Consider the following 87508-nt stretch of genomic DNA (forward strand, 5'->3'; position numbering starts at 1 on the left):
TTGAACTCACGGCTGAGGATCCCGCTGTAGGTCGAATCACCCAACCTGCCCGCGGCGACGGCCGTGCCGAAGTACCGGCCCTTCTCGGCCGCGGCGGTGGCCAACGTCGTGCCCGCCGCATGGGCGAAGCCGTTGAACGCCGCCATCATGGTGGCGATGAGTCCTGCGACGAGCAGCAACGTCGTTGTTCTCGGCCGCCGCGTGGGCGTCGTCCGAATGACCGCTCGTATCGAATGCTCCATCACATGTCCTTCGGATCGAACACTGTAGTGTTAGCGATAACATCCAGCCCTGGAATGGCCTCCCGCAAAGGAGGCGTATTTGGGTGCGCGGCAATCACGGCCACGCGCGCGGCGGTCGTGCCACCTGACTGTGAACGATGGAACACCGTCGGTCAAGCAGTAACGCAACTGTTTCGCGCGCCGGCATCCGCTAAAGTTTTGCAGACTTTCTTTAGCAAGCGGACGGCGCCACCGGCGCCCTGGACGGAGCAACTTACCGGTTGGCGTTCCCGGGTGCGCGCTAACAATTGCCGGCCTCGGATCGATCCGTTTGTCGGCACACGCGATGGCTGAGCCCCACGACGTCGATCGCGCGACGACATTTGTCCAAGACCGGTGGTCGGCGGCCGTGCACCATCCTCACATGAGCGAGAACGCCCTTGCCGAACAGCGCCCCGACCTGTGGGACGAACGGTTCACGATCGCGGCCGAGGTCGTGGGCCGGCGGCTGCGCGCCCGCTCGCCGGTCGATCCGGAGGTCGCCCGCACCTGGCGGCGGACGGTCACCAGCCGAGGGCTGGTCCAGGTCGAAAGCCTGGCGGGCGAGGTCGGCTGGAACCGCAAGCGCCTGTGGTCCCGCTTCCGGTCCCAGCTCGGAGTCAGCCCCAAACGCGCCACCCGACTGGTGCGGTTCGACCACGCCGCCCACCTCCTCGCGGCGGGTCACGCCGCCGCCGGCGTCGCCGCCGAGAGCGGCTACGCCGACCAGTCCCACCTCCACCGCGAGGTCAAGGCGTTCACCGGGCTCACACCCTCGACCGTGGCCGTCGCGCCGTGGCTCGCCATCGACGACACCGCGTGGCCGGCTTCGTCACCAACCCGCAGCAGCCCTGCGACAGCCGGCCAGCACATCGCCAAGCGTCGTCGAACAGCCCGCCTCCGACAAGCCGACCACAGCTGATCAGCGGCGATGCCGGGGATCGCCGCGATGCTGGTCGGTGTCCACGCGCCGGCGATGGCCGGCACGAGGGTGAGCAGGGGGTCCGGGCTGAACGGCCCGGGGACGGCACCGGTGCCCGGCTCTCCGGTGAGCGCCTCCAGTCTGCGGCCGGCCGGTCAGCGTCATCCCGGTGTCCTCGCGAACACCTTCTCCAACGCCTGGCTCAGTTCCGTGGTCATGGTCGCTTCGAGGTCGGCCGGGTCGTTCGGTCCCGGCCTCTGGTCGATCGACACGACGATCACCGCGCGGCCCACGCGGTAGGTCGCCCGCGTGAAGGTGACACCGGTCCCTTGCGGCCCGGAGCCGGCGTCCACGTGCAACTGGTAGCGGACGTACTCCTGCACGCCCTCGCCCGCGCCCTTCGGGTCGGTCTCGACCACGACGATCGTGTTCCGCGCGTCCCCCGCCGCGACCTCCTTCTCCAGCCGCGAGCGCCGGCACTCGACGTGCGTCGGCGCCTTGCGCGCCTCCACCCACTCCACGGCCGCCGCGTCGTCGGGGAACACGGAGGAATTCGTGCCGACGAACCGCTCGCTGCCGGTGCGTTGCAGTTGCGGCCCCGTGTAGCGAGCCCCGACTGGAAGCCGCGCGTACGGCGTGCCGGCGTCACAGCCGTCGGCCGGCACGGGGTCGCTCTCCTTCGCGGGCGAGTACACCGTCCACTGCGGACCCACATCGGCCTGCGCCAAAGTGGCCCGCACCGCCAGATCCGCGGTAGCGGCATCGGCCCGCGACGGACTGGTGGTGGCCGAACTGGACTCCGCACCGGTTGCCGGGGCCGACTCGCCACCGGTCGACCCGCCACCCCCGCCACAGCCCGCCACCACGACCGCGACGGACAACACGACGACACGCCACCACCGGGAGCCACCCACCACACTCACCTCCGCAGGCCAATCGCAACGTAACCGCTCCCCACCACCTCCGCCGGCCGAAGCAGACCCGGGGCGTGACCGTGTTGTATCGGGCCGCAGATTTTCGTGCCTACCCGGCTGATCCGCCCGTAGCGCTCGCCAGGGCGCGGTTGTTCAGCACGGGATAAAATGCCAGCGCCACCAAGATCAGAAAAGCACCGGCGGCGACATACGCGACCTGGACGGCGAACAACGTGGCGAGAACGCCGCCGAGTGCCGCACCGACCGGTCCTCCCACCATCACCACCAGCCTGCTCGACGAGAGCACCCTCCCCAAGAGCCCATCAGGCACGATCTGCTGGCGCAATGTGCTCACCACGACCTTTTCCGCGGTCATCAGGGCACCGGTGACGATCATCATCGCGCCCGCGACCCACGCGTTTGCGACAAGCCCCAGAACCAGGATGGCCGCGCCCACCCCGGCTTTGCCCGCGAGCATCACGCCGCCGGGACCGATCCGCTTGGCGGCGGCCGTGGCGGCCAGTCCCCCGACCGTCGCGCCGACCGCGGTGGCCGTCAGCAACAAACCGAAACCGAAATCCGGAAGCCCGAGGACCTCCTTCGCCAGCAGCGCGAGCATCGCGAACTGAGCGGTGGCCGCGACGTTGCCGAGGCAGGAAACAGTGGCCAGCGCCCGCAGGGTTCGGTTCCCGAACAACCACCGCGTGCCCTCGACGATGTCGCTCCGCACGCTCTTGCGGGTGCCTGCGGGCACCTCCTTCGGCTTGGCGTCCGTCCGGATCGAGAGGATCAACAGGCCGCTGGCGGCGAACGAGAGAGCGTTGCCGGCGAACGGCAGGACGCTCCCCACGCCGAACAGGGCGGAGCCGACCGGAGGCCCCACGAAGTCCTCACCGTTGCTCTCGGCCGCGACGATCCGCCCGTTCGCCGTCGCCAGGCTCCGCGGATCCCGCGACACGAAGTCGGGGATGACCGACTGGGCGGCGAGGTCGAAGAAGACTTGGCCGACCCCCAGCAGGAACGCCGCGACCACCAGCCACAGCAGATTCACCTGCGCGGTCAGGATCAGCACCGCGAGACCGACCAGGACGACGAACCGGCCCAGGTCCGCCCACACCATCACCCGTCGGCGGTCCAGCCGGTCCACCACGACACCGGCGTGCAGCGAGAGCAGCACCCAGGGAATCTCGGCGGCCATGACGACGAAGCTCAACGCCAGCGGGCTGCTGGTGCTCTGCAAGGCCAGCAGCGGCAACGCGGCGGCGTGCATGCCGGTCCCGATGGCCGACACGAGCGTCGCGCCGAAGAGCCGGTGAAAGCGACTGCCCAGGTTCACCTTGGGGTCGTCGGTTTCCTTCGTGGGCATGTCGAGAATTCCTCCGGCTGGATGGTCGAAACAGAAGACTCGAGCACCGATCACCGCGCTGAACCGCGCCGAAGCCGGCCGCCGCTCAAAGCAGTCAGCACGGACTGCCGAGCCGCCCTCAATGCCACACCCGAGGGTCAGAGCCGTCTCGTGGTGAACTCGGCCACCCGCCAGGGTCTGAGCAGCAGGCGATCCGTCTCGAGCACGACCTCGTGTCCCGGCGTCACCTCAGCTGCCATGACGGCAACTCTCCCACGCGGGAACGCACTGCCATGTCGCTGATCGAGCATGAGTCCGCCCCCAACCACCTGATGAGGGTCGATGCCGCGCGGTCTGCCGGCTAGGGCTGTGGGCGGTGGGATTGGTAGATCTCGGACATGGCGTGGAAGGACTGCTTGGGGGCGAGGTTGCCGTCGGGCATCAGTTTGCAGACGCCGTAGGAGGCCAGGTCGAGGTCGAAGTGCGGGTTGGGGTGGTGGGGGTACTCGTAGCCGGCGAAGGTGAACCAGAAGGCGGTGTCCACGCCCTCCTCTTCGAACATGGCCATCATCTCGCGCAAGTGGCGGGCCTGTTCCTCCTCGTCGCGGACGTGGTCGCCGATGACGTGGGGCGGGTCGGCGGCGTGGTCGACCACGCCGAGCCAGCCCACGCCGCCGAGCGCGGCGGCGCCGCGGTAGGTGCAGCAGCCGAACTCGGTTGCCGCGAGAGGCTTTCCGTGGCGGTGGTAGGTCCGCAGGCCTTGGCGGAAGGCCTCCCCTGGGTCGCCGTAGGCGTCGGCGCTGACGATGTCAAAGGGCGTCCAGTCGATCTGTTCCCATGTCCCGGAGGCGTAGGTGATCCTGCCGTCGTACCGGGTGCGCACGGCTGCTGCGATGTCGGCCAGCAAGGGGTTCAGCTTCGCGGTGACCTCGGCGACCTTCGCCGCGGCGTCGGGGGTCTCGCCCATGAGGCCGTCGATCCTGGCGAAGGTGTCGTGCCCCGGGAAGAAACCGGGCGTGAACAGGCTCAGCTCGCAGCCGGCGACGAACACCTCGGCCCCCACCTCCTGGGCGCGGTCCGCGCAGTCGGCGAAGTACGGCACCAACTCCTTGGCTGGCAGTTCGCAGGGGAACGGGGAGAACCAGACCTCCAGCCCGGCGTCGGAGGCGTGCCGGGCCGCGACGACCAACCGTTCGGGGTCGCCGCCGGTGATCCGCACCGCGTCGCAGTGCAACTCCTCGGCGATGACGCGGATCTCCCGTCGCACCGCCTCTTCGTCGAAAACGGGCCGCGAACACCGCCCGCCAGGGGTGAAGCCGGTGTCGTAATTGATGCCTCGCGCCCTCATCCGAAACCCCCACACGTGATGGACAACTGTCCTCGCCGGCCAGGAACATTAAGAACGCGACAGAAATCCAGTCAACGGAACTACCTTTGATCGACGCTGTTCACGCAGCTCACCGGGGTTGGAGTCATTGCAATGACGTTGCCGCTTAATGCGCGCGCGCACGGCAGCGCGTTGCAAAGATCGACAAGCCGCACGCATACTGGCCTCACCACGAACCGAAGCGGAGGAACCGACCGGATGCCAGGACGGAGGCTGACCAGCGCCGACCGGCAACGGATCGCCGAAGGGCTGGCGCGGGACCTGGACTACGCCGAGATCGCCCGCGGCCTCGGCCGTCCCGCCTCGACCGTGAGCCGCGAGGTCGCGCGCAACGGCGGGCCGGGCCGCTACCGCGCCGAGTTGGCGCAGCTCGCGACCACCCACCGTGCCCGACGTCGACCGCGCCCGCCCGCGACACACGAGACCGGCGAGCACGTCGGCCCCGACCCCGCCGCGACGACCGCGTTCCGCACCGAACTCACCGCGGCCCTCGTCGAGACCGGTCTGCCGCGCACCGCCGCCGGCGTGATGGCCTGCCTGTTCACCTCCGAGACCGGCAGCCACACGGCCGTCGAACTGGCACACCACCTGCGGGTCAGCGCGGCGACCATCTCGCACGCGGTCGCCCTGCTGCACCAGCACGGCCTGATCCGCCGCGACCGGGACGGCACCAGCCGCCGCCACCGGTACTCCCTCGACGAGAACGCGGGCGTCCGCTCCGCGGTGGCCGGTGCCCGCGCCAACCAGCGACTAGCCACCACCGTGCTGCGCGGCGCCGACGTCTTCGGCCCTGACACCACCGTCGGAACCCGACTCGCCACCGCCGCCCAATTCCTCGAACAACTCGGCAACGACATCCTCCGCGCCGCCGAAAGACACGCACGCGCCGCCTCCCGCTGAAGCCGGCCAAGCCCTGCCACGCCAACACGCACCGAGCGGGCACCAGGAACGCGCTGACATGCCGATGTCAGGACGTTCGGCGTGGTCATCGCTGCTGTGGGACACCGGCCGGGAACGAGATCAGGTTGATCTTGCCGATTTGAGGTTTGACCGGATCGTGTTGGTCGTCGGGTGGTTCGGGCCGAGCACCCGTTCAGAGTCGGTGAGGGTGGCTTCGTACAGCGGAATCGCGCGATCCAAGTCCCTCGCCGCCTGGTAGGCAGCGGCCAAGTTGTTGCGGGATTGCAGCGTGTCCGGGTGGTGGAGGCCCAGCACCCGTTGCCGGTCGGTGAGCGTGGCCTCGTGCAGCGGAATCGCGCGATCCACGTCACCAGCCGCCTGATAGGCGTAGGCCAGGTTGTTGCGCGAGGTCAGCGTGTCCGGGTGGTCGGAGCCGAGTACTCGTCGCCGGTCGGTGAGCGTGGCCTCGAACAGCGGAATCGCGCGATCCAGGTCACCAGCCGCCTGATAGGCGTGGGCCAGGTTGTTGCGCGAGGACAGCGTGTCCGGGTGGTCGAGGCCCAGCACCCGCTCCAAGTCGGTGAGGTTGACTTCGAACAGCGGGATCGCCCGATCCTGATCACCCACGTCCCAGTAGGCGACAGCCAGGTTGTTGCGCGAGGTCAGCGTCTCCGGGTGGTCGAGGCCCAGCACCCGTTCGGTGTCGGTGAGGGTGGTCTCGAGCAGGGGCATCGCCCGGTCCGGATCACCCGCGTCCCGGTAGGCGTAGGCCAGGTTGTTGCGCGAGGTCAGCGTGTCCGGGTGGTCGGAACCGAGTACCCGTTGCCGGTCGGTGAGCGTGGCCCCCAGCAGCGGGATCGCCCGACCCAGGTCACCCGCTGCCCGGTAGGCGCCGGCCAGGTTGTTGCGGGAGGTCAGCGTGTCGGGGTGATCGGGGCCGTGGAGACGTTGGTGGCTGTCTGTGGCTCGGACCAGGTAGGCGATGGCGGTGCCGACGTCGCCTTGGCCGTCGAGGTAAGAGCCCAGATTGTTGAAGAGCCGGCTGGTGTGGACGGTGTCGGTGTCGGGTGTGGTGTGGTCGAACAGGGTTCGGGCGTGGGGCAGGACCATCCGGTAGGTGGGCCATGCGGCAGGATCGTCCGGGTGCCCGGCAAGGGCGGTGGTCAGGGTGGTGGTGGCGGTGTCACGGGCGGCGGCGATGTCGTCGGGCTGCCGGTGGGGGTCGGTGGGGTCGGGGGTGCGGGTGACCGCCTGGACCAGCCGGTGCACGACCACCATGTCCGCGGTGAGGGTGATCATGTTGTAGGCCACCAGGCGTCCCAACGCCTGCGACAGTTCGAGCTCCCCGACCAACCCGCCTGCGTCCAGCAGGGCGCGGGGGATGCCGTCGGGCGCGTACCAGGCCAACTGTCGCAGCAACTGCCCTGCGGTGGGGGTGTCGGTGAGGTGGTCGAGGGTGACGCGCCAGACCCGCGCCATCGTCCGTTGCGCGTCACCGCCCTCCGCCGTCGCGGTGAACATCCTGGCCGGATACTCCCGCAGCCGCTCCAAGTAGACGGTGGGGGTGATTCGGGTCTGAGCAACGTATGCGGCGGCCTGCTCGACCGCCAACGGCAGCCATCCCAGCTCCGCGCACAGCCTGTCGACTCCGTCCAGATCGGCGTCGCGCCACTCCGCTCTCACGATTCGGGTGAGCAACTCCGCCGCCTCCCGCTCCGGGAGCACGTCCAGCGGCACCGTTTCCACGCCCCGCCACCCCGAACCCCGACGGCTGGTGACCACCACCGTTCCCGTCCGCACCCGACTCAACAACCCCGCAAGGTCCTCAGGGGTGGTGACGTTGTCCAGCAGCAGCAGCCAATCATCATGGGTGGCCAGCCACCGCACACCCAACTCCACCCGCTGCTCCAACGGCAACACGACCGCCTCCGGTGCCACTGCGGCGGCGAACTCCGCCAGCCCAGTCTCGATCGCCGACGGCGAATCCGCTGTCACCCACCACACCGGCGAGAACCGGTCGCCGTGCAGCTCGGCGAACCTGGCCGCCAACGTGGACTTGCCCACGCCGCCGAGGCCGTGCACAGCCGCCACCACCGCCCGACCACCCGACCGTGCTACGGCGGCCTCCAACCGCGCCAACTCGCCCGACCGGCCCACGAACACGGCCGAACCGGTTGGAACCCGACCGACGCCCGCGGTCGCGGACACCGACTCCATCCGTGGCACCACCGGCGGGGCGGCCTGGAATGTGAGGTCCCGCCCGGCCTGGTTGAGCACCGAACCGCTCATCGCGACACCGAACTGCCTCAACGGACGCGATGTGCGGTCGTCTTCAGAACGGGTCAACACGCACCCCACACCTCGACAGCCTCCACTTGGCCGCCACCACAACCCACCAGCACAGCCCGCTACAACGCACAACTGCGGACAACACCAGTTCGAGATCAACCGAACGTCCGCTCATGCCGCTGATCGGTCACACCATCCAAGTGAGTGCGCGTGTCGATCTTCGGCGGGTCAGGCTCGCCGCGTGGGCTCGTCTCGGGCGCGGAGGGTCAGTCCGGCCGCGGTCAGGGTGAGGTGTTCGGTCAGAGCCTGGGCCGCGGCGTCGGCGTCGCGTGCCAAGGCCGCCTGCTCCAGCCGGCTGTGCTCGCCGAGGTGGTCGCGGTCGGGCGTGTGGTGTGCCGACCAGCGGCGGGCCAGGTCGCTCGCGGTCCACATCCGGTCGAAGGTCTCCAAGAGAACCGGGTTGCCGCACCCCTCCAGCAGCGTGCGGTGGAAGATCCGGTGGGCTTCGGACCATTCGCTGCTGTAGTACTCGCCCTCGCCGGGGGCGAATGCCGGGGTGCGGGCCAGCCGGTGGTGGGCGGCTCGCACGCGGGCTTCCCAGTCGAGGTCGCCACGCTCGATGGACATGCGCAGCACGAGCGGTTCGACGGTCCGGCGAGCCTCCGCGATCTCCTGCCAGCGACGGTCGGAGAAGGCCGGGACCGCGAAGCCGCGGTTGGGCAGCCGGACGGCGAGCCCCTCACCAACCACCTGCACGAGCGCCTCGCGCACGACAGCCAGGCTCACCCCTCGTTCTTTGGCGAGGTCCTGTGGTCTGAGGGCCTCGCCAGGGGAGTAGCTCCCGCGCAAGATCGCGTCCCGCAGGTGTGTGTAGACCTGCTCGGAGAGCATCCGATTGCTCGACGAGGGCGCGGGGTGGGTGGTCCCAGTCGTCGTGGTGCACGCCCTCGACGTCGCGTCCCTCGGCGTCCCGGCCGACGCCACCCCGGCTTTCCTCGGGTTCGTCATGTCCTCGCACACCCTTGGTCGCGCGGTCCTGACCGCCACCGCGGAAACGCCGCCCGCGGGCGGCGACACCGAGCGGATCGAGGTGTCCCGGTTCATCGCCGCCCCCGCCGGCGCCGTCTTCGCGGTCCTGACCGACCCGAAGGGGCACGTGGACATCGACGCGTCGGGGATGCTCATGGACGCCGAAGGACAACCGGTCGAACAACCCGGCGACCGGTTTCTGGTCCACATGGACCGGGACGCCCTCGGGGACGTTCCCCTCGGCAAGTACGACGCCGAGGTCGTCATCACCAAGCTCGTCCCGGACGAGGAGATCGCCTGGACCGTCGAGGGCAGGGTCCGACCCCATGCCCGCCACATCTACGGTTACCGGCTGGAGCCGGCCGAGGGTGGCACCCGCGTCACGTCCTACTACGACTGGTCGGAGATCGCTGAGGAGTGGAGGCAACGCCTCACCTTCCCAGTGGTCCCCGAGTCCGCTCTCAAGGCGACCCTCGGGATCCTGGAGCGCACCGTTCGCCGGCGAACCGCCGCCTGATGCCGACCTGCTCGAGCGGACCAGAGCACGCCCCGTTGCGGCAACGCACGACATGGACAGCCTCGGAGCGTGGAACGACAGCCTAGGCCACCGTGTCTTGGCGGCCCGCCGTCGACCGGCGCGTCGGATCCTTCTCGCCCACCAAGGTGTCTGAGCCGTGTCGCCTTGCTGCGATGGAGGCAACTGCACTGAGCAGTGACGTCCGCTCATGGCGCGACCGGTGCGAGTTGTTCTTCGCGTGGTGTGCCGACCGTGAACTCGGTTCATTGGCGGTCGGCGGGCGCAGGTGGAGTTGTACGTGCGGTGCTGCTTCCCGCCGGGCCGCTCTTCGCCGACGACGCCGAGGAGACCGTGGTGCCGCCGGGTCTGGTCGACGGCCGCCAGTACTCCGGGCTGGGCTGAGCGGGGAGTGGCCGAGTGGTGGGGGCGGGGGAAGTTGCCTTCCGTTTGGAGCAATTCGGTCGGCTCGGGGTCGCTTACCGTTCGAGTATGTCCACCGAGCCGGTTCCCGGATCGTCGTCGCAGGCTGATGCGCCTACGGTTCCCGTGCGGATCGACCCGCCCAGGGAGACGGTGTCGCGGCTGGTGCTGGCCGTCGTCGTGGTCGGGGTGGGGATTGCGGTGTCCAATCCGTTGGCCTACCTCGCGCTTGCCAGCCTGGCGGTGTTGACGCCGGTCGAGCGGTTGTGGCCGCGGCGGCGGTCTCAGAAGGTGTTTCGGTTCGGGTTTGCTACGGACATCATCCATCTCGTGGTGAGCCTGGCGCTGGTTGCCCTGCTGACCGCGATCCCCATGACGCTGCTGCGGCCGGTGATCCCCGAGATCACCCCGGCCGCGCAGTGGATCGACAGCCTGGGGCCGTTCGGGCAGAGCGTGGTCATGCTCGTGGTGTTCGACTTCGTCAACTACCTCGGGCACCGGATGCAGCACGAAGTCCCGTTCCTGTGGCGGTTCCACCGCATCCACCACTCCAGCGAGCAGCTCGACTGGCTCGCCGGCGCGCGGGTGCACCCCCTGCCCGGCATCATCGACGGGCTGCTCCGCGCGGTACCGGCTCTGCTGTTCGGCCTGACCGAGGCCGGCGCGAGCCTCCTGACCGTGGTCGTCACGCTCAGTGCGGTGTTGACGCACGCCAACGTCTCCTGGCGGCTGCCCCGGCTGTCGCGCTGGTGGGCGACCCCGGAGTTCCACCACTGGCACCACGCCGCCGAGCCCGAAGCGATCAACCGCAACTACGCGGGTGTCCTCCCGCTCTGGGACCGGCTGTTCGGCACCTTCCACCTGCCCGACCGCTACCCCGCGCGCTACGGCGCCGACCGGCCCGTCCCCGCGGGCTGGTGGGGCCAGATGATCGACCCGTTGCGCCGGCCGAAGACCGCGAAGACCGACCGCGACGGGTGAAACCTCCGAAGGCTACTCGTGCTGGTCGCCCCACGCGCGGGCGTAGCGGTTGGCGTCGGGGCGTTGGGGGTCGCGGCTGCGGTAGACCACGTACGGGCGCACGAGGTAGCCGAGTGGGGCGCTGAAGACGTGCACCAGGCGCGTGTACGGCCAGATGCCCAGCAGCACGAACACGATCACGTTGTGCACCTGGAAGCTCAGCGGCACACCGGCCATCAGCTCCGGCTGCGCCGAGAACGTGAACAGGCCCCGGAACCACACCGACACCGACGACCGGTAGTCGTAGCCGCCGCCGATCAGGTTCTCCCCCACGGTGTTGACCATCCCGGTGATGATCGCCGCCGCGAGCAGCACGTACATGACCTTGTCGCCCCGCGTGGTGGCCTTGCGCACCGCGGACACGGTGAACCGGCGGTACAACAGGATCGCCACGCCCGCCACGGTGGCCGTGCCGGCCAGTGTCCCGGCGGTCACCGACACCAGGTGGTACATGCCCTCGGTGATCCCGAAGAACTCCGTCCAGCTCTTCGGCACCAGCAGACCCAGCGCGTGACCGCCGATCACGGCCAGCAGTCCGAAGTGGAACAACGGGCTGCCCAGGCGCAGCAACCTGCTCTCGTGCATCTGCGAGGACCGGGTGGTCCAGCCGAACTGGTCGTGCCGGTACCGCCAGACGTGCCCGACCAGGAACGAGGTCAGCGCGATGTAGGGCAGGGCCAGCCACAGCAACGTGCTCATCGTCGTCCTCCCGACTCCGCGTGCAGGGCGGGGTCCATCGCGAACGGTTCCAACCCCACGTCCTCCTCGGGCGGACCCTCGGCGGCCAAAGCCGCGATCTTGCGCCGGTCGGCCGCGCTGATCTCCGGCAGCGTGGCGCACACCGCGTCCAGCACCCCCAGGTACGGCGACCCGCTGTCGGCCAGGGACAACCGGATCAGCTCCAGCACCGGGCGGTGCTCGACCAGCAGCCGCCGGCCGGCGTCGGGGTCGGTGGTCGCGGCGAACTCCAGCACGACCGCGAGGTGGTCGGGCAGTTCGTGCTCGCCCAGCTCGACACCGGCCGCGCGGTAGGCGTGCTTGAACCGCAGCAACGCCATCCCGCGCTTCCGGGTGTCGCCGTAGGCGTAGTACGACAGGTGCAGGCAGTTGCGCTTGCGCAGGTCGAAGGTCTCGACGTAGTGCTGGGCGAGCGCACCCGCGTCCGACGCGAGCGCGTGGTCGATGAACGACAGCAGACCGGGCGAGGGCAGCGACATCGCCACCGCGCGCAGGTCGGTCAGCATCGCGGTCACCGCCTCGGTCGGGTAGTCGATCAGCAGCGCGGCGATCCGCCACACCAGCCGACTGTCCCTTTCGGACGGTTCGGGGGCCTTGCGCTTCACCCGATCGCCTCCGGCTCGTGCGCGGCTCCCCCGCCGTTGGTGGTGGGGAACAGGCCGGAGGTGCTGACCCCGTCCCAGTCCAGCAGGTTGATCCGCTTGGCCTTGTCGGTCGGGGCCGCGCCGTTGGTGTCGACCAGCTGGAACTTCTCGGCCATCACGTCGAACGCGGTCATGCCGGGGCCGCCGTCGCCGTCCAGGCTGCACCCGGTGGTCAGGGCCTCCAGCCGGTGCGCGTCGGACCCCGCGCCGGCCGGGATCACGTACCGGTCCTCGTACTTGGCGATGGCCAGCAGCCGGTACATGGACTCGATCTCGCCGGGCGCGAGCCGCACGGACGCGGCGATCGAGTCGTCCACGTCCTCGCCGAGGTTGACCTTGCGCATGTGGGAGCGCATCGCGGCGAGCCGCTGCAACGAGGCCCGCACCGGACCCACGTCGCCGGCGGTGAACAGCTCGGCCAGGTACTCCACCGGGATGCGCAACGCGTCGATGGCGCCGAAGAGGTTGCCCACGGCCTCGCCGTCGTGGCCGGTCTCGCTCAGCACGTCCACCACGGGCGACAGCGGCGGCACGTACCAGACCATCGGCATGGTCCGGTACTCCGGGTGCAGCGGCAGCGCCAGTTGGTAGTCCACGATCAGCCGGTACACCGGGGAGTTCTGCGCGGCCTCGATCCACTCGGCGGAAATACCGGCCCGCTCGGCCTCCGCGACCACGCGCGGGTCGTGCGGGTTGAGGAACACGCCCAGCTGCGCCGGGTAGAGGTCCTTGTCGTCACGGACCGACGCGGCCTCGGCGACCTTGTCCGCGTCGTAGAGCAGCACGCCGATGTAGCGCAGCCGGCCCACGCAGGTCTCCGAGCACACCGTGGGGATGCCCACCTCGACCCGCGGGTAGCAGAACGTGCACTTCTCCGCCTTGCCCGTCTTGTGGTTGAAGTAGATCTTCTTGTACGGGCAGCCCGTGACGCACTGCCGCCAGCCCCGGCACTTGTCCTGGTCCACCAGCACGATGCCGTCCTCGGCACGCTTGTAGATCGCGCCGGAGGGGCAGGACGCCGCGCACGACGGGTTCAGGCAGTGCTCGCAGATGCGCGGCAGGTAGAACATGAACGTCTGCTCGAACTCCAGCTTGACCTGCTCGGAGAGCTTGCCCAGCAAGGGGTCCCGGCCGATCTGCTCCGGCCCGCCGCCCAGGTCGTCATCCCAGTTGGCGCCCCAGGTGACCTTCGTGTCCTCGCCGGTGATCGACGACTTCGGCTTGGCGGTCGGGGTGGTGTCCGAGGGCGGGGCGGACAGCAGGTTCTGGTAGTCGTAGGTCCACGGCTCGTAGTAGTCCGCCACCGTGGGCAGGTCGGGGTTGGCGAAGATGTTCAGCAGCCGCTTGAGCCGCGAGCCGGTGCGCAGGGTCAGCTTGCCGCGCTTGTTCAGCGCCCAGCCGCCCTTCCACTTCTCCTGGTCCTGGTACTGCCGCGGGTAACCCTGACCCGGCCGGGTCTCGACGTTGTTGAACCACGCGTACTCCACGCCACCGCGGTTGGTCCACGCCTGTTTGCAGGTGACGCTGCACGTGTGGCAGCCGATGCACTTGTCCAGGTTCATCACCATTGCGAGCTGTGCCATCACGCGCATCAGTACTGCACCTCCTGGCTGCGGCGGCGGATGGTCGTGACCTCGTCGCGCTGGTTGCCGGTGGGACCGTGGTAGTTGAGCGCGAAGGACTGCTGGGCGTAGCCGCCGATCAGGTGCGACGGCTTGATCATCAACCGGGTCAGCGCGTTGTGGATGCCGCCGCGCTTGCCGGTCGCCTCGGTGCGCGGCACGCCGACCGCCTTGTCCTGCGCGTGGTACATGAACACCGTGCCCTCGGGCATCCGGTGGGAGACGATCGCGCGGGCCACCACGATGCCGTTGCGGTTGACCGCCTCGATCCAGTCGTTGTCCCGCACGCCGATCTTCGCCGCGTCCCGGTCGGACATCCAGATCGCCTGCCCGCCCCGGGACAGGGTGAGCATGTGCAGGTTGTCCTGGTAGGCCGAGTGGATCGACCACTTCGAGTGCGGGGTCAGGTACCGCACGGTCACGCCGCCGTCCACCGCGCCCACCGCGGGCTCGTTGAACAGCGCGGTCATGTCCAGCGGTGGCCGGAACACCGGCAGCTGCTCCCCCAGCTCGAACATCCAGTCGTGGTCGAGGAAGAAGTGCTGGCGGCCGGTGAGGGTGTGCCAGGGCTTGAGGCGCTCGGTGTTGATGGTGAACGGGGAGTACCGCCGGCCGCCGGTCTCGCTGCCCGACCACTCCGGCGAGGTGATCACCGGCACCGGCCGGGCCTGCGTGTCGGGGAAGGTGATCCGCTTGCCCTCGCTCTCGGCGGCCAGGTCGGCGAGCTTCGTGCCGGTCCGCCGTTCCAGGGCGCGGAAACCCTCGGTGGCCAGACGGCCGTTGGTCGTGCCGGACAGCGCCAGGATCGCCTCGGCGGCGTGGGTGTCCTTGGCCAGCGACGGGCGGCCGGCCGCGACACCGGACGCGATGGTCCCGTTGGCGCCCTTGAGATACTCGACCTCCTCGTCCGGGTGGACGGTGACGCCCTTGGGTGGTCAGCCCGACCTTCTCGACCAGCGGCCCGAGAGCAGCCATCTTCTCGCCGACGGCCGGGTAGTCGCGTTCCACGACGACCAGGCGTGGCATGGTCTTGCCGGGGATCGGCTCGCACTCGCCGTTCTTCCAGTCCAGCACCCGTCCGCCGGGCTGCGCGGTCGCGTCCACGGTGTCGTGGGTGAGCGCGACCGCCACGATGTCCTTGCGCTTGCCCAAGTGCTTCTCGGCCAGCCACGAGAACCCGCGCGCGATGCGGTGGAACGCCTCGAAGTCCGTCTTGGTCTCCCACGGCGGGGAGATCGCCGGCGAAAAGGCGTGCACGTACGGGTGCATGTCGGTGGAAGACAGGTCGTGCTTCTCGTACCAAGTGGCGGCGGGCAGCACGACGTCGGAGAACAGCGTGGTCGACGTCATGCGGAAGTCCAGCGACAGCAACAGGTCCAGCTTGCCGACCGGCGCCTCCTCGTGCCAGGTCACCTCCTCCGGCCGGACCCCGTCGGCGTCACGGGCGCGCAGGTTCGTGTCGGTGCCCAGCAGGTGCTTGAGGAAGTACTCGTTGCCCTTGGCCGACGACCCGAGCAGGTTCGCCCGCCACACGGTGAGCACGCGCGGGAAGTTCTCCGGCGCGTCCGGGTCCTCGCAGGCGAACCGCAGGTGCCCGGACTTCAGCCCGTCCACCACGTGGTCCGCGGCGGGCTTGCCCAGCCGCTCGGCCTCGTCGACCAGGTCAAGCGGGTTGCGGTTGAACGTCGGGTAGCTCGGCATCCAGCCCAGCCGGGACGCCAGCGCGATGTTGTCGGCCGCGGTGCGCCCGGCGAAGCGGCCGGTGCCCAGCGGCGAGGACATCACGTCGGCGGTGAACGGGTCGTAGCGCCACTGGTCGGTGGCCAGGTACCAGAAGATGGTGCCCTGCATCTGCCGGGGCGGGCGCTGCCAGTCCAGCCCGAACGCCAGCGTGGACCACCCGGTGATCGGGCGGCACTTCTCCTGGCCCACGTAGTGCGCCCAGCCGCCGCCGTTGACGCCCTGGCAGCCGGTGAGCATGGTCAGCGCCAGGAACGAGCGGTAGATCTGGTCGGAGTGGAACCAGTGGTTGGTGCCGGCGCCCATCAGGATCATGGACCGGCCCTTGGAGCGCTCGGCGTTGTCGGCGAACTCCCGGCCGATCTTCTCCGCCGCACCGGCCGGCACTCCCGTGATTCCTTCTTGCCACGCGGGCGTGTAGGGCTGGGAGGCGTCGTCGTAGCCGGTGGGCCACTCGCCGGGCAGCTCGCCGCGCCGCACCCCGTACTGGGCCAGCAGCAGGTCGAACACCGTGGTCACCCGGCGGCCCGCGACCACGCGCGTCGGCACGCCCCGGCGCAGCACGCCCGGCTCGCTGGTGTCGAACCGCGGCAGCGCCACGGTGACCGGGTCGTCGCCGCCCGCCGACAGCAGCGGGTCGGTGTCCCCGAGGTCGAGGTTCCAGGAGCCCTGCCCGGAGTCGGTGAACCGGTGCCCGAGCGAGCCCGGCGGCACCACCGGCGTGCCGTGCGCGTCCAGCAGGACCGTCTTGGACTCCGCGCCCTCGCCGGTGTCGCCGAGGTCGGCGGCGGTGAGGAACTTGCCCGGCACGAAACCGTCGTCGGTCTCGGTCAGGGTGACCAGGAACGGCAGGTCGGTGTAGCGCTTGACGTAGTCGGTGAAGTACGGGGTGGTCTTCTCGACGAAGAACTCCCGCAGGATCACGTGCCCCATCGCCATCGCCAACGCGGCGTCGGTGCCCGGTCGCGCGGGCAGCCACTCGTCGGCGAACTTGGTGTTGTCGGCGTAGTCCGGCGACACCACGACGACCTTCTGGCCCCGGTAGCGCGCCTCGGTCATGTAGTGCGCGTCGGGCGTGCGGGTGACCGGGACGTTGGAGCCCCACATGATCAGGTACCCGGCGTCGAACCAGTCCGCGGACTCCGGCACGTCGGTCTGGTCGCCGAACACCTGCGGGCTGGCCACCGGGAGGTCGGCGTACCAGTCGTAGAAGCTCAGCATCGAGCCGCCGACCAGCGACACGAACCGGGCCCCGGCCGCGTGGCTGACCATCGACATCGCCGGGATCGGCGAGAAGCCCGCGACCCGGTCCGGCCCGTAGCGCTTGATCGTGTGCACGTGCGCGGCGGCGACCATCTCGGCCGCCTCCCACCACTCGGCGCGCACGAACCCGCCCATGCCGCGGGCGGCCTTGTACCGGCGCGACTTCTCCGGGTCCTCGACGATGTCCGCCCACGCCAGCACGGGGTCCTTGAGGCGTTCCTTGGCCTCCCGGTAGTACTCCAGCAGCACGCCGCGCACGTACGGGTAGCGCACGCGGGCGGGCGAGTAGGTGTACCAGGAGAAGGACGCGCCACGCGGGCAGCCCCGCGGCTCGTACTCCGGCTTGTCGGGCCCGATCGACGGGTAGTCGGTCTGCTGCGACTCCCAGGTGATCACGCCGTCCTTGACGTAGACCTTCCAGGAGCACGAACCGGTGCAGTTCACGCCGTGGGTGGACCGCACGACTTTGTCGTAGGCCCACCGGTCCCGGTAGAAGACGTCGGCTCCGCGCCCACCGATCTGGTGCAGGGTCCGCCCGTCCGCGGAGGTCTCACCGCGCTGGAAGTGCCTGGCCAGGCGCAACAGCGAGTCGCCGATCTCGGAATCGGAATTCGACACGGCGATCACCTCCGAGGTAAATAGTGAATCGCTAATTCGGCAGGGGTCGTCAATGACCCTGCGGGCTCACCCTAGGGCGCTCGGGTGGCGGCGACAAGAATGGAGGTGAATTCGCACTTTATCGTGCCGAAGGCGGTGAGCTGCACGTAACGACCTGTTTACAGGAGCTCTATTGCCCGCGTCCGGACCTCGGTCGATGCCCAGGTCACCACCTGGGGAGATGCCCCCGGTCAGGCCGGGGGCGACGGGAGTAGCCCGAAAGGATCACACCTATCTTTAACATCCGGGTCACATCGGAGGCCGGTTGTTACCGGCCGGTCACGGCGGCGCCGGTCATTTTCCGACCGGTGAATTCGTCTGCGGCGAGCGCCCGCTAACGCATCGACTCCTGCCGGGCGACCGACAGGATCAAGTCGCGCAAGCGGTCCACGTACAAGCGGATGTTCTTGTAGGCCACGTCGTTGTCCGGGTAGCGGCAGGCGAACTGGAGTCCCTCGTGCAGCCGGGTCACCCACACGCAGACCTGGTCGCCGTAGGACACCCGGAGCAGGCCGTACGCCTTCTGGTCCCGCCAGCGCTCGGAGCCGGGGGTCGAGCGCGCGTCCATGAACGACAGGATCGAGTACAGGTCGGGCGAGGTGGGCCGGAAGTCGCTGCCGAGCAGGCGCAGCACGCGGGCGACGGGCACGCGGGACGCCGGGCGGCTCGCGCGCAGTTCCGCCTGGGCCGCGCGGAGCACGCCGTCGAAGTCGCCCGCCGTGCCCACGGGCAGTTCCACCGGCACACCGCCGACGTACCAGCCGACCGAGTCCGACCACCGCGACTTCGCCCTGGTGTGGAACGGCACCACCGTGCGGTACACGTCGTCGCCGGTCATCTCGCGCATGATCAGCCCCGTGGCGGCGAGGAGCCCGACCAGGGTTCCGCCGTGCGGTCGGCAGTGCCGCTCGAACGCCGCCGCGTCGGCGTCGTCCACCAGCATCTCGTGCAGCGACTTCTGGGTCGGCAGCGGGCCTTCCGGCGTCAGCCCCAGGTCGAAGGGGAAGTTCGGCATCCGGCCGTCGCACCGGGCGACGAACCGCCGCCAGCGGTCCACGACCGGGTGGTCGGCGTCGACCTCGTCGGCGTCGGCGCGCTCGGTGGCGCAGAAGTCGACGTAGCTGGCGGTCGGGGACCGGTCCACGCTGCGGCCTTCGAGGCCCTCGGTGTACAGCTCGTGGAGTTCGGCGGGGACCCGGTACAAGGAGTACGCGTCGACGTTGCTGTGGTCGAACGCCAGGTAGACGCTCGTGCTCTCCGGCCGCACCACGGCCGCGTAGAGGAAGTTCGGCCAGGTGAGCGTGTCCGCGGCCACGTCGAAGCGGTCTTGCAGGTGCTGCGCGAGCACCTCCGGGTCGGCGAACTCCCCGACCTCCTCGCGGTGCAGCGCGACGTCCTCGGGAGCCAGGGTGAAGCGCCGCATCTCCTCGCTGTCCCAACGGAAACCGCTGCGCAGCGTCTCGTGGCGCAACGTCCACACGCGCAACGCCTCGCCGAGCACGTCGAGGTCGGCCGCTCCCGGCAGGTCGAACGCGATGCCCAGCCACGTCGGCACGAACAGGCCGCCGTCGCGCAGGGACTGGGCCGTCCGCACGTGCGACTCCTGGAGGTAGGCCGGCGGTCGCGCGTCCTCGGGCGCGCCGGCGCCGGCGACCACCGGGCGCAGCACCCACTCCACGAGGCGCCCGGGTCGGACCTCACAACGCTGGATATCGGTGATCCGCATGACCTTCTCCGTCTGCTTGCCCGGTGCGGCACGAGGCGGCGCGCAGGCGTACCTGGGAACTTCTCCGAAGGGTGGTAGTTCCGCGATCACGACAGAACACGCCGGAGACGACCCGGGAGAGCCCGGAGAACGTGGAACAGCTCGGTGCGTGCGTGAACGATCACCCGACCGAGCACCTTAACGACCGTCCGAACAGCACACCACCTCAGCCAAGGCACGCCACGCGATCGTGTGAATCCCGGCCGGTGTCAGGGCCACACCACGACCTGGGCCGCGTAGCACAGGCCCGCGCCGAACCCGACCAGCAGGGTGGTCATGCCCGAGCGCAGCTCGCCGCCCGCCCGCAGGGTGTCCAGGGCCAGCGGGATCGACGCGGACGACGTGTTGCCCGACCCGACGATGTCGCGCGCCACCACCAGGTCCGGCCGGGCGCCGTCCTCGCGCAGGTCGCGCACCAGCGCCTCGACCACGCGCAGGTTCGCCTGGTGCGGCACGACCGCGTCCAGGTCCGCCAGGTCCAGCCCCGCCGCCTCCACCGCCCGCCGCGCCACCGGGGCGATCTTCGTGGTCGCCCAGTGGAACACCGCCTGCCCGTCCTGGACCACGAAACCCTTCTCGCCCACCGTGATCGCGCCGGCCAGCTCGCCGGCGGCGCCCCACGCGACCGGGCCGACAGCCGGTCGGTCGGACGCACCGACCACGACCGCGCCCGCCCCGTCGCCGAAGATGATCGCCGTCGTCCGGTCGGTCGGGTCGATCCAGTCGGTCAGCTTCTCCGCGCCCACCACCAAGACGTGCCGCGCGCTGCCCGCCGTCACCAGGGCCGTGGCGGCGCCCAGCGCGTAGACGAAGCCCGCGCAGCCCGCGTTGACGTCGAACGCGCCCGCCGTCGTCGCGCCCACGCGGTGCGCCACGCGCGCCGCCGCGTTGGGGATCTGGGCGGGCAGGGTGCACGTCGCGACGACCACGGCGTCCACGTCGGACGGTGCCAGACCCGCGTCGGCGATCGCGCGGGCGCCGGCCACCTCCGCCATGTCCACCACGCCCTGGTCGGGCGCGGCGAAGCGGCGGGTCGAGATGCCGACCCTCGTCCGGATCCACTCGTCGGAGGTGTCCATGCGCTCCGACAGCTCGTCGTTGGTCACCACGCGGTCCGGGCGCAGGACGCCCAGGCCCATCAGGCGGGCGTGGGTGGGGGTGTTGGTGCGGAGCTGCATGGTGTCGACGATCCACCGCGCACGCCCGCCGCCGCATCACCACAACCAGCCACACCGGTATGGCAGGTGCCGGTCATGGCGGAGCGCGCCCGCCGCGCCACATGCTCGACGGCGACTGAGGAGGAGCACGTGGACAGCAACGACGAGCGCCCGGTGGCGGTGGTCACCGGCGGGTCGCGCGGGATCGGGCGGGGCATCGCCCTGCGCCTCGCGGCCGACGGGTACGACGTCGCCTTCTGCTACCGATCGGACACCGAGGCGGCCGACCAGACCGCACAAGACCTGCACGAGCTCGGCGCACGCGTCCACCACGCGGTCTGCGACGTGGCCGACGGCGCCGCCGTGCAGGCGTTCCTGAAGGGCGCGGCAGTCCTCGGCACGCCCTCGGTGCTGGTCAACTGCGCGGGCATCGTCCGGGACAGCCCGGTGGTGCTGATGTCCGAACAGGACTGGCGGGCCGTGCTCGACACCAACCTCACCGGCGCCTACCACTTCTGCAAGGCCGCCGGCTACACGTTCGTCAAGGCCGGGCGGGGCGCGATCGTCAACGTCTCGTCGGTCATCGGCCTGCACGGCAACGCGGGCCAGGCCAACTACGCCGCCGCCAAGGCCGGTCTGCACGGCATGAGCCTCACCCTGGCCAAGGAGCTGGCCCGCCACGGCGTGCGGGTCAACGTCGTGGCGCCCGGCCTGATCGACACCGACATGACGGCCGCGCTCAAGGCCTCCGCCCGCGCGAAGATCACCGACGCCATCGCGCTGCGCCGCTTCGGCACCGCCGCCGACGTCGCCGAACTGGTGGCGTTCCTGGTCTCCGACCGCGCGTCCTACATCACCGGCCAGGTCATCGCGGTGGACGGGGGCCTGGTCCTGTGAGCTTCGCCAAGCCGCTGACCGCGGTCGAGGGCGTCACCGCGCACGGCGACGGGTTCCGCTGCGCGCGGACCGTCCGCGCCGACGACCCGTACCTGGGCGGCCACTTCCCCGGGAACCCGGTGTTCCCCGGCGTGTTCACCGTCGAGACGGTCTACCAGGCCGCGCGCGCGGCGGCCGGCGGCGAGGTCGTGCTGGTCGGCGTGCGGTCCGCCCGGTTCACCTCCCCGGTCGTCGCCGGCGACACGCTCACCGTGGACTTCACCCTCGCGCCGGAGGACGACCGGATCGCCGTGGACGCCCGCTGCCACGTCGAGGGCCTCGACACCGCGCGCGTCCGCCTGCACCTGGGGCGGGAGGCCGCGAGTGCTTGAGCACCACCGGCTCAAGGCCCTGCTGCCCCACCGCCACCCGATGCTCCAGGTCGACCGCGTGCTGGAGGTCGACCCCGGCCGGCGGATCGTGGCGGTCAAGGCCGTGACCGCGACCGAGCCCTGCTACGCCGACCTGCCCGACGACGCTCCGCACGCCGCGCACGCCTACCCGGTGTCGCTGCTGCTGGAGTCGCTGGGCCAGGCCGGAGCCCTGCTGTGGGCGCTGAGCACCGAGCACGACGACGCCACCCCGCTGTTGGGCGCGGTGCGCGACTTCGCGGTGCACGGCGCCGCCTACCCCGGTGACGTGCTGCGCCACGAGGTGCACCTGGACCACGCCACCCCCGACCGAGCCCTGTTGCGGGGCGAGACCCGGGTCGACGGCCGCCTGATCGCGACCGTGCCCCTGGTGCTCGGCCTCGCGGTCACCACCACAACCACCTAGGAGGACGAGATGACCCAGGCGATCGAGCAGCACCTGGAAGAGCTGCGCGAGATCACCGCGGACGTGATGGAGGTCGAGGTCGAGGAGGTCACCGACGACGGCCTGTTCACCGAGGAGCACGACGCCGACTCGCTGCGCGCGATCGAGCTGCTCGCCCGGATCGAGAAGAAGTACAAGATCGACATCCCGCAGGAGGAGCTGCCGAACATGACCACCCTGCGCGCCCTCTACGAGGTCGTCGCCAAGTACGCGGGCTGGACGGCGTAGTGGACCGCAGGGTCGTGGTGACCGGGCTGGGCCCGGTGTCCAGCATCGGCGTCGGCGTCGAGGCGTTCGGCGCGGCGCTGCGGGCCGGGCGCTCCGGGGTCGCGCCGATCACCAGCTTCGACACCACCGGGTTCCCGCACGTCGTGGCGGGCGAGGTGCCGGACTTCGAGCCCGCGGAGCACCTCCGCGTGCTCGACCCGGCCCGGTGGGGCCGCAGCAGCCTGTTCGCCGCGTCGGCGGCGCGGCTCGCGGTCGAGGACGCGAAGGTGGACCCCGACCTGCTGGCCCGCTCGCGGTCGGGGTCGGTGGTCGGCACCACCAGCGGCGAGTCGCGGGTGGTGCAGGCGCTCAGCGGGCAGTGGGTGGCCGACGGCTTCACCGCGTGGTCGCCGGAGGAGGTGGGCAAGCTGCCCGCCTCCCGGCTCGCGCTCGCGGTCAACCGCGAACTCGGGCTCACCGGCGAGGCCATGACGCTGTCCACGGCGTGCGCGGCGACGAACTACGCCATCGGCTACGCCTACGACCTCGTGGCCGGCGGTGACGCGGACTTCGTCGTCGCCGCCGGCGCGGACTCCACGGTGCGGTGGGCGCACGCCGGGTTCTACCGGCTGGGCGCGCTGGCCGAGCACGCCAGCGCGCCGTTCGACCGCGACCGGACCGGCGTGATCACCGCGGAGGGCGGCTGCGCGCTGTTCCTGGAGTCCTACGACTCGGCGGTGGCGCGCGGCGCGTTCGTCTACGCCGAGGTCATGGGCTACGGGTTGACCTGCGACGCCAACCACCCGGTCGCGCCGGACCCGGAGGGCATCGCGCGGTGCATCCGCCGGGCGCACGAGAGCGCCGGGATCGTGCCCTCGGACGTGGACTACATCTGCGCGCACGGCACCGGCACCCAGGCCAACGACCTCGCCGAGGCGCAGGCCGTGCTGGAGGTCTTCGGCCCGCAGCCGCCGCCGATGAGCTCGATCAAGTCGATGCTGGGCCACACGATGGGCGCGGCCAGCGGGTTCGGCGCGATCGCCGCCATCCTCGGCCTCACCGAGGGGTTCCTGCCGCCGACGATCAACCACCGCACGCCCGACCCGGCGCTCGCGGGCATCGACCCGGTGCCCAACGAGTCCCGGCCGGCGCGGCTGGACGTGGTGCAGAACAACGGGTTCGCCTTCGGCGGCAACAACGCCATCACCATCTTCGGGAGGGTCGGGTGAACCGGGTGCTCGTGATCACCGGGTGGGGCGTGGCGTCCCCGGTCGGCATCGGCGCGGAGGACTTCGCCGCCGCCGTGCGCGACCGGCGGGGCGGCGTCGGCGACGTGCGCGACCTGTTCGACGGGCAGCTGCCCGACCGCCCGGCCGCCGCGCTGGCCGCCTTCCGCGCGCGCGACCACCTGGGCCGCAAGGGGACCGGGTCGCTGGACCGCGGCACGGCGCTGGCCCTGGTCGCCGCCGGGCACGCCCTGGCCGACGCGGAGCTGGTCCTGGACTCCGACCGCGCTCAGGCCACCGGCGTGGTGCTGGGCACGACCGCGGGCAGCGTCCAGTCCGTCGCCGAGTACGACCGGGACACGCTGGTGCAGGACAAGCCGTACCTGGTGGAACCCATGCTGTTCCCCACCACGGTGATGAACTGCGCCGCGGGCCGGACCGCGATCCGGCACGGCCTCAAGGGCGTCAACGCCACCGTCGCGGGCGGGCAGCTCGCGCTGGTGCAGGTGCTGCGCTACACCCGCAACGCCCTGACCCGGGGCCACGCGGAGACCGTCCTCGCGGGCGCGTTCGAGGAGCTCAGCCCGCACCGGGCGTGGCAGCACCGGGTGGCCGGGACCGACGGCGACGCGGTCGGCGAGGGCGCGGGGGTGTTCGTCGTCGAACTGCCCGCCACCGCGCAGGACGCCGGCCGCGTGCCGCGCGCGGCGGTGCTGGCCGTGGAGACCGCGGTGGGCGACGACGCCGGGTCGGCGCTGGCCCGGTGCCTGGCGCGGGCGCTGGAGGACGCCGGGGTCGCGCCGGAGCGGGTGACGCTGGTGGCCACCGGCGAGCGCGGCGAGGCCGGGGTGGACGCCGCCGAACGCACCGGGATCGCCGCCGTGCTCGGCGACGTCCCGCTGCTGGCGGTCAAGGACCTCGTCGGCGGGTGCGACGCCGCCGCCGGCGCGTTCCAGCTGGCCGCGCTGCTGGCCCGCTACCGCGACGGGCACCGCGGCGTGACGGTGCTGACCTCGGTGACGGCCGAGGGGACTGCGGGCGTGGCGGTGCTGTCCGATGTGACCTCCGAGGGTACGGCCGGCGTGGCGGTGCTGACCGACGACGTGACGGGGTGGTCCGATGTGGACTGATCTCGGCGGCTCCGGCCCGGTCCTGGCCGCCTTCCACGGCGCGGAGGGCGGCCTGCGGGAGTGGACGCCGCTGGCCGCCCGCCTGCGCGGCCGGTACCGGGTGCTGGCCGCGGACCTGCCGTGGCGGGCCTCCGGCGGGCACGCCTGGCGCGCCGGGGCGCGTCCCGCCGACGTCGTCGCCGACGCCCTGGACGCCCTCCCGGAACGCCCGCACGCCGTCGTCGCGCACTCGTTCGGCGCCAACGCCGTCCTGGAGCACCTGGCCGACGGCGGCGCGCGGGACGTGGAGGGCGTCGTGCTGCTCGCGCCGTTCTTCAACGACCCCGCCCGGACCGTGGACGACCGGTTGCGCGAGGACTTCGTCGCGGTGTTCCGGCACGCGGTGGTGGACGGCCTGCTGGTCGCCCTCGCCGGGCGCGGGCGGCTGCTGGACGGCCCGCTGCTCGACGCGATGGCCGACGCCACCCTCAAGCGGGTCGGCGACGCGGGCATCGACGTGCTCTACCGCCAGTTCGTGGCCACCACCGGACTGGACCTGGGCGGGGTCGAGGTGCCGGCGCTGGTCCTGGTCGGCGAGGGCGACCCGGCGCTGAGCGCCGAGCGCGCCGACGTGCTCGCCGCCGCCATGCCGTCCGCCCGGGTCGAGCGGCGGCCGTACTTCACCCACTGCTGCCACGTGCGGCAGGCCGACGACGTCGCCGAGCGGCTGGTCGGCTTCCTGCGGTCGGTCGAACAACGGAAGGTGCCCCTGGCATGAGCAAGAGAGTCCCCACGCTGTACTTCAACTTCCGCAGCCCCTACAGCTGGATGGCGGTGCGGCGGCTGCGGGAGCTGCTGCCCGACGCCGACCGGCGGGTGGTGTTCCGCCCGTACTGGGACGCCGACGACGACACCGCGAAGGCCGTGGCCGATCGGGACGCCGAGATCCTGTACGTGCCGATGAGCAAGGCCAAGCACCTGTACATCCTCGGCGACACCAAGCGGATCGCCGCCCGGTTCGGCTACCCGATGAAGTGGCCGGTCGACATCGGCAACCCGTGGTGGGAACGCCCGCACCTGGCCTGGCTGCGGGCGCGGCGGCTGGGTGCGGGCCGGGAGTTCTACGACGCCGTGGTCGCCGCCCGGTGGGAACGCGCGGAGAACGTGTGCGACGAGGAGGTCCTGGCCCGCCTGGCCACGTCGGTCGGGCTGGACGCGGGCGAGCTGCTCTCCGCCGCGCAGGACGAACAGATCCGCGCGGAGGGCGTCGACGCCCTGGTCGACGCCTACCACGACGACGTGTTCGGCGCGCCGTACTTCAAGCTCGGCCGGCAGCGGTTCTGGGGCCTGGACCGGGTCGCGGACTTCGTCGCCGCGCTGGAGGCGCGGGACGACCCGGACCCGGTCGCGGGGGCGCCCACCGCCGTGCTGACCCGGGTGGGCGGCTACGACCGGGACACCGCGGGCGGGTGCGGGTGAGGAGCGCGGCCCGCGACCCAGCGGGCCACCTCCACCCGGGAGGAGATGTCGAGCCGGCGCAGCACCTCGCGCACGTGGTTGACCGCGGTCCACTCGGAGATGCCCAGCCTGCGGGCGATGGCGCGGTTGGTCAGGCCGCGCGCGACCAGCTCCGCGACCTCCTGCTGGCGCGCGGTCAGCGGCGAGGCGGCGGGCGTGCCGGGCCGGTCGGCCAGCCGCACGGCCCGGCGCAGCCAGGTCAGGCCGTCGTCCAGCTCGCCGCGCGCCGCGTGGTACTCGGCGGCGGCCAGCGCGAACCGGTGCGCCGGCGCCTCCTCGTCCAGGACCGCGAACGCGGTGGCCACGTCCTCGGCCGCCACGTCGGCCCGCGCGGCCATCTCCCCCAGCACGAACTCGCCGTGCCGCCGCCGCGCCGACTCCGGGCAGGAGCCCAGCAGCAGCCGCCGGACCAGCGGGGGCAGCCGGAAGCGCAGACCGCCGGAGCCCGGCTCGCGCACGGCCAGCAGGCGCCGGTCCACCAGCAGCTCCACCACCTCCCACAGGGTGGCGTAGCGGCGGCCGGTGACCGCCTCCACCGCGTCCGCGCTGAAGTCGTCCGCGAACGCGCTGAGCGCGGTGAGCAGGTCGGCGGCCTCCGGCGGCAGCGCGCCGACCTCGGCCACCAGCTCCGGCAGCAGCGCGCCGACGTCCAGCCGCGCCAGCAGGTCGCCCGGCCGCGCCACCTTCAGCCGCTCCCCCGCCCGCACCAGGGCGAGCGGGACGCCGTCCAGCGCGCGGCACAGCCGCACCAGGTCGTCCCGGTCAGCCGCGGTGGGCGCGAAGCCCGGCCGCACCGACCGCGCCGCCCGCAGCAGCACCGCCACCGACGGCACGGCCGCCAGCTCGTCGGCCGGCACGTCGTCGCCGGGCACCGGCAGCGGACCGACGTCCACCACCACCTCGCCGGGCCGCCGCAGCGGTTCGCGCGCGGTGGCCAGCACCGGCCTGCCGGCGGCCAGCCGCTCCGGGCTCGGGTCGTCGTCGAGGACGACGTCCGGCCGCCGCCGCGCGACCTCCGCGGCCAGCCGCGTCTTGCCCACGCCGACCGGTCCCACCAGGGTCGTCAGGCCCGGGGCGAGGTCGCGGACCAGCCGGTCGAGCTCCTCGTCCCGCCCGATCAGGGTCGTCGCGCCCACGTCAGCCACCGGTCACGACGAGCACGGCCCGCTCGGTGAGCGCCCGGCGGTCGATCTTGCGGTTGGCGTTGAGCGGGAACTCGGCGAGGTGCACCACGTGCCGCGGCACCGCGGCCTTGGGCAGGGTCCGGGCGAGTTGCTCGCGCACCTGCGCGGCGGGCACTTCCCGGCCCACGTAGAAGGTCACCAGCTCGCCCTCGACGGCCACCGTGACCGCCCGTTCGACCCCGTCCACGCCGGCCGCCGCGTGGTCCACTTCGGACAGTTCGATGCGCTGGCCGCGGATCTTCACCTGGTGGTCCAGGCGGCCCAGGTAGGCCAGGTCGCCGTCGGGCAGCACGCGGACCACGTCACCGGTGCGGTACCAGCGCTCGCCCTCCAGCACCAGGAACCGGCCCTCGTCGTCGGCGGGGTCCAGGTATCCGGGGAACATCTGCGCGCCGGTCACGCACAGCTCGCCCTCCTCGGCGGGCTTCCCGTCGGCCACCACGACGTGCGCCAGGCCCGCGTGCAGCCGGCCGATCGGCACGATCCCGTTCACGCAGGAGGACGGCGAGGTCGCCGGGTCCCACCGGTGCACGCTGCACGAGATGGTCAGCTCCGTCGGCCCGTACAGGTTCTCCACGGTCGAGCCGGACGCGGCGACGCGCCAGTCCTCGGCGTCGGCGGCGGTCAGCGGCTCGCCGCAGAACAGGCTCCACCGCAGCGACGGCATCGAGCCGGGGGCCAGGCCCCGGGTGCGGCGCACGAAGGAGATCACGCTGGGCGAGGAGAACCACACCGTGATCCCGTGGGAGGTCAGGAAGTCCGGCAGCGCCATCAGCGCGCCCGGCGGCGTGCACACCACGGCGGCGCCCGCGCCCCAGGCGACGAACAGGTCGAACACCGCCAGGTCGAAGGTGAGGTCGAAGGTCTGGGAGAACACGTCGTCCGGGGTGAAGCCGTACCGCTCCGACACCACCGCCAGGTAGTGCGCCACGTTGCGGTGCAGCACCGGGACGCCCTTGGGCGTGCCGGTGGAGCCCGAGGTGAACATGACGTAGGCCGGGTCGTCCGGCTCGGCCCGCAGCGGCGCGGTGAGCGGCACGCCGCCCTCCCCCACCACCGGGACCCCGAGGTCGTCGAGGTCCGCCAGCCGCGACCGGCCGGCGTCGTCGCACAGCAGCGCGTCCAGCCGCGCGGCGGCGACCATGCGGCGGGTGCGCTCCGGCGGGTACTCGCGGTTGAGCGGGACGACCGCCGCGCCGCAGTACACCGCCGCCAGCACGCCCACGTAGGCCGCCACCGACCGCGACGCCAACACCCCCACTCGCCGCGGCGCCTCGCCGGTCGCGGCGAGCACCGCGCCCGCCACGGCCGACGCGCGCTCGTGCAGCTCCCGGTAGGACAGCTGCGCCGCGCCCACGCGCAGGGCCGTCCCCTCCGGGTTGGCCCGCAGGCCCCGGTCGAACCACTCGCGCAGCGTCGCCGCGCGGTGCACCGTCGTCGTCATCACGCCCCCCTGTCCGGTCCGTGCGGTACGCCCAGCGCCACGCACACCACCAGGTCCTCCTGGTGGGTGATGGAGACCTGCACGGACCCGATCCCGGCCGTCCGCGCCGCCTCCGCCGCCCCGCCGTGCAGCCGCACCGCGGGCGCTCCCCACTCGTCGCTGGTCACTTCGATCTCCGGCCACCGCAGCCCCTGGCCGAGGCCCCGCCCCAGCACCTTCGCGACGGCCTCCTTGGCGCAGAACCGGCCCCCGAGCCGTTCCACGCGCCGCGCCGGGCCGAGGTCGGCCACGTCGCCCAACTCCCGTTCGGTGAACAGCAGCCGCCGCATCCGCGGGTGCTCGGCGACGCGGGCGAAGCGCGGCAGCTTGAGCAGGTCCACCCCGATCCTCACGCCGCACCCCCGTCCCCGGCCCGGGTCGCGATCGTGCGCCGCACCAGCCACGCCGCCACCGGCGCGCCCACGACCAGGCTGGCCGCCGCCACCACCGCCATCGTCACGTGCAGCGCCGACACCCGGCCGGTCGACGCGACCGCCGCCCAGCCCACGCCGATCAGCACGGCGAAGTACCCCAGGTTCATCGCCACCGCCACACCGCCGCGCCCGACCTGCTGCAACACTGTCAGCACCGCGAGCACCAGGCCCGTGCAGCCGAACGTCGGCCCCACGGCGGTCAGGAACCCGCGCGCCTGCTCCACCACCGCCGGGTCCTCCGCCAGCAGACCCGCCAGCGGGGACCCGACCACCAGCAGCGCCAGCGTCACCACCGCGTACCCGCAGGCGACCAGCGCCAGGCCGCGCCGGAACACCGTCGCCGCGCCCACCCGGTCCCCCGCCCCGATCCGCTGGTTGACCAGCACCGCGATCGCCGAACCGAACCCGATCGCGGGCACCAGCACGGCGGTCTGGGCGGTGTACCCGGCGTTGAACCCGGCCACCGCCGCCGGCCCGCCGGTCGCGGCGATCCGCACCAGCAGCAGGTTCACCACGAACAGCAGCACGTAGGAGGCCGCGACCGGCAGGCCGGTGCCCACCACCGGCGCGAGCACCGCCGCCGACCGCCGCGCCCCGGCCCACGTCACGAGCCCGGCGCGGCTCAGCACGGCCAGGCCCGCGGCCAGCTCGATCGCGCCCGCGACGGCGGCGGCCACCGGCACCACGGCCAGCCCGCCGCCGCCCGCGACGCCCAGCACGGCCACCAGGGTCGCGTTGAGCACGACGTAGGTCGTGGTCAACGACGTCGCCGCCACCCCGCGCCCCACGCCGCGCAGCACCGCCGAGCACAGCTCACCGCCCAGCCGCAGCGGACCGACCAGCACCATCGCGGCCAGGAACGACCCGAACCGGTCGGCCTGCGCGGGCGCGACGTCCACCAGCCCGCCCAGCGCGCCCGCCGAGGCGATCAGCACGGCCGCCAGCACCGCGTAGGCCAGCAGGCCCGCCTTGAGCAGGCCGCCCCAGTACCCGGCGACGGCCGCGCGGTCGCCCGCGCCGACCCGCCGGGCGGTGAGCACCTGGAGCGTCACCGCGAACCCGCTCACCAACGCCACCAGCAGGAACTCCACCGGGGCGTAGAGCGCCTGCACGTACAGGGCGCCCTCGCCCATCCGGCCGATCAGGGCGACGACCACGACCTGCCCCAGCAGCATGGTCGCCGTTTGCAGCGCCAAGGGGACCCCCAGCGCCGCGATCCGCCGGTACCGCACCGGCCTCACCCACCCTCAGCTGCCAGGCGCACCCACTGCGGGTCCGCGCCGCCGACCGACACCGTGGCCGAGTCTCCCGGCAGCACCCGGTGGGCGGCCACCGCGTCGGCCAGCGCGCGCCAGCCGTCGCACGGCCCGGGTCCGCCGAAGGCGTGCGTGGCGGCCGGTGGTGCGCCCGCGCCCCAGCCGGTGACGCGCAGCGGGCCGCCCTCCCGGGACAGGCGCAGCGCGACCGCCGACACCGGGCCGGGCTCGCCGACGACCACCGGGGGCTGGTCGGCCAGCACGACGGTCGCGCCGCGCTCGTCGAGCAGCCAGTCCAGCAGCCGCAGGAACGCCGTGCCGGACCGCTCCTCCAGGTGCGTGACGCCGAGCTCGTCGGTGACCCAGGGCAGGTCGTGCACGATGCGCGGCAGCACCGCGACGAACGGGTCCGGGTCGGGGTCGGGGCGCACGAGGTACAGCGGCTGCGGCCGGTCCGGCGGGCCGAGCGCGGACAGCGCGGCGACCGCCACGTCGGTGTCGTGGTCGTCGACGAGGAACCGCAGCGCGCCGACCGCGGTGGCGCGGAAGCGGGCCAGCGTGTCGGCCACGTCCAGCATCGCGGCGTCGCCCTCGAACGCGGCGGCGGTGCGGTAGGCGGGGTCGCGGTCCACCGCCGCGCCGATCCCCGCCACGTGCAGGTCAGCCACCGGTGGCCCGCAGCCTGGCCTGGGCGACCTGGAGGAGCTGGATGTTGGTCGTGCCCTCCATGAACTCGAACCCGTGCACGTCCCGCACCCGCTTGTCCAGCAGCGGGTCGGTCAGCAGCGACGCCGGCCCCAGGGACCGGGCCGCCCACCGCGCCACCCGCACGCCCAACGCCGTGCCGACCAGCTTGGCCACCGAGGCCGGGTCGGCCCGCTCGGGCTCGTGGTCGACCGCCGCCGCGGCTTCGTAGAGCACGGTGTGGGCCGCGTCCAGGCTCAGCCGCACCTCGTCGACGCCCGGCGCGTCCGGCCGGTGCTCGCGGACGCGGTCGAACAACGCCTGCGCCGTGCCCACCGCCATCGCCGCGACCTGCACCCGCATGGACAGGAACGTCCTGATCGCGCCCCACATCCCGCGCCGCGAGGCCGGGAGGTGGTTGCCCAGCAACGACTCCTCGGCCACCGGCGTGCCGGCGAAGGTCAGCTCGCTCAGCCGCGCGCCCTTGAGGCCGATCGTGTCCAGGGGGCGCCGCGCGCAGTCCGCGAGCGGCGCTTCCACCAGCGCCGCCCGGATCGACAGCGGGCTGGGGCCGGTGCGGGCGAACACGACGCCGACGTCGCCGCGCGCACCGTTGCCGATGTAGCGCTTGGCGCCGTGCAGCGCGCGGCCGTCGGGGGTGCGGTCCAGGCGGGTGAGCATGCCGGTGGCGTCGTTGCCGCCGCGCGGCTCGGTCATCGCGAAGAACGACCACGTGCGGCCGTCGGCGAGGGCGCGGTGGAAGCGTTCCTGCTGCTCCGGCCCGCCCAGGACGTCCACGACGATCCCGGCCAGGGCCGGACCCGGCGCGGCGAGCACCGCGCCCGCGTCGCCCCGGGCCAGCGCGGCGGTGCCGACGACCCGTTGCAGGCAGGTGGTGTCGCCGTACTCCTGGCCGTCCAGCCGCAGCGGGCGGTCCCGGAAGCGGGCGGGCGTGCACACCAGCCGAATCAGGTCGAGGGCCTGCGAACCCAGGTGGGGCGCCATGTCGTCGGGGTCGGCGTCCACAGCGAGGGCCATGTCGGCGAGCTCCTTGGCGCACTCCAGGCCGACTTCGCGCAGCACGCGGGTCCGGGCGTCGAGGTCGATCACGACGCCACCCACGTGTTGCCGACCAGCGTCGAGACGTACCCGGCCCGCGCCGGGTGCTCGGTGAGGTACCCGTTGGCGCCGAACAACTTCGCGACCTCCCAGTCGATGGCGGCGATCCGGTCGTGCACGGCGGCGACGTCCGCGGCGACCGGGCGCGCGGCGGCCAGTTCATGCCGGGTGCGGGTGGTGGCGGTGACGAGGTCGCCGATCGCGCCCGCCACCAGTTGCTTGCGGGTCAACGGCTCGCCGCCCGCCTCCCGCCCGGCCAGGTGCTCCACGGCCCGGTCCAGCAGCCGGCGGGTCGAGCCGAGGCGGGCCGCCGCGACGGCCAGCGCGACGTCGGGCCGGTAGTCGCGCCGCGAACCGGTGACCACGAAGGCCACCCCCTCGCGCTCCGCCAGGGCGTTCGCCACGACCCGCGCGCCCTCGGGCACGTCCACGACCGCCACCACCGGCCCGGGTGCGGTCTCCCGCGCGTCGGCCCCGGACAGCGCCGCGCGCAGTCCCGCCGCCAGCCCCTCGGCGTGCGCAAGGCGTTCGTACTCCAGCACTACCCCTCCCCCACTTCCACCACCGCGACCCGGAAGTACGCGCCCTGCCCGATCGAGACCAGCAGGCAGCGGTCGCCCACCGAGAGCTCGCCGCGCCGGTCCACGTGGTCCAGCGAGGCCAGCGCGTCCACGCCGAAGGTGTGCCCGCGCTCGGGCAGCAGGTCCAGCCGGATGCGGTCGCGGGCGATGCCCGAGGCCCGGCTGAACGACCGCCAGAACATGCCGTTGGACAGGTGCGGCATCACCCAGTCCACGTCCGACCGGTCCAGGCCGGCGTCGGCGAGCGCCGCGTCCACCGCCTGGACCAGCAGGTCCGTGCACACCGACCAGAACAGCGCGGTGTCCTCGGCGGTCATGCGCAGGCTGCGGTGGAACCGGGTGTCCCGCGCGCCCGCGCCGCCGAGGTAGCGGTAGCGGCCGGTGTCGCGGCCGACCAGGAACGCCACCGCGGCGTCGCCCATGACCGTGGTCGAGGGCACCACCCGCGAGCGGTCGCACGCGCTGCCGTGGTCGCCGCCCAGCACCAGCACCCGCTCGCCCTCGGCCGCGCCGGGCCGGTCCAGGAACCGGGCGGCCACCTCCACCGCCCGCAGCACGGACGTGCAGGCCACGTGCGACAAGCCGTAGAACGGCACGCCCGGCAGCCCCAGCCCGGTGGTGACGCGGTCGGCGAAGCCGGGTCGGTAGAGGTGTTCCTGGTAGAGCAGCGTGTGCCCGTAGAGCACCAGGTCCGCCCGGCCGCCGGCGAGGCTGCGCCGGCCGACGTCGACCAGCAGGTCCTCGAAGCGGGCGCCGGGCTCCAGCGTGGGGCTGTCGCGCAGCTCGTAGACCTTGGTGAACAGCCGCTGCTCGGACCCGGTCGCGCCGTTGCGGGCCAGGATGTCCGCGACCGGCTCGGAGCGCGGCGGCACCGCCACCGCGACCCCGGACAGCCCCGCCCGGACGCGGACCCCGGACAGCGCGGTGGTCACGGCGCGACGGCGGCGCCGACGCGGGCCTGGACGTAGTCGGCCAGCGAGCCGGCGGTGGCGAACACCTCGGGCGCGAGGTCGTCCGGGTCCACCTCCACGCCCAGGACGTCCTCCAGGCCCATCAGCAGTTCGATGACGCTGGTGGAGTCCAGCGCCAGGTCCTCGAACAGCCTGGTCTCCTCGGTCAGGTCGACCAGGTCGCGCTTGAGCACCGCGGACAGCGCGATGCGGACGTGTTCCATGACGTCGGTGCGGTTCACAGCAGTGCCCCCAGGGTCGTGTCGGAGAAGTCGTGCAGGTGTTGCTTGCGCATCAGGTCCTCCGCGGTGTCGCGGGAGCGGACCAGGTGCGCCTCGCCGCGGTGCACCAGCACCTCGGCGGGGAAGCCGTGGCCCAGGAACAGGCCCGGCGAGGCGGTCGGCCCGTACGCGCCGGACCTCAGCACCCCCAGCAGGTCGCCCACCCGCAGCGGCGGGAGGGACGCGTTCTTGGCGATGGTGTCGTTGGGCGTGCACAGCGGCCCGGTGACGTGCCAGGGCTCCGCCGGCCCGTCGGCTTCGCGCGAGAGCAGCTCCACGGGGAAGTTGCGCTTGACGAACGACCCGATGCCCACTGCGGCCATGTGGTGGTGCGTACCGCCGTCGGTCACCGCGAACCGCTCGCCCATCGACTCCTTCACGTACCGCACGCCCACCACGTAGGTGCCCGCGCGGGCGGCGAGGAACCGGCCCGACTCCAGCAGCAGCCGCGTGCCGGGGTGCGCCGCGGCGAACCGCGCGAGCAGCGGGTTCAGGCCCTCGGCGACCGCGTCGAGGTCGAGGTCGGTCTCGCCGTCGAAGTAGGCCACGCCGAAGCCGCCGCCGATGTCGACGACCTCCAGCGGGATGCCCGTCGCCGCGGAGACCCGCTCGGCCAGGTCGAGCGCGTAGCGGGTGTTGGCCACCACGGTGTCCGCGTCGAGGATGCGGGTGCCCAGGTAGACGTGCACCCCGGCCACGTCGACCTGCGGGTAGCGGGCGGGCAGGTCGCGCAGCCCGAGCACGACTTCCTCGTCGATGCCGAACTGGCGCGGCTTGCCGCCCATCGTCAGGCGGGCGCCGCCGGGCGAGACCGCGGGGTTGACCCGCAGCAGGACCCGTTGCCGCACACCCAGGTCGTCCGCGATCCGGTCGATCCGGTCCAGTTCCTCGACCGACTCGGCGACGATCGCGCAGATCCCCGCCTCGACGCACGCCTCCAGCTCGGCGTCGCTCTTGCCGGGACCCAGGAAGATCACGTCCTCCGGGTCCGCGCCGGCCGCCAGCGCCGTGCGCAGCTCCACCAGCGAGGACACCTCGGCGCGGGCGCCGTGGGTGTGGAGGAGGGCGAAGACGCTGACGTTCGGGTTGGACTTGAGCGAGTAGAACACCTCCAGCGCGGGGTGCAGCTTCGTGCGCAGGGCGGCGAGCGCGCCGATCAGCTGGTCGCCGTCGTAGACGTAGAGCGGGGTGCCGAACCGCTCGGCCAGGGCGCGGTGGTCGGTCATCGGGCACCGATCCCGTCCCGCAGCCGCGCGTCGGCGTCGGCGCGCAGCTCGCGCGCGGCCTCGGCGCTGTCGGCGACGCACAGGGCGTACAGCCGGCCCGGGAACTCCGCGCCCGGCGTGGCGCGGGCGTTGAGCGTGGCGAAGGCGTTGACCAGCACGCCCCGGCCGTCGCCGAAGGACAGCTCGCCCAGGGCGGCCACGACCTCGTCGAAGGTGTGCTGCCGGGCCAGGCGGAGCCCGAACGTCGCGGCCACGGCGTGCTTGCCCGGCCCGATGAACCGCTCCGCCACCCGGCTCTGGTAGGTGGCCATGTTGAACCTCGCGTTGATCTCCAGGCACGGGTGGAGCGTGCCGTCCTCGGCCAGCAGGGCGTCCACGCCGACCACGCCGTAGTAGCCCGCCGCGAACAGCTCGCGGCCGATCAGCTCGGCCGCCGCCCGCAGCTCCGGCTCCACGTGGTCGGGCAGCGCGGGCGGGAACTCGTGTCCCTTGTGGACACCACCCTCCACCACCGCCCGCTTGACCGTCTCGAAGGCCACCTCGCCGCCCCGGGAGACGACGAACTGGTAGTTCAGGTCGGCCGCCCGGTCGATCCAGCGCTCGACCACGAGGTCCAGCGCGGCCTCCGAGCGCCGGGACAGCATGCGCACCAGGCGGTCCGCGCGTTCCCGGGAGTCCAGCACGACCATGCCGCGCCCGGACACGCCCAGCGGTTCCTTGACCACGACCCGGCCGCCGTCGACCAGGTGCTCGGCCAGCGCGTCGGCCAGTTCCGCCGCCGAGGCGCACACCGCGCCGGGGATGGCGCGCAGGCCCACCCGCTCGACCAGCCGCCGGCCCCAGGCCTTGCTGTTGACCGCCTGGCACACCGCCGCCGGCACGCCCGCCAGCGGCAGGCCGGTCGCCTTGGACAGCTCCTCCTCCGCCTCCGAGACGCCCATCGGCATCAGGTAGGTGCGGCCGTCGGCCAGTCCGCGCAGCCGCGCCAGCGTCTCCGGCGAGAGCAGCGCGTCCTCGGTCACCGACCGCTCGGGGTCGTTGTGCCCGACCGCCAGCGCCGTGCCGGCGGCGGCGTCGATGCCCGCCAGGAAGGCGGCGTACCGCTCGTCCACGGCCTCCTTGAGCAGGACCACGTCGTCCGGCCCGGCGAGCAGGACGCCCATCTCCTCCATCCGGTTGACCGTGGCGTTGGCGAAGGAGATGCCCGCGCCGGGCAGTTTCGGCGCGCGCTTGGCCCACGCCCGCTCGACCTCGAAGTTGCCCAGGTAGACGAACCTCGCCCCCGCGTCGCCCACCAGCGCGGTCTTCAACCGCTGCTCGAAGCTCACCGTGCCCCCACTTCGTCGCCCAGCCGGGCCCGCATCGCGGCGACCCGCGCGCGGCCCTCGGCGATCATCGCGTCGTACTCAGGCTTGGTCTGCGTCCAGACGTGCACGGCGCGGAACGCGCCCTCGGTGTAGTTGCCCTGCGACACGGTCACGTTGGCACGCTTGGAGTTCCACTCGTCGGAAGCCATCATCTCGTTGACGTCCAGCACCATCGTGAGCACGGCGTGCATGTTGAGGCAGCCGTACACGTGGTCGAACGCGCACATCAGGGCCAGGTAGCCCAGGCCGGTGCGGAACCCCGGCAGCATGGTGATGGACAGGTCGCACGTCCGGTTCACCCAGTCCAGACCGGTCAGGAAGATGTACCCGACCGTGTCGCCGTTCTGCTTCTCCACCACGTACTCCACCCGGTCGCCGCGACCGTCCACGTGGGACCGGAAGCGGCGCAGCAGCTCGTCGCGCGGGGTGAGCCCGAGGTGGCCCGCGATGTTGCGCGCCACCCGCCCGTCGTACTGGGCGTCGACCCGCAGCGCGACGTCCTCCTCCTCCAGGTGCCGCAGCGCCAGGCGGCCCAGCAGCGTCCGACCGCTCACCCCGGCACCCCCGAACCCGGGCGCAGGGACAGGTGCAGGACGGAGGCGTCGTGGTAGGCGTGCTCCCGGTACAGGTGCATCCTCATCCTCCCCACCTCGCGGAAACCGGCGGCCCGGTAGACCGCCACCGCCGCGGAGCCCACGGCGGCGGTGCTGACGAAGGAGCCGGTGCCGAACCGCTCCGCCAGCTGCGTGACGTGCGTCCACACCGCCGAGGCGGCGTGCTCGGGCTCGAACGCGGCGACCCCGACCGTGGCCTGGTCGCGGTTGAGCGGGTTGTGCGTGTGCGCGACGACCGCCACCGGGACGTCGCCGAGCAGCACCTCGAACAGCCGCGCGCCCATGTCGGCCAACCGCTTGGTCATGGCCGCCAGGTTGCGCCGCCGCGGGTCCACCCCGAGGATCTCGTCGCCGCGGTCGGTGATCCGCCGCAGCACGTCGCGCAGCTCACCGGTCGCCACCGGGCGCAGCGCCATCGCCTCACCGGGATTCACGCAGCCGCCCCCACAACGTCCGCCCGACCGGCGCGCCGCCGACCCGGGCCGCCTCGGGCACCACGCCCTCGCGTTCGAAACCCGCCGCGCGCAGCACCGGCTCGACGTCCGGCCCGCCCGGCGTGACGTAGCCGTACACGCGGTTGAGCGCGAAGACCGAGAACGCGGTCTCCAGCGCCCGCTCCAGCAGGGCGCGCGCGCCGACCTCGTCGTAGTCGGTCAGCAGCAGCACCTCCAGTCGTGCCCGGCGGTCCACCCAGTCGATCTCCAGGTACCGGACGACGCCGGCGCCCGCCGCGACCAGGACCCGCGTCTCGTCGCACAGCCCGGGTTCGGGCAGTTCGGCGACGGAGAAGTCCGCCACCCTGCGGTCCTCGCGGACGGCGATCAGCTCGCCGGGCAGCCACCGCCCCTTCAACAGCGCGGCGTGCGCCGGTCGGTACCCCGACAGCGTCACCACCGGTCCTCCCTCCGTCCTGACGGCACCACGACCGGCCAGGTCGCGCCGTAGACCCATCGACCCCACCGCCGCCCCTCCCGCTCGACCAGCTCCGGCAACAACCCCTCCGCGGTCAGGCCCAGCGCCGCCGCGACCTCCACGCCCAGCGCGTCGAACTCCTCGACCTCGAAGGTGATCCGGGCCAGGCCGTTGCGGTCGCGCAGGTGCTCCAACACCCGCCGGTACACCTCGACCCACCACGACACCGGCGCGGTCGACGCCAGGCGCAGGCGCAGCAGGTACAGGCCGGAGTCCGGCAGCTGCCCGGCGTGCGACCACAGCAGGCTGTCCACCGACCACAGCCCCACCACGACGCCGTCGACCAGCACCACGCGCGCGTCGGCGACCAGCGCGTCGATCTCCGCGCGGCCCAGTGCCGTGGGAAGTGTCGTGCGGTACAGGAAGTCCGACGACTCGAAGAGCCGGTACACCGCTTCCTCGTGCTCCGGGCCGAAGGCCCGGGACTGGAACTCCACCACTTCCCCGCTCCACACTCGAATCTCGGTCGGCCACGAAGAACCTAACCGCGGCCACTATCGGTCCGTTATCGGACTTTTTCCTTCTCCGCCAAGGACAAGCGCGCCAGCACGCCGGCCACGGTCGGCTGCTCCAGGAACACCCGCATCGGCAGCTGCACGGCGAAGGCGGCGCGCACGCGGCCCATCAGGCGCACGGCGGTCAACGACTGCCCACCCAGCTCGAAGAAGTCGTCGTCCACGCCGAGCTCGTCGACGCCCAGCACCTCGGCGAACAGCGCCGCCAGCTCGGCTTCCCGCGCATCAGCGACCCGTTCGGCCGTGCCTTCGGTCTGGAGTGGACCGTCGTCCGCCGGGAGCTCGGGGGCTTCCAGCGCGCTGATCCGGACGTCGGGGTCTCGCGTGACGCGGTCCAGCGCCGCGCTGAACGCGGCGATCAGGCCTTCCGCCGAGTGCTCCGCCACGAAGTCCAGCGCGTGCACCAGTTCGCCGGTGATCCCGGCGGGAGCGCCGTCGTCAGCGAAGACCTCGCGCAACTCGAATTCTATGTCTACTTTGGACACTTCTGGTTGCGGTTCGGTGACCGACAGCGCCAGGCCCGGTAGATCCGCCGTGGGCGGTTGTTGGTTGTGCAGTGTCAGCATCACCTGGAACAGCGGGTGATGCACCGGCGACCGCGGCGGGTTCAGCGCCCGCACCACGTGCTCGAACGGGAGGTCCTGGTGGGCGAACGCCGCCAAGTCGGCCGCGCGCACCCGGGCCAGTAGGTCGGAGAACGTCGGATCGCCCGAGGTGTCCGCGCGCAGCACCACCGTGTTGACGAAGTGCCCGACCACCCCGTCCAGGGCGTCGTCGGAGCGGCCCGCGACCGGGCAGCCGATCGGCACGTCCCCGCCCGCGCCGCAGCGGGTCAACACCGCCGACAACGCGGCTTGCAGCACCATGAACACGGTCGTGCCGGTCCTGCGGGCCAGGTCGACCGCACGGGCGTGCACTTCGGCCCCGATCCGCACCTCCCGCACGCCGGCGCGGGGCTGCCGCACGGCCGGCCGCCGGCCCAGCGCGGGCAGGTCGAGCACCGCCGGGAGGCCGCGCAGGGCGTCCACCCAGAACGCCTCCTGCTCCCGACCCACCCCGCTGTCGAGCAGTTCCTGTTGCCACGCGGTGAAATCGGAGTAGCGGATCGCTTCGGGCCACTGCGGCGCGGCACCGCCCAGCCGCGCCCGGTAGGCGTGCGCCAGACCTTCCACCAACGGCCGCACCGACCACCCGTCGCACGCGATGTGGTGCACGACCAGGTGCAGCACGTGCTCGTCGGGCGCGACCCGGTGCAGCGCGGCCCGCCACGGCGGTGCGGCCTCGATGTCGAAGGGCTGCGACGCCTCGGCCGCCAGGGCTGCGTCCAGGTCCGCGGTGTCCACCGCGACCAGGGACGGCTCCGGCACCGGTCCGACGACCTGCCGGGGTTCGCCGTCCACCTCCGGGTAGGAGGTCCGCAGCACCTCGTGGCGCGCGACCACGTCGACCAGCGCCGCCGCCAGCGCGGGCACGTCCAGCGCGCCGGTCAGCCGCAGCACCAGCGGGACGTTGTACTGCGCGCTCGGCTCCTCGAACCGGTTGAGCAGCCACAACCCCCGCTGCACCGGCGACAGCGGTGTCCACGGCGCGTCCACCCGGCGCACGGGCGGGCGCGGCGGCGCGGTCACCGTTCCGAGGTGGGCCGCCAGGGCTTCGGCGGTCGGGTGCTCGAACACCGCGCTCACCGGGACCTCCACGCCCAGTCGCGCCCGGATGCCGGTGACCAGCCGGGCGGCCAGCAGCGAGTGCCCGCCCAGCTCGAAGAAGTCGTCGTCGGCCGCCGCCTCCGGCCGGCCCAGCAGGTCGGCGAACAACGCGCACAGCACCGCTTCCCGCTCGGTGGCCGGTCGTCGGCCGCCGGTCGCGCGCGCCACCGGGTCGGGCAGGGCCTTGCGGTCGAGCTTCCCGTTGGGGGTCAACGGGAAGTCGTCCACCGGCACCAGGATCGACGGGACCATGTGGGCGGGCAGCGTGGCGGCGGCATGGGCGCGGACGGCCGCGAGGTCGAGGTCCGCGACCGCCGGCACGACGTAGCCGACGAGCCGCGTGAACCCCTCGGTGTCGGCGCGGGCGGTCACCGCGGCCCGGTCCACGTCCGGGTGCGCGGCCAGCGCGGCCTCCACCTCGCCGGGCTCGACCCGGAACCCGCGCACCTTGACCTGGTCGTCGGTGCGGCCGAGGTAGTCCAGCCGGCCGTCCGGGCGCCGCCGCACGAGGTCGCCGGTCCGGTACACGCGCAGGCCGCGCCAGGTCGGGAACCTCTGCTCGGTCAGCTCCGGCCGCCGCCAGTAGCCCAGCGCCACGCCGGCGCCGCCGATGTGCAGCTCGCCCGGCTCGCCGTCGGGCACCGGCTCCATCCGCTCGTCCAGGACGTGCAGGGACGTGCCGCGGATGGGCGTGCCGATGGTCGGCGCCTCCCCGGCGCGGACCCGGTCGGCGGTGGACCAGACGGTGGTCTCGGTGGGGCCGTACAAGTTGTGCACGCTCGCGCCCAGCTCGACCATGCGCTCGGCGAGCGCGGGAGGCAGCGCCTCGCCGCCGACCAGCATCCGCAGGCCCCGCACCGCGTCGGGCACCGCGGCGACCAGCGACCGCCACAGCGACGGCGTCGCCTGGAGGTGGGTCACGCCGTGCGCGCGGACGGCGGCGGCCACCGAGGCCGGGTCGCGGGTGTCGCCCGCGATCACCACCGAGGCGCCGGTCACCAGCGGCAGGTAGACCTCCAGCACGGAGATGTCGAACGACGGCGTGGTCACCGCGAGCAGCCGGTCACCCGGACCGAGGTCGAACAGGTCCTGCATGCCCAGCAGGAAGTTCACCACCGCGCGCACCGGGACTACGACGCCCTTGGGCCGCCCGGTGGACCCCGAGGTGTGCAGGATGTAGAGCGGGTCGTCCGCTTCGACGCCATCGGGCAGGTCTTCGGCGGGGAACTCCGCCACGGCCGGGTCGGCCAGGGTCGCGGCGTCCACCACGGCGACCGCCTCGACGTCGTCGAGCACGTACGCGCGGCGCTCGGCCGGGTAACCCGGGTCGACCGGCACGTAGGCCGCGCCCGCCTTCTGCGCCGCCAGCAACGCCACGACGAGGTCGACCGACCTCGGCAGCTCCACCGCCACGCGCGTGCCCGGTCCCGCTCCGCGCGAGCGCAGATAACGCGCGAGACGATTCGAGCGGTCTTCCAACTCGCGATAGGAAACAACGCCGCCGTCGGAAAGCAACGCCGCGGCGGCGGGGTTCGCCGACACCTGCCGGCGGAATAGTTCGACGACCGTCGTCCCCGGTCGCGGGACCACCGGTGTGGTCGGTGCACTCGCCTTGTCCAGCACGCTGTCAACCTAGGCACCGGTCTTTTCCATCCGATATTCACGCTGTTTTCGCCCGTGCGGGAGCCGCGCGAACCTACCCGTCGGTCGGCGCGGGGAAACCGCTTCCGCCGTCGGGGGCGTGGGTTAAGGTGACCGCGATCGCGTGGCCGCTCGCCCTCATCTCGGGCGGCAGCCGATTCAACGAGCCGGGGGGCCGACTTGGATCAGAACGTCGAATTCAGAGTGTTGGGCACGGTGGAATCGAGCTTCGGGGGTCGTCAGGTGCCCCTGGGCGCGCCACGGCACCGAGCCGTGCTCGCCGTGCTGCTGTTGTCCGCGGACCGGGTGGTGCCGATCGACCACATCGCCGACGCGGTGTGGGACGGCAACCCGCCCGCCACCGCCCGCACGCAGATCGCCATCTGCGTCGCGGCGCTGCGCAAGGCCTTCCGCGCCGCCGGGTGGCCCGGCGAGGTGATCGCCACCGCCGCGCCGGGCTACCGCCTGTGCGCCACCGGCCACCGGGTCGACCTGGTCGACTTCGAGGCCCTGGTGGCGCGCTCGCGCGACCAGCTGCGGCGGCGCGAGCCCGCGGCGGCCGAGGCGACCCTGGAACAGGCGCTCGCGCTGTTCCGGGGTCCGCTGCTGGCCGACGTCCCGGGCCGCCACGTGGCGGCGCACCGGGCACGGGTGGAGGAACTGCGCCTGTCCGCCTTGGAACAGCTGCTCGAACTGCGCCTGCACGGCGGGCAGCACCACGAGCTCGTCGGCGAGCTGACCGCCCTGGTGGCGGACAACCCGTCGCGGGAGAAGAGCCGGGGCCTGCTCATGCTCGCCCTGTACCGGTCGGGCCGGCGGGCGGAGGCGCTGGACGCGTTCCGGCGCGGCCGGCACCAGTCCATCGAGGAGCACGGCCTGGAGCCCGGACCGGAGCTGCAACGCCTGCACAACGCGATCCTGCGGGACGACCCGGCGCTGGCCGCGCTGGCGGCGGCCCCGGTGGAGCGCACGCCGGCGCAGCTGCCGCCGCGCATCGCGACCCTGTTCGGCCGCGAGGGCGAACTCGCGGCGCTGGACCGGTTCGCGGTGACCCGGTGCCCGTCGCTGCCGGTGGTGGCGATCAGCGGGCCGCCCGGCGTGGGCAAGACCGAGCTCGCGGTCCAGTGGGGCAGGCGGGTGGCGGAGCGCTACCCCGACGGGCAGCTGTTCGCCGACCTGCGGGCGCACCACCCGGACGGTCCGGCCGCGCCGCGCGAGGTGCTGGCCGGGTTCCTGCGGGCGCTGGGCGTGCCGGCGGCGCACGTGCCCGACAGCACCACCGAGCGGACGGCGCTGTTCCGCAGCACCGCCCACGGGCGGCGGATGCTGGTCGTGCTGGACGACGCCGAGTCCTTCGCGCAGGTCCAGCCGCTGCTGCCGGGCGAGGACGGTCCGCTGGTCGTGGTGACCAGCAGGCGGCGCCTCGGCGCGGCGGCGGCCGGCGGCCTGGCCCTGCACCTGGAGGAGCTGGCGCGGGCGGACTCGGTGCGGGTGCTGGTGGACGTGTCGGGCCGGACCTCGTCGGAGGTGGTGCTGGGCCGCATCGCGGAGCTGTGCGACGACCTGCCGCTGGCGCTGCGCGGCGCGGCGGCGCTGTTCGCCTCGAAGCCGCACTGGTCGGCGCACGACCTCGCGGCCAAGCTGTGCGACGACGGCGCGCGGCTGCGCCGCCTGGGCGGCGTGGAGGACGCGGTGCGCTCGGTGTTCGCCGCGAGCTACGACCGGCTGGGCGAGCGGGCGGCGGCGATGTTCCGCCGGGCGTGCCTGCTGTGGACGCCGCACTTACCGGAGTGGGCCGTGGAGTCCACTGTGGACGCTGATGGGTACGACGCCGAGTGCCTCGTGGAGGAACTGGTCGACGCGCACCTGCTGCGCGTCGGTGACGGCCACTACCGGCTCACCGGGCTGGCACGGCTGTTCGGGCGCGAGCGCGCCCTGCTGGAGGACCCGGCGGACGTCCGGCAGGCGTTCCTGGACTCCGTGGCGCCCGCCCTCCCGCCGGCGAACGTGCAGGGCTGGTTGACCGCGAGCGCGCCGGTCGACGTCGCGGCGTGCGCGATGCCGGCGGCCGGATAGCCGGATGCGCGAACGCCGCCCGCGACACCGTGTCGCGGGCGGCGTTCGTCTTCTTCAGCGCACCCCGTCGAGCTGGTCGACCACACCACGCACCCAGGACGGCTGGTAGACGGTGTCCACGTACCGGTCGCCGAGGTCGGGCGAGATGGCGACCGCCGTGCGCGGCCCCCGCTCGTCCAGCCACCGCGCGGCGCCGGAGACCACGGTCCCGGTCGAGCCGCCGAGGACGAAACCCCTGCGGGCCAACCGGTGGCACATGTCGATGGCGTCCGCCTCCGGCACCATCACCACGTCGTCCACTTCGGACTCGTCGAGCAGCGGCGGGCGCACGCCCGCGCCAAGGCCGGGGATCCAGCGCATCGACGGCGGACCGCCGAAGGTGACCGACCCGACCGAGTCCACCGCCACCACCGCCACACCGGGCCGCCACCGGTGGAACCAGCGCGCGCAGCCCATGAGCGTCCCGGTCGTGCCGGCGCCGACGAACAGCACCTCCAGCGCGGGGAACCGGGCGGCGATGGCGGGCGCGGTCCTGCCGTAGTGCGCCCGCCAGTTCGCCTCGCTCTCGTACTGGTTGAGCCACACGTGCCGCGGGTCCGACCGGCACAGCTCGCGGACGTGCCGCAGCCGCGCGCCGAGGTAGCCGTCCACCGGGTCCGGTTCGGTGACCACGTGCACCCGGCTGCCCATCGCCTCGATCAGCCGGACGGTCGCCGGGTTGCACCGCGTGTCGGTGACGCACACGAAGTCGTAGCCGCGGTCGGCGGCCAGCACCGCCAGCGCCACACCGAGGTTGCCCGACGAGGACTCGACGATCACCGAACCCGGTCGCAGGACGCCGTCCCGCTCGGCGGCGGCGACCATCGCCGCCGCCGCCTTGAGCTTGATCGAGCCCGCGAAGTTGAAGCCCTCGCACTTCAGGTAGAGCCCGAGGTCACCGGTGAGGTCGATGAACAGGTCGTCCTCGTGGTAGTCCTGCGGGGCCGAGATGACCGGCATCCCGCCGGCCTCACGTCGCCGCGCCGTAGCGGCGCAGCTCGTGGAAGAACCCGTCCACCACCGGCAGGTCGCCCGCGCGCTCGACCTCCCGGTAGACGTGCAGGCCGACGGCCAGGTCCAGCACGCCCAGCCCGAACGGCGAGAACACCAGCGGGCGGTCGCGCGGCGGGTCGACCGCGCCGGTCAGCACGTCGTGCAGCGTGCCGTGCAGGAAGTCGCGGTGGCCCACCCGCTGCTCCGCCAGGTGCACCGAGGTGCCCGCCTTGAGCACGTGCTCGACGTCGTCCACGACGTTGGTCGAGGCCAGCACGACCTCTTGCGACAGGTCGCGCAGCGACAGGTGCAGCACCTGCGGGTGGTGCGCGAACCACGCCGGGTCGGTGACGTGCGGGGTGGCCGCGACGGTCGCGAACACCACGAGGTCGCAGGAGCGCACCAGGTCCTCGGCGGTCTCGTGCACCACCACCGGGCAGTCCGCGCCGGAGCGGTCCAGGTAGTCGGCGAACTGGCGGGCGTGGTCGGCGGACAGGTCGTGCAGCCCGATCTCCTCGAACCGCCAGCCGACCCCGGCCGAAAGGTAGGTGTGGACGTACCGGGCGATCAGCCCGCACCCCACGAACCCGACCCGGGTGGGCCGCTCGCGGTCGCGGTTGAGCACGTCGGCCGCCAGCGCCGCCGACGCCGCCGTGCGCACGGCGCTGATGATCGAGCTCTCCAGGCAGGCGAACGGGTAGCCGGTCTCCGGGTCGTTGAGGATCAGCACCGCCGACGCGCGCGGCAGGCCGGAGCGGACGTTGTCCGGGAAGCTGGAGATCCACTTCAGGCCGTCGACCGGGGCCTGGCCGCCCAGCGACGCGGGCAGCGCGATGATGCGCGCGCTCGGCCGGTCCGGGAAGCGCAGGAAGTACGACGGCGGGTTCACCGTCCGGCCCTCGCCGTGCAGGCGGTAGGCGTCCTCGACCAGCGACACCACCGACTTCTCCGCGCCGGCGAGCGTGCGGTGCACGAGGTCGCCGGGCAGCACCGCGAACCGCGGGGTCATGCGCCCACCTCGACCGGGTCGCCCAGGGTCACCACGACGCGCCGGTCGCCCCGGTAGGGCTCGCGGCTGTGCGCCGTGCGGATGTTGTCCAGCACCAGCAGATCCCCCTCTTGCCAAGGCGTGGCCTTCGTGCACGCCTCGTAGGTCTTGTTGAGCAGGTGCACCACGTCGGCGGTCAGCGGCTCGCCGTCGCCGTAGCGGGTGTTCAGCGGCAGCCCGTCGGCCACCTCCAGCAGGTAGGACCGGATGTCGGGGTCCAGCGTCCACTCGCTGAGGAACGCGACCTGGTTGAACCACAGGCGGCGGCCGTCGACCGGGTGGCGCACCACGGCGGGCCGCCGCTGGCGGGTCCGCAGCACGTCGGTCCCCGACCACTCCCACTCGGCGCCCTCGCGCCGCAGTTCCTCCTCGACCAGCCCGCGGTCGTCGGTGCCGAACGCCTCGCGCCAGGACAGGCCGAACTCGGGCTGGTAGTTGCGCTCCAGCAGCCACCCGTGCTCGGCGAAGCGGGCCACGAGGTCGGCGGGCAGGGCGTCGAGCACCGCCGCGCCGTCCGCGACGCCGGTGGCCCCGCCGGAGTCCGGCGCCACCAGGCACGCCATGAGCAGCGTGCCCGGCGGCGTGGCCAGGTGGCTCAGTTCGTGGTGCATGCACATCACGTCGGTGGCGGGCCACAGCGCCGAGGAGTGCAGTCCGTCGCCGTACCACTCGCGGGCCGCGAAACCCTGCCGTTCCCGCACGGGCCGCTGGACGAGGGTGGCGGCGACCCGGCGCACGTCGTCCAGGTCAGTCAGGCGCAGGCCGCGCACGAGCACCGCCCCGTGCTCGGCGACGGCGGCCCGCACGGCGTGCTCGTGCTCGGCGACCCACTCGACCGCCGGCTCGGCGTCGAGGACGGGCGGTTGTCCCGGCCGCAGCACCAGGTCCGCGGTCACGACGTCCTCCGCGCGTCCACCAGGGCGGCGAGGTCGGCCAGCACCGGGTGCTTGGCGACGTCCTCGTGCGTCACGACCCGGTCCAGCTTGAGCACCAACCGCACCGCCGACAGGGACGTGCCGCGGGCGAAGAAGTCGTCGTCGCGCCCGACCGACTCGACCGGCACGCCCAGCACCTCCGCCCACGCCCCGGTGATCCACCGCTCCGTGGGCGTGGTCGGCGCGGCCACTACGGCGTCCGCCGGCTCGACCAAGGCGCGCTTGTCCACCTTTCCGTTGTGCGTCAACGGAAGCGCGTCCAGCCGGTGCACCCGTGAGGGCACCATGTAGTCGGGCAGGGCGTCGGCGAGCGCGGCGCGGACGTCCACGGCGTCACCGGTGTGGAAGGCGACCAGGGTCTGGTCCACCACGACGACGGCCGCGTCCCGCACGCTGGGGATCCGCAGGAGGTGGTTCTCCACCTCGCCCAGTTCCACGCGGAAGCCCCGGATCTTGGTCTGCGCGTCACGGCGGCCCAGGAACTCCAGCTTCCCGTCCGGCGACCAGCGGCCGAAGTCGCCCGAGCGGTACCGGCGCCCGCCCGGGTGCTCCGGGTCGGGCAGGAACGCGAGCCGGGTGCGTTCCGGGTCGTTGACGTAGCCGCGCCCGACGCACACGCCGGAGAACACGATCTCGCCCGGCGCGCCGAACGGCACGCGGTTGAGGTGCCGGTCCACCACGGCGATCCGGACGTTGCGCACCGGCCGCCCCAGCGACACCGGCCCGTCCGGCGGGGCGTGCATGACCTCGTGGTTGGTGTCGTCGCACGTCTCGGTCAGGCCGTAGGCGTTGACCAGGGCCTTGTCCGGGTAGGCGGCGAACCACCGGTGCGCCAGGCCCGCCTTGAGCGGCTCGCCGGTGACGCTGACGCGGCGGGGCCGGTCCAGCACGCTGCCCTTGTGCAGCAGCAGTTCGAGGTAGGAGGGCACCACCTGGAGGATGTCCACCTCCGCGCCGACCAGTGCGGCGAACCGGTCGACGTCGAGCACGACCGGCTGCTCGACGATCAGCGTCCGGCCGCCGACCAGCCACGCGGACACCAGCTGCCACAGCGAGATGTCGAAGCACTGCGAGGCGACCTGGGCCACCGTGTCGCCGGCGCGGACTCCGAGGTCCTCGATCTTCGCGAACAGGTGGTTCACCATGCCCGCGTGCTCGCAGACCGCGCCCTTGGGCTCGCCGGTGGAACCGGAGGTGAAGTAGATGTACGCGGCCTGGTCCGGCCCCACCACGACGCCGGGAGCGGCCGGGTCCCCGTCGAGTTCGCCGACGAACGCCACCGGCGCGTCCACGCCGGCAACCGCCGTGTGCCGCGGCTCGGTGATCACCAGCGCGGCGCCGGCCCGCGAGGTCATGAAGGCCACCCGCTCCGCGGGGAAGCCCGGTTCGACCGGCAGGTAGACCAGCCCGGTCTTCAGCAGCGCCACCACGCACGCGGCCCACTCCAGGTCGCGCTCCAGCACCACGGCGACGACGTCCCCGGCGCGGAGCCCGCGGTCCAGCAGCGCGTGCGCGATCCCGTTGGCCCGGCGGTCGAGCTGCGCGTAGGTCCACCGCCGGGTGCCGCACACCACCGCCACGTCGTCGGGCACCCGCTCGACCTGCGCCTCGAACAACTCCGCGAACCCCTGCCACGGCACTTCCACCACCGGCCCGGCCAACACCTCGACCTGGAACCGCAGCTCCTCGGGCGTCAGCAGGGACCGGAGGTCGTGCACTTCCGAGGGTGCTTCGACCGCCGCCCGCAGGGCGGTGAGGTAGTACCCGGCCATCCGGTGGATCTGGTCGTACCCGTAGACGTCGGTCCGGTAGTCCAGCCGCAGCCGGTCTCCCAGGCACACCCACAGCGCCACGTCACCGGACAGGTCCGGGGCGGGCAACGGCCCGTGGTCGAACACATGCGGAAACCCCCGGTCCCGCTCCACCACGGCCGCGCCCGCCAGCTCCTCCCAGCTCTGCTCCGCCAACACCACCCGCCGCCCGAGCGGCGCACCCCCGACCTGCGGCACGTAGCCGGTCAGCACCGCGGGATCACCGCTGAGCGCGCCCTGCACCCGCAGGTGGGCCGCCAACGCCAGGTGCGGCGGCACCGCCGCGAGCCCGGCGGGGAGGTCCACCACATGGCTGCCGAGTTCCACATTCCCTCCGCACACAGCCGGAATTCAGACCCGGCCAACACTAGGTGCGGCGGTTTTCCAACCCTTATCGCGCGATTTTCCCCCCGCTCGGCGCTAGGTCGTCAGGTGCTGCACGGCCCGGGGCAGCAGTTCGTACAGCTTGTCGAGCGAGGCGGTGAGGGGCTCGGTGCGCTGGATGACGTACAGGCTGGAGACAACGTTGCCGCGGGCAAGGAACGCGACACATCGACGGGCAGGCCCGGTCTCCTCCACCGTGTCCACGCAGAACCCGTAGAACGCCTCCACGCCTTGGAGACCTTCCGGCTCCCGCACAGGCACGTCCAGCCGCATGTCGTACCGCTGGCCGTTGTCGTACTCCCAGTCGGTGCAGGAGGCGGTTTCGGCCTTGAGCTGCTCGATGAACTGCACCCCGGTGAACTTCTCGAACGCCACCACGGTGTGCCGCAGGTCAACCCGATCCCCGGCCCACTTGCGGTGCAGCGAATTCGTGTAACTCTCCAGCGCGGGCGGGACGACCATGCAGGGCATCAACATCCAGTCCGACCGGTACTCCTGCTCGGTGGGCGCGGCAAACCCGTAGTCAGCCATCCCATCCCGAGGAATAGCCGCCTGCTCCACCCACTTCGGCATCTGCTCCGCGACGGGCTGGGTCGACGTCGTGGTGGGTGCGGTGGTGGTGGGCGCCTGGGTCGTGGACGCTGGGGTCGCGAAGGGCGCCTGGCTGGTGCACGCCGTGAGCAAGGCGGCGGCGAGCACGATCCCCCTCATGCTTCTCATGCTGAAATGGTCGCTCGAACCGGCCGGAACGTTGCGCCGGGGTTGCCCCCGACGCATGCGCCTCACCGTGCCGGGGAATCGTTGCCGAGTTCGTCCCCCAGCGGTAATCGCAGGCCGGCGGGCCTCCGGGTGCCCGATGGCCACAGGTCGGACATCGCGGGCGGATGAGCCGGATCGACCTTCGACAGGTCGACCTTGCCTCCGCTGAACCTGGCCCCGTCGAGCGAGATCCCGCCGTCGACGAACCGGGCACCGTCGAACGACACGGTCCCGCCGGCGAACGTCGCACCCGCGAAGGACAACTGCCCGATGATCGTGGCATCGGCGAATCTGACGACACCGGCGCCGGTGAAGGTCGCGCCGGCGAAGTCGCCGCCGTCGAAAACGGCGCCGGTGAAGTCGAAGTCGTGGCCCCGCCAGGTACGCGGATCGTGGTCGGGCAGGTGGAGGTTGTCCCGGATAAGCCGGACAACGGCGATCCGGACCAACCGCTCCTGCCTCGGATCCCGAGTCGCTACCTCAGAGTCCTCCGTACCAGGCCCTACGGGCGTATACGGCTGACGCAGGTAGGCACAGAGCACGTCGATACAGCCTTGGCGCGCCTCCGACGCATCATTGGCCAGAGCACCGAGCGCGTACACACCGGCGGTCCGGACGGCGGCATCAGGCGATCCGAGCAACTCGGCGGCCTTGCCGAAGCGGTCCAGCAGGACCTTGGCGTCCTCGCGGTAGGCCTCCACCTCGTTCAGCCGCTGCCGCCGGTAAGCGACAGTCAACGCGACCACGGCCCCAGCCCCACCCACACCCGCAAGCAGGACCTTCACCGCCTCCAGCCGCTCTTGAACACTCCACCCCGACACACCGCCGATCGGTTTTCCCAGCACAGCCCACAGCAGCACCCCCACAGCACCGGCCGCCACCACGGTCAACCCCAACAGAAGCACCACATGAACCGAAAGCGGTATCCACGGCACACGCGGTCGCCGCCCCAGCGCCTTCACCACCGCCCGACGCCGACCTCCCACCGCCAACACCAAAGCCACCAGCGTCAACCCCACCGCCAACCAATACCGCCCGCCATACCGCGCCGCCGACACCACCACCTGCGCCCACCACCCGGGAGCCACACTCACCGCAGCGGCAACCAAACAAACCACCGCCACCCCTCGCCACACCCACACCACCCACGACGACCCCAACACCGCCCGACTCACCTGCAACGATTGCCCACTCATACCGACCATCCTCAACCGCCCGAGCCATCCCCCGGCGCACAACGGCAAAGAACGCCCTACCCGAGCACTCGCTGCGCCGCGAGACGGCCCGAGATGAGCACCGGTGGGATGCCGACGCCCGGTGTCGTTGCCGCCCCGGCCAGCACGACGTTGCCGCGCCGGTCCGGCAGGTTGCGCGGCCGGAAAGGTCCGGTCTGCAAGACCGTGTGCGCCAGGGAGAACGGTGTGCCGGCCGGGTGGCCCTGGCGTGCCCAGTCGTCCGGGGTGGTGAGGGACAGGTGGGTGAGTGTGGCCGTCGTGGGTAGCAGGTTGCGTTTTACCAGGTGGTCCACCACCTCCTCCGCGTACCGGCGGCCGAAGAGGTCCCAGCGCAGGGGTGCCGATTCCAGGTTCGGGCACGGGGCCAGCAGGTAGTGCAGGTGCCGTCCCGGCGGGGCCAGGGTCGGGTCGGTCAGGGTCGGGGTGGTCAGCAGCAGGGACGGGTCCGACATGAGCCCGCCCTCGTCGATGATCTCCCGGAACGTCCCCTTCCACCGCTCGCCGAAGGAGATGGTGTGGTGTGCCAGGTCCTCGGACACCTCGTCGGTCGACAGGTGGGCGACCACCGCAGACGGCGACCAGCGAACCGGACGGGCCAGCCGGGGCGCGCCGGTCGTGACCACCGCGTCGCAAGCAATCCGCTCATCGGGCGTCCGCACGGCGACCACCCGCGCGCCTCGGCGCTCGTAGCCGGTGACCTCGGTCGAGTAGCGGAAGCGAACACCAGCGTTCTCAGCGGCGGCGGCCAACGCCTGGGGCACCGCATGCATCCCGCCGCGCGGGAACCACACGCCGGCCACGGTGTCCATGTAAGCGATCACTGCATAAGCCGCACGCGCCTGATGTGGCGCCACACCGGCATAAAGCGACTGAAAGGTGAACACGCGCCGCAAACGCGGGTCACGCAGGAAACGGCCGATCATCGGGTCCAAAGCACGAAAACCGCCCATCCCCACCAAGGCGGCGAAGTCGCGGCCCAGCACGTCCCAAGGCGCGTCGAAGTTAGCCCCGATGAACCGGTCGCGCTCCACCCGGTACAACCGGGTCAGCCACGACCGCAACGCCCGGTAGCCCGCGGCCTCCCGACCGCCGGCGAACTCGCGCACCGCCTGCTCCATCGCCTCGGCGTCGGTGTGCACGTCCAGCGCCTCGCCATCCGCGAACACCGCCCGGTACGCCGGGTGCAGCGGCACCAGCTCCAGCCGGTCGGACAGGCGCTCCCCCACCGCTGCCAGGGCCTCCTCCAGCAGTTCGGGCATGGTCAGCACGGTCGGGCCGGTGTCGAGGTGGTGCCCCGCGACCTCCCGACGCCCGGCCACCCCGCCCGGACCCGGCCGCCGCTCCACGACGGTGACCTCCACCCCCGCGCCCCGCAGGTGCAGCGCGGCGGACAGCCCCGCCAGCCCCGCGCCGACCACCACGACGGACTCGACCCGCCCGCCCACGCCGCGTGCCATCGCCGTCACCGGGGCCGGGTCGTCGCGCGGGCGGCCAGCCGGGACAGCTCGTCGCGCGCCACCGGGTCGATCCCGGGGTGGTCCAGCGCCCGCAGGCCGCTCGCGGTGAGCACGTCGATCTGGTGCTCGACGGCGGCCACCGCGCCGATCTCGTGCAGCGCCGCGACGACCCGGGCGAGGGTGTCGTCGTCCGCCCGCCGCCGGCCCAGGCACCGCCGCAGCAGGGCGGTGACGTCGTCGCGGCGCAGGTCGCGGGCCAGGGTCAGGGCGATCGACACCAGCGGGGTGCGCTTGCCCTCGCGCAGGTCGTCGCCCACGGGTTTGCCGGTCACCGAGGGGTCGCCGAGCACGCCGAGCAGGTCGTCGCGCAACTGGTAGGCGATGCCGATGTCGTGGCCGAACGCCCGCAGGGCCGCGACCGCGCGCAGTGGGGCGTCGGCCAGCGCCGCGCCCAGGTGCAGGGGGCGTTCGACGGTGTAGGCGGCGGTCTTGTAGCGCGCCACGCGCAGGGTCTCGGTCAGGGACTCCTCGCGGCGCGCCACGGCGAGCAGGTCCAGGTGCTGCCCGGCGATCATCTCGGTGCGCATGGCCTGCCACGGCGTCCACGCGCGGGTCAACGCGTCGCCCGGCAGACCCGCGGTCACCAACGCGTCGTCGGCCCACGCCAGCGCAAGGTCACCGACCAGAATGGCCGCGGCGTCGCCGTACGCGGTGGGGTCGCCCGCCCAGCGGGCCCGGCGGTGCGCGGCGGCGAACGCCCGGTGCGCGGTCGGCCGGCCACGGCGGGTCGCGGAGCGGTCCATCACGTCGTCGTGCACCAGGGCGCAGCACTGGAGGAGCTCCAGCGCGACGAACGCGCGGACCGCCGCATCGGCGTCCGGCCCGTCCGGCGCGCCACCGGCCGCGAGCCACCCCCACCAGGCGAAGGTGGGCCGCAGCCGCTTGCCGCCGGACCGGACGAGGTCGGTCAGCGCGTCGGCGACCTCGGCGGCCGGACCCGACGCGCACCGCTCGACCAGGTACCGGTCCAGTTCGCGGTCCAGGCGCGCGGTGAACCCCGCGGTGGACGTGGCCGCCCCGGCGACGTGGTGGTCGGCGGCCAGCGTCATGGTGGTCTCCTCGCGTCGCGGGGTGTGGCCCCGATGAGTCAACCAGCGCGGGTTGGGGTCTGCATGACAGCGGCGTCTGTCATGCAGACCGCCGCCGGCGGACCTAGCGTGGTGCACGACGACGGCGAAGGGACTGGGCGGCGGATGTCGGTCGAGCGTGAACTCGATGCCGCGGGCATCGTGGATCCTGTGCTGCGCAACGCCTATAGGCGCTGCCGCGAGCTCAACGCGGTGCACGGCCGCACGTACTTCCTGGCGACCAGGCTGCTGCGGCCGGCGCAGCGGCCCGCCGTGCACGCCCTGTACGGGTTCGCGCGGTGGGCCGACGACATCGTGGACGAGGTCCACGACGGACGCACCCCGGAGCAGCGGGCGCGGGAACTGACCACTGTGGAGGAACGGCTGTTCGCGGGCCTGGACGAGAGCCGCAGCGACGACCCGATCATCGCCGCCCTGCTGGACACGATCCGCCGCCACGACATCGACACCGCGCACTTCCGGGACTTCATGGCGTCCATGCGGATGGACCTGACGGTCACCGACTACGCCACCTACGACGACCTGGCCCGGTACGTGCACGGCTCGGCGGCGGTCATCGGGTTGCAGGTGCTGCCGGTGCTGGGCACGAGCGTGCCGCGCGCCGAGGCCGAACCCGCCGCCGCCGCTCTGGGCATCGCCTTCCAGCTCACCAACTTCCTGCGCGACGTGGGCGAGGACCTCGACCGCGGCCGGGTGTACCTGCCGGCCGACGAACTGGCGACCCACGGCGTGGACCGCGAACTGTTGCAGTGGTCCCGCGACACCGGCCGCACCGACCCGCGCGTCCGGCGCGCCCTGGCCGAGCAGGTCGCCCGCACCCGGGCGGTCTACCGGCAGGCGGAGCCGGGGGTGGGGATGCTCGCGCCGAGGTCGCGCCCGTGCGTGGCGACGGCCTACCGGCTCTACGGCCGCATCCTGGACCTGATCGAGGAGGCCGACCACGACGTGCTGGGTCGGCGGGTCGCGGTGTCCAAGGGGCGGCGGCTGGTGGTCTTCGCGCGCGCCGCGCTGACCCGGGCCGCCTGATCGACGGTCTCGACGCATCGGTGAGGAGGTCGGAAATGGCCGCACGACTGCCCTTGCGGGTGTTCCGCAGCCGGCCGTGGGCGCAGCAGGAGCCCACGTGGGCCGCCGCGAAGCCCGCGCTCATCGAGGCGGCGCTCAAACGCGCCCAGGCCCGGCCGTCGGGCAACTGGTTCGTGGTCGGGGCGAGCCGGGACGTCCGGTCCGACCGGCCGCTGGGCCGCACGGTCGCCGGCCGCGAGGTCGTGCTGTGGCGGGACGGCGCGGGCACGCTGACGGCGGGTCCCGGCGCGTGCCCACACCTGGGCGCACCGCTGGCCGATGGCGTGGTGCACGACGGCCGACTGCTGTGCCGGTGGCACGGTTTGGCGTTGAACGGCAAGCGTTTCGGGGCGTGGAGCCCTTATCCGGCGCACGACGACGGTGTCCTGGTGTGGGTGCGCCTGGACGCGGTGGGCGGCGAGGACCCGTTGCCGCTGCCCGTGGTGCCCGAACGCCCGCCGCACGGCTCGATCGACGCGGTGGCGACCCTGCTGGGCCGGTGCGACCCGGAGGACGTGGTGGCGAACCGCCTGGACCCGTGGCACGGGGCGTGGTTCCACCCGTACTCCTTCGCCAACCTGCGCGTGCTGGACACCCCGACGGAGGTGGACGACCGGTTCACCGTCGAGGTGACGTTCAAGGTGGCGGGCCGGCTGGGTGTGCCGGTGGTGGCGGAGTTCACCTGCCCCGAACCGAGGACGGTGGTGATGCGGATCGTCGAGGGCGAGGGCGTGGGCAGTGTGGTGGAAACCCATGCCACGCCGACGAATCCGGGCCGCACGGCGGTGATCGAGGCGACGGTGGCGCACTCGACGCGGAGGGGTTTCGCCCTGACCCGTCCCGCCGCACCCCTGATCCGCCCGGTGATGAGGTGGGCGGCCGAACGCCTGTGGCGCGATGACTTGGCGTACGCGGAACGCCGCTACACCCTGCGCACTTCAGGCCGCTGGCCGGACTGACCCGGTCACGCCGGCCGGGGCTGGACTGACCACGCCGGCTAGCCGGGGCTCACGCCCCACTTCCGCGCGACCGCCCGCAACACCCCACCGCGTCCGCCGTTCGGCACCGTCCACAAAGGAGTCCCGGCCACGCCCCACCGCCCCAACAACCGGTTGGCGGCGGCGAACCCGGTCGTGGCCGCCCGTTCCATCAACGCCACCGGCAAGTCCACCCGGACCAGGTCCCCGGCCAGCACCAGGAACTCCTCCGGCGTCCCCACCCCGGGCCGGTCGGCGAACCCGCCGGGCGGGAACAACGGGCAGTCCGCCCGCAGCTCGTGCCGCTCGTCCACCACCCCGGCGGCCTTGGTCTCCGGGTAGACCTCGTGCAGGGCGTCCAGCAACCGCCGGCGCGCCTCGGCCTCCCCGACGTCCTCCGGCACCGCGTACGCGTGCAGCTCCACCACCGACCCGCCGGTGCGCGCCGCCCACGCCCGAGCCTCGTGCTCGTACCGGTCGAGCACGCTGACGTTGTCCAGCAGGTCGTACCCGCTGGTCCCGACGAACCCGGGCCGGTGCCGCGCCACCGGGCGGTCCAGCCAGTACCGCGACACCAGGAACGGCGGCGCGGTCTCCAGCCGCGAGATGCCCGCCCGCCACGCCGGCGTGCCCAGCTCCGAGGACGTCACCAGGTCCCGCAGCCCGCGGACGTCCGCCGCCAGCACCACCGCGTCCGCCTCGACCGCGCCGCCCTCCACGCGGACCACGAACCTCCGCCGTCCGCCACGCGCGACCTCCAGCACCGGCGTCCCGGTCCGGACCTCCGCCCCCAACGCCTCCAGGTACGCGGCCAGCGGGTTCCACAACCCGTGCGGGACCGGGTCGGCGGGCACGTCGAACAACAGGCCCTCGGACGAGCCGAGGAAGTAGATGTGGAACATCGTCGCCAGCTCCGCCGCCGACATCCGGCTCGGGTGCGCGAAGAAGCTGCGCGAGAACACCTCGAACGCCAACGCGTGCGCGGGTCGCGGGAACCGGATGCGCCCCAGGTAGTCGGCCGCGTCCAGGTGGTCCAGCTCGTGGTAGGTCCCGGGCACCGACACGTCGAGCAGCCGCAGCGCCGCCCGCGCGTCCACGCCGGGCAGGTCGCGCCACGCGAACGTCTCGCTGCGCCACAGGAAGGCCAGCGCGTTCCACGGCAACGCGCGCGGCAGCCCGGCGAACCCGTCGCGGTGCCCGCCCCGGTGCCACAACGGGTAGTCGGGCAGGGCGACCAGCTCCGGCTCGACCCGGCCCAGCAGCGCCCGCAGGTTGTAGTACTGGCGGAAGAACGCGTGGAAACCGCGGGTCATCGTGGCCCGGCTGCCGTCGGCCAGCGTGGTCTCCCAGCCGCCGACCCGGCCGCCGAGGTGGTCCTCGCGCTCGCACACCACCACCCGCGCCCCGCGTTCGGCCAGCACGGTCGCCGCGCTCAACCCGGCGATCCCGCCGCCCACCACGGCCACCACGGGCGCGTCACCGTCGAAGGACGCCCGTCCACCCGGGGCAGGGATGCGGACGGCTCTGCGGTCGCGCATCAAGCACCCTCCTGCGGCGCGTAGCCGACGAACGTGTGCACCATACCCAGTTGCAGACCCGGCACGGGCGCGCTCCGCACCCCGGTGAAACCGTTGCGGCGCAACCGGTCGCGGAACTCGCGGGCTCCGTCGAAGCGCAGCGCGCTGCGCCACAGGTAGGTGTAGAGCCGGTGGTCGCCGGTGACCAGCCGCCCCGCCGGGATCACCACGCCCCAGCACAACGCGGTCCACACGGCCGTGCTCACCGGGGAGTCGCGCACGGAGTACTCGTGGGCCACGAACCGCCCTCCCGGCCGCAACAGGCCGCGGATCCGTCTTAGCGCCGGGTCCGGTTCAGGCAGGTTGCGCACCAGGTAGGCGGCGAACACCGCGTCGAAGGGTTCCCCCAGCCCGGCGACTTCCTCGGCGCGCGCGTGGACGAACCGCACCGACCCCGGCCACCGCTTCGCCCGCGCCCTCTCGATCATGCCCGCCGAGGCGTCGACGGCGACGACCTCCACGTCCGGCGCGACCGACAGGATCGCCGCCGTGGACGCGCCCGTCCCGCACCCGAGGTCCAGCACCCTCATCCCAGACCGCAGCCCCAAGGCACGCGCCGACCGCCGCAGGGCCGCGTGGTAACCCGGATTCAGACCCACCAGCAGGTCGTAACCCCGCGCGGCAACGTCGAACGCCCCCGCCACATCAGCCGCCGTAGTCCTCTTCACGCCGCGACCTCGCGATCACGCGCCCGCTGCCACAGCAACAGCGTCGCCGTGATCATCGCGAAGCCGAACAGGAAGTCCTCGACGGGTATGTCCCACGGCACCCGAACCCCGCTGATCGTCCACGGCGCGTACAGGACGATCGGCGCGGACAACTTGGTCAGCCACCCGTCCACCGGCACCTGGAACGCGAAGACGATCGCCATAGTCACCCAGTACGCGGGCCGTCTGAACAGCCCACTGCGCAAGACGAGCAACTCCCACAACACGACCACCACAGCCGCCACCACCGCGGCCACCAGGTACTCCCTACCCACGAACGGCCCTCTCCCGCTCCAGCCGGGCGGCCATCCCGGAGACGGCTTCGTAGGTCAACACCGCACACACAGGCACGACCACGAAGAACAACACCTCCTCAACCGGCATCCCACCCGGCAACACCACCCCCAGCGTGAACTCCTCGGCAAACGTCCAATGCCCCCGCGCAATGGCCACGACATCCCAGGCCGCAAACACCCCCACCACCGGCAAAACCGCCCGAGCCAACACCGCCGCCCGCCGATACACCCCGGCCCCGAGGAACTCCAACGGCAAGGTCACCAGCAGACACCCCAACAAGACACCCAGGTACTGCCACCGATCCCCCACACCGCCACCTCCGTTCCCGCGTCCCCTCCCGACCGTATGGCCCCACGCGCCTTCCCGCATGACGACCGGCATCGCGTGCTTCCCCAGGGGCTGGGCCCACCGCAACCGACACCGCTTCCCTGACCGTGAACTCCAGGACCACCGCCCCGGCCGGCCGCTGGAGCCCGCGGAGGCGCTGGCCCGGCTGATCCGCGGCGTGGCGGAGCAGGGTGCGGAACCTGGCGGCCCGCTCCTCGACCGTGTCGGGGACCGTCGTGTCGCCCGTCCCGACCGTCCTCAGTCCTCGTCGAGCGGGTCCGGGTCGTCCGGGGGCTGTACCAGGACGAAGTCCGGGATGACCTTTTCCAGTTCCGACCACGGCGTCCCCATCAGGTGGAAGGGGACGCCGGCCGGGACGTGGGTGCGTGAGGTGGTGATGCCGAACTTGCAGGTGTCGCACCAGAACGCGGCGTAGCCGGTGCGGTCGGCCGGGGTCGCCACGAATTCCAGCCGCAGGGTGTGGTGGGCGCAGTTGGGGCAGGGCGCGGACGGGCGGGCGGGGAGGGCCTCGTAGGAGTCGCCGTACACCTTTTCCCAGGTCGCGTAGGAGGCGTGTCGGATCGCGCTCATGTCCCTCCTCCTGCCCGGTCCGGGTTGAGGGGGTGATTCTGCCACCACGCCCGGTCGGCCGCGTGTGCTGCCTTCTCCCACTCGTCCCACTGGCGCATCGAGCCCGGCCCCCGGCCGCCGTTGCCGTTGATCTGCCGCACGTGCACGTTCTCGTGGTAGAGCGTTCTGGCCAGCATCTCCTCGTTGGCGAAAGCCGACGGACCGATGCGCATGTCCCGGGTGCGGCCCCGTGGCTCCGTCCACCCGTCCGCGCCGCGCAGCGAGTTGTCCGATCTCGGGCGACCGCCGCGGTCGAGCCGGATCCCGTACTTCTCCATGATCCGCCGGATGTTCCGGTCGGTTCTGGCCAGCTCGCCGTACGGCGTGTACTCCAACTGCGGATCACGCCGTTCGGGCGGCCAGGGTTGGCGGTTGTCGTCCGCTTGACCATGTCGGTGCAGGCCCGGTGCGGAGGCCGTCCTGGTGCCCGGTGACGCTCCGGACGGGGTGGTCGTGTCCGAGGCGGGGGTGTCCGGCTTGCGGGGCGACGAACCCGGTGTGTCGTGCGCTTGGGACGGTGTCGTGGTCGCCGAGGACGGGCTAGTGGAACCGTCCACACCGGACGGCTTGGTAGTGCCGGAGTGCACCGGGTCAGGGGTGGCCGGGGTGTCCGGACGGGTGGGGCGTCGGCCCAGCTTGGCCAGCTTGGCGATGATCTCGTCGAGCTTGGCGACGACGGCCCGGATGCGCGGGGCCACGTTGGCGATGGTCTTGACCAGGCGGCGGATCAGGTCGCTGATCCGCTTGACCACGCGGGAGATCGCGGCCACGGCCTGGCCGACGATGACCGGCGTGGCCGCGCCCAGCGTGCACGCCGCCTCCAGCGCCCAGGCGATGAGCCTGCCGATCAGCTCGGCCACGATCTCGCGCACCGTCTCGCGGACGAACGCCACGACCTCGCCCATGAGCATCACACCGGCGGAGATGCCGTCGGCCAGCGTGCCCGCGGCGGCGAGGGCGTCCGCGACCTCGGCGGCGTGACCGCGGTACGCGTCGGCCGCCGGACCCGTCCAGCCCGCCGTGCCGGCGGCGGCCTCGGCGGAGAAGTCCTGCGCGATGGCGGTGACCGCGGCGGCCACGCGGCCCCACGTCTCGCTGAACGCCCGGATGACCGGCGGATCGCCCGCGAGCCAGTCCAGGGCCTCCTTGAGCGGCTGCACGTGTTCGATGAGCCACGAGACGCCGTAGGAGGCCAGCGTCCCGATCGGGTCGACCACCAGGCTGAGCACCTCCAGCCCGACGCCGAGCCCGCCCAGGCCGGCGCTCACCCAGTCGCCGTCGGAGACGCCCTTCGACAGGTCGCCGGCGGACTCGAGCAACCCGATGCCGGTGACGGCGGGAGTGTCGTCCTTAGGCCGCGCGACCAGGTCGCCGCCGCCCATCAGGCGTCCCCGCGGAACCGCGTGGCCTCGGCGTCTTCCTGCGCGGAGTAGGTCGCCGCGGTCTCCCGCACGCCCTCCGCGACGTCCTCCAGCGATTCGGCGCCCCTGGTGAGGGCGTCGACACCCTTGTCCTCGAAGGGTTGCAGCATCATGGCGAACGGCCGGCAGATCACCCCGTACGCGTCGTCGTTCATGCTGACCTGGCGGGCCGCGTCCACCGCCTCGCGCATCCGGTCGGCCAGCGCCGCCAGCCGCGTCCGGTGCGCCTCCAACTCGTCGACGAGGACCTCGTAGCCCGCCATCAGCGGTTCGGCCTCAGGTAGCGCTGGTCGCCGAAGTCACCGTCGTCGCCGTCGTCGGGCGGGCGGCGGGGCGGCGCCGCCCGGCCGGGCGGGTCGTCCACCGGTGGCGGAAAGCTGGTGCGCGCCTGGTCGAGCAGGTAACGCGTGGTGGAGTCCTCGCCGACCGTGCGCCCCATGACCTCGGCCAACCGTGCGGGGAACTGCGCCTGCGCCCGCCGCATCGCCTCCAGCACCGCACCCGCGACCCGGTCCGGCGACATCCGCCGGATCGCGTCGGTCATGGCCACGTGGGTGGGAATGCCGTTCGCGCCGACCGTCACGGTGACCGCGCCGTCGCCCGCCGAGGCGGTGATCGAGATCTGCCCGGCCTCCCGCGCCATCTCCTGGTAGCGCGCGGCTTTCCGATCGGCGTCACGCTCCCAGTCGTCGACCATGCGCTCGACGTGCGCCATCGGGTCCGCCATCGCGCCTCCTGCCCTGACGATCGGCACTCCGCCGTGACATGGTCACGCCGCGTTGCTCCCCTGTCCTTGATACGGCAGGGGATTCACTCGGCAGGACCAGCGGATGTGCATACGGCGCAAGGGAAACGCGTCAGCCGGCCCCGTGCGTTCGGCCGTTGCGCCTCACTCGGTGCTGATGTCGAGCACCGCCGTCGTGCCCTGCACCTCGGTCATCACGAACACGACGCTCGGCCCGCCCGCGACGCCGATCTTCCCCATGCCGTTCGGGCCGATCGACATCCGGGTGGACGGGGTGGTGAGCACCATCCTGCCGCCGCGGATCGACACCGTGACGGTCAGCTCCCCCACGGTGATGTCGGCCTTCCCGGTGACCAGGACCTGGCACGAACCGGCCTTGCAGGCGGCCAGATCCGTGCCGTTGCGCGCGGTCAGCGGCGGCTTCGGCTTCGCCGCGATGTCACGGGGCACGCACGATGGCGCGAGGTCGTGCGAAGCGGCGAGTGCGGGGCCGTGTCCGACGACGGCGAGCAGCCCTTCGGCCTTCGGCTTGACCGCGGTGACGGCGGCCTTGGCCAGCTCGACCTGCTCCTGGAGGGCCGGTCCCTCGGTGCCGAGCGGCGGGTTCGTCGGCAGTTTCGCCGCCTCGTCCCGCAGCGCGGTCAGCAGGGTGTCGCGGAACGCGTCCGCCTCCTTGACGCCGGTCGTGGTCAGGTCTGCGATCTGCGTCGCGGCACTGTCGAGCGTCGAGTTCGTCGTGCTGACATAGCTCTCCAGCTCGAACGAGGCGAACCGGGGGTCCTCGCCCGCGAGGTCGGCGGTGTCGGTGGTCAGTTCGCCGATCGACGTGACGGTCGCGCACATCTTGTCCGCCCAGACCACCAGCTCGCGCGTCGGCGCGGGCTCGGGCAGCGTCACGGCCCGCACGGGCTCGCACGCGGGTGTCAGGTTGTACGAGGTGTGCAGCTCGGGCGCGTTCTCGACGACGCCGGCGAGCTGCTGCCGCACCGGTCCCAGACCGGAGATCAGCTCCGCGACCTGCTTCGCCCGCGCTTCGGCGTCCGGCGCGGACGTCAGCGAGGTGTCGGTGGCGGACGGCAGCTGCGGCCGGAGGTTTTCCAGCGCCGTGACCAGCCCGGCGACGTGCCCGTCCGCCGTGGCCACCCCCGACGGCGGCACCTTCTTGAGCGCCCTCGTCGCGTTGTCGATGCTGCCCAGGACCGAGTGGAAGGAGAAGGAGGAGTCGGGTGGTGTCCCGGCTTCCTCGATCGCCTTCACCTGCGTGCACACCACGTTCGACCACTCGACCAGCTGCCGGGTGGGCGGAGGCGGTGGCGGTGGTGGCGGCGGCCCGGCCGGTTCGGCCGCCGTGCACCCGGCGGCCACGATGGCTAGAACAGAGATGAGTACCCGCATGCCGGCCAGTCTCAGCCCGACCGCCGGGGAGAGGTCCCCGCCGTGGCCGGCACGCTGGGCGATGCCGGGACGCCGTCGAGCGCCCCGGTGGGGTCGAAGCGTTATCGACCGGTCCCGTGGTGTTCACCGGGCGGGTGTAGTGGTGTGGTCGTCATGGCCATTGGGGGCTGGAGGTCGGGTGGCCGAGGAACCGCTGTTGCGGATCAAGCAACGGCCGCCGAGACCCAGCCTCGCCCCGGCGTGGGTGGTCGGCGCGGTGGGCGTGATCCTGCTGGTGCTGACGCCCGCCGTGGTGCGGCCCGCGCCGCCGGCGGAGCCGGTCACCGTCATCCGGGGCAAGGCGGGGTCCAAGGTCGACTTCTTCCGCGACGGCAAGGTGCAGGAGATCCTGAAGCGGCGGGACGTCGAGGTCGTCGTCCACAACTCCGGATCGCGTGAGATCGCCACGAACGACATCGACCAGTACGACTTCGTGTTCCCCTCGGGGCAGCCCACGTCCGACCTGATCCTGACCGACCGGCAGGCCGGCAACCGGTTCGCCCAGGCGCACGTCCCGTTCGTCAGCCCGATCGTGCTGGCCACCTACCGCCCCTACGCCCAGGCGCTGCGCGACGCGGGTGTCGCCACGCCGATGGACCCCAGCCGACCCGACACGCTGTACTACGAACTCGACATCGCCGCGTTCATCCGGCTCACCGAGCAGGGCAAGCGCTGGAACGACATCGGCATCGGCGCCCACGGCCTCACCAACAACAACCTGGTGCTCGCCCACACCTCCGACGTGTGCAAGTCCAACTCGGGTGGCACGTACCAGGGCCTGGTCGCTTACGCCCGGAACGGCGGCCGGATCGCCAGTTCGGAGAGCGAGGCGGTCGCGCTCGGCGAATCGCTGAAGTCGTTCTACCGGCAGCAGGGCGCGCCGACGCCGGACCGCGTCCCCTTCTACCTGTCGCAGGAGGGCAAGCGGATCGCGCCGATCGTCGTGATCTACGAGCACCAGTACCTGGCCCACCAGCTGCGCCGCCCCGCCGGGCAGCCGGACCTGGAGCGGGTCCTGCTCTACCCGGCCGACCACTTCGAGACCCAGCCGTCCTTCATCGCGCTCAACGAGCGGGGCACGCGGCTGGCCCAGCTGCTGCGCACCGACGCGGAACTGCGCAAACGAGCCGTCGAACTGGGTTTCCGGGTGCTGGACGCGGGCCAGGAGACGGCCAGCCCGCAGTTGGCCGGCCTGCTCGCCGACCACGGCATCGAGGCGCCGTCCGCGACCGACGACGACACCCGCGCGTACCTGCCCGCGGTCGACCTGTTCGAGAAGCTCATCACCACGATCGGCGACTGCCGGTGACGCGGCCCGCTGCACGGAAACTGCCGGTGACGCGGCCCGCCGCACGGAAGCTGACCGCGCTGTGCGCGGTGCTGGCGCTGCTCGCGGCGTGCACCACCGAGCGGCCACCGCACGTGACCCTGCGGGTGCTCGCCTCCTCCGAACTGGCGGACATGGGTCCCCTGCTCGACGAGTTGCGGCGTGCCACCGGTGTCGAGCTCGTCCTGGAGCACCGGGGCACGATCGACGCGACCAACGCGCTGAACCCGGGCGAGTACCGGCACGACATCGCCTGGCTGTCCACCGACCGGTACTTCGACCTCAAGCTCAAGCAGATCGGCTTCACCGGCGAACGGCCGCCCAGCAGCAGGTTCATGTTCTCGCCGCTGGCCATCGGGGTCACGCCGAAGACCGCGGAGCTGCTCCGGTCCTCCACCGCGGACCGCCAGCTGTCCTGGGCGGACCTGGCCGACCGGTCGGCCGCGGGGATGGTGCGCTTCGGCATGGCGGACCCGCAGCACGCGGGCAGCGGGCTGTCGGCGTTGATCGGGATCGCGACCGCGGCGGCGGGCGGGGGCGGCGCCCTGCGCGAGCAGGACGTCACCTGCGACCGGCTGCGCGGGTTCTTCGCCGGGCGCACGCTCACCGAGGACACCTCGCACCGGCTGGCCGAGTCCTACGCCGCCGACCAGGACGCCGCGGACGCGTTGATCAACTACGAATCGGTGCTGCTGTCCCTCAACGCGAGCGGGAAGCTGCGCGAGCCGCTGGAGATCCTGTACCCGCGCGACGGCATCATCCTGGCCGACTACCCGATGCTGCTGCTCGACCCGGCCAAGCGGGACAGCTTCGACACCGTCGTGCGCTGGTTCGAGTCGGAGCCGGCGCAGCGCGCGATCATGGAGCGGACGCTGCGCCGCCCGCTGAACAACCAGGTGCCGCGCGACCCCCGGTTCCACGACTTCGGCACCAACACCTTGTACTTCCCCGAGCGCAAGGAAACCGTCGACCGGCTCACCGCCGTCTATGCGGACCCGCTGTCGCGCAACCCGTCCCACGTGATCTTCGTCCTCGACTTCTCCACGTCGATGGTGGGACCGCGCATCGCCGCCCTGCGGTCGGCGTTCGCCGGCTTCAGCGGCGCCGACTCGTCGGAGGCGGGCAAGTTCACGCGCTTCTACAAGGGCGAGCGGTTCACCATCATGCGCTTCGGCGGCACGGTCCTCGACGAACGTGACTTCGTGATCTCCGGCCAAGCCGACCTGGACGCCATCCGCGACCACATCGCGACCGACCGGTTCGACCAGGCCACCGGCGTCTGGTCGGCCCTGGACGCCGCCTACGCCAAAGCCACCGCGGTGACCGCGACGAACCCGGGCTCACCGGTCACCATCGTGCTGATGACCGACGGCGAGAACAACGCCGGCATCAGCCTGTCCGACTTCCTGCGCAACCACGAGTCCCGCGAGCCCAGGGCGAAGACCGTCCACACCTACACCGTCCGTTTCGGCGAGGCCGACCCCGTGGAACTGGACCAGGCGGCGAAGGCCACCGGTGGCCGCATGGTCGACGCGAACGCGACGTCCCTGGCCGAGGCTTTCAAGGAGATCCGTGGCTGTCGATAGCCCGTGGTTCTGGGTCCTGATCACCCTCGGCGTCGCGCTGGTCGCGGCGTCGGTAGCGCTGTACCGCCGCCACGGCCGCCTCCCGCGCGAGGAGGCCGTCGGTGGCGTCGGCGAGCACGAGGTGCTGATCTACCTCAACGAAACGATGGTCATGGAGATGTTCCAGACCCGCAGCAACGTGCCGGCGCTCAAGCGCTTGGTGGAGCAGTACACCCGCGAGAACGCGGAAGGCCAGGGCGAGGTGAAGGTCCGCTGGTTCAAGTTCGGCGGCAACCGCATCCACGAGGCCCAACGAGCCGAGTCCTTCGAAGCAGAGGACCGCCCGATCACCGCGATCCGGGAAGTCCTGCGCCAACTGGAAACCGCCGACGCCATCGTCTACGCAGACTTCCACAAGGGCGAGGTCCACGCACACCGAAGCCTGTCCGACGACGGCACGGCACAAGCGAAGCTCAGCGAAACGAGGATGTTCCTCTCCGTCGACGGCCTCTTCGAGAAGTACGAGGAAAACGACGACTCGGACGAAAACTACCTACGCCTACGCGCCCCCTACCCAGACAGCACCGCCCATGTCCGGGTGAAGATCCCCCGCAGCGGCGTACGAGAACACGACATCGTGCCGGACGGCACGTCCTTCCGCGCGCGGGTGCTGGGCAAGGTGGAAAACTGGAACACCAACGACAAGGTCCTCAAGATGTGGGCCCTGGCAGTCTTCCGCTGACCCTTCTGTGCGTAGATCTGCACGCGTTCGCCTAGCGGCGTGTGGATCGGCATGGCCCGCCCTAACGCATCAAGCCCGCACGTACCGAATCACGACAGCGAAGTGGCCCAGTGCTGGATGACTCGCTCGGCAACGAACCGGATGAGCTGGAGATCTGCGCCCATGTCGCGAGCCTCGCGGCTATGAGGCTGGATGACCTCCGCCTGGTTGTGACCGCCGCCCTCTTTCGCATGAACAATCCTGCACCGGATCTTGTACACGCGCTTCGCAACGTCGGGCCGGTAGTCCAGCCCTGGAACCGGGTGAGAGTTGACGTCCGCTTGCAACACGGGAACATCTTTGATGAGCTTTTCTTCGGCCAGACTGCGCAACAACAGAACGTTGCCGCGGAGAAATCCTTGCAGCTGCGCGGAGGTGACCGCCAATTCAGCCATGACGCTCAACTGGTCCAGTTCGGATCGAACCGGACTGCCCTGCGCCGCAGCATGCGCAGCGGCTCTCGGCATGAAGAATTCCAGCACTTGATAATACTTCAGATACCTCTCGAGAGGATCCCGTCCTGTAGAATTGGCAGCCGCGTACAGGGCGACCGGGGTGGCGTCATAGCGCTCCCGAGGAAACCGGATCTTGCCGATACCGGTCCGCGCCGGATGCCGAGCCGACGGGTAGTTCGCCTTCCACAGTCGCAGAGACACCCCTGTCGCCCGGACGACCTGGTGGAGGTAGCTGTCGCCGTAGTCGGCCAACAGGTTCTGCGCGGCCCCGGCATCGGCGGCCTCGAACCCTTCCATCACCAACGCGATGGGCGGAGCTGCGCGAAGCCGGCTGGGATACAGCGCCGCCAACTCCTCGGTCGCCGGCATGAGCCTCAGCGCTCGGCCCGCAGGCTTCGAGCCCGCCACGACATCAGTTGTCGCGAATGCTCCCTCACTGGAGAGAAGGCCGAGCACATCCCTGCCCAGTGGGCTGCCCGGAACGGCGTCACCGCGCCTCACGTTCGGCAACATGGATCTCGCGAGGGCCAGAACCAACTGGTCGTAGTCACCCACGACGCGAGCCATGATCGTTTTCTTGCTCTCGTCCCAGAGCCCGTGATGGTCCGGCAGAGGATGGCCCGAGCCGAGGACCCTGGCAAGCGCGTCCAGTTGGCTGGCCGATCGGAAGCGCACCCTGAGCTTGGGAGCCCCTGCTCCGTCAAGAAAAACCACACGCGCATCACCACGCGTCCCACGGCCACCATGCCAGTCGAGGTGAACGTCTGGGCGCGCTCGAAGCAGAACCTGTAGATCCTGAATCGCCTCGCGGTACGCCTTCCTGGGCTCATCTCCCCAGAGTGGGTCATCCCAATCGTCGTCGTCATCGATCCAGCGCGACTGCTCCACGACGCCTCACGGTTCACTTGATTGCGTTATCAGCTGCCACAACTATGACAGGCGGTGAGCGTCCGCTGTACTGAGGGACGTCGGAGACGCCGGAGCCAGGGCGAGGCGGGTATTGGACAGCAAGGACACAACCGGTATGACACCGCCGGTGAGCTGCATTTACCCTTCACGAGTGCCGGTGCACCTGTTCCGCAACACCTGGGCACTGTCCCCGCTCGCCACCGACTTCACCGCACTGGACAACGAGGTCGTCGAGCTGGGCCTGGCCCACTGCGACGGAGCCGACAGCTCGCGCGAGGCCGTGATCCACTCCGTGGACCGGTCGCCGGGCGGCCGAAGCCGCTGTGGTGGTTGACGAATGGTCTGCGGATCCAGGGCTGCGATCACGGCGAGGTCGGGGTCAACGCGCTGTGCCCTCGGACCCCAGGTCGTCACCGCTGGTCGACAGGGCTGTCAGTCGGTGGGTCAGGAGGCTGGACATGGCGTGTACGCCGTGGGTGATTGCGTGCTCGTCGGCGGCGAAGTCGAGAGTGTGTGGTGCGCCGTTCATGCCTGACTTGGGGTTCGCTACGCCTAGGTAGAACTGTGCGCCCGGTGCCTCGTTGAGGAACAGGGCGAAGTCCTCGCAGTTGAAGGGCCAGGATGCCCGGCCCCACAAGACAGACTCCGGGCCCAGTGTCGTGCTCAGGTACTGGCCAGCCGCTGTGCTGAGGTCCACCGAGTTCACCAAGGCGGGGAACGGATCGTCTGGGGGCTCGACGTGGCCGCCTGCGTCTGCCACGAGTTGCTTGACCTGCGCACGCAGCTCTGGATGCCGTTCCTGTGGCCAGGACCGCAGCAGGACGTTCGAGATGTGCCGCCCGTCGGGGGTCTGCTCGGTCCACTGGCTGATGGACACGGATTCCTGGATCTGCGCGGCGGTCTTGGGTTCCAGCACTGCTTGGAAGTGTGCGTTGTAGTCGGCGATGGTCTGGGGGTAGCTGACGGTGGCTAGCTGCGCCACCTCGGCCGCTACGGCGGTGGCCGAGGCGTTGTCTGGCAGGACTATTCGGAGGTGGTCTAGGCCGGGTAGGCCGTATCCCGGGGACACCGTGATGGTGCCGGTAGGGAAAGGACTGCAATGCAGCGAGTAGAACTCTTGTGGCGCGAGGCTTTGCACCAGGCCGGTCCTCAACATTGCGCGCGCACCCTGCAAGAGTTCCTCGGCGGGCTGGAAGACGAACACGAGCCGGCCGCGTACTGGCTTAGGGCTCTGAGCCAGTACCCGGGCCACGCCGACGCCGATTGCGGTGTGCAGGTCGTGTCCGCACAGGTGGGCGACACCGGGGACGCGAGAGGCGAAGTCTTCGTCGAAGACCCTGCCCGACGGCGGGATGCGCAGCACGTTCGTTCGCGTGTCGACGGCGTCCATGTCCGCCCGGTACGCGACCGTCGGGCCGTCTGCGGAACCGTCGAGCACCGCTAGGACCCCGTGCCCACCGACGCCGGTTGTCACCTCTAGCCCGGCCGCGCGCAGCTGGTCCGCGACCAGGCCGGCTGTTTCCCGCTCCTCGCCGGCGAGCTCGGGGCGGCGGTGGATCTCGCGGCGGAGCTCGATCAGGTCCTTGTCGAGAGCGGTCACCGGTAGATCTTGCGCACAACGTTCGGTTCTGCGCACCACCATTTCGGCCCATGTACCCGGCGCGCCTCGGTCACCATGCGAGGTCGAAGGGGCGTGGGTAGGGGGTTGGGTGGTAGGTCCGGTAGGCGTGCGTTGGACCAGGGTCGAGTTGTGCTGCCGAGGTGTTCAGAGCGGTTGGGCGTGTTGGCCCTGGACCGGCACGGCCGGGTCGCCGGTGGTGTGGATGGTGAGCAGTGGGGTGCCTGGGCGGCCGGTGAAGGTCAGGTGTCGGATCATGTACGACACTGCGGCCGGGTCGGCTGAGATTCTGGGTGCCCTGGCCAAGGTTGCCAGGTCCTCAGAGAGTGATAGGCCCGCGCGGTGTAGAGGGCCTCTACTTCGGGGCGGATGGCGGAGCGGGCTAGCAGGTGGGTGTAGTTCACACCGGTGTTCCACGACATGTTGCCGCCGGCCCAGGTCTCAGTTCCTCCGCGGAGCCCGCCCCCTGACCAGGAATTCCTGACGCGCGAACCGCCTCCACGCCGCCCCCGCGCGACGCGAGGACGGCGTGGACAGCGAGGTCAGGGCGCGGTGTACAGGGTCAGGACGTAGGTGCCCAAGGCCTCGCTCACCAGGGAGAACCACGAGATGTTCTCCAAGCCGACGTGGGAGCGGCAGCGCCACTTGTTGGGGACGGTCTTGTCCGGCACCAGCTTGGCGCCGCTGGTCAGGCCCTCGGCGTAGTTGCGCTTGTTCGCGTCCCAGCTGAAGTTCGAGCCACCCGAATCACCCTTCTCGACGCAGGCGTTGTGGCGGGTCAGACCGTTGACCTTGACCGAGGCGGTGGCCGGGTTGTCGTCGTGGTCCATGAGGACCGATTCGCCCTTGGCCTTGATGACGCCGCACGTGAGCTTGGTGGTCGCGCCCGACTTGCACATCGCCACACCCACGGTGGAGGACCGGTACCCGTGCATGAAGTAGCTCAGGCTCGTGTTGCCGGCGACGTAGGCGTTGACCGACGCCCCCTGCTGCCACGCGGCGGTGTTGGTCACCCTGACGGCACCGCGGTCCGGGCCGGGGAACTGCGAGTGCGACACCGATCCGATGGCGATGCCGGCGGCGGATGTCGGTGAGCCGACCGGGCCGCAGTGGCCGGCGGTCAGGAAGTAGCGGTACGTGCCGTTGTACGCGTTGAAGCCCACCGAGCAGGAACCGCCGGCGCTGTAGTACTTGTCTCCGCCGCGCAGCAGGGCCGTGGTGGTGGGGACGCCCTCGGTTTCCACCACGCGCACCGCGTCACCGTGGCGTGCGACGGCGTCGCGCACCGCCGGACCCGGCGTCTGTCCACTCACGACGGTGATGACGACCGCGTTGCTCTTCGGGTCGGCGTGCCAGGCCGCGACGCCGGAGAACGCGTCCGGCTCGGCGTCCGACCGCCGGTCCAGTTCGCTCTTCACCTCCTCCACCGCGCGCAGGGTGCGGGTCACCACGCGCGCCTCCGCGCCGGCGGCCCGCACCTGCTCGGCGTCCTCGGCGGTGGTCACGGCGACCACGAGACGCCCGGTGGCCTCGTCGAGCCACGAGCCGCCGTGGTCGTCCCCCAGCCAGGGCAGGAGTTCCGCGTCCAGCCGCAGCGCCTCGTCCTGGGCGGCGAACCGGCTCAGGGCCTGCTCCTCGGTCAGGCCGAGGTCGCGGCGCAACGCCTCCAGCAACGCCGCGGTGGCCGGGTCGTCGGTCGCGCCCGCCACGGTCGGTGTCGTGGTGAGCCCGACGACGGCCAGGGTCATCCCGGTGATGACCCCGCAGATCTTCCTCATGCGGTGCATGTCCCCTCCTCGGGTTCCGGCGGCGCGAACCCGCGCCGCACAACGAGATGGCGTTCAACGCGGGTGAACGGTGTTCGGTCGGCCGAGCCGCCAGGCGACCGGCGGGTGCGGCCCCGGGTGGTAGCCGCTGAACGTGCCGGTGTTGACCGACGTGTCGAGGTGGTGGCCCAGGTCGGGGAACTCCCGGGTGAGCCGGGTGAGCACCGACCGCAGCGCCCTGGTGGTGTTGACCCGGGCGCGTTCGGCGGGCGAGCAGGCGGGGCGAGCCCGGCCGCCCAGGCCGAACGCCCGCGCCAGTTCCCCGGTGAGGGCGTCGATCTCGGACCTGGCCCGCTCGGCGCGCTCCCGGTCGTGGCACGCCTGCGCGTCGTCCACCTCCTCGCGCAGGTCGGCGAGGCGCCGGCGGTAGGCGTTCTTGGCGGTCTCGTCCAGCAGCGGTCCGACGCCGGCGCACCCGCCCGCGGTCGGCTCCGGGTCGTCGCGGTGCGGCGTGCCCGGGTCGGCGGCGGTCGCCAGCTGGAGGGCGTGCAGGTCGGTGCCGGGCGCGGACAGCAGCGCGTGCAGGTAGCTCAGCCCCTTGCAGTGGCGCAGCCGCAGCACCGATCCCGCCCACTCCAGCGACCAGTGGTCGCCCTCGCGGGACAGGGTGGCGACGGGCGTGCCCGCCGTGCCGGTGAAGCGCAGGCGCAGGGACACCGTGTCGCCGTCGGCGGTCAGGTCGAGCACCCGCCAGTCGGCGGCGGTCAGCGCGCGGCTCACCTCGGCCGGCGCGCCGGTCACCGCGGCCGGCGGCGGTGATTCAGGGGAATGGGCGATGGTCATGCCGTCGAGCCTGGTGCGAGGCTTTTGAGCGGCCTTAGGGCCGGATTAGGCGGCACTGGTCCGATCGAGTGCACCCTGCCGGGGAGGTCCTACCGTGCGGCGGCCCAGCGACGATGGACCGGGTGTGACGACGTCCCTGCTGCCCGCCGCCCTGTCCCGGCCCCGGCTGGACCACCTGCTCACCGCCGCCCGCTCGACCAGGCTCACCACGGTCGTCGCGCCCGCCGGGTACGGCAAGACCACCTTCCTGGCCGGCTGGGTCGACCGCGCCCCGGTCGCCTGGCACACCGTCACCGAGCGGGACCGGTTCGTCCAGCCGCTGCTGGCCGGGCTCACCGCCGACCTGCGCGCGGTGCTGCCCGCGTTGGACTTCGCGCCCCCGGACGTGCTGGCCGACGACGAGGCCACGGGCAGCGCCGGCCGGACCAACCGGGCGCACGCGATGGCCGCCGCGCTGTCCGACGCGGTGACCGCCGCCGCGACCGGGCCGGACCCGGTGTTCCTGGTGCTGGACGACCTGCACGTCCTGCACCGCGACGACCCCGCCGCCGAACTGCTGGCCGCGCTGTGCCTCCAGGCCCCGCCCGCCCTGCGCGTCGTGCTCGCCGGCCGCGAGCCGGCGCCGTTCCCGGTGCGGCGGCTGCGCGGGCACGGCGAACTGCTGGAGGTGACCGCGGACCAGCTCGCGTTCACCGAGGCGGAGACCGCGCGGCTGCTGCCCGGGGTGGACCGCAGCCGGGTCGCGGAGGTCCACCGGACCACCGGCGGCTGGCCCGTGGCGGTGCGCATGGCCGCCGACGCGCTGCGCCGCGACCCGGCCGGCCCGGTGGAGCTGCCGCGCGACCGGACCCTGTACGACTGGCTCGCCCACGAGGTGTTCGACCGGGAACCGACGCGGGTACGCGCGCTGCTGGCCGCCGCGGCGTTGTTCGACCGCTTCGACGCCGAGCTGGTGACCGCGCTGGGCTTCGCCGACGCCGCCGAGGTGCTCGCGGACCTGGTGGCCCGCGGCCTGTTCGTCGAGCGGTTGGTGGACGCGCCGGGCCGGCTCGGGCTCATCCCGTTGGCGCGGGCGTTCGTGCGCAGCCGCTTCCCGCTCGACCGCGCCGAACGGGACCGGCTGGCCCGCGCGGCGGCGGAGTGGCTCGCCGGGCACGGGCGCCCGGACGAGGCCCTGGCCGTGCTCACCGGCATCGACGACCACGCGGGTGTGGCGCGGCTTCTGGCGAGCCGGGGCGAGGAGCTTCTGCACCAGGGCGGCGCGGACGGCGTCATCGCGGCGGTGGACCGGATCCCGCCGGCCGACCGGGACGCGACGACCTGGCAGCTCGCGGGCGTCGCCCACCAGGTGCGCGGCGAGTGGGCGATGGCGTTGGCGTGCCTGCGCGGCGCGGCTGGACGTGACGGGCGGATGAGCCCCGCGCTCGCCGCGCGCGTCGCGGCCATGCACTACTTCAGCGGCGCACCGGACAAGGCGCTGGCAGCGTGCCAGGAGTGCGAACTGACCGGCGACGACCCGGCGGCGGAATCGCGCGTGCACAGCCTGGCCGCGGGCGCGCACTGGGCGCACGGCGACGTGGCGGCGAGCAAGGCCAGGATCACCGAGGCTCTCGCCCTGGCCGAGCGCTGCGGCGACGACGCGGCGCTGTCCGCCGGGCACACCGTCCTGGCCATGATCGCCGACGCGGAGGGCGACCGCGTGGCGGTGGCCGACCACACCGGGCGGGCACTGGCCCACGCGCGGCTCGCGGGCGACGTCCTGTCCGAGATCCGGGTCCGGGTCAACCGGTCGGCGCACTTCGTGCACGAGGCGAGCCACCGGGAAGCGCTGGCCGAGCTGGAGGTCGCGCTGCGCCTGGCCGACCTCACCGGGTTCGCCGGGTACCGGGCGCTGGGCCTGAACAACCGGGGCGCGGCCTGGTTGGGCCTGGGACAGCTCGACGAGGCCGCGGCCGACCTGCACGCGGCCCGCGCCGTCTACACCCGGACCGGGTCGCGGCTGGCCAGCCTGGCGCTGGAGTCGCTGGGCGAGGTGTACCGGCTGCGCGGCGACCGCGCCCTGTCCCGGACGGCGTTCACCGAGGCGGTGCGGCTGGCCGAGGAGAACGGCGCGGTGCCGCAGGTGGTGCCCGCGCTGGCGGGCCTGGCACGACTGCTGACCGACGAGGAACCCGCCACCGCCCGCGACCTGGTGGACCGCGCGCTGGCGTGCGGCACCGGCCTGGGCTACCCGGCGGCGCTGCTGGCCGCCGCCCGGCTCGCCCTGGCCGACGGTCGCGACGACGAGGCAGCGGCGTTCGCCGACCGGGCGCGAGCCGAGGCCGGTCGCCGGGGCGACCGGGCGGCGCTGGCAGAGTCGCTGGAACTGTCCGGGCGAGCGCGAGCCGAGGCCGGGCGGCGCGGCGACCCGGCCGCACCGGCGGAATCGCTGGAACTGTCCGGGCGCGCGCGAGCCGAGGCCAGTCGGCGGGGCGACCGGACGGCGCTGGCGGAATCGCCGGAGCTGTCCGGGCGGGCACGAGCCGATACCGGTCGCCGGGGCGACCGGGCCGCGCCAGCGGAATCGCTGGAACTGTCCGGGCGGGCACGAGCCGACACCAGTCGGCGCGGCGACCCGGCCGCACCGGCGGAATCGCTGGAATTGTCCGGGCGGACGCGAGCCGAGACCAGTCGACGCGGCGACCCGGCCACGGGGGCGGAGTCGCTGGAACTGTCCGGGCACGCGCGGGCCGAGGCCGGGCGGCGCGGTGACCGGGCCGCAGGGGCGGCGTCGCTGGAGCTGTCCGGGCGGGCGCGGGCGGACCGGGGGCAGGCGTTGGCGCTGCTGGACCAGGCGGCGGCCGTGTGGCGGGAGATCGGCAACCCCCTGGGCGGCATCGCGGTGTCCATCGCGCGGGCGCGGGTGCTCGGCGGCACCGACGGGCTCGCGCTGGCGGTCGTGGCCGAGCGGGAGGCCGCCCGGTCGGGGGCGCGGGGTCTGGCGGCCGAGGCCGCCGCGGTCGCCCGGGAGTGCAGCGCGCGGGACCGGCCGGCGGTGTCGATCCGGACCCTCGGCGGGTTCCAGGTGGTGCGCGGGGGCGCGCCGCTGCCCGCGACCGCCTGGCAGTCGCGCAAGGCGCGCGACCTGGTCAAGATCCTCGTCTCCCGGGCCGGCCGACCCGCGACCCGGGAGGCGCTGATGGCGCTGCTGTGGCCGGGCGAGTCGCCCGCGCGGGTGGCCAACCGGTTCTCCGTCGCCCTGTCCACCGCGCGCCTGGTGCTCGACCCCCACCGCGGCGACGCGCACGGCATCGTCGCCGACACCGACCAGGTGCGGCTCGACCCCACCGTGGTCGACGTCGACGTCCTGCGCTTCCTCGCCGACGCCAAGACCGCGCTGACCGGCGGACGCCCCGCGGCGGCGCTGCTGGCCGCCGCCGAAGCCGCCTACGCGGGTGACTTCCTGGAGGAGGACCCTTACGCGGACTGGGCGGCGGAACTGCGCGAGAACGCCCGCCTGACCTACCTCCAGGTGGCCTCGGCGCTGGCCGCGCACGCCGAAACCACCGGCGACCACGTCGCGGCCAGCCGCTACTGCCTGCGCATCCTGGAACGCGACTGCTACGACGAGAACGCCCACCTGACCGTGATCCGCTGCCTGACCGCGACCGGCAGCCACGGCGAGGCACGGCGGCGGTACCGCACCTACGTGCAGCGCATGCGGGAGATCGAGGTGGAGCCCAGCCCGTTCCCCGGGGCCGCCGCGGCCTGAGCCGCACGACCCGTCCGGGCCGTGCGGCTGCGGACCTGCGTCACGGCTGCTCGCAGATGGCGTACGCCTCCATGTACCACGGGCTGGCGCCCTTGGCCCCGATCGCCGTCATGGTGCCGCTGTCCCAGTCGGGGTAGAGGCCGACGAGCGTGGCCACCACGTCGGGCGCGTTGGCCTGCGCCTTGCCGCCGCCGCCGAGCAACGGCGAGCCGGGAGCGCACTGCGCCGAGGCCTTCTGCGCCCACTCCCCCGTCCCGTAGCCGGAGACGCCCGTCTCCAGGTAGGTCTTGCCGACCATGTCACTCGCGCAGGTCGCCAGGACCTTCACGGACCACTCGCCGTCGACCGGTCCGGACGCGGTGGCCGTCGCGGTGGTCAGGTCCTTGGAGGGGACGAGGCCGTACAGCGTGGCCTGGTTGGTGGGGTCGACCACTTCGCCGAAGACGCCGGTCAACGCCCCGACGTCGTCACAACTGGCCGACGTCGACTTGAAGGACACCAGTTGGGCGGTCGGCCCCGGCTCCGCGCGCACCAGCACCGGATCGCCGTGCCCGCACACGGCGTAGGCGGTGAGGGTCCACGGCGCGACGGCGCTCACGCCCCTCGCCCCGACCACGGCCCCCGACAGGTCGGCCGCCGGCATCACCCGGTTGATGATCGCCGCACCACCCGGGACGCCGTCGACGTACCCGCCGGCCGAGTACAGCTTGGTGCCCGAGGGACACACCACGACCACTTCCTTGTCCCTCAGACTCGCCGCCCCGGTCTGCTCCACGACCACCCGGCCGGGAACCCCGGCCACCGCGACCGGCGCCACGGCGCCCAGCAGCAGACCGGCCCCCAGCAGCAGGCCCAGCATCGATGTCTTGCGCATCGAACCCCCTTCGTCCTCGCCGCGACGCGGCGTCGGGAAGGAGTCTCCGGAGGTCGATTTCGGTGATCTTAAAGTCGCCTCCGACGGCGACCGCCGACGCGGCTCAAGGGGTCACCACCTCGCTCTCGCAGGGCATCCACGAGGACGCGCCGAGGTAATAGGCCTTGAACCGCCAGCGGCCCGGTTCGAGCCGGTCGTGCACCACCCGGAACTCGCCGTGCACAAGCGCGCTCTCGTAGACGCGGGGCTCCGCTTCGGGCTCGGGGCCGAGCGGGTTGACCGTGACGAGCACTTTTCCCGGCACCGGGGAGCCGTCGGAGCGTTGGGCGACGACTCCCCACGCGACCTCGCCGGACACGTCGAAGTGGCGGAACTCCGTGCCGCTGCCCGTCATCGTCAGCACGGACGCACCGCCGAGCAACACCGGTGCGCAGCTCCCCAGATCGTCGCCGTACATCGACAGCCGGGTGGTCGTCTCGATCCGCCGCTCGCCGGCCGCGAACTCCGCGACGAGGTCGGCGAACCGCTCGTCACCGAGCAGCGACTCGACCATGAGCATGATGCGTTGGCTCTCACCGGGTTCCAGTCGCACCCAGGCGTGGTCGAGGTAGACCCGGAACAGGGGGTGCGGCTGGCGGACCGTGAACGACATGACCGCCGCCGTGTCCCACGGGTTCTCCACCAGGAACGTCGTCACCTCGCGGGTGGCGGGCGAGGACGTCGTGGACGCCGTCCACGTGTAGTTCGACTGGGCCTCGTTGTTCTCCGGGGTGACTTCCCAGACCTTGCTCACGGGGTCGTGGAAGGGCTGGATCCGCGCCACGACGCACGAGTGCTGTTGGTAGGTGATCCCCTTGAACGGCAGCCGCACCACCGGCGGCACCCACTTCACGGGCGCCTCGACGTCGACGAACTTCCTGCTCGGAATGGTCACCGTCGCCTCGCCGAGGTCGTTCTCGGCGCCGTTGCCGAGGGTGAACTCCTTGACCGAGAACCTGACCCGGACGTCGTGGGCGTCGCCGGCGCCGTTGTTGTGGACCCGTACCCGCAGCGTGTTCGGCTCGCCTTCCCAGGGGATGTTCCGGAAGCCGGGGTCGGCCAGGCTGCGCCCGTTGACGACTTCGAAGTCGGGGCTCTGCCAGTTGTTCGAGGGCGCCCACGGCGTGATCATCGGGTCGGGTCGGTCACCCGCCGCGTAGCGCACCCGCACGGTCGCCGAGTCGGCGGCCGTGGAGATCACGTCGACGACGAAGTCCTGCTCGAACCCCGGGGTGGACCGGTCCTTCTCGTGGTGCTCCTCGCCGGCGCCGAACGAGCCGCGCTCGACCACCAGGTCGGCGTCGCCCTCGATGAGCAGCACCTGCGGACGGTCCCCCGGCGGGGGTTGGCGGGTGAGGGCGTCGGTGATGACGACCGCCGCGGCCTGGGGCGGTGACTGGTCGACGGTCCGCCCCGCGACCTCCGGCCGGTACTCCAGGTAGTAGTTCCTCCCGTCCTCGACCCGGACTTCGGCGGCGCCCCACCGGCCCGGGGGCACCGGACCGGCTCCGGCGGCGTGCAGCACGATCTGCTCGTCGACCGCTCCGTGCACCCCGAAGTTGTAGAGCTTGACGGTGTCCGCGGGCAGCCAGCCGAGCATCAGCCGGTGCACGGCGGACGGGAGCGGCAGACCCCTCTCCCAGGTCATCAGCTCCCACGTTCCCCCGGTCGCACCGGTCGGGTTCTCCGCCGCCGACTCGCTTCCGCCGGTGACCCGCTCCGCGACATCGGTGGCGTACCCCCGGTCGTACTGGTCGATCAGACCGAGGTTGTGCCCGAACTCGTGGACGACCGTCTCGTGCACGTCCCGCCCGCTCGAGGGGTCGGTCGCCCAGTCGTCCGGCATCACGATCCACCCCACGTCGCGCACGTTCGGCACCCGGAGGCCGTAAAGGTCACGCGCTCCGACGATCCGGGTCACCCCGCCGATCGAACCCCTGGGCCACACCGACAGGCGCGGTCGGGTGGCGGTCGCCCGGCGCGAGCGGATGACGTAGAGGACGGAGTCCAGGGTGCTCAAGTCGAGCAGCGGAGCCGCACCGGCCGCGGCGTTGTCGGCGTTCCGCCGGGCGACGGCGGCGAGGACGATGGCGTCGAAACCGGGTTTGGGCGCCCATTGGCGGTTGTCCTCGGCACCTGGTTCGGGCGCCGGTTGATTCTTGTTCCTCTCGAAGTACGTCCCCCAGTCGTACGGCAGCGCCACCGGGCCGACCGGGCCGACGAAATCCACTTCGAGCATGCCGTTGGACGCCTGCCGGAAGTACTCCGCGGCCGAACGCGACTGCCCGTCGACCGTGACGCCGTCGACGAGTTCGCGGCGCAGCGCGGTGGTGATCGGGGTGATCGGGTCCGGGTACTGGGCGTCGGCCTGCCCCGTCTCGACGAGCACGACTCCGACCCGACGTCTGCCTTCCGCCTTGTGCACCTCGACGTTCTGCGGGCGGGTGTGGTCGCCGGAGTCGGGCCCGCCGTAGGTTCCGCTGTCCGGTCCCGCCACCACCGAGCCGAAGAGCGCCGACGACGGACCCCACTTCGGGTCGTCCCACCGGTCGAGGACGTCGAACTCCGCCGAACCCACCGGCTCGCCGTCGCTCGCGCGCACCGCGGTCAGCACGTGCGGCCCGGTCAGCCGGCCGGCGCTGAGCACCACGCTCGGCGCCTGCGGGTCGAAGCCGTTGTCCCGGGCGGCCGACACGAGTTCGCCGCCGTCCTGCGGCTGGACCAGGAACCGCAGCTCGTCGAAGGAGATCGCGGGATCGTGGACCGTGACGCCGACCCGGACCCAGCCACCGATGAAGAGTTCGCCCGGCGGGATGTGCAACCGCACCGGAGGGGGCGCGAGGGGCGGTGGCGCGAGCAGGCGCACGGCGCCGCCGACGCCGACCGCGAGGTGCCCGTCGACGAGCGGTCGCCCCGCCCAGAGCCGGCCGGTCAACCCGTCGGCCAGGGTGGTCGGCGCGTCTCCCGGGGATCCGACGGGCAGCTGGAGGACCCGCCCGCCCGCGGCGTCGGTGATCACGAGGTGCGTCTCGGCCGCGTCACGCCAGGCGAGGTCGACCGGCTGCCCGAGCCCGGTGGCCAGCACGGTCACCGCGCCCGCGGCGTCGACGGCGATCAGCCGACCGCCGCCACCGTCCTCGGCCGCGATGAGCCGACCGCTCGCGGTGTGCCGCACCAGGCCCCGCACGGCGGGTCGACCGCGACCGAGCGTGGTGACCCGCGGCGGGTCGAGCCCGATGTCGAGGATGCGGCCCGTTCCCGAGCCCTCGGCGACGTGGAGCACGGTCCCGGCCGGGTCGACGAGCACCGCTCCGGGCCGGCCGGTGCGGCGAGCGAGCAGGGTGGGCGGTCCTCCGTCGAGCGGAACCGCGAAGAGGCCGGCGGAACTCCCCCCGTAGGCGGTGTTCCCGTCCGGGGACAGGTCGAATGCCCGCACCCGGTCCACCCCGGCCACGGGCGTCTTCCCGCCCGAAACCCGGTCCACCGAGACGAAGCCGCCACGGTGGAGCGCGACGACAAGTGCTGCACCCCCAGCTCGCTCACGAAGTGCTACCGGGGTGCGGAGGCCCTCGACGAGGGCGGCCGGCTCGGGCATGGCGGCTTTCCCTTGCTGATCGGCGAACCGGACGAATCCGACGCGCCAACCCATGCTCCTCGCCGGTCACCCCTGCGGGTAGTCACCTGAAGGTGTGGCCCGTTACCGCATGATTGCGGCTCGGCGGGTAACACCGGCACCGTGCCGGACGACCTTGCGGGCATACGGCCAGGCGTGGGAGGTCCGGATGCTCGACCGCTTGACCGACTTCGAGCGGGCGCTGGAGTCCGGGGATCGTGAGCTTGCCCTGCGCACCGCGCGGTCGCTGTTGGGGCAGGCGCTTCGGCTTGCGCCGGGGGATCCGGAGGCCTTCGTGGTCGCCGCTGTGCTCACCGATCAGGTCGACGACCTCACCGACGACCTCCCGCCCGCCGAGCGCATCGGGCCGTGGGCCGATCTGCGGGCGCTGGCACGGCGGATGGGGGTGCCGGCGGTCGAGTTGGGTGCCTCGTTGCGGCTGGCCATGTTGCACCTGGACGCGGGCAACACCGAGGCCGCCACCGAGCACACCAAGCTCACGCTCGCCCTCGCGCCACGCGCCGAGCCGGTCGAGATCGGGGGTGCGGAGATCGAGAGCCCGGGGCCGGACGTGGTGGGGGCCGTCGTGACCGGTGTGATCGAGGAGCTGTACTACCAGCACGAGAACTTCTCCGACGCCCGTGACCTCGCCGCCGGGCTCACCGCCCTGCACCCGGATTCGCGTGCCGGGTGGTTCTTCCTGGCCCACGCGGAGGTGCGGCTGGGCAACCACGACGAAGCCGTGCCCGCGCTGCGCCGGCTGGTCGAGCTGGCGCCCGACCAGCCCGGTCCGCACATCACCCTCGCCGGCTCCCTCTACAACACCGGCCGGCCCGACGAGGCGGTCGAAGCGGCGTCGAAGGCCATCGAGCTCAAGCCCGACGACCTCCAGTACCGCTACCACCGCGCGCAACTGCACTCCGCCACCGGGCACCCCGAGGCGGCGTTGGCCGACCTCGACACGGTGATCGCCCGCGCCCAGGGTCTACCACGCCGCGAGCCGGACCCCGACCAGACCCTGATCCAGTACGAGCGCGACATGCCGGCCGAGGACGTCGCCGACTTCGCCCGCGTCATGCGGCTGCACGTGCTGGTCGACATGGGGCGCGAGGAGCAGGCCCGTGCCGAGGGTCGCCACCTCGTCGAGACCGGGGACGTCCCGACCTCCGCCGCCGCCCACGTCTTCCTCGGCGACCTCGCGGCGGCGGAAGGCGACCACGAGGCGGCGGTGTCCCACTACTCCGCCCACCTCGACCGCATGGAACGCGCGCAGGCCCGGCTGGCGCTGGCCGCCTCCCAGGAGGCGCTGGGCCGGCTCGACGACGCCGTGGCGACCCTGGACGGACTGTCCGGTCAGGACGAGCGGCAGGACCCGCAGGCGGCCGTCGAGGCGTTGACCGAGCTGCTCGAACGCCACCCCGGCCACCTCGGCGTGCGCAAGGCGCTGGGCCACGCACTGCTGGAGGCCTGGGCGCCCGGACAGGCCGCCGAAATCCTGCTCGACCTGCTGGACGAGCAGCCCGACGACTGGCAGGCGCACGCCTGGGCGGGCATGGCGCTGGTCACCCACAGCAACGCCGAGGAGGGCTGGAACGCCTCCATGAGCGACGACCGCGTGCTGGGGGCCGTCCGGCTCCTCGTCGACGCGGTGCGCCTCGCGCCCGACGAGCCGCAGCCCCGGGCCTGGTTGCGGTGGCTCGTGGAACGCGCCTGCGCCATCCCGTCCTTGGCCAACCAGCTCGTCCTGGCCCACGTGCTGATCGACGACCCCACCGGCCCCGGCCACGTGCTGCCCGAGCTGGACGAGGTGTTCACCCGCTGGTTCGCGGCGTCCACGCACGAGGGACCGGCGCGGGAGTGGGCGCAGGCCGTGCCGGAGCTGCTGGCCGCCCGCGAGGCCGCCGCGCGCGCCGACCTGCCGCTCATCGGCGCGATGACCGACATCCGGTTGGCGGACAACTACCTGCGCCTGTACGAGGTGCAGGAGGCGCTGGACCGCCTGGCGGCGGCCGAGACCGCGATGGTCGAGGTGGGCCGGCTGCCCGTCATGTGGGGACCGGTGGTCGAGGAGACCGCGGCCCAGGTGGAGGCCAGCGGCCGGCGCGCGCTGCTGGTCGACTGGGACCACCTCGAGTTCAGCACCGCCGTCCACAAGTCGATGACCGACCTCCTCGCCGTGCTGCGGTCCCAGGCGCTGCAACGGATCGGTGACGTGGAGGGCGCGCTGCGCGAGGTCGGCGACGTGCCGCCCGACGACGCCGAGTTCGACGACCTGCACCACCGCGCGGTGCTGCTGCGCGACGCCGGCCGCCCCGACGAGGCCCTCGCGCTGCTCCCCCGGCTGACCGAGCTGGCCGGCACGGACAGCGCGTGGAAGCTCGCGAACCTCGAAGCGACGCTGCACCTCCAGCGCGAGGACTACGCCGCGGCGGCGGCCGTGATCGAACGCGTGCTGGACGACGTGCCGCCGGACTCGTACGAGGCGTCGGTGTTCGTCAGCAACCTCACCACCGCGTACGTGCAGCAACAGGAGTACGCGAAGGCCTTGGACCTGCTCGACCGCTACCCGCTGCCCGCCGGCGCGCAGTTGCCGCTGGTGTACGGCAGGCACGTGCTCCGCGCGCAGGTCCTGCAAGGCTCGGGCGACGACCGCGGCGCGCTGGAGTCGTACGTGACGGCGTTGGACACCGCCGACGAGCTGCGCGGCAGGCTGCGCGACGAGCCGACCCGGATGGCCTGGCAGGAACGGCAACTGGACACCTACGAGGCCGCCGTGGTGACCGCGCTGATCGCCCAGGACCCGGTGTCCGCGCTGGAACTGGTGGAGCGGTCCAAGGCCCGCGCGTTCGTCGACCAGCTCAGCCTCGGCCACGTCGAGCCGACCGAGCAGGTGGAACGGTTGCGCGCCAACTGGTCCCGCGCCCGCGACCGGCACGCGGCGCTCGCGGCGCTGGCCCGGTCGGCGCGCCCGGCGGAGGAGGTCGACCTCCAGCAGCGCTACCGCGAGCTGAACGCCGGCCGCAACGCCCCGTTGAACGACCTGGAACGCGAGCTGGACGCCGAGCAGGCGGCCGTGGACCGGTTGGCCCGCCTGCTGGCGCTGGAACAGGTCCGCAGCCACGAGTCGGTGGCGGGCAAGACGTTGACCGGCCCCGAGATCCACGCCCTGCTCGCCGAGGACCGCCGGTGCGTGCTGGCCGAGTACTTCGTGGCCGCCGACCGGACCCTGCTGTTCGTGCTCACGCCCGACGACCCCGTGCCGCACGTGTACGCGTGGGACATCGGCGCGGAGGCGCTGGCCGAGGAGGTGGGTGGCTTCTTCGGCGGCGCGGTGCGGACGATGGACGCCGAGGACTTCGACGAGTTCTTCGGCTCCCTGCTGGCCCCGGTGCTCGACCACAGCGATCCCGGCGACGTGGTGCTGCTGGTGCCGCACGGTCCGCTGCACTACGTGCCGCTGCACGCGCCGCTGGTCGAGCGCAACCCGGTGTGCCGGGTGCCCAGCGCGTCGCTGCTGCGCTACCGGCGGCGGGCGGCGACCCGGCAGTGGCGCACGGCGCTGGTCTTCGGCGACCCGCGCGGCGACCTGGTGCACTCGCGGCAGGAGGCGGCGCTGGTCGCGTCGCTGTTCGACACCGAACCCGCGGTGGGCGACGCCGCGTCGCGCGTGCGGCTGGACCGGGCGGTCGGCGGCGCGCTGGGGCCGGACCTGGTGCACCTGGCCTGCCACGGCCGGTTCGACGACGACCGCGCGGTGGACTCGGCCGTGCTGCTCGCGGACGGCGAGCTGACCGTGCAGGACATCTTCCAGCTGCGGCTGAGCGCGAACCTGGTGACGCTCAGCGCGTGCGAGAGCGGGGTGAACGCGGCTCGGCCCGGTGACGAGCTGATCGGCCTGACCCGCGCGGTGCTCTACGCCGGCGCGCCGTCGCTGCTGGTGAGCCTGTGGGCGGTGGACGACCTGTCCACGGCGCTGCTGATGGGCGAGTTCTACCGGCGGGTGCGGGCCGGCGCGGACCTGGCGGACGCCCTGCGGGAAGCCCAGCTCGCGCTGGCCGCGACGACCGCGCGGGACGTGGTGGCGCACTGCGACCGGCGGTTGGCCGAGGAGACCGACCCGCCGGCCGCCGCCGCGCTGCTGCTGGACCGGGCGGGCGCGCAGACCGTCGCGGGCGACCTCGCGGCGGCGGCGGAGAGCTGCCGGGAGGTGCTGGCGGCGGACGTGCGCGGCGAGGCCGGCGCGCGGCTGCGGGCGCGGGCCACGCGGATGGGGAACCTGGTGGCGTTGAAGGCCGAGGTCGGCGCGGAGGTCGATTACTCGGCGCGGCCGTTCGCGCATCCCTACCATTGGGCGGCGTTCGCGCTTGTCGGCGATTGGCGGTGAAGCCGGTGTTGTTGTCCGCGTTGGCGGGGAGTCATGTCGTCGTGCGAGACGATGTCGACGTGTCGGAAGCGTTGGTGGCGCTGGGGCGCGCGGAGGCCGACCACGTGGTCGTCGTGACCGCCGAGGGCCGGCCGGTGGGCGTGCTCGGCGCGGCCGACCTCCAGCGGATGTCCGGGCCGCCGGCCGCCTCGACCGACCGGTTCCCGCCGTTCGTGCTGGTCGGCGCCGAGCCGGACGAGCTCGGCGTGGAGGAACTGGTCGACCTGGCGGACCTCGTGGCGCGCACGGCCGCGCGGCACGTGGTGGTGGAGCGCGACGGTGTCCCGGTCGCCGTCGTGCCGCGCGCGGCGATCGCGGCTGCCCTGCCGCTGGACGCCGTGGACGCCGCGGGTGTGCGGGCGGGCAACCCGGACCTGCCGTCGCTGACCTACATCTGCACCAAGTGCTCGCCGCCCCGGCCGCAGATGCCGCGGGCGCCCGGCCCGGACGGCGGTCCGCCGCTGTGCCGGGTCGAGTTCTTCCACGGCCCGATGGACCCGGTGGTGTAGGTGTTCGCGTCCGTGCTGCGCGAGGTCACCGGTTACTTCGACCGGCGGGTGCTGATCTCGACGTTCTTCCCCGTGCTGGTGTTCCTCGGCGGCACGGTGCTGGTGGTGTGGGTGACGGTCGCCGGGGTCGACGGCGCGGTCGCCGCGTGGGGACGGCGGCCGGTGACCGTGCAGGCCGTGGTGATCGCCGGGTTCCTGGTGCTCACGGCGTTCCTGACGTTCGTGGTGGGCAACCTGCGCGAGTGGCAGGACCGGGTGTGCCAGGGCTACTGGCCGGACCGGGTGGCCGAGCCGTTCGCCCGCCGGCACCGCGCGGCCCGCCGCGCCCTGCTGGACCGCGACGACGCGCTGCGCGCACGGGAGGAGGCGCTGGCACTGGAACGGCGGACGTTCCCGCGCCACGACGTCACCGGCCCGACAACCTTGACCTCCGTGGACGACGCGCTGCGCCGGCTGGGAGAGGTCCGTGCCGGCGGCGAGTGGCCCGAGGGCACTTCGGAGCTGTTGGCCGACGTCGCACGTGCGGCCCGCATCTCGCCGGTGGCGGGGTTCACCGACCTGGTGTTCGCGTTGGACGAGCGGCTGGCGGCGGCCGAGCAGCAGGTGCGCGACGAGCGGGCGGAGGTCCAGCAGGAACTGTTCCTGTGGTACCCGCAGCCGCCCCGGGACGTCCTGCCCACCCGGATGGGCAACGTGGTGCGTGCGGCCGAACTGCACCCGTCCGTGCGGTACCGGTTGGACGCGGTCGTGCTGTGGACCCGGCTTCAACCGTTGCTGCCCAAGGAGTTCGACGACGCGGTCAAGGACGCCAAGGTCTCGGTGGACCTGCTGCTGACGATGGCCGCGTTCCTGCCGCTGTTCGGCACGCCGCTGTCGTGGTGGCTGGCGTTCCGACTACAGCGGATCCCCGGCACACCCGCCGCGTGGCTGACCGTCGCCGCGGTCCTGGTCTGCGTGTACGCGGTGGTGCGGTTGGTTCCACGGTGGTGGCAGCTGACGGTCGCGGTGGGTGTTTACGCGGTCGTGCACGTGCTGGTGGGGTTTTGGACGCCGTTGCTGCGGGTCGAGGTCGGTCTGGTGTGGACGGTCGCGGCTTTCACGGTGGCGTACGGCTTGTACCGCAACGCGACCCGCGCGGCCCTGGCTTGGACCGAGCGCTTGCGCACGGCGTTCGACTTGTACCGCTGGAAGTTGCTGGACGAACTGCGGCTGCCGCTGCCCGAGGACCTGAAGGCGGAACGCGCGGTGTGGGCCGAGGTGAGCCAGTTCCTGTACCGAGGCGCTACGACGAACCCCGACACCATGCGCTACCGCCACCCCGCGACCGAGGACGGCGGCCCCACGGCCGGCGGGTGACACCGCCGACCCGGCGCGGCGCGGCACGGCACGACGCGGCCGACCCGGCGAGGCGCGGCACGGCTGGCCCGGCCCGGCCAGGCGCGGCTGGCCCGACCCGGCCAGGCGCGGCTGGCCCGACCCGGCCAGGCGCGCCTGCCCGGGCGCGGCGCGGCTGGGGAGGCGCGGCACGGCGCGCGAGGCGAGGCGCGGCTGGCCCG

Annotated in this window: 72 protein-coding genes and 2 pseudogenes; 23 read left to right on the forward strand and 51 right to left on the reverse strand. The window is 72.5% G+C overall.

Annotation, left to right across the window (positions count from 1 at the left end):
* Nucleotides 1–242 (reverse strand): annotated as a pseudogene (locus WBN91_RS12680) (hypothetical protein); the annotation flags it as partial.
* A gap of 403 nt (nucleotides 243–645) precedes the next feature.
* On the opposite strand from WBN91_RS12680, the gene WBN91_RS12685 reads away from it, so the two are divergent.
* A complete protein-coding gene (locus WBN91_RS12685) occupies nucleotides 646–1182 on the forward strand; it encodes a helix-turn-helix domain-containing protein (RefSeq protein WP_337723259.1) in 537 nt (178 codons plus the stop codon).
* A 161-nt stretch (nucleotides 1183–1343) separates the two neighbouring features.
* On the opposite strand, the gene WBN91_RS12690 is transcribed toward WBN91_RS12685, so the two are convergent.
* The 3 genes from WBN91_RS12690 to WBN91_RS12700 form a co-directional block, all read right to left on the reverse strand.
* Nucleotides 1344–2096 (reverse strand): hypothetical protein, encoded by a 753-nt coding sequence (locus WBN91_RS12690; protein ID WP_337723260.1) that lies wholly within the window; start codon nucleotides 2094–2096, stop codon nucleotides 1344–1346.
* A gap of 109 nt (nucleotides 2097–2205) precedes the next feature.
* Nucleotides 2206–3516 carry an MFS transporter gene (locus tag WBN91_RS12695; RefSeq protein ID WP_337729380.1) on the reverse strand — a complete coding sequence of 437 codons (1311 nt, stop codon included), beginning with the start codon at nucleotides 3514–3516 and terminating at the stop codon, nucleotides 2206–2208.
* A 286-nt stretch (nucleotides 3517–3802) separates the two neighbouring features.
* On the reverse strand, nucleotides 3803–4708 hold the full coding sequence (locus WBN91_RS12700) for a hypothetical protein (protein WP_337723262.1): 906 nt from the start codon (nucleotides 4706–4708) through the stop codon (nucleotides 3803–3805).
* A gap of 318 nt (nucleotides 4709–5026) precedes the next feature.
* On the opposite strand from WBN91_RS12700, the gene WBN91_RS12710 reads away from it, so the two are divergent.
* Nucleotides 5027–5728 (forward strand): helix-turn-helix domain-containing protein, encoded by a 702-nt coding sequence (locus WBN91_RS12710; RefSeq protein WP_443217709.1) that lies wholly within the window; start codon nucleotides 5027–5029, stop codon nucleotides 5726–5728.
* A gap of 120 nt (nucleotides 5729–5848) precedes the next feature.
* Here WBN91_RS12710 and WBN91_RS12715 read toward each other — a convergent pair whose 3' ends face one another.
* Nucleotides 5849–8017, reverse strand: coding sequence for a tetratricopeptide repeat protein (locus tag WBN91_RS12715; RefSeq protein ID WP_337723263.1), 2169 nt, complete (start codon nucleotides 8015–8017; stop codon nucleotides 5849–5851).
* 228 nt (nucleotides 8018–8245) lie between these two features.
* Nucleotides 8246–8908 (reverse strand): GntR family transcriptional regulator, encoded by a 663-nt coding sequence (locus WBN91_RS12720; protein ID WP_337723264.1) that lies wholly within the window; start codon nucleotides 8906–8908, stop codon nucleotides 8246–8248.
* Nucleotides 8909–8936: 28 nt separating this feature from the next.
* Here WBN91_RS12720 and WBN91_RS12730 point away from each other — a divergent pair, with 28 nt between their 5' ends.
* Together WBN91_RS12730 and WBN91_RS12735 are read left to right on the forward strand one after the other, a co-directional pair.
* Nucleotides 8937–9563 carry an SRPBCC family protein gene (locus WBN91_RS12730; RefSeq protein WP_443217710.1) on the forward strand — a complete coding sequence of 209 codons (627 nt, stop codon included), beginning with the start codon at nucleotides 8937–8939 and terminating at the stop codon, nucleotides 9561–9563.
* 489 nt (nucleotides 9564–10052) lie between these two features.
* A complete protein-coding gene (locus WBN91_RS12735; protein ID WP_337723265.1) occupies nucleotides 10053–10964 on the forward strand; it encodes a sterol desaturase family protein in 912 nt (303 codons plus the stop codon).
* A gap of 12 nt (nucleotides 10965–10976) precedes the next feature.
* On the opposite strand, the gene narI is transcribed toward WBN91_RS12735, so the two are convergent.
* The 6 genes and pseudogenes from narI to WBN91_RS12765 all read right to left on the reverse strand — a co-directional run bounded on the left by narI (nucleotide 10977) and on the right by WBN91_RS12765 (nucleotide 20610).
* The gene (narI, locus tag WBN91_RS12740; protein WP_337723266.1) at nucleotides 10977–11702 is read right to left on the reverse strand and encodes a respiratory nitrate reductase subunit gamma; all 726 of its coding nucleotides are present in this window, start codon (nucleotides 11700–11702) and stop codon (nucleotides 10977–10979) included.
* Nucleotides 11699–12346, reverse strand: coding sequence for a nitrate reductase molybdenum cofactor assembly chaperone (gene narJ, locus WBN91_RS12745; protein WP_337723267.1), 648 nt, complete (start codon nucleotides 12344–12346; stop codon nucleotides 11699–11701). The genes narI and narJ overlap by 4 nt, the downstream gene beginning before the upstream one ends.
* Entirely contained in the window at nucleotides 12343–13977 is a 1635-nt protein-coding gene (gene narH / locus WBN91_RS12750) for a nitrate reductase subunit beta (protein WP_337723268.1), read from the reverse strand. Before narH ends, narJ begins: the two co-directional genes overlap by 4 nt.
* Nucleotides 13977–17637: pseudogene (locus WBN91_RS12755) on the reverse strand (nitrate reductase subunit alpha). Before WBN91_RS12755 ends, narH begins: the two are co-directional and overlap by 1 nt.
* Before the next feature lie 364 nt (nucleotides 17638–18001).
* A complete protein-coding gene (locus tag WBN91_RS12760) occupies nucleotides 18002–19393 on the reverse strand; it encodes a condensation domain-containing protein (protein ID WP_337723269.1) in 1392 nt (463 codons plus the stop codon).
* A gap of 248 nt (nucleotides 19394–19641) precedes the next feature.
* Complete coding sequence (locus WBN91_RS12765) at nucleotides 19642–20610, reverse strand: beta-ketoacyl-ACP synthase III (RefSeq protein WP_337723270.1); 969 nt, start codon at nucleotides 20608–20610, stop codon at nucleotides 19642–19644.
* A gap of 129 nt (nucleotides 20611–20739) precedes the next feature.
* Between WBN91_RS12765 and fabG the strand changes: the two genes are divergently transcribed.
* Genes fabG through WBN91_RS12805 form a run of 8 tightly spaced genes read left to right on the forward strand, consistent with a single transcriptional unit; the run spans nucleotide 20740 to nucleotide 26362 of the window.
* The gene (gene fabG, locus WBN91_RS12770) at nucleotides 20740–21486 is read left to right on the forward strand and encodes a 3-oxoacyl-ACP reductase FabG (protein ID WP_337729381.1); all 747 of its coding nucleotides are present in this window, start codon (nucleotides 20740–20742) and stop codon (nucleotides 21484–21486) included.
* Nucleotides 21483–21857, forward strand: coding sequence for a 3-hydroxyacyl-ACP dehydratase FabZ family protein (locus tag WBN91_RS12775; protein WP_337723272.1), 375 nt, complete (start codon nucleotides 21483–21485; stop codon nucleotides 21855–21857). The genes fabG and WBN91_RS12775 overlap by 4 nt, the downstream gene beginning before the upstream one ends.
* Nucleotides 21850–22302: a 3-hydroxyacyl-ACP dehydratase FabZ family protein gene (locus WBN91_RS12780; RefSeq protein ID WP_337723273.1), complete on the forward strand. Its 453-nt coding sequence runs from the start codon at nucleotides 21850–21852 to the stop codon at nucleotides 22300–22302. Before WBN91_RS12775 ends, WBN91_RS12780 begins: the two co-directional genes overlap by 8 nt.
* 9 nt (nucleotides 22303–22311) lie before the next feature.
* Nucleotides 22312–22569, forward strand: a complete 258-nt coding sequence (locus tag WBN91_RS12785) for an acyl carrier protein (protein WP_337723274.1) — start codon at nucleotides 22312–22314, stop codon at nucleotides 22567–22569.
* Nucleotides 22569–23777 (forward strand): beta-ketoacyl-[acyl-carrier-protein] synthase family protein, encoded by a 1209-nt coding sequence (locus tag WBN91_RS12790; protein ID WP_337723275.1) that lies wholly within the window; start codon nucleotides 22569–22571, stop codon nucleotides 23775–23777. The genes WBN91_RS12785 and WBN91_RS12790 overlap by 1 nt, the downstream gene beginning before the upstream one ends.
* On the forward strand, nucleotides 23774–24904 hold the full coding sequence (locus WBN91_RS12795) for a beta-ketoacyl synthase N-terminal-like domain-containing protein (protein ID WP_337723276.1): 1131 nt from the start codon (nucleotides 23774–23776) through the stop codon (nucleotides 24902–24904). The genes WBN91_RS12790 and WBN91_RS12795 overlap by 4 nt, the downstream gene beginning before the upstream one ends.
* Complete coding sequence (locus WBN91_RS12800) at nucleotides 24894–25661, forward strand: alpha/beta fold hydrolase (RefSeq protein WP_337723277.1); 768 nt, start codon at nucleotides 24894–24896, stop codon at nucleotides 25659–25661. The genes WBN91_RS12795 and WBN91_RS12800 overlap by 11 nt, the downstream gene beginning before the upstream one ends.
* Nucleotides 25658–26362, forward strand: a complete 705-nt coding sequence (locus WBN91_RS12805; RefSeq protein WP_337723278.1) for a 2-hydroxychromene-2-carboxylate isomerase — start codon at nucleotides 25658–25660, stop codon at nucleotides 26360–26362. The genes WBN91_RS12800 and WBN91_RS12805 overlap by 4 nt, the downstream gene beginning before the upstream one ends.
* Here the strand turns inward: WBN91_RS12805 and WBN91_RS12810 are convergent.
* From WBN91_RS12810 to WBN91_RS12885, 16 genes are all read right to left on the reverse strand, one after another.
* Nucleotides 26329–27537: a helix-turn-helix transcriptional regulator gene (locus tag WBN91_RS12810; protein ID WP_337723279.1), complete on the reverse strand. Its 1209-nt coding sequence runs from the start codon at nucleotides 27535–27537 to the stop codon at nucleotides 26329–26331. The genes WBN91_RS12805 and WBN91_RS12810 overlap by 34 nt on opposite strands.
* Before the next feature lies 1 nt (nucleotide 27538).
* On the reverse strand, nucleotides 27539–29029 hold the full coding sequence (locus WBN91_RS12815) for an amino acid adenylation domain-containing protein (RefSeq protein WP_337723280.1): 1491 nt from the start codon (nucleotides 29027–29029) through the stop codon (nucleotides 27539–27541).
* Nucleotides 29029–29421 (reverse strand): holo-ACP synthase, encoded by a 393-nt coding sequence (locus tag WBN91_RS12820; RefSeq protein ID WP_337723281.1) that lies wholly within the window; start codon nucleotides 29419–29421, stop codon nucleotides 29029–29031. The genes WBN91_RS12815 and WBN91_RS12820 overlap by 1 nt, the downstream gene beginning before the upstream one ends.
* Nucleotides 29418–30734 carry an MATE family efflux transporter gene (locus tag WBN91_RS12825; protein WP_337723282.1) on the reverse strand — a complete coding sequence of 439 codons (1317 nt, stop codon included), beginning with the start codon at nucleotides 30732–30734 and terminating at the stop codon, nucleotides 29418–29420. The genes WBN91_RS12820 and WBN91_RS12825 overlap by 4 nt, the downstream gene beginning before the upstream one ends.
* A gap of 5 nt (nucleotides 30735–30739) precedes the next feature.
* Complete coding sequence (locus WBN91_RS12830; RefSeq protein WP_337723283.1) at nucleotides 30740–31426, reverse strand: hypothetical protein; 687 nt, start codon at nucleotides 31424–31426, stop codon at nucleotides 30740–30742.
* On the reverse strand, nucleotides 31419–32552 hold the full coding sequence (locus WBN91_RS12835) for an acyl-CoA dehydrogenase family protein (protein ID WP_337723284.1): 1134 nt from the start codon (nucleotides 32550–32552) through the stop codon (nucleotides 31419–31421). Before WBN91_RS12835 ends, WBN91_RS12830 begins: the two co-directional genes overlap by 8 nt.
* Complete coding sequence (locus WBN91_RS12840; protein ID WP_337723285.1) at nucleotides 32549–33103, reverse strand: acyl-CoA dehydrogenase family protein; 555 nt, start codon at nucleotides 33101–33103, stop codon at nucleotides 32549–32551. The genes WBN91_RS12835 and WBN91_RS12840 overlap by 4 nt, the downstream gene beginning before the upstream one ends.
* On the reverse strand, nucleotides 33103–34074 hold the full coding sequence (locus tag WBN91_RS12845; RefSeq protein WP_337723286.1) for a 3-oxoacyl-[acyl-carrier-protein] synthase III C-terminal domain-containing protein: 972 nt from the start codon (nucleotides 34072–34074) through the stop codon (nucleotides 33103–33105). The genes WBN91_RS12840 and WBN91_RS12845 overlap by 1 nt, the downstream gene beginning before the upstream one ends.
* Complete coding sequence (locus tag WBN91_RS12850; protein ID WP_337723287.1) at nucleotides 34071–34334, reverse strand: acyl carrier protein; 264 nt, start codon at nucleotides 34332–34334, stop codon at nucleotides 34071–34073. The genes WBN91_RS12845 and WBN91_RS12850 overlap by 4 nt, the downstream gene beginning before the upstream one ends.
* Nucleotides 34331–35599 (reverse strand): type III PLP-dependent enzyme, encoded by a 1269-nt coding sequence (locus WBN91_RS12855; RefSeq protein ID WP_337723288.1) that lies wholly within the window; start codon nucleotides 35597–35599, stop codon nucleotides 34331–34333. Before WBN91_RS12855 ends, WBN91_RS12850 begins: the two co-directional genes overlap by 4 nt.
* Nucleotides 35596–36927, reverse strand: a complete 1332-nt coding sequence (locus WBN91_RS12860) for a DUF3182 family protein (RefSeq protein WP_337723289.1) — start codon at nucleotides 36925–36927, stop codon at nucleotides 35596–35598. The genes WBN91_RS12855 and WBN91_RS12860 overlap by 4 nt, the downstream gene beginning before the upstream one ends.
* A complete protein-coding gene (locus tag WBN91_RS12865; RefSeq protein ID WP_337723290.1) occupies nucleotides 36924–37520 on the reverse strand; it encodes a GNAT family N-acetyltransferase in 597 nt (198 codons plus the stop codon). Before WBN91_RS12865 ends, WBN91_RS12860 begins: the two co-directional genes overlap by 4 nt.
* Nucleotides 37517–38014: a hypothetical protein gene (locus tag WBN91_RS12870; RefSeq protein ID WP_337723292.1), complete on the reverse strand. Its 498-nt coding sequence runs from the start codon at nucleotides 38012–38014 to the stop codon at nucleotides 37517–37519. Before WBN91_RS12870 ends, WBN91_RS12865 begins: the two co-directional genes overlap by 4 nt.
* A complete protein-coding gene (locus WBN91_RS12875) occupies nucleotides 38001–38474 on the reverse strand; it encodes a GNAT family N-acetyltransferase (RefSeq protein WP_337723293.1) in 474 nt (157 codons plus the stop codon). Before WBN91_RS12875 ends, WBN91_RS12870 begins: the two co-directional genes overlap by 14 nt.
* Complete coding sequence (locus tag WBN91_RS12880) at nucleotides 38468–38989, reverse strand: hypothetical protein (RefSeq protein ID WP_337729382.1); 522 nt, start codon at nucleotides 38987–38989, stop codon at nucleotides 38468–38470. Before WBN91_RS12880 ends, WBN91_RS12875 begins: the two co-directional genes overlap by 7 nt.
* A gap of 68 nt (nucleotides 38990–39057) precedes the next feature.
* Nucleotides 39058–42396 carry an amino acid adenylation domain-containing protein gene (locus tag WBN91_RS12885; RefSeq protein ID WP_337723295.1) on the reverse strand — a complete coding sequence of 1113 codons (3339 nt, stop codon included), beginning with the start codon at nucleotides 42394–42396 and terminating at the stop codon, nucleotides 39058–39060.
* Nucleotides 42397–42630: 234 nt separating this feature from the next.
* Between WBN91_RS12885 and WBN91_RS12890 the strand changes: the two genes are divergently transcribed.
* Nucleotides 42631–44490, forward strand: coding sequence for an AfsR/SARP family transcriptional regulator (locus tag WBN91_RS12890; RefSeq protein WP_337723296.1), 1860 nt, complete (start codon nucleotides 42631–42633; stop codon nucleotides 44488–44490).
* A 54-nt stretch (nucleotides 44491–44544) separates the two neighbouring features.
* Here WBN91_RS12890 and sbnA read toward each other — a convergent pair whose 3' ends face one another.
* From sbnA to WBN91_RS12930, 8 genes are all read right to left on the reverse strand, one after another.
* Nucleotides 44545–45489, reverse strand: coding sequence for a 2,3-diaminopropionate biosynthesis protein SbnA (gene sbnA, locus WBN91_RS12895; protein ID WP_337723297.1), 945 nt, complete (start codon nucleotides 45487–45489; stop codon nucleotides 44545–44547).
* A 10-nt stretch (nucleotides 45490–45499) separates the two neighbouring features.
* A complete protein-coding gene (gene sbnB, locus WBN91_RS12900) occupies nucleotides 45500–46531 on the reverse strand; it encodes a 2,3-diaminopropionate biosynthesis protein SbnB (RefSeq protein WP_337723298.1) in 1032 nt (343 codons plus the stop codon).
* Entirely contained in the window at nucleotides 46528–47466 is a 939-nt protein-coding gene (locus tag WBN91_RS12905) for a TauD/TfdA family dioxygenase (protein WP_337723299.1), read from the reverse strand. Before WBN91_RS12905 ends, sbnB begins: the two co-directional genes overlap by 4 nt.
* The gene (locus tag WBN91_RS12910; protein WP_337723301.1) at nucleotides 47463–49643 is read right to left on the reverse strand and encodes a non-ribosomal peptide synthetase; all 2181 of its coding nucleotides are present in this window, start codon (nucleotides 49641–49643) and stop codon (nucleotides 47463–47465) included. The genes WBN91_RS12905 and WBN91_RS12910 overlap by 4 nt, the downstream gene beginning before the upstream one ends.
* 93 nt (nucleotides 49644–49736) lie before the next feature.
* A complete protein-coding gene (locus WBN91_RS12915; protein ID WP_337723302.1) occupies nucleotides 49737–50411 on the reverse strand; it encodes a hypothetical protein in 675 nt (224 codons plus the stop codon).
* A gap of 71 nt (nucleotides 50412–50482) precedes the next feature.
* Nucleotides 50483–51523 carry a pentapeptide repeat-containing protein gene (locus tag WBN91_RS12920; protein ID WP_337723303.1) on the reverse strand — a complete coding sequence of 347 codons (1041 nt, stop codon included), beginning with the start codon at nucleotides 51521–51523 and terminating at the stop codon, nucleotides 50483–50485.
* Nucleotides 51524–51711: 188 nt separating this feature from the next.
* Nucleotides 51712–53151 carry a phytoene desaturase family protein gene (gene crtI, locus WBN91_RS12925; protein ID WP_337723304.1) on the reverse strand — a complete coding sequence of 480 codons (1440 nt, stop codon included), beginning with the start codon at nucleotides 53149–53151 and terminating at the stop codon, nucleotides 51712–51714.
* Between the two features lie 5 nt (nucleotides 53152–53156).
* A complete protein-coding gene (locus tag WBN91_RS12930) occupies nucleotides 53157–54260 on the reverse strand; it encodes a polyprenyl synthetase family protein (protein WP_337723305.1) in 1104 nt (367 codons plus the stop codon).
* 144 nt (nucleotides 54261–54404) lie between these two features.
* On the opposite strand from WBN91_RS12930, the gene WBN91_RS12935 reads away from it, so the two are divergent.
* Entirely contained in the window at nucleotides 54405–55325 is a 921-nt protein-coding gene (locus WBN91_RS12935) for a phytoene/squalene synthase family protein (RefSeq protein WP_337723353.1), read from the forward strand.
* Between the two features lie 35 nt (nucleotides 55326–55360).
* Complete coding sequence (locus WBN91_RS12940) at nucleotides 55361–56323, forward strand: DUF5914 domain-containing protein (RefSeq protein WP_337723306.1); 963 nt, start codon at nucleotides 55361–55363, stop codon at nucleotides 56321–56323.
* A 38-nt stretch (nucleotides 56324–56361) separates the two neighbouring features.
* On the opposite strand, the gene WBN91_RS12945 is transcribed toward WBN91_RS12940, so the two are convergent.
* The 9 genes from WBN91_RS12945 to WBN91_RS12985 all read right to left on the reverse strand — a co-directional run bounded on the left by WBN91_RS12945 (nucleotide 56362) and on the right by WBN91_RS12985 (nucleotide 63440).
* Nucleotides 56362–57879 (reverse strand): FAD-dependent oxidoreductase, encoded by a 1518-nt coding sequence (locus WBN91_RS12945; RefSeq protein WP_337723307.1) that lies wholly within the window; start codon nucleotides 57877–57879, stop codon nucleotides 56362–56364.
* Nucleotides 57879–58586 (reverse strand): class I SAM-dependent methyltransferase, encoded by a 708-nt coding sequence (locus WBN91_RS12950; RefSeq protein WP_337723308.1) that lies wholly within the window; start codon nucleotides 58584–58586, stop codon nucleotides 57879–57881. Before WBN91_RS12950 ends, WBN91_RS12945 begins: the two co-directional genes overlap by 1 nt.
* On the reverse strand, nucleotides 58583–58900 hold the full coding sequence (locus WBN91_RS12955; protein ID WP_337723309.1) for a lycopene cyclase domain-containing protein: 318 nt from the start codon (nucleotides 58898–58900) through the stop codon (nucleotides 58583–58585). Before WBN91_RS12955 ends, WBN91_RS12950 begins: the two co-directional genes overlap by 4 nt.
* On the reverse strand, nucleotides 58893–59303 hold the full coding sequence (locus WBN91_RS12960) for a lycopene cyclase domain-containing protein (RefSeq protein WP_337723310.1): 411 nt from the start codon (nucleotides 59301–59303) through the stop codon (nucleotides 58893–58895). The genes WBN91_RS12955 and WBN91_RS12960 overlap by 8 nt, the downstream gene beginning before the upstream one ends.
* 204 nt (nucleotides 59304–59507) lie before the next feature.
* Nucleotides 59508–59840, reverse strand: a complete 333-nt coding sequence (locus tag WBN91_RS12965) for a hypothetical protein (protein WP_337723311.1) — start codon at nucleotides 59838–59840, stop codon at nucleotides 59508–59510.
* The gene (locus tag WBN91_RS12970) at nucleotides 59837–61261 is read right to left on the reverse strand and encodes a WXG100 family type VII secretion target (RefSeq protein ID WP_337723312.1); all 1425 of its coding nucleotides are present in this window, start codon (nucleotides 61259–61261) and stop codon (nucleotides 59837–59839) included. The genes WBN91_RS12965 and WBN91_RS12970 overlap by 4 nt, the downstream gene beginning before the upstream one ends.
* Nucleotides 61261–61563, reverse strand: a complete 303-nt coding sequence (locus WBN91_RS12975) for a type VII secretion target (protein WP_337723313.1) — start codon at nucleotides 61561–61563, stop codon at nucleotides 61261–61263. Before WBN91_RS12975 ends, WBN91_RS12970 begins: the two co-directional genes overlap by 1 nt.
* A complete protein-coding gene (locus tag WBN91_RS12980) occupies nucleotides 61563–62027 on the reverse strand; it encodes a YbaB/EbfC family nucleoid-associated protein (RefSeq protein ID WP_337723314.1) in 465 nt (154 codons plus the stop codon). Before WBN91_RS12980 ends, WBN91_RS12975 begins: the two co-directional genes overlap by 1 nt.
* Before the next feature lie 162 nt (nucleotides 62028–62189).
* Nucleotides 62190–63440, reverse strand: a complete 1251-nt coding sequence (locus WBN91_RS12985; protein WP_337723315.1) for a hypothetical protein — start codon at nucleotides 63438–63440, stop codon at nucleotides 62190–62192.
* A gap of 178 nt (nucleotides 63441–63618) precedes the next feature.
* Here WBN91_RS12985 and WBN91_RS12990 point away from each other — a divergent pair, with 178 nt between their 5' ends.
* The 3 genes from WBN91_RS12990 to WBN91_RS13000 are packed head-to-tail and all read left to right on the forward strand — an operon-like array spanning nucleotide 63619 to nucleotide 67113.
* The gene (locus WBN91_RS12990; protein WP_337723316.1) at nucleotides 63619–64788 is read left to right on the forward strand and encodes a hypothetical protein; all 1170 of its coding nucleotides are present in this window, start codon (nucleotides 63619–63621) and stop codon (nucleotides 64786–64788) included.
* Between the two features lie 26 nt (nucleotides 64789–64814).
* On the forward strand, nucleotides 64815–66392 hold the full coding sequence (locus WBN91_RS12995) for a vWA domain-containing protein (protein ID WP_337723317.1): 1578 nt from the start codon (nucleotides 64815–64817) through the stop codon (nucleotides 66390–66392).
* Nucleotides 66379–67113: a hypothetical protein gene (locus WBN91_RS13000; protein WP_337723318.1), complete on the forward strand. Its 735-nt coding sequence runs from the start codon at nucleotides 66379–66381 to the stop codon at nucleotides 67111–67113. The genes WBN91_RS12995 and WBN91_RS13000 overlap by 14 nt, the downstream gene beginning before the upstream one ends.
* An 89-nt stretch (nucleotides 67114–67202) precedes the next feature.
* On the opposite strand, the gene WBN91_RS13005 is transcribed toward WBN91_RS13000, so the two are convergent.
* Nucleotides 67203–68495 (reverse strand): hypothetical protein, encoded by a 1293-nt coding sequence (locus tag WBN91_RS13005; protein WP_337723319.1) that lies wholly within the window; start codon nucleotides 68493–68495, stop codon nucleotides 67203–67205.
* A 172-nt stretch (nucleotides 68496–68667) separates the two neighbouring features.
* Between WBN91_RS13005 and WBN91_RS13010 the strand changes: the two genes are divergently transcribed.
* A complete protein-coding gene (locus WBN91_RS13010; protein ID WP_337723320.1) occupies nucleotides 68668–68850 on the forward strand; it encodes a hypothetical protein in 183 nt (60 codons plus the stop codon).
* A gap of 45 nt (nucleotides 68851–68895) precedes the next feature.
* On the opposite strand, the gene WBN91_RS13015 is transcribed toward WBN91_RS13010, so the two are convergent.
* The 3 genes from WBN91_RS13015 to WBN91_RS13025 form a co-directional block, all read right to left on the reverse strand.
* Complete coding sequence (locus WBN91_RS13015) at nucleotides 68896–70116, reverse strand: M20 metallopeptidase family protein (protein WP_337723321.1); 1221 nt, start codon at nucleotides 70114–70116, stop codon at nucleotides 68896–68898.
* Nucleotides 70117–70676: 560 nt separating this feature from the next.
* Nucleotides 70677–71921: a S1 family peptidase gene (locus tag WBN91_RS13020; protein ID WP_337723322.1), complete on the reverse strand. Its 1245-nt coding sequence runs from the start codon at nucleotides 71919–71921 to the stop codon at nucleotides 70677–70679.
* A 54-nt stretch (nucleotides 71922–71975) separates the two neighbouring features.
* Nucleotides 71976–72743, reverse strand: coding sequence for a hypothetical protein (locus WBN91_RS13025; protein WP_337723323.1), 768 nt, complete (start codon nucleotides 72741–72743; stop codon nucleotides 71976–71978).
* A gap of 124 nt (nucleotides 72744–72867) precedes the next feature.
* Here WBN91_RS13025 and WBN91_RS13030 point away from each other — a divergent pair, with 124 nt between their 5' ends.
* Nucleotides 72868–76494 (forward strand): BTAD domain-containing putative transcriptional regulator, encoded by a 3627-nt coding sequence (locus WBN91_RS13030; RefSeq protein ID WP_337723324.1) that lies wholly within the window; start codon nucleotides 72868–72870, stop codon nucleotides 76492–76494.
* Between the two features lie 40 nt (nucleotides 76495–76534).
* On the opposite strand, the gene WBN91_RS13035 is transcribed toward WBN91_RS13030, so the two are convergent.
* Entirely contained in the window at nucleotides 76535–77368 is an 834-nt protein-coding gene (locus WBN91_RS13035; RefSeq protein WP_337723325.1) for a hypothetical protein, read from the reverse strand.
* A gap of 103 nt (nucleotides 77369–77471) precedes the next feature.
* Nucleotides 77472–80843 (reverse strand): hypothetical protein, encoded by a 3372-nt coding sequence (locus WBN91_RS13040; RefSeq protein WP_337723326.1) that lies wholly within the window; start codon nucleotides 80841–80843, stop codon nucleotides 77472–77474.
* A gap of 346 nt (nucleotides 80844–81189) precedes the next feature.
* On the opposite strand from WBN91_RS13040, the gene WBN91_RS13045 reads away from it, so the two are divergent.
* From WBN91_RS13045 to WBN91_RS13055, 3 genes are read left to right on the forward strand one after another with little or no spacing between them, the layout of a single operon-like run.
* On the forward strand, nucleotides 81190–85404 hold the full coding sequence (locus tag WBN91_RS13045; RefSeq protein WP_337723327.1) for a CHAT domain-containing protein: 4215 nt from the start codon (nucleotides 81190–81192) through the stop codon (nucleotides 85402–85404).
* 41 nt (nucleotides 85405–85445) lie between these two features.
* Complete coding sequence (locus WBN91_RS13050; RefSeq protein WP_337723328.1) at nucleotides 85446–85952, forward strand: hypothetical protein; 507 nt, start codon at nucleotides 85446–85448, stop codon at nucleotides 85950–85952.
* The gene (locus WBN91_RS13055; protein ID WP_337723329.1) at nucleotides 85953–87308 is read left to right on the forward strand and encodes a hypothetical protein; all 1356 of its coding nucleotides are present in this window, start codon (nucleotides 85953–85955) and stop codon (nucleotides 87306–87308) included. It begins immediately after the preceding gene.
* Nucleotides 87309–87508 lie beyond the last annotated feature (200 nt).

The organism is Saccharothrix sp. CCNWYY140 (genome assembly GCF_037401995.1).
GTDB lineage: Bacteria > Actinomycetota > Actinomycetes > Mycobacteriales > Pseudonocardiaceae > Actinosynnema.

Excerpts from the sequence above, each read along its gene's own strand:
- crtI (WP_337723304.1), bottom strand. The coding sequence starts at position 53,151 with ATGGCACGCGGCGTGGGCGGGCGGGTCGAGTCCGTCGTGGTGGTCGGC.
- WBN91_RS12855 (WP_337723288.1), bottom strand. The coding sequence starts at position 35,599 with ATGACCGACCACCGCGCCCTGGCCGAGCGGTTCGGCACCCCGCTCTAC.
- narI (WP_337723266.1), bottom strand. The coding sequence starts at position 11,702 with ATGAGCACGTTGCTGTGGCTGGCCCTGCCCTACATCGCGCTGACCTCG.
- WBN91_RS12915 (WP_337723302.1), bottom strand. The coding sequence starts at position 50,411 with ATGAGGGGGATCGTGCTCGCCGCCGCCTTGCTCACGGCGTGCACCAGC.
- WBN91_RS12735 (WP_337723265.1), top strand. The coding sequence starts at position 10,053 with ATGTCCACCGAGCCGGTTCCCGGATCGTCGTCGCAGGCTGATGCGCCT.
- sbnA (WP_337723297.1), bottom strand. The coding sequence starts at position 45,489 with ATGCCGGTCATCTCGGCCCCGCAGGACTACCACGAGGACGACCTGTTC.
- WBN91_RS13020 (WP_337723322.1), bottom strand. The coding sequence starts at position 71,921 with ATGCACCGCATGAGGAAGATCTGCGGGGTCATCACCGGGATGACCCTG.
- WBN91_RS12715 (WP_337723263.1), bottom strand. The coding sequence starts at position 8,017 with ATGAGCGGTTCGGTGCTCAACCAGGCCGGGCGGGACCTCACATTCCAG.
- WBN91_RS12815 (WP_337723280.1), bottom strand. The coding sequence starts at position 29,029 with ATGACGACGACGGTGCACCGCGCGGCGACGCTGCGCGAGTGGTTCGAC.
- WBN91_RS12760 (WP_337723269.1), bottom strand. The coding sequence starts at position 19,393 with ATGCGGATCACCGATATCCAGCGTTGTGAGGTCCGACCCGGGCGCCTC.
- WBN91_RS12985 (WP_337723315.1), bottom strand. The coding sequence starts at position 63,440 with ATGCGGGTACTCATCTCTGTTCTAGCCATCGTGGCCGCCGGGTGCACG.
- WBN91_RS12935 (WP_337723353.1), top strand. The coding sequence starts at position 54,405 with ATGTCGGTCGAGCGTGAACTCGATGCCGCGGGCATCGTGGATCCTGTG.
- WBN91_RS12975 (WP_337723313.1), bottom strand. The coding sequence starts at position 61,563 with ATGGCGGGCTACGAGGTCCTCGTCGACGAGTTGGAGGCGCACCGGACG.
- sbnB (WP_337723298.1), bottom strand. The coding sequence starts at position 46,531 with ATGACCCCGCGGTTCGCGGTGCTGCCCGGCGACCTCGTGCACCGCACG.
- WBN91_RS12945 (WP_337723307.1), bottom strand. The coding sequence starts at position 57,879 with ATGCGCGACCGCAGAGCCGTCCGCATCCCTGCCCCGGGTGGACGGGCG.
- WBN91_RS12930 (WP_337723305.1), bottom strand. The coding sequence starts at position 54,260 with ATGACGCTGGCCGCCGACCACCACGTCGCCGGGGCGGCCACGTCCACC.
- WBN91_RS13025 (WP_337723323.1), bottom strand. The coding sequence starts at position 72,743 with ATGACCATCGCCCATTCCCCTGAATCACCGCCGCCGGCCGCGGTGACC.
- WBN91_RS12720 (WP_337723264.1), bottom strand. The coding sequence starts at position 8,908 with ATGCTCTCCGAGCAGGTCTACACACACCTGCGGGACGCGATCTTGCGC.
- WBN91_RS12785 (WP_337723274.1), top strand. The coding sequence starts at position 22,312 with ATGACCCAGGCGATCGAGCAGCACCTGGAAGAGCTGCGCGAGATCACC.
- WBN91_RS13035 (WP_337723325.1), bottom strand. The coding sequence starts at position 77,368 with ATGCGCAAGACATCGATGCTGGGCCTGCTGCTGGGGGCCGGTCTGCTG.
- WBN91_RS12940 (WP_337723306.1), top strand. The coding sequence starts at position 55,361 with ATGGCCGCACGACTGCCCTTGCGGGTGTTCCGCAGCCGGCCGTGGGCG.
- WBN91_RS12965 (WP_337723311.1), bottom strand. The coding sequence starts at position 59,840 with ATGAGCGCGATCCGACACGCCTCCTACGCGACCTGGGAAAAGGTGTAC.
- WBN91_RS12800 (WP_337723277.1), top strand. The coding sequence starts at position 24,894 with ATGTGGACTGATCTCGGCGGCTCCGGCCCGGTCCTGGCCGCCTTCCAC.
- narH (WP_337723268.1), bottom strand. The coding sequence starts at position 13,977 with ATGCGCGTGATGGCACAGCTCGCAATGGTGATGAACCTGGACAAGTGC.
- WBN91_RS12960 (WP_337723310.1), bottom strand. The coding sequence starts at position 59,303 with ATGCCGGTCGTCATGCGGGAAGGCGCGTGGGGCCATACGGTCGGGAGG.
- WBN91_RS12805 (WP_337723278.1), top strand. The coding sequence starts at position 25,658 with ATGAGCAAGAGAGTCCCCACGCTGTACTTCAACTTCCGCAGCCCCTAC.
- WBN91_RS12685 (WP_337723259.1), top strand. The coding sequence starts at position 646 with ATGAGCGAGAACGCCCTTGCCGAACAGCGCCCCGACCTGTGGGACGAA.
- WBN91_RS12765 (WP_337723270.1), bottom strand. The coding sequence starts at position 20,610 with ATGCAGCTCCGCACCAACACCCCCACCCACGCCCGCCTGATGGGCCTG.
- WBN91_RS12710 (WP_443217709.1), top strand. The coding sequence starts at position 5,027 with ATGCCAGGACGGAGGCTGACCAGCGCCGACCGGCAACGGATCGCCGAA.
- WBN91_RS12970 (WP_337723312.1), bottom strand. The coding sequence starts at position 61,261 with ATGGGCGGCGGCGACCTGGTCGCGCGGCCTAAGGACGACACTCCCGCC.
- WBN91_RS12980 (WP_337723314.1), bottom strand. The coding sequence starts at position 62,027 with ATGGCGGACCCGATGGCGCACGTCGAGCGCATGGTCGACGACTGGGAG.
- WBN91_RS13045 (WP_337723327.1), top strand. The coding sequence starts at position 81,190 with ATGCTCGACCGCTTGACCGACTTCGAGCGGGCGCTGGAGTCCGGGGAT.